Raw genomic sequence first — 82,255 nt, 5'->3', positions numbered from 1 at the left:
AAGGTGTAGGTGATCTCGTCGCCCACGCTCAGGCCCGCATCGCCGGTATCGGTGGTGATCGCCGAGGTCTTCACGCCTTCGATCGCGGGGGCGGGAGTGGGCGCGGGGCTCGTTACATCGTAATATTTGTTGAGTTCGTCAACGAGCGCAGCTGGTTTGAAATTTGCGCTCCCGATGAAGCTCGCTGCTGGCGTTCCGTCAAATACGTAGGTTACGCTTCCTCCGCTGACGGTTAAATCAGCGAAAAAGTTGCTCCCTACATTCGTCGCCGTACGAGCGAATGGAACATCAGGCGTAGCAGGGTTGATATAGTCGATGGTGTATGACGCACCGATCGGCTGCATGAAACCGAAACCTTCAATCTTTCCGCCGGGCTGATCCAGCCAGTTGACGCAAGCAAGGAAGGAAAGGTGGCCAGCCCCATCGACGTTGTTGATCAGAGAAGAATCTGCGGTCAGGCGAAGCGTCACCGCAACGTCGTTGCCCTGGCTGTCACACCCGGCCTGAATGGCTTCGAAGCGCCCACTTGCGGTGTTCTGAACGAACTCGACCTTGGAAATGCCCGGCAGCCCCAGAATGCTTTCGGGGCTATCGATGTTCTGAAGCTGCGAGCCACCAAATGTACCATATCCAGCGTCTTGGAAGCTTACTGCAACTTCCGTTGCGTGCGCCGCGGAAACGGTTCCCGCCAAGAGCAGGAGCGAGGCTAAGTTCCCTCGTATTCCCGCGTTTTTTGTAAAAAAAGACACACTTTCTCGCGAGAAATCCTGTAAATTCATTCTGTTTTGCCCGTTTTTTTTTGATGATGATCACTGAAATGCCAGCGCTTAAAAAATGGTTCATATTTCGTTAACGGATTGGTTAAAATTGTTTAAAGGAAGAATTTCGGAGTTAATGTGACAAAATTTTGTTGACGGTGAATGCCATCAAAGAACCCGAATTGGCCCAGTCAGGGCAGGAGCGTTTATCCGCGTGCCGCGACGGCACGGCCCCAACCAAAGAAAGTAGCGGATGGCGGCTTTAACATGACAGCCGCAGCATTGATTTATCGCGGCGCCGGTTGTTGGAGTTGCCACCGAAGTGGTCAGGGATTTGTACCTTTGTTTGACGACCAGCCATAGCTGGACCCGGACGAGTGTTTGAACGCACACATCCAGTCTGCGCCTTACCCGCCGTCTGATCCACGCCTGGCTTGACGACGATAACCCTCGACAACCCCATAGGAGCCTCGACGGGTTCACCCCGTGCGAATGCCATCAATAGCTGAAAAAGGATCAAACCCTAAAGAGAGCTGGCTTATAAACGCGGGTTCCAAGGGGAGCTGGTGATAATCTACTTCCTGAGAATGGCGTCATTTCATCCAGAGCCGCCAACGGTCTTTTCGCCGTCTGCCGCGCCGCCATGACAGCCTGGGGGGAGGAAACGATGGTTGCGCCCCCCCCCGCATCTTGCCCTGCAGGGCAGCCCGAAAAGGCGTTTGCACCATGTGTCGAAGACAGCCGTCAACGGATTTGGACGAGAACGCGGTTCCATTGCGGCGCCGCAACAGATCATGCCCAAAACGGTAACGCCCGGACAAGATCGGGCTGTTACCCGGTCACCTTTTCCCCAGCACCAGAAACGTCATCATCCCGACCGGCGGCAGGGATTTCTGTTCCTCGACGGTCAGGTCCTTTTCCCCCAGCACCGTTTCCATCTCGAAATCGGAGTGCCAGCCGATTATGTTGGCGAGCGGCGCGGTGATCTTCTCGAGCAGGGCAAGGAAACCCCGGCTGCTCTTGAAATGGTTGGTGATCACCACCTTGCCCCCCGGCTTGCAGACGCGGGCGATCTCGGCCATCACTTTTTCCGGCTCGGGCACCACCGACAGGACATGCATGGCCACGACCGTGTCGAAGTGGTTGTCGGGGAAATCCAGCGCCCGGGCATCCATCTGACGCAGTTCCACGGTGTCGCCCAGATTCAGTTCCTGAACTTTCTCGCGGGCCTTTCCAAGCATTTCCTCGCTGAAATCAACCCCGGTCACCTGCAGGCCGGGTTTGTAATGCTGCAGCGAAAGCCCGGTGCCGACCCCGACCTCGAGCACCTTGCCGGACCGGGAGTTGATATATTCAACCGCCCGGCGCCTTCCGGCATTCGTGGCCGCCCCGAAGGTCCTGTCATAGATCGGGGCCCAACGGGCATACGACGCCTTTACCGCTTTTATGTCCAACCCGCTGCTCCCTTTCTTGTTTCAATTTCTGCGTCTGTCGATCAGGCCCCAGATCACCATGCCAACATAGCCGACGCAGATCACGACCAGCGTGCTCCAGGGATTGGTCAGGACGGCTGCGCCGACGATGGCGAAACCGACGAGGAAGAATTTCACGTTACGGCGCGAAATCTTCGTCGTCTTGAACGACCACGTCGGTATCCGGCTGATCATCAGGAAACCGATGGCGACCATGTAGAAACAGATCACGATCCCCGGCAGGATCGGTGCATTCGCGAAGGCAAAGGAAATGATCATCGGCAGCATCACCAGCAGGGCGCCTGCAGGCGAGGGCACGCCGATGAAATAGGGGCTTTCGCCGCCCGCGTCCTTGGCTTTGCCGCTGACATTGAACCGGGCAAGCCGCACCACGCAGCAGACCGAATAGGCAAGAACCGCAAGCCATACGGCGGCGGGCATGTCCTCCAATACCCAGAAATAGATCACCAGAGGCGGCGCAACGCCGAAATTCAGGAAATCGGCGAGAGAGTCGAGTTCCGCCCCCATCTTGCTGTCGCTGCCCAGCAGCCGCGCAACCCTGCCGTCCAGGCCGTCAAGGAGAGCGGCTGCCAGAATAAGCTGCACCGCAAGCACATAGTCCCCGTGGAAACCGGCCCGGATTGACGACATGCCCGCGCAGATCGCCGCGATGGTCAGCATGTTGGGAAGAAGCTGAACGAGTGAAAGCTCGGCCGGTGCTTTGTCGGGTTGCTTTGCCATTTGGGCGCTTGCCTATCCCGTGGTCGCGGCGTTCAGTTCTGCGATCACCGTCTCGCCTGCGATCATCGTCTGTCCGATGCTGACCAACGGGTCGACCCCTTCCGGGAGATATACATCCAGCCTCGATCCGAACCGGATCAGCCCGAACCGTTCCCCGGTCTTCATCACAGCACCCGGTTCCACGAAGCTGACGATCCGCCGTGCAACCAGCCCGGCGATTTGCACAACGGCAAGATCCCGACCGTCCTGCATCCGGATGCACAGGCTGTTGCGTTCGTTGTGCACGCTTGCCTTATCAAGGGACGCATTGAAAAATTTGCCGGGGCGGTAGGCGATCGAGGTAATCTCGCCTGAAATCGGGGCGCGGTTCACATGGCAGTTGAAAACGCTCATGAACACGCTGACCCGCGTCAGCGGGGTGTCTGCCATCCCGAGCTCGGTCGGGGGGACCGCCTTTTCGATCAGCGAAACGATTCCATCCGCGGGGCTGACGATCAGACCGTCGCGATCGGGCGTTACACGCTCCGGGTCGCGAAAAAAGTAATAGCACCAGATCGTCAGGATGACGCCAATCCAGCCGAGCACATCCGAAACAAGGAAAAGCCCTACGGTTCCCGCGGCAAAGATCGCAACGAAGCGTCTTCCTTCCGGATGCATCGGCTTGATGAAGGTGTCAAGCATGTTCATGGTAATCTTCCCTGAGGTCAACTGGAACTGACTTCATATGATGAAAGGATTGGAAATCAAAGTGCTAAAGCAACAGTGCGGTTTGGGCTGTCTGCGCGTTCGCGGGCGGGGCCGGGCCGAAGCGTTGCGGCCACGGTGACCAGTCCAGTCATCCGTGCCCCGGAACTAACCGGGGAACGGAAAAGAAGTCTTCGCCTGTCGTAGAAAAGCCCGCCGATTGGCGGGCTTTTGCGGGTTTGTGTCAGTCGCGGGTGCCGGCGAAGCGTTGTTGCCATTCCTCGCGCTGTTCATCCGTGATCTTGCCGAACAGGACGTCGGGTACTGTAAAGGCGTGACCGGCGGTCAGGGTGGCAAGCGCGGCGGGCACGTCGTCGGGCCAGCTGTCGTCCTGCGTATGCATCGCCGCCAGCATCTTGGCCGAGGTTTCGGGGATGAAGGGGGCCGACAGCACCGCGTAGAGCCGGATCAGGTTCAGTCCCAGCCGCACCTGCGCGGCGGCCTTTTCGGGGTCTTCCTTGAAGGTGGACCAGGGCGCGGCCGATTGCAGGTATTCGTTGCCCGCGACCCAGATCGCGCGCAGTTGGTGCGACGCCTTGCGGACCTCTTTTTCTTCCATGAACTGCTCGTAAGCGCGGATCTTGCCGGTCAGATCGGCGATCAGCGCCTCTTCATGTTCGCCATAGGCGCCGCCTTCGGGCACCGCTTCGGTGAACTTGGAACGGCAGAACTTGGTGATCCGGCTGACGAAATTGCCCAGCACGTCGGCCAGGTCCTTGTTGACCGAGGTCTGGAAATTTTCCCAGGTGAATTCCGCGTCCGAGCTTTCCGGCGCGTGGGACAGCAGCCACCAGCGCCAGTAATCGGCAGGCAGGATTTCCAGCGCCTGATCCATGAACACGCCGCGCCCGCGCGAGGTGCTGAACTGGCCGCCATCATAGTTCAGGTAGTTGAACGACTTGATGTAATCGACCAATTTCCACGGCTCGCCCGAACCGAGTATCGTGGAGGGGAAGCTGAGCGTGTGGAACGGCACGTTATCCTTGCCCATGAACTGGGTATAGGTCACGTCGTCGGCGCCCTTGTCGGTACGCCACCAGCGTTCCCAGTCGTTGCCCTTGCCCGCATGGACCCATTCCTGCGCGCAGGCGATATATTCGATCGGCGCGTCGAACCAGACGTAGAACACCTTGCCTTCCATGCCGGGCCAGTCTTCGTCGCCCTTCTTGACCGGCACGCCCCAGTCCAGGTCACGGGTGATGCCGCGATCCTGCAGGCCGTCGCCGTCGTTCAGCCATTTCTTGGCGATCGAGGTGGTCAGCACCGGCCAGTCGGCCTTGGAATCGATCCAGGCTTCCAACTGGTCCTTCATCTTGCTCTGGCACAGGTAGAGGTGCTTGGTTTCGCGCATTTCCAGATCGGTCGAACCGGAAATGGTGGAATGCGGGTTGATCAGGTCCACCGGGTCCAACTGCTTGGTGCAGTTGTCGCACTGGTCGCCGCGCGCGGATCCGAAGCCGCAATTGGGGCAGGTGCCCTCGATATAGCGGTCGGGCAGGAAACGGCCGTCGGCCTTGGAATACATCTGCTTTTCGGTGACTTCGCGGATCAGTCCGGCCTCGGCCAGCTTGGCGGCGAAATGCTGGGTCAGCTTCTTGTTTTCCTCGCTCGACGAGCGACCGAAATGATCGAAGCTCAGCCCGAAGCCTTCGGCGATCTGCGCCTGCACCAGGTGCATTTCGGCGCAGTAGTCGGCCACCGGCTGACCGGCCTTGGCGGCGGCCAGTTCGGCCGGGGTGCCATGTTCGTCGGTGGCGCAGATGAACATCACCTCGTTTCCGCGCGCGCGCTGGTAGCGTGCGAACAGATCCGCCGGAAGCTGGCTGCCCACAAGGTTGCCCAGATGCTTGATCCCGTTGATGTAAGGGATTGCCGAGGTGATCAGATGCCGTGCCATTTACCCATGCCCTTGCTGCGTTTCCAGCCCCCTTTAACGCATGGCGAACCCGTGTTCCAGCGCCCCGGTGGGCATTTCATGTCATCCCCTGCCGCAGCGGTCATTCCAAGGCCGGGGAACAGCCATATGATTAAATTATGATATTTGCACGCTTTGGGGTAACATTTCCCTGCTTATGCAAAAAATAAGGGAGGAAATGCGTATGAGACATCTGGTTCTGGCCGCCGCGATGGCGTTTGCGCCGGTTGCGGTGCTGGCCGATGCGGCCCACAAGATCGCGGTGCATGTCAACAACGGCGACCCCAAGGTCCTGAACATGGCGCTCAACAACGTGCAGAACGTGAAGGCCTATTACGATGCCAAGGGCGAAGAGGTCGAGATCGAGCTCGTCGCCTATGGTCCCGGTCTTGTCATGTTCATCGACGGTAAAAGCCCGGTCGCCGATCGGGTGAAAACCATGTCGCTTGAAAACGAACACCTGAGCTTCTCCGCCTGCGGCAATACCCTGCAGAAGATGAGCAAGAAACTCGGTAAGGATGTGCCGCTGATGAGCGAAGCGTCCGTCGTGCCGTCGGGTGTCGTGCGCCTGATCGAGTTGCAGGAAAGCGGATACAGCTACGTTCGCCCGTGATGCTTGCGTGACAAATCGCGCTTTGCCCCGTCTGGCCTTTTCCGCCGGGCGGGGTATCTTGCCCCCGAATGCGCGACATGAGGGAGCAGTGAAATGCAGAAGAAACCGCTGGGCCGCACCGGGCTGACGGTCACCGACCTGTGCCTGGGCACGATGACCTTCGGCACCCAGACCGACATGACCGACGCCCATGCCCAGATCGACCTGGCGCTGGAGCGCGGGATCGATTTCATCGACACCGCTGAAATGTACCCGGTCAACCCGGTGTCGAAGGAAACCGTGGGCCGGACCGAGGAATATGTCGGTGAATGGATCGCGGCCAATCCGGGGCGCCGTGGTGATTTCATCCTGGCCACCAAGCATTCGGGCGAGGGCATGAAGCACGCCCGCGACGGTGCGCCGATCACGTCGCAGACCATCCCCGAAGCGATCGAGGGATCGCTCAGGCGGCTGAAAACCGATTGTATCGACATCTATCAGTTCCATTGGCCCAATCGCGGGTCTTACATGTTCCGCAAGAACTGGCGTTACGATCCGTCCTCGCAGAACCGGGCCGACACCATCTCCCATATGGAAGATGCATTGGAGGCGCTGCAGAAGCAGGTCGACAAGGGCAATATCCGCCATTTCGGTCTGTCCAACGAAAGCGCCTGGGGCACCACGATGTGGTGCCAGACCGCGGACCGCACCGGCGGGCCGCGCCCGGTGACGATCCAGAACGAATATTCGCTGCTCTGCCGTCTCTACGACACCGATCTGGCCGAAGTCAGCGCCAACGAAGATGTCGGGCTGATCGCCTTTTCGCCGCTGGCCGCCGGGCTTCTTACCGGCAAGTACCAGAACGGCGCGGTACCTGCCGGATCGCGGATGTCGCTGGTGCCGGAACTGGGCGGGCGCAAGACCGAACGGGTGTTCGGCGCGGTCGATGCCTATCTGAAGCTGGCGGCCGAACACGGGATCGACCCGGTGCATATGGCGATCGCCTGGGCGCGGCAGCGGCCGTTCATGACCTCGGTCATCTTCGGGGCCACCACGCTGGCGCAGCTGGAACATGTCCTCGACGGTGACGATGTGGTGCTGAGCGACGCGCTGATGGAAGAACTGGACACGGTGCACAAGCGTCACCCGATGCCCTATTGATCGGGCGGGCGGGGGCTGGCGCCCCCGCTGTCCCGGCCTTACGCGTTGAAATGGCAGGGAAAGAGCGTCGCCAGATAGATCCGAACCTGTTTGACGGCGGCCTTGCCGGTGAATTTCGACGGGTACATCAGCATGTTCAGCCAGAACCCGTCGAACATGGCTTCGAGCGTCATTGAAATCCCGTCGGCATCGGGGCTGGCATAATCGCCCTCCGCGATGATCTGGCGGCACAGGCCGGCGCAGATTTCCTGCCGTTCGATGTCGAACTGGGATGAATTTTCGCGATACGATTTGCGGTGCCCGGCCTCGCCGAAAAAGGCAAACCACACGGCCAGTTTCTTGCGGCTGCAGATGCTTGGGTGGAACTGGGCCTCGATGATCGCGGTCAGTTTGTCCGCCGCGCTCAGGTCTTCGCGCTGCACCGCCTTCATCCACAGGTCGCGATGTTCGGCGGCCAGCGTGTTCAGCGTTTCGGTCAGCAGGGCGTCCTTGCTCTTGAAATGGAAATTGACCAGCCCCAGCGACAACCCGGCCTCTTTGGTGACGCCGGTCAGGGTGGTGCCGGAAATGCCGCATTTGCTGATACAGGTGATCGTGGCGTCGATCAGTTGCGCCCGCCGCACTTCGGGCGGTGCGGTGCGCGGTTTCTTCTGAGTGTCGGTTTTTTTCGCCGTTGCGCCCATGTTTTCAATTCCATTGAATGCTTATTCAGTCAATTGCTTGATTTTGCCCCCGGGTCAATCATAGACTTTTGATCAAAATCCGAATCCCACTCAGGAGTTTGACCATGAGCACTCAGCTGCCAAGCCACGCCCAGGCCGTCATTATCGGCGGCGGATCGATCGGCTGCAATATCGCCTATCACCTGACCAAGCTGGGGATGAAGGATGTTGTTGTCCTGGAACGCGACAAACTTACCTCGGGGACCACGTGGCACGCCGCCGGTGAAATCGTGCCGGCGGTTCTGGGCAGCGAATGGGAATGCGAACTCTACACCTATGGCCGCAACCTGATTGCGGGGCTGGAGGCCGAGACCGGCCAGGCCACCGGCTGGCGCGAAGTGGGCTACATCCAGCCCGCCGACACGCCCGAACGGGTCGAGGAAATGCGTCGCGGCGCCGCCTTCATGCGCCGCTTCGGTATCGAGGTGCATGAAATCACCCCGGCCGAGGCCGCCGAACGGTTCCCCATCGGCGACTTCTCCAACACCATCACTGCCTTCTGGTATCCGAAGGAAGGCCGCACCAACCCGGTCGATACCACCATGGCGCTGGCCCGTGGCGCGCGGTCGCGCGGCGCGAAAATCATCGAAGACACCAGCGTGGTCGATATCATCACCCGCGATGGCAAGGCGGTGGGCGTGCGCACCGAAAAGGGCGACATAAAGGCCGACAACGTGGTCATCGCCGCCGGCATGTGGTCGTGCCAGATCGGCGCCAAGGCGGGGCTGAACCTGCCGCTGCAGGCCGCCGAACACTACTATCTGATCACCGAACCGATGGAGGGCATCAGTCGCGACCTGCCGCTGGTCGAGGATCCGCACAGCTGGGCCTATTTCCGCGAAGAGGTCGGCGGGCTGCTGGTGGGGCTGTTCGAACCCGACGCCGCGCCCTGGCATATCGACCATATCCCCGAAAACTTTACCTTCGGCGAGATTGACCCGGATTGGGACCGCATGGCGCCGCATCTGGAACGGGCCTTCGAACGGGTGCCGCAGGCCGCCGAGGCGGGCATCCGCAAATTCTTCTGCGGGCCGGAAAGCTTCACCCCCGATCTGGCGCCGCTGGTCGGGCCCGCGCCGGAGCTGGCAAATTGCTGGGTCGCGGCGGGGCTGAATTCGCTGGGCATCCTGAACGGGCCGGGCATCGGCATGACGCTGGCCCGTTGGATCGTCGAGGGGCATTGCCCGGTCGATCACACCGCCTTCAACGTCGAACGTTTCGCTGACGGGACCCACAACACCCCGGCCTTCCGTCGCGCCCGCACGCCGGAGCTGCTGGCGAAGAGCTTCGGCGCGCATTACCCGAACGAGAGCTTCAAGACCGCGCGCGGGCTGAAGCAATCGGCGCTTTACGACCGGCTGAAGGCCGCCGGGGCCTATTTCAGTGAAAGCCACGGCTGGGAACTGCCCGACTGGTTCGCGCCGACGCCCGAGCAGGCGAAGATCGAAAAATACAGCTGGGGCCGACAGAACTGGTTCGACTGGCACGCCGAGGAACATCGCGCGGCGCGCGAGGACGTGATCATCATGGACATGTCGTCGATGTCGAAATTCCTGGTGCAGGGCCCCGATGCCTGCGCGCTGCTGAGCCGGGTGAGCTGCAACGAGGTGGACGTGGAACCGGGGCGTCTGGTCTATACCGCCTGGGTCAATGAAACGGGCGGGTTCGAGGCCGACCTGACCGTGACCCGGTTGGAACAGGACAAGTTCATGGTGGTGGTGGGCGAAAATTCCCACGGCCATACCGAAACCTGGATGCGCCGCCATATCGGCGAGGGCGAATTCGTCACCATCACCGATGTCACCCCCGGCATCACCCAGATCAACATTCACGGCCCCAAGGCGCGCGATCTGATGCAGAAGGTTTCAGACGCCGATCTGTCGAACGAGGGCTTCCCTTTCATGACCGGCAGGAACATCGACGTCGGTTTCTTCAGCGTCTTCGCCCTGCGCGTCACCTATGTCGGCGAATTGGGCTGGGAATTGCAGGTCCCGTCCCTGCATGCGGTGCAGGTTTACGATCTGCTGATGGAGGCCGGACGGGAATTCGGCATCCGCAACGCGGGGATGCAGACCCTGTCCTCGCTGCGGCTGGAAAAAGCCTATCGCGATTTCGGCATCGACGTGGACAATACCGACAACCCGATCGAGGCGGGGTTGGGCTTCGCCGTCAAGCTGGACAAGCCCGGTGGTTTCGTCGGCCGCGACGCGCTGGCCGATATCAAGGCGGCGGGCGTGCCGAAGAACCGGATGCTGCAATTCCTGCTGCAGGACCCAGAACCGCTGCTTTACGGCAACGAGCTGATTTACCTGAACGGTCAGGAGGTCGGCCATATCCAAATCGGTGCCTATGGCCACACGCTGGGCGGTGCGGTGGGGGTCGGATTTGCCGAAACCGACGCGCCGTTGAAGGCCGAGATCGTCAATAGCGGGGATTGGGAAATTGACATTGCAGGCACGCGATTCAAGGCGACCGCGTCGCTCAAGCCGCTGTTCGATGCGGGGATGACGCGGATTAAGTGCTGAGGATGCGTCGCTTATGAGGCGCGGAAAGGCACCCGGCCGGATCCGGGCGCCCTTCGATTGCGCTGGTGCCCGCCAGGAAATTCGGTCATGAGACGGGCATGACCTGGATCCTCGTTTCCATAACCGCCGCCGCGTTTCAGACCCTTCGCTTCATGCTGCAGAAATATCTCAGCATGGGGGTGCTGTCCTCGGGCGGGGCGACTTTATCGCGGTTCATGTTCGCGGCCCCCTTTGCGGTGGCGACGACTGCGGGGTATCTGCTGTGGTCGGGGCAGGCCTTGCCAGCGCTCGGGTCGAGGTTCCTGATCTATGGACTCGTCGGGGCGATGACCCAGATCCTGGCGACCTGGTGCGTCGTGGCCCTGTTCGCGCATCGCAATTTCGCCGTCGGGATCACCTTCAAGAAGACCGAGGTGGTGCAGACCGCGCTGGTGGGGTTCGTGCTGCTGGGCGACCGGATTTCCCTCTATGGTTTCCTTGCCATTCTGCTGGGTCTGACCGGGGTTCTGGTGCTGTCCGACCGGCCCGAAGGGCAGGGCGGGTGGAGCCGGCGGATCCTGAACAGGAGTGCGGGCCTGGGGCTGCTGTCCGGGGCATTCTTCGCGGTCTCTGCAGTGACTTATCGCGGCGCGACGCTTGAGGTGATCAGCGACGTGCCGTTGATGCGGGCGCTGATCACGCTGGCCTTCGCCACCATGGCGCAGGCAGTGGTGATGAGCGCCTGGGTCGCCTGGCGCGAACCGGGGCAGGTGCGCAAGGTGGCCGCGTCATGGCGCACGTCGGCTTGGGTCGGCGCGGCCAGCGTCGGTGGCACCATGTGCTGGTTCGTTGGCTTCACCCTGCAGAACGCGGCCTACGTCTTTGCCGTGGGGCAGGTCGAGGTGATCTTTTCCATCGCCGCCTCGGTCTTCTTCTTCCGCGAACGGCTGACCCGGCGCGAAGGCGCCGGGATCGCGCTGATTAGTGCGAGCGTCCTGTCATTGGTCCTTTTCCTTTAAGGCGCAGGAACAGGTTCTCTTCCTCGTTGTTCTTGAAGAACGGCACGTTTGCCGGCGGCGTCATGTCATGGGCGCGCGCCGCGACCTCGGCCAGGACGACCTCGGTGATGAAGGGCAGGTCGAATTCACGCACCTTGGGCAGCGGAATCCATTGCAGATGAGAAAGCTCGTCGCAGGCGGCGCTGAAATCGTCCAGGTCGCTGGCGATTTCGTCGGCGTCGATCAGGAAGAACCGCGCGTCGAACCGGCGCGGGCGGCCCGGCGGGGTGATGGCGCGGAACACGAATTGCAGCGGATGCGCCGAAGGCAGGTGCCCGGTGGCGGCAAAGCTGGTCCAGTCGGCGGGCGGAGTGATGTTCCAATCGCCCTTTTGGCCCAGCACAAGGCCGGTTTCTTCCCAAAGTTCACGGATCGCGGCGATCGCCAGCGGATGTGCCAGATCCTGTGCGCAGTCTTCCAGCAGCCGGTCGCGGCAAACGGCGGGCAATTGCGTGGCCAGCGGGATATCGGCGTCTTCGGCATCGACCGCGCCGCCGGGAAACACGAATTTGTTGGGCATGAACGCGGCTTTCGACCCGCGTTGTCCCATCAGGACATGCGGGTCGATCAGCCGGTTGCGCAATACGATCACCGTGGCGGCGTCGCGAATGGCGGTCTTGTCGATTGTCATTTGTCCTCCCGGGTGGCGGGGGATCAGCCGGATTTCCCGAACCCGTTCATCTGCCGGGCCCACTGGTATCCGATCATTGCCCCCTTCAGCCTTGGGAGAAGGTAAAGCGACAAACCGACCGTGCCAATAGAGAAGATGGTGATAAGGACCAGCGGTTCGGGCCGCCACATTTCGAAGACGAACAGCAACAGCGGTGCCATCAGGTGGCCGACGATCAGGATGGTCAGGTAGGCCGGTCCGTCATCGGCGCGCTGATGATGCAGTTCCTCGCGGCACACGGAGCAATCGTCGCGCACCTTCAGATAGCCTTTGAGCATCGGGCCGCTGCCGCAATTCGGGCATTTGCGGCGCCAACCGCGCAGAATTGCAGGCATGGTTTCCCGTTCCTCGGCACGCATCGTCGTATCCACCATTGTTTCCTCGGCTTCTTCGCATTTCCGTAAGCGATAAATCTGAAGCAATCCTAGGCGAATAAAAAGAGGGCGCATTGGTATTGCGTCCCGATGTCGCAAATCTTGAATTTTGAATGTTTTTATTCACGCTGCGATCACGCTCACGTGACCTTTGCGACATTAAACGACGGAACTTGCCGGCCGCCGCGTTGAAACCTGCAGAAACGGGCCACAGCCCTGGTTTCAGAGTGGAAGATTATGGAGAGTAAGCGAATGAAACGTGCGATTATCATGACCGGTTTCACCGCGATTGCACTGGCGGGAACCGCCATCACCGCATCGGCCTTCGGCAAGGGGCATGACGAAGGCCCGCGCATGCCGCATATCAGTTTTTCGGAACTTGACGCCAATGGCGACGGGCAGGTGACGAAAGAGGAAATCCAGGCCCATTTCAAATCCCGTTTCGACGCCGCCGACAGCAATGGCGACGGCAACCTCAGCGCTGAGGAAATGGCAGCACGCGCTGAAAAGGAGCGGGCCGAACGGATGCAGCGGCGCGTGAGCCGGATGATCGAACGGCGCGATACGGACGGCGACGGGCTGCTCAGCGCCGAGGAAATGCAGGCCGGGCGCCCCGGCTTGGACATGCTCACCCGCCTCGATGCCGACAAGGATGGCGCGGTCAGCGGACAGGAATTCGCCAAGCTGGAACGGCGCCATCAACGCGGTGGCCCCGGCGAGAGGCGCGGCGAACACTGGGGTGAACACCACCAGCGCGGCGGCGATTGCGACGGACACGGCGGCAAGCGCCACGGCCAAGGCGACGGGCAAGGCTACCGCCAGCCGGTCGAGTGAGCCGGATTTCGTAGCGAGTGATCTGGTTTCGCGCAGGACCGGTGCGCCGGTCCTGCACATCGGGCAATATGGATTGCCCGAAACAGGGGAAAGAGATACGCCATCGGGACGATGAACATGGCCCTCGACGCATTGAGCGATGTTTCCGACGAAGCCTTGCTCGTTCTTTTCGCCAACGGGGATGCGGATGCAGCCCGGTCGCTGAACCTGCGGCTGACGCCGCGCGCCTTCGCGCAGGCGATGCGGATGCTGAACAACAGGGCCGAGGCCGAGGATGTCGCGCAGGAAGCGATGATGCGGCTGTGGAAGATCGCGCCGGACTGGCGTCAGGGCGAAGCCAAGGTTACCACTTGGCTTTATCGTGTCGTCGCAAACCTGTGCACCGACCGGCTGCGCCGGCAGCGCAGCGTCGGGATCGATGCGATCGCCGAACCGGCGGATGACAGTGCCAGCGTTGTCGACGGAGTCCAGGATGCGGCGCGTATAAAGGCATTGTACAGCGCGCTTGACGAACTGCCGGAGCGGCAAAGACAGGCGGTGGTGCTGCGCCATATCGAAGGTCTGGGCAATCCAGAGATTGCAGCGGCGATGGAAATCAGTACCGAAGCGGTCGAAAGTCTGACCGCACGGGGGAAGCGGGCGCTGTCCGCCCATCTGAAGGGACGGCGCGAAGAATTGGGGTATTCCGATGACTGAGCGGGATGTGGACAATCTGGATATCTTTTTCGATGCGGCGCGGCGGCAGGTTCCGGACCCGTCACCGGATTTCATGCAGCGGGTGCTGGATGATGCGCTGGCCGAACAACGGCGGCTTGCCGGGCGAAAAGCGCCGCGCCGCGCCGGGCCGGGCCGGTTGCGGCAGTTCGTTGCGGCGATTGGCGGTTGGCCTGCGGTGGCGGGCTTGGCAACGGCCAGCGTGGCCGGGCTGTGGATCGGTGTGAACCCGCCCTCGGCCGTGTCGATGACCGCCGAGGCCTACCTGAACAGCGGTGCGGACGCCTACCTGGTGGATCTGGCCCCCGATTTCCAATTTGATGTTGCGGAAGGCTGAGGCGATGAGCGAAGCGGACATGGAAAAACCAGTCAAGAACGGATCGCCGCGGCTGTGGCCGCGGATCGTGCTTTTCGCGTCGCTTGCGCTGAACCTCGCGGTCCTGGGCATGGCGGTCGGCGCCTTTATGCGGTTCGGCCCGCCGGGGGACGGGCGGCCGGTGCGTGCCGATCAGGTCGCCGGGGTCTATACCTATGCGCTGGCCCCGGAGGATCGCCGCCGGATCGGGCGCGCGTTTTTTCGCGAACACCGTGACGCTCTGCCGTCACGCGAGGCGATGAAATCCGATTTCAATGCGATGGTCGCGGCCCTGCGGGCGCATCCGTTCGAGGCCGATACCGCCGCCGCGATCCTGCAGCGGCAGCTGGAATTCGGACAAAAGCGCGCCGAACTGGGTCATCGCCTGTTGCTGCAACACCTTTCCGAGATGAGCGACGAAGACCGTTCCGCTTATGCCGACCGCCTGGAAGGCGCGTTGCAAAAGAGGTTCCAAGGAGAACACGGTCGCAGACCGCACGGCAAAGCCCCGGACCACAGGCCGGAATGGCATTTCATGCGGCGGGGCGACTGAACATCACCTGATTGCGGCCATCCGACTTCGCACCGTAAAGTGCCCGGTCCGCCTGTTCCAGAAGCTGCATGGCGCTCGTCGTTTGCTGCGCGGTCCGACCGCCGCCCAACGACAACCCGATGCTGATCGTGACCGGGATCAGCGCGGTGGCCCCGGGCAGATTGAAAGGGGCATTGCCGATCGTGTCGCAAAGCCTGCGCGCGATCTGCCGCGCCTCGCTGCCCGGCGTTGACGGGGTCGCGATCAGGAATTCTTCGCCGCCGAGCCGCGCCAGCAGGGCATCGCCGGGCAGGCATGCGGCCATCCGTTTTGTGACGCGGCGCAGAATTTCGTCCCCGGCCACATGGCCATGTTGGTCGTTGATCTGCTTGAAATGATCGATATCGGCCACCATCACGGCAAGAGGATCGGATGCCTTGGCCGCTTCCTCGGCCATCTTCTGCAGGTGAGGGAAGGCATAACGCCGATTGTAGAGACCGGTCAGCGGATCGATCAAGGCGGCGCGTAGCCCGTTCCTGACGGTGCTGTGCATGCTGTCGGCCAGATGTTTGCGCCGCGCCAGACGGGTCAGCCGCAGCATCGTTTCTTCGGCTTCTTCTCGGGTGAAACCGTTCAAAAGCACGTCGTTCGCCCCGAGGTCCAGCGCCTCTGCCGCAACTGCGTCTTCGCCGGCGGTGATGACGGCCAAAACCTTGGTGCTCGCGCTGCGCGAATTGGCGCAGAACGCGGCCAGTAGCTGCAAACCGCACTCGGGGATTTGCCCGTCGATCCCGACCATCAGGATATCGGGCGCGCCCCGCATTTCGATGTCCCGCATCAGGCTGCGCGGTGTGTGGTTGCTGAGCTTGTACTGCTGCGGCAGGCGCAGATCGTTTTGCCATTGACGGGCAAGGCTGCGGTCATCGGCGACGATTGCGATCCGCAACGTGGACAGGAAGGGCGTGGTCGGTTCGCTGAATCCGAATTCAGGACCGGAATTGTCCTGCAGGAAGCTCTGCCCGGAGATGTATTGCCCGCGGATCAGTGCGCGCACCTGAGAGAACAGCAACGGGTCGCTGACGGTGTCGAACAACACCTGGTCTGCGCCGCAGCGCAGGGCCGAAACCAGCGCCGCCCGGTCAGAGGCGGGCATGATCAGCAACACCGGCCGGTCCCGTCCAGTTTCGGACGCCTTGATCTTTTGGCAGAAGGTTTCGCCGGTCATGTCGGACAGGGTATGGCCGGCCATCACGAGGTCAGGATCTTCGCTGTCGATGATCGAAAGGGCCTCGGTGCCGTTGCTGGCCTGGATCACATCGTAATACGCCGATGCCAGTTTGATCCGCATAACGGTCCTGTCGATTGCCATTCCGTCAACTATCAAGATCTTGCTTGGCATATCCGGTTGTCTTTAAGGACCACTCCAGCGGGAAGCGGTAGGTTGCAACTTTATGCTAGATTAATGTAAAATCTACTCATCTTAAGGTTGTCTTTTGATCGTCTTAGGTCTATTTGTTACCACCTTTAGTTTTTTCGCGAGAATGGTTAAGAAAGCGTTTCCAGATTAATCATAACGACGGAAAAAAATCCCTTGAATTGTGATGTTGCTGAAACGACTGCCTTGCGGGCCTTGGGCTGGCTGGCCGCCAGTGACGACCTGCTGCCGGTTTTCATGGGCGCGTCGGGCGCCTCTGCCGAGGATCTGAAAACCAACGCGACCGACCCGGATTTCCTCGGCTCGGTTCTGGATTTCCTCATGATGGACGATGCCTGGGTCATCGCCTGTTGCGAAGCGCTGACCCTGCCATATGACAGCCTGATGCAGGCGCGCGCCGCGCTGCCGGGCGGCCAGCAGATGCATTGGACCTGATTCCAGCTAGAGGGTAGGCAGGGGGCCGTTTCCGGCCTTGCGCAGCTTGCCGAGCAACCGCTTCAGTTCGGCTTGTTCCGCGTCGGTAAGTGCCCGTTCTATCTGCGCGGCGTTGTCGCGGGCGCGGATGGTCGCTTGGCCGATCAGATTGCGCCCTTTGCGTTTCAGCGCCACGCGCCGGGTACGGCGGTCTTCGGTGCCGCTGGCGCGCTCAACCAACCCGTCGGCTTCCATCCTGCGCAGCGCGCGCGACGTGGCGGTCCGGTCGATGCCCACGAAGTCGGCGATTTCCGAAGGCTGGGTCAGCCCTTCGTTGCCCACGGCCAACAGGATGCACCATGTGATGCGGGTCAGGCCCAGCCGCTTCAAATCCTCGTCCAGCCGCCGTTCCTGCAGCCGCGACGCGACGGAAAGATGGTAGCCAAGCGAGTGATGCAGGCGGTAGGGCGTATCGTCATCCATGGCGCAAAACCCGACAGCACCGGCGGCGGAAAGTCAAGCGGCGCCGGGCTTGCCTTTCGCGGTCTCGCGGGTCAGGTTGGCGGCGACCAAACAGGGCGGGTGGCGGTATGACGATCAAAGGTATCTTGTTCGACAAGGACGGCACGCTGTTCGATTTCCGGGCGACATGGGATGTGTGGGCGGCCGATCTGATCGCGGACCTGTCGATGGGCGACGGGGGGCTTGCGACCCGGATCGCCGATGCCATCGCTTTTGATCTGGTGGGCAGGCAATTCCTGCCGCACAGCCCGGTCATCGCCGGCACCAACCGCGATGCTGCGGAATGCGTCGCATCCGTCCTGCCCGATCGCAGCGTGGCGGAATTGGAAATTCAACTGATGGAAAGCGCCGCGGTCGCGCCGCTGGCCCCGGCGGTGCCGCTGCCGCCGTTCCTGGATGGGCTGGCGGGACGCGGTCTGGCGCTGGGGGTGATGACCAACGATTCCGAGCAGGCGGCGCGCGCGCATCTCAGCCATGCCGGGATCGACGGCAAGCTCGATTTCATCGCCGGTTTCGACAGTGGTTTCGGCGCCAAGCCGGCGCCGGATCCGCTTTTGGCCTTTGCGCGGCAGGCCGGGCTGTCGCCGGACCGGGTGGTGATGGTGGGGGACAGCACCCATGACCTTCTTGCCGGACGCCGGGCGGGGATGCGTACGCTTGGCGTGCTGACCGGTGTCGCGCCCGAGGCGGAACTGGCGCCGCTGGCCGATGCGGTGCTGCCCGATATCGGGCATATTCCGGCCTGGCTGGACCGAGGCGCGGCCTGAAGCCTTCGCCGCGGCGGCGTGCCCCGGTTGCAACCAACAGCGATGCCCAGACGGCGTTTTTGCTTTGTTAACCCCTCATCGACCAGACTGTCGCAACGAAGATGTGGGATGTTTGGCGAATGCACGGACTCATCAACCGCGCGATCCAGTGTTTTGTGCGCGATACCTATGGCGAGGACTGTTGGCTGGCGGTCGCCCGCGACGCCGGGATTGATCCGCCCCGGTTCGAGGCAATGCTGACCTATGACGATACGCTGACCGACGATGTGCTGGCCGCGCTCGGCGCGTCCCTGTCGAAACCGCAGGAAGAACTGTGTGAAGATATCGGCACCTATCTGGTGTCCCACCCCAATACCGAGGCAGTACGTCGCCTGTTGCGTTTCGGCGGCGCGACGTTCGAGGAATTCCTGCAATCGCTCGAGGATCTGCCGGATCGGGCGCGCATGGCGGTGCCCGACCTGGAACTTCCGCAACTGGAGCTGCGGGAGTGCGGGCGGGATCTGTTCTGTCTAATGTGCAAGGCCGACCATCCCTGTTTCGCCTGTGCCTTGCTGGGGATACTGCGCACCATGGCCGATGATTACGGGGCGCTGGTGTGTCTGGATTTCGTGGAAAAAGGCCCGGGCCGCGACCTGATCAAAATCTCCTTGGTGGAAGGCACCTTCGCCGAGGGGCGCAGTTTCGAACTGGGCGCCGGGCTATGACCTGTATCGCGCAAGGGACGGACGTGACGCCCCTGTTGGACACGTTGATGCCGATGCATCTGCAGATCGATCACAAGGGCCGGATCACCCATGCCGGCCCCACCCTGGCCAAGCTGCGGCCAGACCGCGACCTTCGTGGTGTTTGCCTTTTCGACCTGTTCGAAGTGCTGCGGCCGCGCGCTATCGATCGGGTGTCGGCGCTCCGGGCGCAGGCGGGGGGCAAGCTGCAGTTGCGGTTTGCCCAACCGCCGAAAACGGCGCTGAATGGCGTTCTGGCCCCGTTGGGGGCGGCGTCGGTCCTGAACCTGTCCTTCCGCATGCCGGTTCAGGATGGGGTGAGCGATTACGCACTCAGCGCGAAAGATTTTGCCGCGACCGACCTGACCGTCGACATGCTTTATCTGATCGAGGCGAAAACCGCCGCGATGGATGCCAGCCAACGTCTGAATTCGCGGCTGCAGGGGGCCAAGATCGCGGCGGAGGAACGGGCATTCACCGATACGTTGACCGGGCTGAAGAACCGCCGCGCGATGAACAACATCCTGCCCCGCTTGGTCGAAAACGGGATCGAATTTTCACTGATGCACCTGGACCTGGATCACTTCAAGGCCATCAACGACACGATGGGCCATGCCGCTGGCGATCATGTGCTGCAAGAGGTGGCGCGGATCATGGCCGGTCTGACGCGCGAGGAGGACACGGCGTTCCGCATCGGTGGCGACGAATTCCTGCTGATTTTCCAGGGCATGACGGACAGGGGGAAATTACAGTCGGTGGCCGGTCGCCTGTTGTCCCGGCTGGAACAGCCGATCCGGTTCAAGGGCAAGCCCTGTCATGTCTCGGCCAGCATCGGGATTGCGCGATCGGTGGATTACGGCAAGCCGGATCCGGCCAGGATGATGGCGGATGCCGATGCGGCGCTCTATTTTTCCAAGCGCAGCGGACGCGCGCGATTGCATTTCCACGCGGCAGGCTGACCCCGCCAGAAAGCGACCGGGCGGGTGGGGCGTCTGGCGGGCTTAGCCGGCAGCGCGGTTTTCGGGCTTGAAGCCGATCTGATCGGACACCGTGAAGCGACCGCCCTGCAGTTTCTCGATCTTGCCTTCGCGCAGCAGCTGCCCGAAGGAGCGCAGCCCGTCTTCGCGGCTGAAGCTCAGGTCCTCGACCTGGCGCGCCTTGTTCATCAGCTGCGGCCGCGAAAACTGTTCATGGCCTTCCACATAGGACAGGTAAGCCGCCGCCGCTTCCAGAAGATCGGACAGCGTTTCGGCGCCTTTCGCTTCGGCGAATTCGGGGAAGTTGCTGTACTGATCCGCAGCATCCCGCGTGGAATGCCTGGTGTCCCGGTTCAGATGCACCCGGCGGGGTTTCACCTGAATGGCGGGTTGCGGCGCGGCGGTTTCGGGCGCGGTATCGATCCGCTGCGACGCCACCAGCTTGAGAGGCGCCGGACGGACCGGGTCGGGGCGAACCGAGGTTTTCTTCGACCCGGTCGGGTGGTGCGGGCGCACCACGCTGTTGAGGTCGTCGCGGAACGCGTCAGCATTATCTGCAACCCGCTTCAGACCGCCGCCCGCTTCTGTTTCGGCGCGGGTCGCCTCGACCGCGGCGCGTAGATGGGCGATGGCCTTGCGCCGGTTGGCGCCTTCGGGGCTGTCCATTTCGGACTGGGTCTTGGCCATGAGGCGCGACAGATCGGGTTCTTCCAGCTGGGCGCGGCCCGGTTCCTGCGAGACGGTTTCTTCTTCGCCCGCGTCGAAGATCGAGCGAAGCTCGTCCTCATTTTCGTCCGCTTCCGCATCCTTGGCGAATTCCGCTTCGACCTCGGCCAGTTCGCGCAGCAGGTCGGCCTCGTCTTCGGGGCTCAGCGAGGTTTCGGGGGCTTCGCCCTGTTCCTCTTCCAGCTGGCCGGTTTCCAGCGCCGCTTCGAAATCGGCACGCTTCATCTTCAGCACGCGCACCGGACGGACAGGACGGACCGGGCGCACCGGTTCCACCACGGGCTTGACCTCTTCTTCGGTCTCGACACGCGCTTCTTCGGCTTCGGCTTCGGCTTCGGCTTCGGCTTCGGCTTCGGCTTCGGCTTCGGCTTCGGCTTCGGCTTCGGCTTCGGCTTCGGCTTCCTCGCTGGTCTCCAGTTCGGCGGCTTGCTCCAAAGCGCCGTTCAGGCTGTCCTCTGCCTCTTCCGAAGCCTTTTCGGCGGGTTCCGCCTTGGCTTTCTGCACGGTTGCGATGATCGAGGAGAAGTTTTCTTCCTCCACCTCCTCGGCGTCCAGTTCGGCCTGATCGTCGGCTTCGATCACGTCCTCGATCTGTTCGACGGCTTCGGACAGGAAATCCTCGGCATGCTCATCTTCGGTGTAATCCGGTTCCTCCGATGCTGGCCTGCCGCGCGAAACGACCGCGCGGATGCGGTCGAGCTTGGCCGCGACACTGCTGTCATCGAGCAGACTGACGGCAGCATCGGGGGCCGGCGCGGCCTGGGTTTCAATTTCCGGTTCGGCCACGGCGTCAGGCTGGGTTTCCACCACGGGCAGATCTTCGGCGGCGGATTCCCCGGCCTCGGCGGTTTCCGGTCCGGAAACGGTTTCTGCCGGTTCCCCGGCAGCGGGGGCAGCGGGTTCTTCGATTTCGGGCGCGAGGGGGGCTTCCTCGGCAACCGGTTCAGGCGCGGTTTCGGCGGTTTCCGGTTCTTCTTCTGCAGGGGCTTGTTCGGCAGGGGCAGGGGCGCTGGCTGCGGCGGTCAGAACGATTGCACCGCTTTCCGCGCGGGCCTGCACACGGCGTTCGATTTCGCGTTCGGCGATCCGGGCAAGCATGTCGGCATCTGGCGTCGGCGGTTCGGCCCCGAAATAACGATCATCCGCGGCCAGGTCGCGGAAATATTCCGCGATCGCCTTCATCGTCTCGAAGGAATCGTCGAACCCTTCCAAGGTGCACGAAAACGTGCCGTAGGAAACCGTCAAAACTTTGCTGTTCGAAACCATTGAACTCGCCTTTTTCTGCCTCTGGCTTAATTGAATACCATTCGTATCCCGCCGAAAGCTGACCGAATCTTGGATTTTTACCGTATCATTTTGTGACCATATTGTGGTCTGTTTCCAAACCGGGCAGTAATCCCCCTATGAATGACGCAATTGTTTTTTCCACCTCTCCGGTGACTCTGATCGGTGCGGGAACCGTTCCGGAACAGGCGATCGAGGCGGCGCTGGCCTTGGCGCCCGACGTGGTCTGTGCCGATGGCGGTGCCAACGTGGCCCTGCAACTGGGGCTGGATCCGGTCGCGGTGATCGGCGATTTCGACAGCCTGTCTGAGGCGGCGCGGGTCGCGATTCCCGAAGACCGTCTGCATCCCATCGCCGAACAAGACAGTACCGATTTCGACAAATGCCTGCGCCATATCGATGCGCCGCTGGTGCTGGGCGCCGGATTCGACGGCAGCCGGGTGGATCACCAGATGGCCGCGTTCAACGCGATGGTGCGCCGCCCCGAGAGGCGCTGCATCCTGCTGGGGCCGGAACTGATCAGCTTCGTCGCGCCGCCCGAATTGCGGCTGGACCTGGCCGTCGGCACCCTGGTGTCGCTGTTCCCGATGGCGGCTGTCACCGGGCGCTCGGCGGGGCTGCGCTGGCCGATCGAGGGGCTGCATTTCGCCCCCGACGGGCGGGTCGGCACCTCGAACGAAATCAGTGGGCCTTTGCATCTGTGGTTCGATTCGCCCGCGATGCTGATGATGCTGCCGCTTACGGAGCTGGAGCCGGCGGCGGCGGCGCTTTCGCAGGCGCCAGCATGGCCCGTTCACGCAGGATGATATAGATCCCGGCGCTGACTGAAATCGTGATGCCAAGCGCGGCCAACCAGTTGGGCAGGTCGGAAAAGATCAGCCAGCCGACGAAGGTGGTCATCGGCAATTCGACATATTGGATCGGCGCCAGGGTGGTCGAGGGCGCGTAGCGCAGCGACCAGGTCATCAGCAGATGCGCCACCGTGCCGATCGCCCCCATCGCCCCCAGCAGCGCCCATTCGGTGCCGTCTGGCGCGGCGGGCATGCTGGCCTGTCCGGCCCAGAGGTAATAGCCCGCCAGCAGCGGCAGCAGGATCACGACGGCCATGCCGCCCGACACCACCTGCAACGCCATCGGGTCGATTTCCTTGGATACCGAGCGGGTGACCAGGATGAAAAAGGCGAAGTTGACAGCCACGGCCAGCGGCAGCAGCGCCTGCCAGCCGACCTGCTGGAAACTGGGCTGCACGATCAGCAGCGTCCCGGCAAATCCTACCGCGCAGGCGGCCAGGCGGCGCGGGCCGACTTCCTCATTCAAGAAGACCTTGCCCAGCAGCAGCATCAGGAAGGGCAGCACGAAGGCGATGGCGATGGCATCGGCCAGCGGCAGCACCCTGAGCGCGGCCACCATCAGCCCGATGCCGAGGATATGCAGCACGGTGCGGATCAGCGACAGTTTCAGCACCCGCGGGGTGAAAGACCAGGTGCGGCGGCTCAGCATCACCAGCGGCAGCAGGATTGCCAGCTGCGCGACGAAGCGGAACAGCACGATCAGGCTGATCGGCAGGGTCTGGCCCAATATCTTCGCGATGGCGTCGGCAAACGGCGCCATGGCGGAAAAGGCGAGCATCAAGGCGATGCCGAAAAGGGGGCGATCCTGCGTCATGGGCGCAGGTTAGGAAGGCGGCGGGGCGGGGGCAATCCTGGAAGGTGCTGATTGACGTCGGGTCGCGCCGATCAGCAATTCGGAATATTCACCGCCAATCCGCCGAGCGAGGTTTCCTTGTAGTGCTCGTGCATGTCGCGCCCGGTCTGGCGCATGGTCTCGATCGCGGCATCGAGCGGCACGAAATGATCCCCGGTCCCGCGCAGCGCCAGCGACGCGGCGCTGACCGCCTTGATCGCGCCCAGCCCGTTGCGTTCGATGCAGGGCACCTGCACCAGCCCCTTCACCGGATCGCAGGTCATCCCGAGGTGATGTTCCAGCGCGATCTCGGCGGCGTTTTCGATCTGCTCGGGCGTGCCTCCCATCACCGCGCACATCCCGGCAGCAGCCATCGCGGCAGCGCTGCCGACCTCGGCCTGGCAGCCTGCTTCGGCGCCCGAGATCGAGGCGTTGTGCTTGATCAGCCCGCCGATTGCGGCGGCGGTCAGCAGAAAATCGTCGATCCGCGACAGGCTGGCGCCCGGCACGTGGTCGAGCCAGTAGCGGATCACCGCGGGCAACACTCCGGCGGCACCGTTGGTGGGCGCGGTGACGACCTGCCCGCCGGCGGCGTTTTCTTCGTTCACCGCCATCGCGTAGGTGCTGATCCAGTCGTTGATCGTGTGCGGCGCGTTCAGGTTCATGCCGCGTTCGGCCAGCAATGCTTCGTGGATATCCTTGGCGCGGCGTTTGACGTGCAGCCCACCGGGCAATTCGCCCTCGGACGTCAATCCGCGTTCGAGGCAGCCGTTCATCACCTCCCAAATCCGGGTCAGCCCTGTTTTCAGGTTCTGATGACCGCAGCGCGACACTTCGTTGGCGGTCTTCATCTCGGCGATCGTCTTGCCCGAACTCTGCGCCATTTCCAGCATCTCGACCGCGGTCTTGAACGGGTAGGGCACCGGCGCGCCTTCGTAGGTGTTCTTGCCCGCGGCCAGTTCCGCCTCGGTCATCACGAAGCCGCCGCCGATGGAATAGAACACTTCGCGCAGGATCACGTCGCCCTGGGCATCGGTGGCCATCAGCACCATGCCGTTGGCATGGCCGGGCAGCGGCGCGTCGTAATCGAAGACCAGGTCGGTTTCGGGGTCGAAGGCCAGCGCGGGCAGGTCCGGCGGGGTGACGGTTTTGGTGCGGCGGATTTCGTCCAGCGCGGCCTCGCCAGCCTCGTGATCGTAGCTTTCGGGTTCGATCCCGGCGAGCCCCAGGATGGTGGCCCGGTCGGTTGCGTGCCCGATTCCGGTGAAGGCCAGCGATCCGTGCAGCGACGCGCGCAGCCCGTGGAAATCGAACGGCGAGGCGCGCATCATGCCAAGGAAGCGCGCCGCTGCCACCATCGGCCCCATCGTGTGCGACGAGGACGGGCCGATCCCGATCTTGAACATCTCGAATACCGACAGGAACATTTCCGGACGCCCTTTCGATGGCGGTTGCGTTTCGCGCCACCCTATAGCCCGCCGTCCGGGCATCAAGACCGGAAAGCGACAATTTCGGATACATTCGCGCAATGCCGCGCCGGGCCGCGGTCTTGCATGGCCGCGCAACCGGGCGGAGGCAGGATTGTCGACCGAAAAAACGACCTTTCCAGCCTGAATGGAGCAAATTCCCTCATTGCCCCTCGCGCCTTCAGGGTATCTTTTCTATAAGCGGTCCAGAAAACAATGGAGTCACTGCCATGACCGGAGATTTGTCGCCCATTGACAAAGCCAAATTCGTTGCTGCCAAGAAATCGGTGGAATTCGTGGAAGACGGGATGCGCGTCGGCCTGGGGACGGGATCGACCGCCGCCTGGATGGTGCGCTGCCTGGGCGAAATGGTGCGCGAGGACGGGTTGAAGATCCGCGGCGTTCCGACCTCGACCCGGACCGCCGCCTTGGCCCGCGAAGTCGGCATCGAGGTGATCAGCCTGGACGAGGCGCGCTGGCTCGACGTCACCATCGATGGGGCGGATGAATTCGACGCCGAATTCAATCTGATCAAGGGCGGCGGCGGTGCGTTGCTGCAGGAAAAGATCGTCGCCACGGCCAGCGACCGGATGATCGTGATTTCCGATGTCAGCAAAGAGGTCGAAACCCTGGGCGCCTTCCCGCTGCCGGTCGAGGTGATCCCATTCGGCTGGCAGACCACCAAGGCGCTGGTCGAGGAAATGCTCGACAGCATGGACGTGCTCGGCCAGTCCTCGACCCTGCGGATGAACGGCGATACCCCGTTCTTCACCGACGAGGGCAATCACATCATCGACCTGCACCTGAACCGAATCGGCAACCCGCGCCAATTGGCGATGGTGCTGAACCAGATCCCCGGCGTGGTGGAAAACGGGCTGTTCATCGACATCTGCGACACGGTGATCGTGGGCTATGGCGACGGCCGGGTGCAGGTGCGCGACATCAATGACGAGTCGGTGCAAGAGGACAAGCTGGAGTTTGTCGACAGCGACAACCTGTTCACCGATCTGAGCGACTGAGCCGCCAGGTCAGTATTCCTTCAGGGCAGATCAAGCCCGGAGCAAGGCCGAAAGCCGCCGGGCCGGCGCCAGTCCGCCCGGCCGGGCCGGCGCTTTGGAAAGGTGTGCTCTGTCGTCGGTGGGAGGTGCGGTTGCATCCGGCATAAACTGCTTTGCCACCGCGTCTCAGCGCCATTCCGCGGACTGGCGCTGGCCCGGATTCGTTCTTTGCCTCGATCCCGCTCAGACCACGAGGTGGTCAAATAGCTGTGGGTTGCGGGTTGGAACTTTTCCGCCGACGACATAGATGTGGTCGCAACTGACGTCTTCAAAACGAAAGATAGCTTCTCATGAGTTTCGATTATGACCTCTTCGTGATCGGCGGCGGATCGGGCGGCGTGCGCGCGGCCCGGGTGGCGGCGGGCGAAACCGGCGCCAAGGTGGCGCTGGCCGAGGAAGACCGCTATGGCGGCACCTGCGTGATCCGTGGCTGCGTGCCCAAGAAACTGATGGTCTTCGCCAGCGAATTCCCCGCAATGGCGGAAGAGGCCCGGGCCTATGGCTGGGACATGCCCACCGGCGATTTCAGCTGGGACAGCTTCAAGGGCAAGCTGCACGCGGAACTGGACCGGCTGGAAGGCATCTACCGCAAGCTGCTGGCGGGGTCCGGCGTGGAAAGCTTCGATGCGCGCGCCAAGGTGGTCGATGCGCATACGGTTGAGCTCTCCACAGGTGAACGCAAGACCGCAAAGCATATCCTGCTGGCGATGGGCGGCCGTCCGATCAAGCCCGGCATCCCAGGCGAGGAACTTGGCATCACCTCGAACGATATCTTCCACCTCGACAAGCTGCCGGGATCGATCCTGATCCTGGGTGGCGGTTACATCGCCTGCGAATTCGCCGGCGTGCTGAACGGGCTGGGTGTCGAGGTCACGCAATTTTACCGCGGCGCGCAGATCCTGCGCGGCTTCGACGGCGAAGCGCGCGGGCTGGTATCCGAGGAAATGATCCAGAACGGTATCGATCTGCACCTCGGCACCAATATCCTGTCGATGGAACGCGACGCGTCGGGCGGTATCCGGGTCAAGGCCACCAACGGGACTGAACGGGTGTTCGACCAGGTGATGTTCGCGACGGGCCGCGCCCCCAATACCGATGACATGGGGCTGGAAGAGGCCGGCGTGAAGCTGGGCCGCAACGGCAAGGTCCTAGTGGATGAATACAGCCAGACCGCCGTGCCGTCGATCTATGCCATCGGTGACGTCACCGACCGGGTCAACCTGACGCCGGTGGCGATCCGCGAGGGCATGGCCTTCGTCGAAACAGTGTTCAAGGGCAATCCGACGCCGGTCGATCACGACCTGATCCCGACCGCCATCTTCACCCAGCCGGAAATGGGCACCGTGGGGCTAAGCGAGGAAGACGCGCGCGACCAGGGCCCGATCGAGGTCTATTGTTCCTCCTTCCGTCCCATGCGCAGCCTGTTCGCGGGCAGCGAAGCGCGGGTGCTGATGAAACTGATCGTCTGCGCCGAAACCCGCAAGGTTCTGGGCTGTCACATCGTTGCACCCGGCGCGGGCGAGATGATCCAGCTTGCCGGGATCGCGGTGAAAATGGGCGCGACCAAGGAAGATTTCGACCGCACCGTGGCGGTTCATCCGACGATGTCGGAAGAAATCGTCACAATGAAAACGCCGGTTCGCACCGCATAAAGCTTGAAATTTCTGCCCGATTGCACAGGTTGTTACACGACGATGTGAACTGACCCGGTGTCGGGCACAACAAGAAGAGGATCATAAGCCAATGTCAGGCAATTCGGGCGGCCCTTGGGGCGGCGGCGGAGGAAACAGGGGCGACGACGACCGTCGCAACAACGGGGGCGGCCGCCGTCCCCAGGATGACGGGCCGCAAATTCCCGAAATCGACGAGTTGATGAAGAAGGGCCAGGAACAGCTGCGCGTCCTGATGGGCGGCCGTGGCGGTGCGGGCGGCGGCCGGGGCCCCGGCGGCGTTGGCGGTCCGGGCGGTCTGGGCTTCAACAAGGGCACGATCGGACTGGGCGTTCTGGTCGCGGTTGGTCTCTGGGCCTTTTCCAGCTTCTATACCGTGAAGCCCGAGGAACAGTCTGTCGAACTGCTGTTGGGTGAATATTACAAGACCGGCAATCCCGGCCTGAACTTCGCCCCCTGGCCGATCGTGTCGGCCGAGGTGGTCAACGTGACCTCGGAACGGACCGAAAATATCGGCCTGTCGCGCGGCGGGCAGGATGCCGGGCTGATGCTGACCACGGATGCCAATATCGTCGATATCGATTTCCAAGTCGTGTGGAACATCAACGATCCGGCGCGGCTGCTGTTCAACATCGCCGATCCGAGGCTGACCGTTCAGGCGGTGTCTGAATCCGTGATGCGCGAAATCATCGCCGCGTCGAACCTGGCGCCGATCTTGAACCGCGATCGTGGTATCATCGCCGACAGCGTCAAGGAAAACATCCAGGCCACGCTCGACGAATACGAAAGCGGCATCAACATTGTGCGGGTGAACCTTGAAAAGGCCGACCCGCCGCGCGAAGTGATCGACAGCTTCCGCGAAGTGCAGGCCGCCGAACAGGAACGTGACCGGCTGCAGCGTCAGGCCGATGCCTATGCCAACCGGGTGCTTGCCGAAGCCCGCGGTGAAGCGGCGCAGACATTGGAAGAATCCGAAGCTTATCGTGCCCAGGTGGTCAATGATGCATTGGGTGAAGCCAGTCGCTTCAGCGCGGTTCTGGAAGAATACAAGAAGGCGCCGGACGTGACCCGCAAGCGTCTGTATCTGGAAACCATGGAAAAGGTGCTGGGTAGCGTCGACAAGACCATCCTTGACAGCGCCCTGACCGGTGCCGGCGGTGGCCAGGGCGTGGTGCCCTATCTGCCGCTAAACGAATTGCGCCGTAGCAATACGGACGGGGGGAACTAAGCGATGCGGAAAACTGCCATTCTTATCCCGGTGCTGGTAATCGCCCTGATCGGTGTGCTGTCTTCGGTTTTCGTCGTGGACGAACGCGAAAAGGCGCTTGTGCTGCAATTCGGCCAGATCAAGGCCGTCAAGGAAGACCCCGGGCTCAGCTTCAAAATCCCGCTGATTCAGGAAGTGGTCAAATACGACGACCGTATCCTGTCGCTCGACACCGAAACCATCGAGGTCACGCCGTCGGATGATCGCCGTCTGGTGGTCGACGCCTTCGCCCGCTACCGCATCAGCGACGTGGTGCGGTTCCGTCAGGCCGTCGGTGTCGGCGGTGTGCGGCTGGCCGAGGATCGCCTCAGCTCGATCCTGAATTCCCAGATCCGGGAAGTCCTGGGCGCCGATCAGGTGACCTCGGACACGATCCTGTCCGAAGATCGCCGTGAATTGATGAACCGTATCCGCAATCAGGCCCGCAACAGCGCCCTGTCGCTGGGGATCGATGTGGTCGACGTGCGTCTGAAGCAGACCAACCTGCCGGAACAGAACCTCAACGCAACCTTCGCCCGGATGCGGGCGGAGCGTGAACGCGAAGCGGCCGACGAAATCGCTCGCGGTAACGAAGCCGCGCAGCGGGTGCGGGCGCTGGCCGACCGGACCGTGGTCGAAACCCTGTCGGAAGCCGAGCGCGAAGCGCAGGTGATCCGCGGTGAGGCCGATGCGGAGCGCAACGGCATCTTCGCCGAAGCCTTCGGCGCGGACCCGGAATTTTTCGCCTTCTACCGGTCGCTGCAGGCCTATGAGAAAGCGCTGCAGGGGTCGAATTCGTCGATGGTGATGACGCCGGACAGCGAATTCTTCGACTACCTGAAGTCGGACAAGGTCGCGCAGTAATGGAAACCGCGCTTCTGGCTCTTGGGCTGGTGCTGATTGTGGAGGGGCTGGCCTATGCGCTGGCCCCTTCGCTTGTGGAACAGATTCTGGAGATGCTGCGCGCACTGCCCGAGGCCAGCCGCCGCACCGTCGGGCTGGCGGCTTTGACGATCGGTTTGCTGCTGGTTTGGATTGCAAAGTCTTTGGGTGCATAATGAGACAACGGCGTGCCTCAACGCGTCTTCACGCTCTATTGAGGCAGTGAGAGCCGGATTGAGTTGCACATCACAACGGCAACGGGGATGGTGGCGTCACCACTCAGAAAAGAGGAGTTAAGGGAGTGAACAGTTCTGTCGTTTCAATTCCCCGACCAAACACTGGTTATTTCAGGGTTTTCTGGCTCGGCCTGATGGCCGCGGTGCTGGTGCTGTCGCAATCGCTGCAAGCTGCAGCGCGTCCCGACAGTTTGGCCGATCTGGCCGAGGAAATCAGCGATGCAGTGGTCAACATCACCACATCGACCGTTGTCGCGGGCAGCCGGGGGCCGAATCCCATCGTCCCCGAGGGCAGCCCGTTCGAGGATTTCTTCCGCGAATTCCAGGACCGCAACGGTGACCGGCCGCGCCGGTCTTCGGCCCTGGGATCGGGTTTCGTGATCTCCGAAGATGGGTACATCGTCACCAACAACCACGTCATCGAAAGCGCCGACGAGATCGTGATCGAATTCTTCGGCGGCGACGAATTGGAAGCAACCGTCGTGGGCACCGATCCCAACACGGATATCGCGCTGCTGAAGGTCGAGGCGGACAAGCCGCTTCCTTACGTCAGCTTCGGCGACAGCGACACCGCCCGTGTCGGCGACTGGGTGATGGCGATGGGTAATCCGCTGGGGCAGGGCTTTTCGGTCTCGGCCGGCATCGTGTCGGCGCGCAACCGGGCGCTGTCGGGCAGCTACGACGATTACATCCAGACCGATGCGGCGATCAACCGGGGCAACTCGGGCGGGCCGCTTTTCAACATGGATGGCAAAGTGATCGGCGTGAATACCGCGATCCTCAGCCCCAATGGCGGGTCGATCGGGATCGGGTTCTCGATGGCCTCGAACGTGGTCAAGAACGTGGTCGGCCAGTTGAAGGAATACGGCGAAACCCGCCGCGGCTGGCTGGGCGTGCGGATCCAGGACGTCACTCCCGACATGGCCGAGGCGATGGGGCTGGAGAAAACCAGCGGCGCGCTGGTCACCGATGTGCCCGATGGCCCGGCAAAGGACGCGGGCATCCTGCAGGGTGACGTGATCGTCAACTTCGACGGCACCGACGTGATCGATACCCGCTCGCTGGTGCGCAAGGTGGGCAATACCGAGGTCGGCAAGGCGGTGCGCGTCACCGTGTTCCGCGATGGCAAGACCGTGACGCTGAAAGTCACCCTGGGCCGGCGCGAAGAAGCCGAGGCGATCCCGGCCGCGCAATCGCGCGAAGATGCCGCCCCGGACGAGCCGACCGAGATGCTGGGACTGACGCTGAGCCCGGTGACCGATCAGCTGCGCGAGGAACTGAACCTCAAGCCCAACACGCAGGGTCTGGTGGTGATGGATGTCGACGAAACCACCGAAGCCTATGAAAAGGGCCTGCGCGCCGGTGACGTGATCACCGAAGCCGGCCAGCAGAAGCTGAGCTCGGCCAAGGATCTGCAGGACCGGGTGGATGAGGCCCGCGACGCAGGGCGCAAATCGCTGCTGCTGCTGGTACGCCGCGCCGGAGAGCCGCGTTTCGTGGCGCTGTCGATCATCGAAGACTGAAGACCGCACTGCTCACGCAACAGAACGAGAAAGGCCGCCTTTCGGGGCGGCCTTTCTACTTGGAACGGACATTGGGTTGGTCGCGCGTTGGCCGGATGGCCGTTACTCTTTCGGGTTTGCCACCGCGATCAGGCCCAGCTTGCGCGCGGCGGCGATCGACAGGATGCCGGAATCCAGCCCCTGAGGTTTCTGGTACCTGCGAATGGCGGCACGGGTGCGGCCATCCATGGCGCCGTTCGGGGTGCCACGATACAGCCCACGCACTTTCAGCGCCCGTTGCAGCGAGGCGATGAAATCCGGCGTCAGCACCGCGTCGCAGGGCACCTCGAACCAGGTTTCCTTGCGTTCGCGCACCACCGCCTGATGCGTTTCGGTCTTGTAGATCGCCGGGCGGACAACGGTGCCGTCGGCCAGAATTTCCGCCGGTTGCAGCATCACCTGTTGGGTCACCGTCTCATAGATCGCGGGCACCGCGTGCTTGCCCCAGCAGGTCCCCGGTTCTGCCCCGGGCGGCGCGCTGTCGATCTGCCGCGTGACCTGCGGTTCGGAGGCGAGCCCCGGCACGGGCAAAGGAGCCGCGCATCCCGCAAGCAGGCCGCAGGCCCCGGCAAGGCCCAGTGTCAGGGGCAGGAAATGCATTTGCTCGATATCTCGTGCCAATATTGTTTGCCCGACTGTAGCCTGTTTGAACCTTTCGCGAAAGCCGCTTGCGCGCGCGGACCAGGCACCGGTTCGGGGCGCGATCACGCAAAAGGGACTGGCCAGCGGCAGCGTGCTTGGCTAGGAACTGTGATTGACTCGAAATACAGGTGAATATCAGGAGGCCGCCCGAATGGCGAAGATTACCTATATCGAACATAACGGCACCGAACATGTCGTCGAAGTCGCCAACGGTCTGACCGTGATGGAAGGCGCGCGCGACAACAACATCCCCGGCATCGAGGCCGATTGCGGCGGCGCCTGCGCCTGTTCGACCTGCCATGTCTATGTCGATCCGGCCTGGGTCGAAAAGCTGCCGGCGAAGGACGACATGGAAGAAGACATGCTCGATTTCGCCTTTGAACCCGATCCGGAACGGTCGCGCCTGACCTGCCAGATCAAGGTGACCGACGCGTTGGACGGGCTGGTCGTGAACATGCCCGAAAAGCAGATCTGATGCGGGGCAGGGCGCGGCGATACCCGGCGCGCCCGTGGCGCCACATGGCCCGGCGCGCGGGGCTGGCCTTGGGCCTGTGTGCCGCGTTTCTGGCGGGGCCGGTCGCTGCCGAAATCCAATCGGCCCGGTTCGCCGACCCGACCACGCGCTATGCCCATGGCGTGTTCGGCGATCCGGAAGAATGGGGCGCATTGCGGATGCGGCTGTCGGACGGGCGCAAACTGATTGTGCGATTGCCCGAGAACCGCGTCTTCGAAGACCTGTCGCCGCGGCTGATCGACGTTGATGGCGACGGCGATGCCGAAGTGGTCGTTGTCGAAACCGACATCGCGCGCGGCGCGGCGCTGGCCATCTACGACGAGACCGGCAAGGTCGCCCAAACGCCTCATATCGGCCGCACCCACCGTTGGCTGGCACCGCTGGGCGGGGCCGATCTGGATGGCGACGGTTTTGTCGAACTGGCCTATATCGACCGCCCGCATCTGGCCCGGACATTACGGGTCTGGCGGTTCCGCGATGGCGGCTTGAGCGAAGTCGCGGCCCTGAAGGGGCTGACAAATCACCTATTGGGCGATCCAGGTATCGGCGGCGGCATCCGCGATTGCGGACGGGGCCCCGAGATCGTCACCGCCGATGCCGACTGGCATCGGGTGATGGCGGTGCGGCTGGAAAACGGGCGTCTGTATGGCCGCGAAATCGGCCGGTTCGAGGGGCCCGAAAGCTTTGATCGCGCGCTGAATTGCCGGGACTGACCGGTTTCAGGCGCGGGTGCCGCTGACCACGTGATCGCCATTGATCGCGCCCAGGGACTGGAACAGCCCGGCGGTATTGGCGGCGCGGAATTTCTTCAGAAGCCGCGACCGGTGCACCTCGACCGTGCGGTGCGACATGCCCAGCGTGATGGCGATTTCCTTGCTCGTCTTGCCTTCGCTGATCAGCGAAAACACTTCGCGTTCGCGCCGGGTCAGTGGCTGATAAGGGCGTGAGTCGGACAGATCGGCCAGCGTCCAAACCGCCCGGCGCAGCGGTTCGTCGGGGGTGAAACTGTGGCCGCGCACGCGGCACCAGAACAAATCGCCGTTCCGTCGCATCATAACCCGTTCGTCCCAATAGGGGCTTTGCTCGCTCAGCTCCTTCGCGCCGCGATTGCGGATATTCACGAATTCTTCCTGGGTGGGATAAAGTCGCGCGAAGCTGGTGTCGCGCAATTCGTCCTGTTCGTAACCGAACATCTGCGCGAAGGCCGGGTTGCATTCGCGGATCACCCGGCTTTCGGTGACGACCAGCCCGATCGGCGCATATTCGAAGATCAGTTGGGTGAAATCGCCGCTTTCGTAAGCCTCGGTTTCCAGGTCTGACATTTTTTCGAACTGCTCCGGGTGATTAGGGATTGCAGGCCCAGTCATGATAGGGGCGCGAATGGTCCGGCGCAAACGTTCTGTCGCGCCGGACCGGCCCGAACGGGCAGGGTCAGAGCGCGCGCCAGCCGATATCGCGGCGGCAGAAGCCTTCGGGCCAGTCGATCTTGTCGACCATCGCGTAGGCGCGGTCGGCCGCTTCCTGCAGCGTCGCGCCGCGCGCGGTGACGTTCAGCACCCGGCCGCCGGTGGCCACGATCTGGCCGTCCTTTTCGCCGGTACCGGCGTGGAAGCACATTTCCGAACTGGTTTCCGGCAGGGCATCCAGCCCCTTGATCACGCTGCCCTTCTCATAGGCGCCGGGATACCCCTTGGCGGCCATCACGACGGTCATCGCGTGATCGTCGGCCCAGTTGACCTGTGCCTCGTCCAGACGGCCCTCGGCGCAGGCCTGCATCAGGTCGAGCGCCTGCGCGCCCAGCCGCAGCATCAGTACCTGGCATTCGGGATCGCCGAAACGCACGTTGTATTCCACCAGCCGCGGCTGGCCGTCCTTGATCATCAGCCCGGCGTAAAGAACGCCCTGATACGGCGTGCCGCGATCGGCCATCGCCTTCATCGTGGGCTTGATGATTTCCTCCATCGCCTTCTCGGCGATCTCGTCGGACAGGACGGGGGCCGGGGAATAGGCGCCCATGCCGCCGGTGTTCAGCCCGGTATCGCCTTCGCCGACGCGCTTGTGATCCTGCGCGGTGCCGATGGGCAGGCAAGTTTCGCCATCCACGAGGACGAAATAGGAGGCCTCTTCGCCGTCCATGAATTCCTCGATCACCACCTCGGCGCCGGCCGATCCGAATTCACCGCCGAACATGTCGTCGATGGCGGCCAGCGCGGTGTCTTCGTCCATTGCCACGATCACGCCCTTGCCGGCGGCCAGACCGTCGGCCTTGACCACGATCGGCGCGCCCTGTTCACGGATATAGGCCTTGGCGGCCTGCGGATCGGTGAAATGGCCGTAGCCTGCGGTCGGTGCCTTGGCGGCGTCGCAAATCTCCTTGGTGAAGCTTTTCGAGGCTTCCAGCCGGGCCGCTTCCTCGGACGGGCCGAAAACCAGGAAACCGGCATCGCGCAGCCGGTCGGCGACGCCCTCGGCCAGCGGTGCCTCGGGGCCGACGATGACGAAATCGATGGCGTTTTCTTCGCAGAAATTCACCACCGCCGCGCCGTTCAGGATGTCGAGGCTGGCGCAATCGGCGATCGCGGCGATGCCGGCATTGCCCGGCGCAACGATCAGCTTGTCGCATTTGGGGTTCTGCAGAACCGCCCAGGCCAACGCATGTTCGCGCCCGCCGCCGCCGAGGATGAGAATGTTCATGAGCCTGACTCCGCTTGGCCTTCCGTTGGCGGCGTTCTAAGGTGCGTTGAGGCAGGAAACAAGTGAAGCAGGCCGATCCATCATGTCCGATCTGATCGACGAACCCCGCGAAGGCGAAAACGCGCCCGAATTCAGCGTCACCGAACTCTCCGGCGCGGTGAAGCGCCTGATCGAGGGGGAATTCGCCCATGTCCGGGTGCGCGGCGAAGTCGGCCGGGTGTCGCGGCCGCGCTCGGGGCATGTCTATCTCGACCTGAAAGACGATCGCGCGGTGATCGCCGGGGTGATCTGGAAAGGGGTTGCGTCACGGCTCGCCACGGCGCCGGAAGAAGGCATGGAGGTCATCGCGACCGGCCGCCTGACCACCTTCCCGGGACAGTCCAAGTACCAGATCGTGATCGAGGATATCAAACCGGCGGGCATGGGCGCGCTGATGGCGATGCTGGAAAAGCGCAAGCAGATGTTCGCCGCCGAAGGCCTGTTCGCGCCAGAACGCAAAAAGGAACTGCCTTACCTGCCGGAAGTGATCGGCGTCGTGACCTCGCCCTCGGGCGCGGTGATCCGCGATATCCTGCACCGGCTGCGCGACCGGTTCCCGCGCAAGGTGCTGATCTGGCCGGTGGCGGTGCAGGGCGAAAGATGCGCCCCCGAAGTGGCCCGCGCCATCGCTGGGTTCAACGCGCTCAGCCCGGGTGGCGCGATGCCCCGGCCCGACCTTCTGATCGTGGCGCGCGGCGGCGGCTCGATCGAGGACCTCTGGGGCTTCAACGAGGAAATCGTCGCCCGCGCCGCGGCTGCGTCGGAGATTCCGCTGATTTCCGCGGTGGGGCATGAAACCGACACCACGCTGATCGATTTCGTGTCCGACATGCGCGCGCCCACCCCCACGGCGGCGGCCGAACTGGCGGTGCCGGTGCGGCTGGAACTCATGGGCTGGCTCGATCAGCAGGGATCGCGGCTGACCCGGGCGCTGACCCAGGGCGTCGGCCAGCGCGGCCAGCGGCTGCGCGATCTATCACGTGCCCTGCCGCGCGCCGACACGCTGCTGGAAAGCCCGCGCCAGCGGCTCGACAGTTGGGGCGAACGGCTGCCGCAGGCGCTGATCCGCTCGGTGCAGCTGCGCCAGGTGAAACTGTCCGACATTCGCGGCGGCCTGCGCCCGTCCAGCCTCTCCCGCCGGATCGAGGCCGAAAAGCGCACCCTGGGCGGGCTCTCGCCCCGCCTTCCGGCGGGGCTTCACCGCGTCATCGATACCAAGCGCGAAGCGCTCGGGCGCCGCGCCGACCGGCTCAAGATCCAGCCGCTGGAACAAGACATCAGGCGCAAGCGCAACGATTTCGATCGCCTGTCAAAGCGCCTGTCCGATGCAGGCCAGCGGCAGGTCACCGATTGGCAAGGACAGGTCGAGGCGCTCGACCGGCTGCGCGAAACGCTGGGTTACAAGGCGACTCTGAAACGCGGCTACGCCGTGGTGCGTGGCGATGGCGATGTGGTGACCAGCAAGAAAGCGGCCGCCAAGGCCGAAATGCTGGAAATCGAATTCGCCGACGGTCGCCTCACACTCGGCGCCAAGCCCTCGAAACCGCAGCCCAAATCCAAGCCGAAGCCCCCCGAACAGGGCAGCCTGTTCTGAGCTTCTTCTTTTTCAAAATATCCTCGGGGGTGAATGCGCCGAAGGCGCAGAGGGGGCAGACAGCCTCCTATAATCCCAACGCCGCCAAGCGCGGGTCCATCACCCGCTGCCACAGCCCCGGCCACAATGCGATAACCGCCATCACTGGCAGCGAATGCGGCAGTACTGGCATCTCCGGGGAAAGCCGCAGCGCCGGGTAATGCCGGGACGGGTGCATGTGGTGATCGGAATGGCGCGGCGCGTTCAGCATCATCGCGCTGGAATACCGATGCGGGGTGTTCCAGCTGTGCTCGGGGCCGACCGGCACCGGCTTTCCGTCCGGGCGCAAGACACGCCGCAACCCGTAATGCTGCACGTAGTCGGATAGAAGCATCTGGATCTGGGCATAGCCCGCCACCCCGATCAGCGCGGCGAGGCCCCCCGGCCCCAGGGCGAGGCCCGCCAGCGCCATCGCCACCAGCGCCCCGCCGGCATAGTGCAGGTAGGGATGCGACAGCGGGGACATGTGCCCGGCGCGCGCGCGCCGTTCGTTTTCCGCCCGCAGTCCGGCGCGGAAGGCACCGGTCCAGCCACGTTTCGCAAAGCGCCAGAACCCTTCGCCCCTGCGCGCGGAACTGGGATCGGCATCGGTTCCGACATGGACATGATGCACCAGCCGGTGGGCCGACACGTGATGGCCGATCAGCAAGCTGACATAGACCATCTTGCCCAGCTCGCCGAGCCAGCGGTTGCCGCGATGGATCAGTTCATGCGCGTTGGGATGCGCGATCTGGCCGAAAAACAGCCCGAAGCCGACCAGCAGCCCGGCACGTTCCCAGCCGGTCATGCCGCTGCCGCCGCCCACGGCCCAGACCGCCAGCGCCAGCATCGGCAGGTGCACCTGCGCCAGGAAAGCGGACAACCCGTCGCCGGCGGGAAACTCGGCATCTGGACGGGGTTCGGCGGCCGCGCGGCATAGGCGGTCCATCAGGAAGGTGAAGAGCGTGATGAAACACACAGCGATCAGCACCCAGATGCCGCCCAGAAACGCCGACAGGATCAGCAGCAGGGCCGGCGTCAGCGTTGCAATGGTGAACAGGAACATCTTGCGATCCGGGTGGGGGGTGTTGCGCGCCCAGCCTATCGCCGCGACCGGGGGGCGGCAATCATCATGACCATGCCCGGTCAGACCCCGGTCTTGGGGCCGAGGCACAGCATCGGTTCGTCGGATTTGTTCACCTCGTACAAAACCGTCTGGCCCGGATCGCCCTCGAACCGCGCCACCAGCCCGTCCGGGCTTTGAAAGAAGCTCCAGCAATGCGGTTCGGGACTGTCGTCATAGACAAAGCAGATCAGCGCGCCGTCCTGATGCCAGCGGCCCTCCTTGCAATCGCCGTCTAGGAACGACCAGCGCACCCGCTGATCGTCGAGGTGTTCCTCGCCGCCGTAAGGCGCGCCGTTTTCGGCGTAATAAAAGGTCTTACCACGCGTATAGGCGTCGAATTCCGGACCTGACATCGCGGTATCGGCCTGTGCCGCCGTGGCGCAAAAAAGCAGTGGAACAATCCATTTCATGCCGCCATCCTGCGGAACAAATACCCGCAGGCCAAGTCACAATTCCGCAACACGGCGATTTGGTATTTCGTCGCCACCGGGCGGCGCCGGTGCGGGCGAACCAACGGGGGAAGAATGATCTACGGTATCGGACCAGCCTTTTTGCTGATCGGCGCGGCGCTTTCCGCCGCTTACCTGTCGTGGTTTTGCCAGCGGGGGCCAAGCGTTGCGAAAACGCTGGTCAAGACCGGCGCGGTGGCGGTGCCAGCGGTGGGAATCAGCCTGGCGGGGGCGCCGGGATGGGCGTTGGCGGGGCTCTGGGCCTGTGCGGCGGGCGATTTCCTGTTGTCGCGGCCGGGGGAAAGCTGGCTCAAGGCCGGAATCGGCGCCTTCGCCATCGGTCACATCCTCTATGTCATCGCCTTCTGGGTGCAGTTTGCCCCGCAGTTCGGTGGCGATGCGCTGGCCTGGGCGGTGCCGGTGGCGCTGATCGGGCTGGGCCTGTCGACGGAGTTCTGGCTTGCGCCACGGACCGGCGGGCTGAAGATTCCGGTGCGATTCTACGTGTTGCTGATCATGGCGATGGGGGCCACGGCGGCGCAGTTGCCGATTCCCCGCGCCACCATCCTGGCCGGCGCATTGAGCTTCATCCTGTCCGATTTGATCCTTTCGGTGGAACTTTTCGTGGTTTCGGGCGGCATCTTCGGCCGAATTGCGCCGTTCCTGATCTGGTTCTTTTACTACGCCGCGCAAGCCCTTTTATTCATGGGATTCCTTGGCTGAAAATACATGCCCTCCCACAGGGTTTTCCACAGCCCCATCCCCAAGGAAATAAGGGGTAGGGCTTCCAATGGCGTGGCAGAGTGGCTAGGTCATTCGAAAGACTTACGGAATCCCCTTCATGTCCTTCTTTGGAAAACTCAAACAGCGGCTGATGAAATCCTCGTCCCGGATCGAGGAGGGGCTGGATTCCATCATCGAGGAGGGTGGCGAGGTCGAAGAGGCGCTCGCGGAACCCGAAGAGGTCACCGCGCCCGAGCCTGCCGCGCCGGAACCGGCACCCGAGCCTGGGGCTGAGCCGGAGCTTGTCCCCGAGGCGGAAGCCGAGCCGGAACCGGAAGCGGCCCCCGCCGCGCCTGAGCCGGTGGAGCCTGAACCCACACCCGAACCCACCAAGCCCGAACCGGTCGCGGAAAAACCGCAACCGGCGGCCAAGCCCGGCCTGCTGGGCCGGATCATGGGGCGGAAAGAGGCCAAGCCGGTCGTCCGCCGGGTGCTCGACGACGACATGCTGGAGAGCCTCGAAGAGTTGCTCATCGCCTCGGACATGGGGGTCGACACCGCACTGCGCGTCACCGCCAATATCGCCGAAGGCCGTTTCGGCCGCAAATTGTCGGTCGAGGAAATCAAGCGGCTGCTGTCGGACGAAATCGCCCGTATCATGGACCCGGTGGCGAAACCGCTGCCGCTGTTCCCCAAGAAGCCGCAGGTGGTTCTGGTCGTCGGCGTGAACGGGTCGGGCAAGACCACGACCATCGGCAAGCTGGCCAGCCAGTTCAAGGCGGCGGGTAAGTCGGTGGTGATCGCCGCCGGTGACACCTTCCGCGCCGCCGCTGTCGAGCAATTGCAGGTCTGGGGCGACCGCGCCGGGGTTCCGGTGCTGACCGCGCCGGAAGGATCGGATCCGGCCAGCCTCGCCTTCGACGCGATGACCAAGGCCGAGGCCGAGGGCGCCGACCTGCTTCTGATCGACACCGCCGGGCGGCTGCAGAACCGCGCCGACCTGATGGAGGAACTCGCCAAGATCGTGCGGGTGATCCGCAAGAAGGACGAAACCGCGCCGCACAACACGCTGCTGGTCCTGGACGCGACCACCGGGCAGAACGCGCTGAGCCAGGTCGAGACGTTCCAGAAACTGGCCGACGTGTCGGGACTTGTGATGACCAAGCTCGACGGAACCGCCAAGGGCGGCGTGCTGGTGGCGCTGGCCGACAAGTTCGGCCTGCCGATCCATGCGATCGGCGTGGGCGAGCAGATCGACGATCTGCAAGCCTTTGACCCCGAAGAATTTGCAAAGGCGCTGACTGGTCTTGATGCTTGAGATTCACGATACACTGAGAAACGAATACGGTTGGGATATCGTAGCGATCCACACCGCTGTCGACGAGGTGATGGAAACCTCGCGGCTGAGCTATCCCTACCTGGGCGATGACAAATGGGATGATGGCCGTATCCTGTATTCGGAATGCATCGTCACCGACGGCGACGAAGTGGTCGGCGCCGGGCGGCTGATTTGGGACGCGGAGCGCGAAAACGCCCTGCCGCGAATTCAGGATTTCTGCCTGCTGCGCGCCTATCGCAGCCCCTTCGTGATCAATTCGATGATTTCGGTCCTGATCGACGGCTATGCCGAGGACGCTTCGGGCGGGACCACCGTCCTGGCCCATGACGGCAGCGAAATCGACATTTCCGAGCGGGTTGAAAGGTTGCGCGACATCGCCATGGGTCAGTTCGAACCCCGCGTTATATGAGCGCTTGGCTGACCGGGCTGGAAGGCACCGAGGCCGGGCATCAACTGGCCTTGATCCTCGCCCTGTCGGCGGCGTTGCTGCATGCGGTGTTCGGGGCGCTGCAGAAGGGGCGTCATGATCCCTGGCTGTCGCGCGGCGCGATCGATTTCAGTTACGGGGTGATGGCGGCGCCCTTCGCGCTGTTCATGGTGCCGTTTCCCGAACCGCACATGTGGCCGATCTTCGCCACCGCCTTCGTCATCCACACCGCGTACAAGTTCCTGCAGGCCTTCGCCTATAGCAAGGGCGCCTACACGGTCGTCTACCCGGTGGTGCGCGGGACGGGGCCGCTTTTCGCCGTGATCGGCGCCTATATGTTGTTCGGGGAAACCTTCACGGGCGTGCAATGGCTGGGCGTGGCGGTGCTGTTGGCCGGGATTTTCGGGCTGGCGGTCTACAACCTGATCTTTCTGCAGCTGAACCGCGACACGCTGGGCATCGCGCTGATGCTGGCGGTGGCGACGGGGCTGTTCGTGGCCTGTTACACCACCTATGACGCCTATGGCATCCGCGCCACCGCCGATCCGTTCACCTTCCTGGCCTGGTTCTTCTTGTTCGACGGGCTGGTGATGCCGCCGATCGCCGTGCTGCGCTGGCGCGGCATGATCAGCCGGCCGACACTGGCTCCCCTGATGGCGCGCGGGGTCGTGGGGGCGGTGGTGGCCTTTCTCAGCTTCGGGTCTATCATGTTGGCGACGCGGCTTGACAAGGTGGGCGAGGCTGCTGTTCTGAGAGAAACCTCAACCGTCTTTGCGGCGCTGATCGGCTGGCTGGTGCTGAAGGAAACCGTGGGCCCGCGCCGGATTGCGCTCATGAGCTTGATTGCGGCGGGCGCGGTCATAGTTGAGATAGGAGGCTGACAGGAGGCACCATGGCTGAAAAGACGATCAATCCGCTGCTGAAATCGGGGTTGGAATACGGCCCCATCGTGGCGTTCTTCGCGGCCTACCTGCTGCTGAAGGACCGGGTGTTCACCTTTGGCGGCGCCGAATACGAGGGCTTCATCGCGGTGACCGCCGGGTTCGTCCCGCTACTGGTGCTCAGCACGCTAGCGCTGTGGCGGCTGACCGGGCACCTGTCGAAGATGCAGGTGGTGACGCTGGTGCTGGTGGTGGTATTCGGCGGCTTGTCGGTCTGGCTGAACGACGACCGGTTCTTCAAGATGAAGCCGACGCTGATTTACCTGCTGTTCGGCGGGGCCTTGGGGATCGGGCTCTTGCGCGGCCAGAGCTACCTTGAACCGCTGATGGAGGCGCATCTGCCGTTGAACAAGCAAGGCTGGATGGTGCTGACCAAGCGGCTGACCGCGTTCTTCTTCGGGCTGGCGGCGCTGAACGAGCTGATCTGGCGCACCCAGAGCACCGAGGCCTGGGTCTACTTCAAGACCTTCGGGCTGACCGCCGCGGTGTTCCTGTTCTTCATGAGCCAAGGCGCGGTGTTCCGCAAATACGGGATCACGAAAGAGGGCGACCAAGGCTAGAGGGCGAAGTCCGCGGTGGACTTCGCGGCGCTGAGCCTGTCGCTCCCCGTCCTTTTGCCTTAGCCCTTCTGTCCGAACAGAACCTTCTGCGCGTCCTTGTTGTCCTGCAGCCTTGCGCGTTTGTCGGCGGCCACGGCGCGGCCCTTCTGAACGCCGGTGCGGTTGCCCAGCTGGTCGAGCCAGCGTTTCATGTTGGGCTTGTCGTCCAGCGTTTGTTCCTGTCCTTCCCACAGCGAGGCCCAGGGCCAGATCGCCATGTCGGCGATGGAATAGAAATCGCCCGCCACGTATTCATGCCGGCCCAGCTGGGTGTCCAGTACCCGGTAGAGCCGGCCGACCTCGTTGCGGTAGCGGTCCTTGGCATAGGGCAGGTCGTTGGGCGGATCCATCGCGGGGGCGTATTTCAGGAAGTGATGCGCCTGTCCGGCCATCGGGCCGACCCCGCCCATCTGCCACATCAGCCATTGCTCGATTGCGATCCTTTCGCGTTCGGTTTCGCCGTAGAATTTGCCGGTCTTGCGCGCAAGGTATTGCAGGATCGCGCCGGATTCGAAGATCGATATCGGATCGCCGTCAGGACCTTCGGGATCGATGATCGCGGGCATCCGGTTGTTCGGGGCGATCTTGAGGAAATCGGGGTCGAACTGTTCGCCCGCGCCGATATTCACCAGATTCAGGTTGTAGGGCAGTCCCATCTCTTCCAGGGCGATGGTGATTTTCCAGCCGTTCGGCGTTGGCCAGTAATAAAGCTCGATCGGTTTGGTCATGTCGCGCGTTCCTCTCACATTGGCCTCATGATGAGACTTTTGCCGCCGGGGACAAGGGCAGGCCGGCCCAGATCGGGACAAACAAGCGTGAACAGCGCGATCGGCGGGGATGGCGCCGGTTCGGCGGCCGGGCTGGTCTTGGCGACGCCGAGAGGCAGTTGACGGATAGCGCACAGCGGCGTATCAGCGCAGCACGTGGCGATTTGTTACCGGATTGCGGGCCACGCTAAACATTCCGCTAAAAGGTCAGGATGAAAGAATCCCTTTCGCTTGACCGCGTCGGGGTTTTTTTATTTGGCGCGACAGGCGCCGGAGGATGAAAGATGAGCGAGAACTGGAAAAACCGCACCAAGCTGGTTCATGGCGGTACGCGCCGCAGCCAATACAACGAGGTGAGCGAGGCGATCTTCCTGACGCAGGGTTTCGTCTACGACACGGCGGAACAGGCCGAGGCGCGGTTCCAGAAGGCGGGCGAGGATGAATTCATCTATGCCCGCTACGGCAACCCGACCATGGCGATGTTCGAGGATCGGATTTCCGGTTATCTCGGCTATGAAGACGCCTTCGCCTGCGCTTCTGGCATGGCGGCGGTGAACGCGGCGCTGACGGCTCTCTTGAAGGCGGGCGATCACGTGGTGGCCTCGCGCGCCTTGTTCGGTTCCTGTCTGTATGTGCTGCAGGATATCCTTGGCCGGTTCGGGGTCGAGGTGACGCTGGTTGACGGTACCGATAACGAGGCCTGGGCGGCAGCGATCCGGCCCGACACGACGCTGGTGTTCCTGGAATCGATTTCCAACCCGACGCTGGAAGTGATCGACCTGAAACATGTCTGCGACCTGGCCCATGCGGTGGATGCGCTGGTGCTGGTCGATGACGCGATGGCGACGCCGGTCTTTTCCTATGCCAAGGCCTGCGGCGCCGATATTTCCATCGTGTCGACCACCAAGCACGTGGACGGGCAGGGGCGGATGCTGGGCGGCGTGATCTGCGGCCCCAAGGACCTGATCCGCGGCCCGATTGAAACCTACGTCAAGCACACCGGTGGGGCGATGAACCCGTTTACCGCCTGGACCCATCTGAAATCGCTGGAAACGATGGAACTCAGGGTGCGGGCGCAGGCCGCGACGGCGGAACGGATCGCCGAGGCGCTGTCGGGCCATTCCAAGCTCAGCGCGGTGCGCTATCCGACCCATGCGGACCATCCGCAGCACGACTTGGCGCGCAGTCAGGCGCCGGCGGGCGGTACCGTTCTGGCTTTCGAGGTCAAGGGCGGCAAGGAAGCCTGTTTCCGGTTCCTCAACGCGCTGAAACTCGTCACGATTTCGAACAACTTCGCCGACGCCAAGTCGATCGCCACCCACCCTGCCACCACGACGCATCAGCGTCTGCCGCAGGATCAGAAGGATATCTTGGGTATTTCCGACGGATTGGTGCGGTTCTCGGCCGGGCTGGAAGATCCCGAGGATCTGATCGCCGATCTGGAACAGGCGCTGGACAAGTCGTAAGCACTGCAATTCGCGCGCCGGGGCACCGCGCCCCCGGGCGCGTTTTTGTGGAAAAAAGCGGCGGGATTTGGAAATCACCGGTTTCGGTCCTAAGTTATCATAGCGACCAGACTGCGCAGGAGCGGCAACATGAACGTCCACACCGCTGAAATCGATGCCCTGACCCGCCGGAAAGAGGCCGAAGAGGCCTTGGCCCGGCTGCGCGACTGGGCTGCCGGGGCCACGCCCGAGGAAATCGCCGATCTCGATCCGGCGGTGGCGCGGCTGCTGCCCGATACGGCATTGGCCAATTACCCGGCGCTGCGGCGTGAATACCCCGAGGAATTCGAGGTCGACGGCGATTACAAGGACAGCCTGCCCGACCTGCAGAATGGCCCGGCCAGCCTGATCCGCGGCGTCAAGCGGGTCATCCAGCATGTCGGCATTTCCAATTTCCGCCTGCCGATCAGCTTTCATACCCGTGATGATGGCGACCTGACATTGGAAACCAGCGTTACCGGCACTGTCAGCCTCGAGGCGGAAAAGAAGGGCATCAACATGTCCCGCATCATGCGGTCCTTCTACAGGCACGCCGAAAAGACCTTCAGCTTCGAGGTGATCGAAGCGGCGCTGGAAGATTACAAATCCGATCTGGAAAGCTTCGACGCGCGTATTCAGATGCGCTTTTCCTACCCGATGAAGCTGGCATCATTGCGCTCGGGGCTGGAAGGGTTCCAGTATTACGATATCGCGCTGGAACTGATCGAAACGGCCGGGACGCGGAAAAAGATCATCCATCTCGATTACGTCTATTCCTCGACCTGCCCCTGTTCGCTGGAACTCAGCGAACATGCGCGGCAATTTCGCGGCCAGCTGGCGACGCCGCATTCGCAGCGCTCGGTTGCGCGGATATCGGTGGTCGCGCGCGAAGGCGATTGCCTGTGGTTCGAGGATCTGATCGACATGGCGCGCAAGGCGATACCGACCGAAACCCAGGTGATGGTCAAGCGCGAGGACGAACAGGCCTTTGCCGAACTGAACGCGGCCAATCCGATTTTCGTCGAAGACGCCACCCGGCTGTTCGCGCAAGCGCTGGAAGACGATCCGCGCGTCGGCGATTTCCGCATCGTGGCGAGCCATCAGGAAAGCCTGCACAGTCATGACGCGGTCAGCATCCTGACCGAGGGCGGCACGTTTGCCTGCGAAAGCATCGATCCCAAGCTGTTCAATACGCTTTACCACGTCGGCTGACCCCGCCGCCGCGTTGCCCGGATTTTGTGCAGAAAATTGCCGAAACCGACGTTCGGTGCGCTGGGGCGGCGGAAATGTTTGGTCGGGATGCATTTCCTCCCCAGACTGACGGGTAGGACGGCCTTCATCTTGTCGTTGCGTAGGCCTGTTAGGCAATGACCCGTTCACAGGGATGTTTCCCGGAAAGGATAGACGATGATCCATGTCATGAATCCATATCAAATGACGCTGGCGATGCTGCGCCTGACGTCGTTCGGTTTCGAATACCAGTCGCAGATGATGCAGGCATTGACCAAGATGGCGATGGGACCACTGGCCGGTGTGACGCAGGACGAGGAAGAGGCCGGCGCCGAGCCGGAGAAGAGGCCGGTCAGGCGCAGATCGGCCACCGCAAGGCAGCCCGTGAAATCCGCCGCCCCGTCGCGCGGGGCGCGGAAAGCGGCAACGGCAGCGACGCGCAAGACGCGTAAACCCTCGGCGCCGCCGGCTATGCCGGAACCTGCCGGCAGCTTGGTTTCGGCCGACGATGACGATGCGGCGGAAAACATGCCGGTCTGAACCGATTTTCTTCGTTGCGTGCCTGCGTCCGCGAATTTTTCTGCGTTGCAGCGGACGCAGGGCCGATATTCTGAAACGGAATTAGTAAAGTCAGTCACACTTACCTATGTTGATTGCCAAGGGGGGAACCAAAGAAGCAACCGAGGGTTCCGAAATGGCAACGCAAGCAGTTAACGTATCGATCGCGAAAAATGGTCTTCGCGACCGCGTCGGCAGCATCCTGGCAGGCCTCAGCGCCGGCCTGAACGATTACATGACGCGCCGGTCGCGCATCGACCAGGTTCAGAAACTGGACGCAAAGTCCGACGCAGAACTGGCCGCACTGGGCCTGAAGCGCGAAGAAATTCCGCGTTACGTGTTCCGCGACATGTTCTATCTCTGATCTCGCTGCAGACCAGAAATCCAAGTTTTAAGGCCCCACGCTGGATCATCCGGCGCGGGGCTTTCTTTTTGTTCTCGGTCAAGGTGCTTGACACATCGGGCCGGTCGCGCCATCGCTGCGGTTATGTTTGATCTGAGACCCGTCGGATACGTGATTGGCCTTCTGGTGGCGGCGCTTGGGCTGACCATGCTGCCGCCGATGCTGGTCGACATCGCCGAAGGCCGCGATCACTGGCGCAGCTTCGCCGAAAGCGCATTGCTGACGGTGCTGACCGGTGGCCTGATCGCGCTGGCCTGCCAGAACGGTACCCGCGAAGGCCTGTCGATCCAGCAAACCTTCCTGCTGACCACCGGCGTCTGGCTGGCGCTGCCGATGTTCGGCGCGCTGCCTTTCATGCTGGGCGAAACGGATGCGCGCCCGGTGGATGCGTTTTTCGAGGCGATGTCGGGGCTGACCACGACCGGGGCCACCGTTTTCACCGGGCTCGATACCCTGCCCAAGGGGTTGCTGCTCTGGCGCGGCATCCTGCAATGGCTGGGCGGGATCGGCATCATCGTGGTGGCGATGGTCTTCCTGCCGGAGCTGCGGGTGGGGGGGATGCAGATTTTCCGCTCCGAAAGCTTCGACACGATGGGCAAGATCCTGCCCCGCGCCACCGAGATCGCATCGCAGATCTCGGTGATCTACGTGGCGCTGACGATGGTGTGCCTGTTCACCTACATGGTGCTGGGGATGGAGGCGTTCGACGCCACGGTGCACGCGCTGACCACGATTTCGACGGGGGGCTTTTCGACGCGTGACGCGTCTTTTGCAGCGTTTTCGGGGCCGTTGGAATATGTCGCCGCCGTGTTCATGGTGCTGGCCGCGCTGCCTTTCGTGCGCTACGTGCAGATGGTCAACGGCCACCGCACTGCGCTTTTGAAGGACCGGCAGGTCTATGGCTTCGTGCTGACGATGGCGGTGCTGATCGCCTTCACCACCTTTGTGCTGCTGGCGGTTTTCCCGCATCACTGGGAAAAATCCTTCCGCGAGGCCGTGTTCAACATCACGTCGATCATCACCGGCACCGGTTATGCCAGCGCCGATTACATGGGCTGGGGAAACCTTCTGATCACGCTGTTCTTCTTCACCGGGCTGATCGGGGGCTGCGCCGGATCGACCGCCTGTTCGGTGAAGATTTTCCGCTACCAGATCCTGCTCGCCTCGATCAAGGCGCAGCTGCGCAAGACCCGCTCGCCCAGCGGGCTGTTCGTGCCGCGCTATGCGGGGCGCAAGATCGACGACGACGTGCTGAACTCTGTGATGTCGTTCTTCGTGTTTTTCGTGGTCACCCTGGGGCTGATGTCGGTGGCTCTGGCGATGACGGGGCTGGATTTCATCACCTCGGTGTCCGGCGCGGCCTCGGCGCTGGCGAATATCGGGCCGGGACTGGGCGACATGATCGGGCCGGCGGGTAACTTTTCCGGCCTGAACGATACCGCGAAATGGCTGCTGTCGGGGGCGATGCTGATCGGCCGGCTGGAACTGCTGGCGGTCTATGCAATGCTGACCGTGGCCTTCTGGCGGGCGTGATCGGGGCAGGAATTCAGGCTGTGCCGCAAACAAAAACCGGCGCCGAAGCGCCGGTTCCATCTGTTAGGTTCCGCGTGCCGGTCATTCCCAGCAATTGACCAGAACGGTCATGCCGTTGGCCTTGTCGGTCAGATCCTCGGGCGCCATCTGGTTCAGGCTGTCGGTAGCGGTGGGGGTCAGACCCAGATCGGACAGCAACCTTCCGATCCTGTCCGCGTCCAGCGCGAAGCTGACATCGCCGGGCAACTGCTTGCCGTCCGTCGCCTTGGGCAGCAGCATCCCCATCACCGCGCCGCCGGCGTCGAAGACCGGGCCGCCGACATCACCGGGCAGGGTGCTCAGCGTCAACCGCGCCAGTTCCTCTTCGCCCGACAGTCCGCGCAGATCGGCCAGCGTGCCGTAGGTCAGCGTCGGCGCGCCGAGGATGCCGCCATAGGAATAGCCGGACACGGCCACGTCCGATTGCAGCCGCGGCGCAGCCAGTTGCAGTTCGGCCACCTGTACCGGCGCCAGCGCCGTCACGGGTTTCAGAACCGCGATGCCAAGCGCGTCGTTCTGGCCAATGACTTCGGCCTCGATGCCATCTTCCAGCGTGATCCGGGCGCATTGTTGCACCGCCTCGACGGTGGTCACCACGGTACCGCGGCTGTCGACGAAGAAGCCTGAGCGCGACACCCGCGGCTTGCGGATCTCCAGGCCCGACAAGAGGTCGATGCTTTGCTCGGCGTCGCCGCCCGCGGCGGGGCTCATGACGCCTTCGGTGCGGGCAAAGCTTTCCTGCATCAGGCCCAGGATGCGCTTGCGGCGTTCTTCATCGCCGGCGGGCCACATAAGGGTGAACCCCTTGATCTGGCCATCTTTCAGGCTGGCCTGGGTGTGCGATACCGTGCTGGCGCTTTCGCCGATCAACACGAAGCTGTCCTTCTTGCGCTGGCGCGGGCCGTCCAGCGGCACGATTTCCAGCGTCTGCATGATGTCATACAGCCCGAACAGGGTCTTCTGGTCGCCCGCCTGGCTGATCAGCACCACCTTGGCGGGGATGTCGCCGGTGGCGTCGTAATGGGCGAACGGGGCTTCGTAGCGGTTGAACGCCACCACGCCGAGCGGCAGTTGCATTTCGATGCCCGCTTCCGCGTCATGCACCAGTTGCAGGTCCATGCCCTCCAGCACAGCGTTGTATTCGCGGGCCAGTTCGGCGCGCTGGCGGGTGGTCAGGACGCCGGTGGCTTCATAGCCGCGGGTTTCCTGCCAGGCAGACATGGACCGGCGGGTGCCGCGGCCGAAAGCGCCGTCGATGGCCGAATCGTAAAATCCGGCCCATTTCAGCATCACCTGCAGTTCCATGCGTTCGTCCTTGGACAGCGCGGCTTCGCTGCGCCGTGCCTCGGCCGGGGATTCATCGGGCAGCAGGACCTGTGTCGGCTGGGTTTCGGCCGCGCTGCCTGCGCCGGTCTGCGGCTGGGGCGGGGTGGCCGCGTCGTCGCGGGCCAGCGTTTCGCTGCCCACCGGCCAGAATTGCCGCTGGTAAGCCGACGAGAACGCGATATAGGCGTCCTGCGGGATCTTGCCCTCGGCGCGCAGCACGTCGAGAACCTGTTCGGCATCGGCGCGCCCGTAGGGCCCAAGCGAAATCGCGTACCAGCCGCCGGGCATCGAGAAACCGTTCACGTCCTCCAGGGAGGAGGCGTAATCGCGGATCCGGTCCTGTGCGGCGGTCAAGTTCGGCTGGGCTTCGATCTGGACCCAGACCAGATCCTGCTGGGCGGCGGCCGCCCGGGCCATCATCGTCACTGCCAAAAACAGAGAAACCAATAATTTCATCATAAGCGGTACAATCCTTGCCTGTCGCGGTATCCACATATCATGGCTTCGTTTTATCAAACTCACACGGGCTTGCATCCAAAATATGCGCCCGCGTGCAATTGACCCCGCCGCATGTGGGCCGTAGTTAGGGCCAGCGATTTCTAGCGACACCAAAGCGACACCAAAAGGGCCGGCAGGGCAGCGATCATGGCAGAACAGATCAGCAAACCGCGCAGTTTCCAGGAGATCATCCTGAGGCTTCAGAATTACTGGGCCGGCAAGGGCTGCGCCGTGATGCAGCCCTATGACATGGAAGTCGGCGCGGGCACCTTCCACCCGGCCACGACGCTGCGGTCGCTGGGGACGAAATCGTGGGCCGCGGCCTACGTGCAGCCGTCGCGCCGCCCGACCGACGGGCGCTATGGCGAAAACCCCAACCGGTTGCAGCACTATTACCAGTACCAGGTGCTGATCAAACCCAGCCCGCCGGACCTGCAGGACCTCTATCTGGGGTCGCTGGAAGCGATCGGCATCGACATGGACATGCACGATATCCGCTTCGTCGAGGATGACTGGGAATCCCCGACGCTGGGCGCCTGGGGCCTGGGCTGGGAAGTCTGGTGCGACGGGATGGAAGTCAGCCAGTTCACCTACTTCCAGCAGGTCGGCGGCCATGACTGCCACCCGGTTTCGGGCGAACTGACCTATGGTCTGGAGCGGCTGGCGATGTATGTGCTGGGCATCGATCACGTGATGGACATGCCTTACAATGATCCGCAGACGGAAATTCCTCTGAGCTATGGCGACATCTTCCGCCAGACCGAAGAGGAATACAGCCGCTGGAATTTCGACGTCGCCAATACCGATGTGCTGCTGAAGCATTTCGAAGAGGCCGAGGAAGAATGCGAATCGATCCTCGATCATCCGTACGTCGATCCCAAGACCGGCAAGCGCATCGTGATGGCGCACCCGGCCTATGACCAGTGCATCAAGGCGTCCCACCTGTTCAACCTTCTGGATGCGCGCGGGGTGATTTCGGTCACCGAACGGCAGGCCTATATCGGCCGGGTCAGGGCTCTGGCCAAGAAATGCGCCGATGCCTTCGTGCAGACCGAGGCAGGGGGATATTCGGAGGAATGATCGGCAAACTGCTCGCGGGGTTTATCGTTGTGACGGCATTACTGGCCGGCGTGGCCATGTATTACCTTCAGGTCTACGCCTATTATGACGAGGTCGCGGCCTCGGGAACGAATGACGTGCAGATGACCTCGCTGGTCAGCGGCCTGCCCGAACCGATCCTCTATGACGGTTTCAAGGCGATCGATTCCGACAGTTCGCCCATTCGCTACCGCGCCTGTTTCACCACCCGGATGAGCCAGGCGATGCTGACCGAAACCTATGAACTCTACGACGGGGCCGTCCCTCTTGTCGCGCCCGGTTGGTTCGACTGTTTCGATGCCAAGGCGTTGGGCGCGGAGCTGGAAAACGGAACGGCGCTGGCTTTTGCCGGTCAGCGCAACATTCAATACGGTGTCGACCGCGTGGTCGCCGTGACCGCAGACGGCCGCGGCTATGTCTGGCACCAGATCAACCACTGTGGCGAGGTCGTGTTTGACGGCAAACCCGCCCCCGAAGATTGCCCCACTCCCCCGGAAGGCTACTGACATGCCCGATTTGCTGATCGAACTCTTTTCGGAAGAAATCCCCGCCCGTATGCAGGCGCGGGCGGCCGAGGACCTGAAGAAACGCGTCACCGACGGATTGGTCGAGGCCGGCCTGACCTATGCCGGCGCTGCCGCCTTTTCGACGCCGCGCCGTCTGACGCTGGCGCTGGAAGGGCTGTTGGACAAAAGCCCGACCGTGCGCGAGGAACGCAAGGGGCCGCGCGTTGATGCGCCGGAAAAGGCGATCGAGGGCTTCCTGCGTGGCGCGGGCGTCAGCCGCGACCAGCTGGAGGAACGCGACGACAAGAAGGGCAAGGTGTTCTTCGCCGTGATCGAACGCCCGGGCCGCCCCGCTTCGGAAATCGTGGCGGAGGTGCTGGAAAACACCATCCGCAACTTCCCCTGGCCGAAATCCATGCGGTGGGGCGCCGGGTCCCTGCGGTGGGTGCGGCCGCTGCATTCGATCCTGTGCATCCTGACCAATGATGCCGGCGAGGCCGAAGTGGTGCCGATGGATATCGACGGCATCAAATCGGGCAACATGACCGAAGGCCACCGTTTCATGGGCGCCGGCCGTTTCCCGGTCAGCGGGTTCGACGATTATGTTGCCAAGCTCAAGCGCGACCGGGTGATCCTCGATCCGGCCGAACGCGCCGATCACATCTGGCAGGACGCCACCAATCAGGCCTTCGCCTGCGGCTTGGAAGTGGTCGAGGATCGCGGATTGCTGACCGAGGTCGCCGGGCTGGTCGAATGGCCGGTGGTGCTGATGGGCGAGATCGGGGCCGAATTCCTCGACCTGCCGCCCGAGGTGCTGCAGACCTCGATGAAGGAACACCAGAAGTTTTTCAGCGTGAAGAACCCGAAGACGGGCCGGATCGAACGCTTCATCACCGTGGCGAACCGCGAAACCGCGGACCACGGTGCGACCATTCTGGCGGGCAACCAGAAAGTGCTGTCGGCGCGCCTGTCGGATGCGAAATTCTTCTGGGAAAACGATCTGCGCGTCGCCAAGTCGGGGATGCATCAGTGGACCGACCAGCTGACCAACGTCACCTTCCACAACAAGCTGGGCACGCAGGCCGCGCGGATCGACCGGATTGCCGCGCTGTCGCGCGAAATCGCGCCGGTGCTGGGCGTGGAACCCGACCTGGCCGAACAGGCGGCAAAGGTGGCCAAGGCCGATCTCAGTTCGGAAATGGTGTACGAATTCCCCGAACTGCAGGGGCTGATGGGCCGTTATTACGCCGAAGCGGCGGGGCTTCCGGCCGAAGTGGCCGCGGCCTGCGAAGAACACTATTCGCCGCTGGGGCCGTCCGACGACGTGCCGGCGGGGGACGTGTCCAAGGTCGTGGCGCTGGCCGACAAGCTGGATACGCTGACCGGGTTCTGGGCGATCGACGAGAAGCCCACAGGGTCGAAGGACCCCTTCGCGCTGCGCCGCGCCGCATTGGGCGTGATCCGCATCGTTCTGGCCGGTGACATTCGTGTCCACCTGGACCGGTTCATCGACAGCCAGTTGCTGAAGCACAAGATCAACCTGAACCATCTCGGTGCCAGCGAGGGCGAGATCGAGGCGCTGGAGGAAACGCTGGACGAAATCGCCGAACACGGCGTGTTCGGCGCCGCCTTCCATGCCGTGATCGAACGGCTCGAAGGCAAGGACGGCGCGCCCGATACCGGTGACGGATCGCTGCTGCGCACCGTGGGCGACGCGGTTCCGGACCTGTCCACAGATCTGCTGGCCTTCCTACATGACCGGCTGAAGGTCCACCTGCGTGATGAAGGCGTGCGGCACGACGTGATCGACGCCTGCCTCGGCATGCCGGGCGGCGACGACCTGACGCTTCTGGTCAAGCGCGCCCATGCCCTGGGTGGGTTCCTGAAAACCGATGACGGCGAAAACCTGCTGCAGGGGTTCAAGCGGGCCAACAACATTCTGACCCAGGCGGAAGAAAAAGACGGCGTCGAATACAGTTTCGGGGCGGATGTGAAATTCGCCGAAACCGACGAGGAAAAGGCGCTGTTCGCGGCGCTGGACCGGGCCCAGGCCGACATCACTCCGGCGATGCAGTCGGAAGATTTCGAAGCCGCGATGAGCGCAATGGCGGCCCTGCGCGCGCCGATCGATGCGTTCTTCGAAGCGGTGCAGGTCAATTCCGATAACGACGTCGTGCGCCGCAACCGGCTGAATCTGCTGGCGCGGATCAGGCAGATTTGCCTTGGCGTGGCCGACCTGACCCGGATCGAGGGCTGAATTTTCTGACGTGAAGTCATTCGGAAAGGCGGCCGGTTCCCGGCCGCCTTTGTGCATGTCGGGCTTGCCAAGGCCCGGTTCAGGGGTATTCTGCGGCAACCAACAGAAGGTGCCGCAGTGCAGCAAGATCCGGACATAACCTATATCACCCCCACCGCGCCGGTCGCCACCGCGACCCACGGGGGGCGCGCGAAATGCCTTCAGCGGCTGGTCCGGCTGGATCTTCCGGTGCCCAAGACCGTGGCGCTGAGCTTCGATGAGGTGCGCCGCATCGCCTCGGGCGAAACGCCGGACATGGCGGCGCTGATGGAACCGTTCGGCGATGCCGCGCTCTTGTGCGTGCGGCCGTCGTCGGAAGACCCCGATTGGGGCGGGCCGGGGGCGGTTCTGAATATCGGCATCAACGACGCGCGGTTCATCGATCTGTGCGATCAGTTGGGCCGCGAGGCCGCCACCGCGATGTATCTGCGCTTCGTCCAGGCCTATGCGATCCACGTGGCGCGGCTTGACCCGGATATGTTCGACCATATCAACCAGGACGATCCCGATTGCCTGACCGAGGTATTGCGCGCCTACGAGGAGGAAACCGAGGAGGAATTCCCGCAGGACCCGGCGGTGCAACTGCTGGAAGTGCTGCGCTCGATGGCGCGGGCCTGGGGCGGCACCACCGCGCGTCTGTTGCGGCAGGCCAAGGGCGCGCCCGCCGATGCCGGTTTGGGCCTTGTGGTGCAGGAAATGGCCCCCAGCATGGGCAAGGGCGAATGCGGCTCGGGGGTGATCCAGCTGGTCAATTCCAAGACCGGCGAGCGCAAGATCACCGGCCGGTACCTGTCGCAGTCGCAGGGGCGCGACGCGCTGGCGCGGCAATCGGCGGCGCTTTACCTCGAACGCGATCCGCGCGGGCCGTCGCTGCAGGAACTGGCGCCGGAAGCCTTCGACCAGCTGATCGAATACACCCGGATGATGCGGGTGCGCCTGCGCGAGGAAATGCAGACCGAATTCACCATCGAGAACGGCAATCTTCACGTCCTCGACGGTGTGCGGGTTGCGCGCAGCGCCCATGCCGCGATCCGCATCGCGGTGTCGCTGGCCGATGACGGCGTCATCCCGCGCGAAGAGGCGCTGACCCGGATCGATCCCCGCGCGATCAACGAATTGCTGCACCGGCAGGTCGACCCGGACGCGCCGCGCGACGTACTGGCCACCGGTATTGCGGCCAGCCCCGGCGCGGCCAGCGGCCGGATCGTGTTTTCCGCCGCCGAAGCACAGGCCAGCGCGGCGCGCGGCGAACCCTGCGTTCTGGTGCGCCGCGAAACCAGCCCCGAGGATATCCGCGGCATGCATGCCGCCACCGCCGTACTGACCGAACGCGGCGGCATGACCAGCCACGCTGCGGTGATCGGGCGCGGCATGGGGTTGCCCTGTGTCGTGGGGGCGTCTTCGATCAAGTTCCACCTGCGGCGCAAGACGCTGAAAACCGCTGATGGCCGGGAATTGCGTGCCGGTGACATCGTGACCGTCGATGGCACCAACGGCGAAGTTCTTGCCGGTGAGCCGCCGCTGCTGAAGGCGGAACAGGACGACGCTTTCCAAACCCTGATGACATGGGCCGACGAGGTGCGCGATATTGGCGTGCGGGCCAATGCCGACACGCCCGCCGACGCGCAGACGGCGCGGAATTTCAAGGCGCAGGGGATCGGGCTGTGCCGCACCGAACACATGTTCTTCGAAGGCGACCGGCTGACGGTGATGCGCGAAATGATCTTCGCCGATTCCGTCAAGGACCGCGAAGCGGCGCTGGAACGCCTGTTGCCGATGCAGCGGGCCGATTTCATCGAACTGTTCCGTATCATGCAGGGGCAACCGGTTTGCATCCGCCTGTTCGATCCGCCGTTGCACGAATTCCTGCCGCATGACCGGGCCGGCCACCGCGAACTGGCCGAGGCGCTGGACCTGCCGCTGTCGGACGTGACCCGCCGGGTCGAGCAACTGAGCGAATACAACCCGATGCTGGGGATGCGCGGCGTGCGGCTGGGCATAACGGTGCCGGAAATCTACGATATGCAGGCGCGCGCGATCTTCGAGGCGACGATCGAGGCCAGCCGCGACGGCGATCCGGTGGTGCCCGAAATCATGATCCCGCTGGTCAGCGCCAAGCGCGAGGTCGAACTGGTCAAGACCCGGGTCGATGCGGTCGCCGCGGCGGTGCGCACCGAAAAGGGCCGCGATTTCACCTATCGGCTGGGCGTGATGGTGGAAACGCCGCGCGCCGCGCTGCGGGCGGGTGAAATCGCACCGCATGCGGCGTTCCTGTCCTTCGGCACCAACGATCTGACGCAGATGACCTATGGGTTGTCGCGCGACGATGCGGGCCGGTTCATGTCGACCTATGTGCAGCAGGGCGTTTTCCCCGAAGATCCGTTCCACGATCTTGATACCGAAGGGGTGGGGGAGTTGTTGCAGATCGGGGCGCAGCGCGGGCGCGACGCGCGGCCGGACCTGGTGTTGTCGATCTGCGGCGAACACGGCGGCAGCCCCGAATCGATCGCCTTCTGCCGCGCCGCCGGGTTCAATTACGTGTCCTGTTCACCGTTCCGGGTGCCGGTCGCTCGGCTGGCGGCCGCGCAGCTGGCCGTGCAGGAGAAATTCGGAGTGCTCCCGGGTAAGCCGCTGAAAGATCTATAAATAATTCATAATTTTTAGACTTGTTTTGTGAAAGCCGTTTCTTTAACGTTGCGTCTTTCTTGCCGGTGTCTAGACTAAAGTATGTTTTTTTAATATGTGACCGCCTGTTCACGGGCCCAGACGGGTTTTCGCCGCAAGGAGAACAGGACTATGCACAAAATTTTGGCATTCATCATGGCTGCCGCTCTGGCGGTTCCGGCCATGGCAGACACTCAGGTCGATCAGGTGCTGAAGCAGGAAAAGCGTGGTCTGTTCGGCTTGCGCGGGGCGAAGCTGGGGAATCTGTTCAGCCCCTCGAAGAAAAAGACCAAGATCGCCTATACCCGCGGCTTCATTGACGGGCTGCCCGAAGCCAAGGGCGGCGAGGAATGGCAGTGCCTGTCCGAGGCGCTTTATTTCGAAGCGCGTGGCGAAAGCGTCAAGGGCCAGTTCGCCGTGGCCGAGGTGATCATGAACCGGGTCGACAGCCCGCTGTTTCCCAACACCGTCTGCGGCGTCGTCCATCAGGGCACCGGGCGCAAGTATCAGTGCCAGTTCACCTATACCTGTGACGGCTACAAAGAAGTCGTTGCCGAACACGATGCTTTCGACCGGGTCGCCAAGGTGGCCAAGCTGATGGTGAACGGCGCGCCGCGCGAACTGACCGATGGCGCCACCTATTACCACACCAAGGCGGTCAGCCCGCGCTGGTCGCGCAAGTTCGACCGGACCACGACGATCGGTGTGCATCATTTCTACCGTCCCCCCACCGAGATTTCGCAGAACTGATCGGTTTTCGTTTCCGGTGACGGATTTTGCCGGTCTTGTGCCGCATGTCGTATGTGGTCTAGGGAAAGGGCCGGTTAGGCTTGTCCCCTGACCCGCACGTTGACCGGAGACCGCGATGAGCAATGAAATCAAATGGGCCTTCGCCCACCCGTCGGAGCGTTCCGAAGGCACCGCGCCCGAAGGGCCGCTGGACCGGATTTCGTTGCGCGACCACATCGTCGACGTGGAAATCGGCGCCTTCCAGGCCGAACGCGGCACCACCCAGCGGGTCTGTTTCAACGTCGTGGTCGAAGTGCGCCCCCTGACCGGGCCGGTGGACGACGATGTCGATCGCATCCTGTCCTATGACAAGGTGACCGAGGCGATTGCCCATGAACTGGCCGCCGAGCGGCTGAACCTGCTGGAAACGCTGGCCGACCGGATTGCCCAGCGTATTCTGGCCGAACCGCAGGCGGAACGGGTTTTCGTGCGGATCGAAAAGCTCGATCGCGGCCCAGGGGCCTTGGGCGTGGAAATCGTCCGCTCCCGCGCGCCCGAAACCGTCGCGCCGGTGGAGGAAGAAAACCCGCATCCCCAGGTCGTCTATCTGTCGAATGCGGCGATCCAGTCGCCGCTGCTGACCAATTGGATCGACCAGCTGCATGATGAACACCGTCCCACGATCCTGTGTGTCGGCGCGCCCGATATGCCCGCCCCCGCCGCGGAACATCCGTTGGCGCAGCGGCGGATCGACCTGTTGGCGATCGAGCAAAACGCCTGGGTGCTGGCGGCGCGGGACAAGCGTTGCGTGGTGGTGAATTCGCGCACCGAACTGGACTGGTCGATGAAGAACGACCAGATCAGCGTCTGGGCGCCCTCGAAGATCGTGCTGGACGCCGTCGACGGCCCCTCGGCGCAGCCGGGGGATGGTTTAGCGCTGGTGCTGTGGTTCGCGCGCGAAATGCAGGCTGCCGACATGCTGGTGATCGGCGAAGACCTGCCCGACGCGCCCGACCTGCCGCTGCGCGCGGTGGCGGCGGATGTTCGCGTGCTCTGAGGCTTGTTTTTCACCGCTCTTTTGCGCATGTCAGGGCCATGACACATTATTATCGCCCGCTCGTCCAAACCGATCCCAACCGTCCCACGGACGCCCTGCCGCTGGCCGGGGGCTGGGCCTGGTTCAACGAGGTCGAAGTGTTGTCGCGCGACAGCGCGCCGCAAAGAGTATCGGCGCGGCAGGCCCCGGCAGAGGTTCTGGAGCGCCTGACCATGTCGCGCCCGAATATCGCGGGCCTGTCGATGGATCGGCCGCAGATCATGGGCATCCTGAACGTCACTCCCGACAGTTTTTCCGACGGCGGGCAGCATGACGCACCGGAAAAGGCGCTGCTTCATGCAAGGGCGATGTTGGGGCAGGGGGCCGACATCATCGATATCGGTGGGGAATCGACCCGCCCCGGCGCTGCCGAAGTGCCGGTGGATGAGGAAATCCGCCGCACCGCCCCGGTGATCGAAGCGATCAGGGGCGAAATGTCCGTGCCGATCTCCATCGACACCCGCAAGGAACCGGTGGCGCGCGCGGCGGTCAATGCCGGAGGCGACTTGGTCAACGACGTGGCCGGTTTCACCTTCGATCCTGGCCTCGCCCCCTATTGCGCCACCCATGGCCTGCCGGTCTGTGTCGTGCATGCGCAGGGCGACCCGGAAACGATGCAACAAGACCCGCGCTATGACGACGTGCTGCTGGACGTGTATGACTTCCTTGACGAACGGGTCGCGGCGCTGGAGGCCGCAGGTGTCGACCGGGCGCAGATCATGGTCGACCCCGGCATCGGTTTCGGCAAGACGGTGGAGCATAACCTGGCGCTGCTGAAAAGGATCGCTCTGTTCCATGCGCTTGGCTGTCCGATCCTTCTGGGCGTGTCGCGCAAGAAATTCATCGGCACGCTGGGCAACGCGCCCGAACCAGCCGACCGCGCCGCCGGATCGGTGGCGGTGGCCTTGGCGGCGGTTGCGCAGGGGGTGCAGGTTCTGCGCGTGCACGACGTGTTCGAGACCCGCTCGGCGCTGAACCTTTGGCAAGCGGTGCGCGGCTAACCTGACCGGCAAAAAACCATGCCCGGAACAAGGCCGAAGGCCGCCGGGCCAGCGCCAGTCCGCGTACTGGCGCTTGTCCGGCTTGCGCTATCCGCAACGAAAAAAGCCCCCGGCGAACCGGGGGCTTTGTAAAGCATCTGCAACGACGCTTAGTTCTTTTCCTTGTCCACCATCTTGCCGGCGGCGATCCAGGGCATCATCGCGCGCAGCTTGGCGCCGACTTCCTCGACCATGTGTTCGTCGTTGATCCGGCGGGTGCCCTTGAAGAACGGCTGGCCAACGGCGTTTTCCTGCATGAAGTCACGCACGAACTTGCCGGTCTGGATGTCGGTCAGAACGCCTTTCATCCGCGCCTTGGTTTCGTCGTAGGGCAGGATGCGCGGGCCCGACACGTATTCGCCGTATTCGGCGGTGTTCGAGATCGAGTAGTTCATGTTGGCGATGCCGCCTTCATAGATCAGGTCGACGATCAGCTTCATTTCGTGCAGGCACTCGAAATAGGCCATTTCCGGCGCGTAACCGGCTTCGACCAGGGTTTCGAAACCCATCCGCATCAGTTCAACGACGCCGCCGCACAGAACGGCCTGTTCGCCGAACAGGTCGGTTTCGCACTCTTCGCGGAAGTTGGTTTCGATGATGCCCGAGCGGCCGCCACCGATGGCCGAGCAATAGGACAGGCCGATTTCCAGCGCCTTGCCCGACGCGTCGTTGTCAACGGCCACCAGGCAGGGCACGCCGCCGCCCTTGACGTATTCGCCGCGCACGGTGTGACCCGGGCCCTTCGGCGCCATCATGATGACGTCGACGCCGGCCTTCGGTTCGATCAGACCGAAATGCACGTTCAGGCCGTGGGCGAAGGCAATCGCTGCGCCTTCTTTCAGGTTGTCGTGGACGTACTTCTTGTAGGTTTCCGCCTGCAGTTCATCGGGCATGGTGAACATGATCAGGTCGCACCAGGCCGCCGCTTCGGCGATGCCCATGACCTGCAGCCCTTCAGCTTCGGCCTTCTTGGCCGAGGCCGAACCGTCGCGCAGGGCCACGACGATGTTCTTGGCGCCGCTGTCGCGCAGGTTCAGCGCGTGGGCGTGGCCTTGCGAGCCGTAGCCCAGGATGGCCACTTTCATGTCCTTGATCAGATTAATGTCGCAATCGCGGTCGTAGTAAACGCGCATGGGGCGCTCCTTCCTTTTGTCTCTGGCGGTGATCATACGTGCCGGAATTGGCAATGCGAGTGCGTTTGGTATAAAAATCCAACAAAAAACGCATTGGTCATTCTCCCAATTATCAGATATTGAAAAAATCATGCTTGATGACATCGATCGGCGCATCCTGCGCCACATGCAGAACGATCCGCAGCAATCGCTGCCCGATCTGGCCGACCGGATCGGCCTGACCGCATCGCGCCTGTCGCGGCGTCTGGACAAGCTGCGTGCAAGCGGTGTGCTGAAAGGCCAGCGCGCAGTGATCGACTGGCGTGCGCTCGGTTTCGAGGTCGAGGTCTCCCTGCGCGTCACGCTGGACAAGACCCAGACCCGTGCCTTCGACGAATTCATCGCCGCCGCCCGCGAAATCCCCGAGGTGATCGAGATCCAGACTTTCCTCGGCCGGGTCGATGTGCGCCTGTCGGTCATCGCCCGCGACATGGCCCATTATCAGGACATCTACCGCTCGCGCATCCTGACCCTGCCGCATATCGCCGATATCGAAACGCTGATGCATGTGGCGCGGATCAAGTCCGACGAAAGCCTGCCGATATGACGGAGCTGGACGACATCGACCGCAAGATCCTACGCGCGCTGGCCGAGGATGCGACCCAGAACGCCGGCGCCCTTGGCCGCCGCTTCGGCCTCAGCCAGCCCGCCACCTGGCGGCGCATCAAGCGGCTGCAGGACAGCGGCGTGATCGCCGGGCGCAAGCTCGATCTCGATCGCGAGAAACTGGGCTTTGGCGTCACCGTTTTCCTCGGCGTGAAACTGGCGACCAAGGGCCGCGTTTCCCTGGAAGATTTCGAACGCGCCGTGACAGCCATCCCCGAGGTGCAGACGGTCGAACACATTCTGGGGCTCTATGATTACCGGCTGCGCGTCACCGCCCGCGATATCGCCGATTTCGAGCGGGTGCTGCGGCGCCGGATCATGACCCTGCCGGGGGTGGGCGATGTCGAAGCCAACGTGCTGCTGAGCGAGGAACGCCGCCCCGGCCCGCTGGGCTGATTGCATACCGTCATAGACTTGGACAATCCCGCCAAACCGCGCTACCCAACGTAAAACCGAAATTGGGAGGCCCGCACATGACCGCTTTGCTCGATACCGTAGATCCTGATGGATTGCAGGAATTCTCCGTCGTCTTCACTGACCGCTCGCTCAATCACATGTCGGCGGCGTTCCAGCAGGTGATGCGCGACATCTCCGGCATGCTGAAAGAGGTCTATAACGCGCAAGGCGTGGCGCTGGTTCCCGGCGGCGGCACCTACGGCATGGAATCCGTCGCCCGCCAGTTCGGCCATGACGCCCATGCGATGATCGTGCGCAACGGCTGGTTCTCCTATCGCTGGAGCCAGATTTTCGAAGCGGGCGGATTCGCCGCGAAAACCACCGTGTTCAAGGCGCGCCAGACCGGCAACGGCATGCAGGCCCCCTTTGCGCCCGCCCCGATCGAGGAAGTCGTGGCGACGATCCTCGAGGCGAAACCGGACGTGGTTTTCGCCCCGCATGTGGAAACCTCGGCCGGGCTGATCCTGCCCGAAGACTACATCACCGCGCTGGCCGGTGCCGCGCATGAGGTCGGTGCGCTGATGGTTCTCGATTGCATCGCGTCGGGCTGCGTCTGGGTCGACATGGAAAAGACCGGTGTCGACGTGCTGATCTCGGCGCCGCAAAAGGGCTGGTCGGCCTCGCCCTCGGCCGGGTTGGTGATGATGTCGCAGCGCGCGCTGGACCGGCTGGACAAAACAGCTTCGGACAGTTTCGCGCTCGACCTGAAGAACTGGCGCGCGATCATGCAGGCCTATGAAGACGGCGGCCATGCCTACCACGCCACCATGCCCACCGATGCGCTGCGCGCCTTCCGCGACACCATGCTGGAAACCCAGCAATACGGCTTCGACAAGCTGCAGGAGGCGCAATGGGCGCTTGGCAACGGCGTGCGCCGGATGCTGGCCGACAAGGGCGTGACCTCGGTCGCCGCCGAAGGCTTCGGCGCGCCCGGCGTGGTGGTCAGCTATACCGACGATCCCGACATCCAGAACGGCAAGAAATTCGCCGCCGAGGGGATGCAGATCGCGGCCGGCGTGCCGCTTGCCTGCGACGAACCCGAAGGCTTCATGACCTTCCGGCTCGGGCTCTTTGGCCTCGACAAGCTTTACGATGTGGATGCAACTCTCGCCCGCCTGAAGGCGGCGCTCGACAAGGTGCTCTGAGCCCCGGCTATTCTCCTTTTTGAAAATATCCCGGGGGTGAATGCGTTGAAAATCTCATTGATTTTCGACGCAGAGGGGGCAGAGCCCCTTTCGTTACACTCTTGCCCTGCCGGGAATGGTAAAACCGGTCGCGGCACCGCAAATTGCGGGGCCGCGCCCTTTGAAACCGGGGCGCCATTGCCGTTTTCTTCACCGCCTTGGGACGCTGGTTCCGAACGGGCGGCGTGCGTTTTCGCAACCTTGTGAACCGACCAACTCATGGGAAAGGCGACGCGGGGACCGTCGCCGGTGCCGCACGGCTGCGGCAGTGTGAAACCCTTATGTGCCGCCGGGATGTTCCGCCGTTGGCTCCGAACAGGTTCGAACGCCGCAAATCCATTTAAAAGCACATGTCAAAATTGAATCTGAAAATAATATCCCACAAAAACGATATAATTCCAGTTTTGGTTAAAAGCACGCCGTTTCATGCCGTCTCCTAAGATGACAGTCCAAAGAGGAAACGCATCTAAACGAACCCAGACTGTAATCGAAACGAGAAGCCTGCGCTGAAACCTCTTGGCCTTTGGCCCTGTGAAGATAAGCCGCAAATCCGCATCCATGATCCCCCGGCGCCGCGCTAAGTGATCGAAATCGATCGCCATCTCGCGTTCCGGGGCGGGATGCGTTGACGGCCGGAATTCGTGCACGGCATCGCGAAACACGGCACGCTGTTCACGGTCTTTTCGAGACCGGGCGGTAACCCAGGAGCTCGCGGCAGGTCCCCAATCCTCTGAAGTGAAAGAATAACGTGGTAATGAGACGTCTGAAAATGACCCTTAAGTTTAAACTGACAGCTGTTTTCACCCTGGTGGTGTTGCTGGCGGCCGCTGGCATTGGGCTTGGCCTCATGAAAATGGGCGAGCTCAAGGCCGAATTCGACGATGTGCTGGAAAGCAAGGTTCGCGGCGTGGCGCTGGCCAACCAGATCAGCACTGAATCGGTGTGGATCGCACGAAACGAAAAGACCCTGATCCTCGTCCCGGAGAAGAAGAGGAAAGACGAACTCTCGGCCGACACGGATAAGCGTATCGCGAAAATCGAAGAGCTCGTCGCCGAGCTTCGCGAAATCTCGACCCCTGCAGACCAGGCGCTGCTTGCCGCCTTCGAGAAGGATTGGGACTCGTATCTTATGGCGAACTTCAAGGTTCAGGATGCTTCGGGGCTGCAATCCATCCTGAAAGGGCGCGAAATTCTCCAGAACGAAGGGCTGCAGGCGTATCAGATGGTGGCTGAGGCCATGCAGCAGTTGAAAGATCAGCTGATCATCAACGAAAGCGCGGCCGCCGCATTCGGTGGCAGCGGCGGCAGCAAGGAATATGCCGCGATCGCTGGGCTCGACACTGCGATCCTGCGGGTTCGTGTCAACGTTTACAGCGCGATGGCGTCATCCGCCGATCCCCAAGTTCTGAAAAAGTTTGCCGATCGCGCGAAGCAGAGGATCGCCGACCTGAAGGTGGCCATCAAAGTGGCGGAACAGACCCTGCCCGAAATCTATCAGGCCGATCTGGCGGAGATTTCGAAATCGGGTGCAATCTGGCTGTCGTTGGTCGAACAGGCGTTGGAAAAAGCCCGCGAGAACGGGGATTACACCGCGCTGAAAATCAGCAATGGCGCTGCTTCCAGCGCACGTCTGACGGCGGATGCCCAGCTTAAGAACCTGGTGCAGCGTTTGGAAATGCGGATGAACAAGGCTCAGGCCAAGGTCGCCGCGACCTATGAGCTCAGCAAGAAGCTGCAGATCGGAGCACTCGTTGCGATGATCCTCGTCGCCGGGTCGGCCGCGGTCTTGATCGTTCGTGGTATCTACCGGCAGCTCGGCGGTGAACCCGCTTATGCGCAGGACGTATTGCGCCAGATCGCCGATGGTGATCTCGGCCTGGACATCAAGCTTCGCTCCGGCGACCAGCAAAGCCTGCTTGCCGCGCTGGCGAACATGACCGAGCGGTTGAAAACCGTCGTGGGCGATGTGACCAAGGCGGCGCGCAATGTCGCGTCGGGCAGCGAAGAAATGGCGTCCAGTTCCGAACAGCTCAGCCAGGGGGCGGCCGAGCAAGCCGCTTCGTCTGAGCAAACCTCGGCCTCGATCGAAGAAATGGCCGCCACCATCAACCAGAACGCCGAAAACGCGAGCCAAACCGAACGCATCGCCAATGTCGCGGCGCAGAACGCTGAAACCAGCGGTCAGGCTGTTGGCGAAGCTGTCGAGGCGATGGAAACGATCGCCGACAAGATCATGGTGATCCAGGAAATCGCCCGCCAGACCGATCTTCTGGCGCTGAATGCCGCGGTCGAAGCGGCGCGTGCCGGCGATCACGGCCGCGGATTCGCGGTCGTGGCCGCCGAAGTGCGCAAGCTGGCCGAGCGGTCGCAGGAGGCCGCGACTGAAATTTCGGGGCTTTCGGGCGAAACGGTCCGCTCGGCGCGCTCGGCGGGCGAGCTTCTTTCCAACCTCGTTCCGGACATCCAGCAGACGGCGAAGCTCGTCAGCGGCATTTCGGCTGCCAATAGCGAGCTGAATGCCGGCGCGGGCCAGATCAGCACGGCCATCCAGCAGCTCGACACGGTCACCCAGCAGAACAGTTCGGGGGCCGAGGAAATGTCCACGACCGCCATCCGCCTGTCGGAACAGGCCGACCTGCTGCAACAAAGCATCAGCTTCTTCCGGCTCGATGGCGCGGCTGCCGCAACTGCGCAGTCTGCCGATGCTGATAAGGCTGGGGCACGCGTCGAAGTGACGGGGGCTACCGTGCGCAGCGCCGGCCCGGAAGGCGGCATCATGCTGGACATTTCCAATGACGACGATGAACCGGAAGCCGATTTCATCCGTGCCGCGAACGGCTGAGGGAAGGGGCGTTATGCCCCGACCCGCGATCCCCATCGGCGCGGGCAGCTAGCGCGCGGTGCGGGGTGAACGGTTCCGCTTCAAATTCAAAGGGCAGCCGGGAAACCGGCTGCCCTTTCTGAATTACCGGTATACGTGCGCTTCATCGCGCGCCCTGGCTGTCGTCATGCCCCGTGGGCGCTAACCGCGCGCACCCAGCCCCATCTGCATCATGGTCTTGCGCACCGGCGCCAGCGAATAGATCGCGTTCAGCCCTGCCGCGCGCAGGTTGCGCAAGGGGCGGGATTCGATCATCGAGGCGCGGTTCAGCAGGTCGATGCCGGTGACGCGGGCATGCACTTCGGTGTGGCGGCGGCGGTGATAGGTGTCCAGCATCTGCCGGTCGCCCAGCCGCTCCGGCGCGGCCTCGGCCAGTTCCAGCAGCACCCGCATGTCACCCAGGCTCATGTTCAGCCCCTGCGCACCGATCGGGGGCACCACATGGGCGGCCTCGGCCACCAGCGCGACGCGTTCGCCATTCATCCGCTCGGCCAACTGGCTGATGATCGGCCAGACGGTGCGGCGCGAAGCCAGTTTCAGCGGCCCGAACAGCGAACAGGACCGTTCGGTCATCGCCGCCTCGAATTCGTCGTCGGGCAGTCCGGCCAGCCGCATCACCTCGGGGCCCCGTTCCATCCAGACCACGGCAGAGGACGGCATGCCATGGTAATCGGGCAGGGGCACCAGCGTGAACGGCCCGCCGGAGCGGTGAATTTCGGTCGACACGTTTTCATGCGGGATCGGGTGGGTGACGGCGAAAGCCAGCGCCTTCTGCCCGTAGCGGGTGGTTTTCACCTTGATCCCGATGGCTTCGCGTACCGGGGAATTGCGCCCGTCTGCGGCGATCACCATGCGGGCGGTCACCGATGTGCCGTCGCTCAGCCCGACGCGGGCCATCGCTTCGCGGGTGAAGACGGACTTGGTGCCGGTGCCGGGGCGAAACTCGACATTGGGCAGTTCGTCCAGCCGCGCCATGAATTCGCGGCGCAGCAGCCAGTTGGGCAGGTTCCATCCGAACGGGCGGTCGGAAATGTCGGCGGCGTTGAAATCCTTGACCATGCGGGGGGTAGGGGTATCGCCACCGGCATCGACGATGCGCATGATTTGCAACGGTGCTGCGTCCTCCGCGACCCGGGCCCAGAGACCTGCCTTTTCCAGAAGCGCCTGCGCCGGTTGCAGAAAGGCGGTTGTGCGCAGGTCGGATCCTTCCGCGTCCCGTTCGGTGACGGGCGGGGCGGGATCCACGCAGAGCACGCGGAATCCGGCCGTTCCGAAAACGGCCGCTGCGGTCAACCCGGCGACACCGCCGCCGGAGACCAGAATATCGACATCGAAGTTTTGCATCGGACTGCCTCCTGCGGCGGCAACCTAGACCTATCCGCGGGGCAGTCCAAGCGTCATCCTGTCACCCTTGGGTGATCATGATCAGGATCACCCAGATCACCGGCACGGCGGCAACGGCGGGAATGTAGAGGCCGGGAATGCCAAAGGTGAAAAACGACAGGCCCCACAGCGCCACCACGACCAGGGCGGCCAGCAGGATCAGCGCATCGGGGGATTTCTTTTCCTTGGTTTCGGTCGGGGTCGGCGCGTGGACATTGGAGGCGTCGGCGAGGGTCATCTGTTGTCGTGTCCTGTTGAGTGACTGGGAACCGACTAGATAGCATTCGTATTTGCGAATTTAAGGTGCAGCATTGCCGCAGTGCGGCATTGTGCCTCGCCGGTATTTTGTCACGTCAGCCGGGACAGGAATCCGGCCAGATCATCGGTATGAAACTGGATGTGATCGGCCGCCTGCGCTTCGGGCGCGACATGGATGGTGCGCATCCCCATTGCATGCGGCGCGGCCAGGTTGCGCGGGTCGTCTTCGAACATCGCGGCGCGTTCGGGGGTGATGCCATCGCGTTCGAAAATCGTCCGGAAGGCTTCGATTTCGGGCTTCGGGCGGAATTCGGCATGTTCGACGCCATAGACCGCATCGAACAGCCCGGTTAGTCCGCGCGCCGCCAGCACCCGTTCGGCATAGGGGGCCGATCCGTTGGTATAGACGATTTTCCGCCCGGGCAGGGCGCGGATGCACGCGGCAAGCCCGGCATCCGGTTCCAGATGGTCGAGCGATATTTCGTGCACCTCGGTCAGGTAGGGGCCCGGATCTGCATCGTGTTCGCGCATCAGCCCGGCCAGCGTGGTCCCATAGGTTGCCCAGTAATGGCGCCGCAGGTGGTCGGCCTGCGCCCGGTCGACGCCAAGCGTGTCCATCACATAGCGGGTCATGTTCTTTTCGATCTGGTCGAACAGCCGCGCCTGCGGCGGGTACAGGGTATTGTCTAGGTCGAAGACCCATTGGTCGACATGGGAAAAATTGGCTTTGGGCATGGCGGCACGCTAGGCTGGCGCGACGAAAGGCGCAACATGATAGGCTTGATTGTTCCGTACCGGGGGCCGTAGTTTGCGCTGATTGTTGCCAATTCAGTACGGCAGGGAACAAAGGAGACCGCCCGGTGCAGAAAGATGCCTATACGTTGATCCTCGATGCAATCGATACAGGGATCTATCGCCCCGGCGACCGTCTGGTGGAAAGCGAACTGGCCGAACGGTTCGGCGTATCGCGCACCCCGATCCGCGAAGCGTTGCAGCGGCTGGAAACCCAATCGCTTCTGGCGCGCGACGGGCGCAGCCTGATCGTGGCCTCGCTGGACCATAACCAGCTGAGCGAACTCTACGTGGTGCGCTCGGAACTGGAAGGCTTGGCGGCGCGGCTGGCGGCGAACCATGCGACCAAGGAAGAAATCGACGTCTTGAAGGAAATGGTGGCCGACGACCGGGCGCTGATGAACGACCCAGTGGCGCTGTCGCGGTCCAACCGGCGGTTCCACAAGCAGATCCACCTTGCCTCGCACAACCGCTATCTGGTTCAGCAACTCGACCTTGTGTATCGGACCATGGCGTTGATGGCGACGACCTCGCTTGCGGCCGAAGGGCGCGGCGAAGGGGCGCTGGCGGAACATGCCGCGATCGTGGACGCGATCGAAAAGCGCGATGAAGACCGCGCGTACGAGGCGCTTAAGAAACACATCTCGACCGCTTTCGTGACCCGGCTGAAACGGGATTCGCAGAACAACGCCTGATCTGCGGCCGGTGCCCGGTCACAGCGACAGCCCGTGTTGCGTCTTGTCCCAGTAGAACGGCTGGAACACCAGTTCGAACAGCGCCTTGTAGGCGGCGAAGACGCCGAGCGGGAAATAGAAATGCAGCGTCGGCACCCAAGGCATGAGGTGCCGGTGAGCGCGCCCGGATACCGCGCGCAGCGCGAAGATCATGGTGCAGATCTCGACCCCGAAAAACAGCGTGCTCAGCCCGCGGATCAGCCCGGGCGATCCCAGCTCGCTCAGCGGGTGCGGCAAGCCCAGCACGATCAGTCAGCAGGACCACAGCAGCGGCGCCAGCAGGAACTGCGACAGCGCGGTGACGAAATGCAGCTGGAAGCCGATGAATTTCCACGGCCCCATCTGCCGCAATAATTGCAGCGGCGACCGCATATGCACCAGGTAGGTGACCATGTAACCCTTGAGCCAGCGCGACCGCTGCTTGATCCAGGGAATGATCCGGCAATTGGCTTCTTCCGCGGTGGTGGTGGGCAGCATTTCGGTGCGATAGCCATGCCGGGCGAGCCGGAAGCCCAGATCGGCATCCTCGGTGACGTTATGGGCGTCCCAGCCGCCCAAGCGTTCCAGCACGTCGCGGCGGAAGAACAAGGTTGTGCCGCCCAGCGGAATGGCGAAGCCCAGCCGCGCCATGCCGGGCATCATCACCCGGAACCACGTGGCATATTCCGTGGTGAAGCAGCGCGCCAGCCAGTTTTGATCGGCGTTGTAGTAATCCAGAATGCCCTGCAGGCAGACCAGGTCATCCGGCGCCTGCGCGAAGCGGGCCGCGACGAGGTCTATTTGGTCGGGGTCCGGCGCGTCCTCGGCATCGTAGATGCCGATGATGTCGCCGCGGCAGAAATCCAGCGCATAGTTCATTGCCCGCGGCTTGGTCCGGGGCTGGCCATCTGGCACGGTCACGATCCGCATCCAGCCGGGCAGGGCAGCCCCATCCAGTGCGGCCCGCGTCAGCAGGTCGGTTTCCTCGAGGATCAGAACCACGTCCAGCGCCGACTTGGGGTAGTTCAGGCGCTGCAGCCGTTTGACCAGCACCCGCGCCACTTCGCGTTCCTTGAAAAGAGGCACAAGGATGGACACTTTGGGCCTTTTGTTCAGCGTCGTCGGCGGCGTTGGCCCGTGACGGCCCGGGTCAGGGCGGGTCAGGTAGGACAGGAACGATATTGATTTCATCGTGACCGCGATTGCCAGCGTGATGCAGGCCCAGAGAAACAGCGCGGTGAGTATGGGGTCTGGAAACAGCAGCAGCAGGGCGCCTGCGCCCGCCGAGGCAAGCAAGGTCACTCCGATGCGGTACCTGCCATCTCGGGCCCAGTCGCGGCAGCTTTCCCCTGCCGATACCCGCGTCGCGGCGGCGCGGGTCAGTTCGGCGCGGAAATGATCGGCCAGCTGCGCCTGGATCGACGGTTCCTGCGCAAACACGAAACGTGCCTCATGCGGATCGCCGGGCAGGCCCAGGTCTGCAGTGGTGATCGGGTCGGGGCGCCCGGTGGCGATCACGTAGCACCCGTCCTGCTGCCACAGCGGCAATGCCGCGTGCTTCAGGCATAACTGGGGATCGAAACGGTTCAGGACCGCCGGATCGGGGATGAGGTCGTCGCATTCGATGTAGTCGAGATCGAGCCAATCTGCCTGCAGCCTGCAAGCATCGTCCAGGATCAGAATCCCCCAAGATACCAGCACATCGCAGAGCGATACATCCGTCCTCGCCATTTCCGAGTATGCGTGTAGCAACTGCGCCGCCGAAACAACGCCCCAGTCCAGCAGGAACTGGCCAAAATTCCGGGGTCGTTCCCTGAAATCGATGCGTTCCGCGACATACATGACCTGCGCCCCCGCAAGCAAAACACCAGCGGGCAGGATCGCGCGGCTTGGTTAAAACCGGATTAACCGTGTCCTGGTCAGGCCTTTTCCCGTTCCGCCATCGACGCCGCGAAGCGTTCGAACAGGTAGAAGCTGTCCTGCGGTCCGGGGCTAGCCTCGGGGTGGTGCTGGACCGAGAAGACCGGGCGGTCGGCCATGCGGATACCGCAGTTCGATCCGTCGAACAGCGACACATGGGTTTCCACCACGCCCTCGGGCAGGGTCTGGCTATCGACCGCGAAACCGTGGTTCATCGAGGTGATTTCCACCTTGCCGGTTTCGTGTTCCTTGACCGGGTGGTTGGCGCCGTGATGGCCGTGGTTCATCTTGACGGTCTTGGCGCCAAGCGCCAGCGCCAGCATCTGGTGGCCCAGGCAGATGCCGAAGACGGGCAGGCCCGCATCCAGCACGCCCTTGATCATCGGCACCGCGTATTCGCCGGTGGCCGCCGGGTCGCCGGGGCCGTTCGACAGAAACACCCCGTCAGGACCATGCGCCAGCACTTCCTCGGCGGTGGCGGTGGCGGGCAGAACGGTCACGTCGCAGCCCGCGCTGGCCAGGCAGCGCAGGATATTGCGCTTGGCGCCGAAATCGACCGCGACGACCTTGTGCTTGGGCGCGGTCTGGCGGGTATAGCCTTCGGGCCAGGCCCACCGCATTTCATCCCAGCGATAGGATTGCGCGCAGGTCACGTCCTTGGCCAGGTCCATGCCTTCCAGCCCGGCGAAGTCACGCGCCTTGGCGACCAGCGCCTCGATATCGAAATTGCCTTCGGGATCGTGTTGCATCGCCACATGCGGCGCGCCCTGCTGGCGGATCGCCCGGGTCAGCCGGCGGGTGTCGACGCCGCCGATCGCGATCCGGCCGCGGCTGGCCAGCCAGTCGGCCAGTGTTTCCACCGAACGCCAGTTGCTGGGTTCGGTCGGGTCCCATTTCACCACCATGCCCGACGCCACCGGCTCGGCGGTTTCGTCGTCTTCCGGATTGACGCCCACATTGCCCACATGCGGGAAGGTGAAGGTGACGACCTGCCCGGCATAGGACGGATCGGTCATGATTTCCTGGTACCCGGTCATCGCTGTGTTGAAGCACAGTTCGGCCTGGGTGATCCCGGTCGCGCCGAACCCCTTGCCATAGAAGATCGTACCATCGGCAAGAGCGAGGCATGCGGTCGGGCGTGTGTCGTGCTTCTGGGCCATGTCGAGTCTCCGGGGTGGGCGGCAAATTGGCGGATATCTACGGCTGGCGCGTCGTAGGGTCAAGGGCCATAGGGACCTATCTGCCCGGGGCAGAGCGCATTCGCGCCGTAGTCTGCGAAGCATACGGACAGGTTGTAACCGGAGCTGCAATTGGGTAGGTTCGGCGGCTATCGGAAATCCTAGGGGATGGGACCAATGGAAATGCGCGAAAAGGTCAATGCGGCCTTGAAACAGGCGATGAAGGACAAGGCCACGACGCGGTTGGCGACGTTGCGCCTGATCAATGCCGCGATTAAGGACCGCGATATCGCCGAACGCGGCAACGGTAACGATGAGGGCGTCGGCGACACGGAAGTGCTGGCAATCCTTGGGAAAATGGTCAAGCAGCGCCAGGAAAGCGCCCGCCAGTACGAAGAAGCCGGTCGGCTGGACCTGGCCGAGCGGGAACGGGCGGAAATCGAGATCATCGAGGATTTCCTGCCGCGCAAGCTGAGCGATGACGAGGTGACCGAGGCGATTTCGGAAGCGATAACCGAAGTGGGCGCCAGTTCGATTCGCGATATGGGCAAGGTGATGGGCGCCTTGAAGGCGCAATATACCGGCCAGATGGATTTCGGCGCGGTCGGACCCAAGGTCAAGGACCAGCTGAGCGCCGCGAACGGCTGATCGCACGCAAGACGATTCCTTGGAAGGGCCTCCGTTGGACGGGGGCCTTTTCCGTTTCGGCGAACTGTCCGTTCGGTGGAAAACCTTTGCGCGGACTGCGCATGACATCCCGCCGCCCGGCAAATCGAAGCTCAGCGCCCCTCCGGTCCGGTCCGTGCGTGCAGCTCCGCCAGCTTGTCCTGCAATTCGCCGTAGAGCGCCTTGCGCTCGTCTTCGGACAGGAAGGCACCGATTTCGACCGTGCGCCCGTTTCCGGTCAGCGTGACATAGAATGGCACCGGGCCGCCGCTGACATGCATTTCGGCGCGGACCCAGTAGCTGTTGCAGGCCCATTCCTTCGCCGCGCCGCGGGCGGGTTTGTGGCTCAATACAAGCTGATCGCCTTGCAGCCGCAACTGTTCGAGGATGTCGCCGTCGCGGTAGGAGCGTTCCAGCCCCCACCACAGCGCGGCCACCATCGCCAGGATGAACGGCAGCAACCCCCACAGGAACACCGTGCCCAGCAATCCGTATAGCGGCACCGTGCCGAGGGTGAAGGCCAGCAGGATCATCGCCGCGAACCCCCTGCGGGGCAGCGACCGGTGCGGCCACAGGGTCAATATGGTTTCGTCTGTATCGGTCCAGCGATAGGGCATGGTTCCGGTATAAGCGGCGCGGCGGGAATGTCGATGTCCTAAGGGCGGGATTCTTTGTCGCGCTCGGGGCGTTTGTTCAATGACCGTTCGGTGCCGGGTGCGCGGCACCCTGCCAAAGAAAAAGGCCCCGCGATGGCGGGGCCTTTCCTGGCTCTCAAGTCCGGGATCAGTGGGCGTGGCCCTTGTCCCATTCTTCCTGCTTGGGCAGGGTTTCGAACGTATGTTCCGGCGGCGGGCTGGGCAGGGTCCATTCCAGCGTATCCGCGTATTCGTTCCAGTAGTTCGCCCGGGTTTCCTTCTTACCCTTAAGCAGCGCGTAGATGACGATGCCGAAGAACAGGATGAAGGAGCTGAACGAGATCAGTGCGCCGATCGACGAGATCTTGTTCCAGTAAGCGAAGGCTTCCGGATAGTCGATGTAACGGCGCGGCATGCCCTGACGGCCTAGGAAGTGCTGCGGGAAGAAGGTCAGGTTCACACCGATGAAGAACAGCCAGAAGTGCAGTTTTGCCAGCGGTTCGGAATACTGACGCCCGGTCATCTTGCCGAAGTAGAAGTAGATCCCGGCGAAGATGGTAAAGGCCGCACCCATCGACATGGTGTAGTGGAAGTGGGCAACCACGTAGTAGGTGTCGTGATAGGCCCGGTCCACGCCGGCCTGGCTCAGGACGATGCCGGTGACGCCGCCGATGGTGAACAGGATCAGGAAGCCGAAGGCGAACAGCATCGGCGCCTTGAACTCGACCGATCCGCCCCACATGGTGGCGATCCACGAGAAGATCTTCACCCCGGTGGGAACCGCGATGACCATCGTGGCCAGCATGAAGTAGCTCTGCTGGGTCAGCGACATGCCGACGGTGTACATGTGGTGCGCCCACACGACGAAGCCCAGACCGCCGATCGCGATCAGCGCCCAGACCATCGGCAGGTAACCGAAGACCGGCTTACGCGAGAAGGTGGCGATCACGTGGCTGACCAGACCGAAGCCGGGCAGGATCACGATGTACACTTCCGGGTGGCCGAAGAACCACAGGATGTGCTGATACAGGATCGGGTCGCCGCCGCCGGCGGGATCGAAGAAGGTGGTGCCGAAGTTACGGTCGGTCAGCAGCATGGTGATGGCGCCTGCCAGAACCGGCAGCGACAGCAGAATCAGCCACGAAGTGACGAAGATCGACCAGGAAAACAGCGGAACCTTGAACAGGGTCATGCCCGGGGCACGCATGTTAAGGAAGGTGGTGATCATGTTGATCGCGCCCAGGATCGAGCTGGCGCCCGAAACGTGAACCGCGAAGATCGCCAGGTCCATCGACATGCCGCCTTCGTTGGTCGACAGCGGGGGGTACAGAACCCAGCCCACGCCGGACCCCAGCTGGTCGTTGCCGCCGGGGGTGAGCATCGATGCGACACCCAGCGAGGTGCCTGCGAAATACAGCCAGAACGACAGGTTGTTCATCCGCGGGAACGCCATGTCCGGCGCGCCGATCTGCAGCGGCATGAAGTAGTTGCCGAAACCGCCGAACAGCGCCGGGATGACGACGAAGAACATCATCAGAACGCCGTGATAGGTGATCAGAACGTTCCAGAGGTGCCCGTTCGGGGTACAGGTGCTACCCGCATCAGCGAAGAGGCGCGCGCCTTCCAGGCACATGTACTGCACGCCGGGCTCCATCAGCTCGAGGCGCATGAAAACGGTGAAACAAACCGAGATCAGACCGACAATGGCGGACGTGATCAGGTATAGGATACCAATATCCTTGTGGTTGGTGGACATGAACCACCGCGTGAAGAAACCGCGGTTATCTTCATGTTCGTGGCCGTGGATGGCTGCGTCTGCCATGCTCTCGCCTCCTGTTGGTGTATTGAAAGGCGCAAGGAGAGTCTCCAAGCGCCCGCGATCACTTCACGTTTTAGAATGCCAGCGGCCCAGCGGCAATTGCCGAATTTGATGCAGATCAAATAATTTTGTCGCACCCCACCGGTTTGTCGATGAAATCGGGGGGATAAATCGGGGCGGAATGGAAGGCCGGGCAGGAATTCGCGGCCACGAGGCGGGCGACGGCGCTGCCGGGGGAGTTTTAAAGATGCATCCGCAATGAAGGGATTCGCCACGACGCAGTGGGCGGGAAAGGGGCAGGGGCGGGGAAACGCCGCCGGTCATACGAAAACAGGCGCGCGGAAGCCGCGCGCCTGTCGAAGTCTTGGGATGTGGCGCGCTTATTCGGCGGCGGGAGCAACCGATGCCAGATAGGCCGCGACGTCTTCGCCGCCCTTCTTCAGCTTGAAGGTCATTTTCGTCTTCTCTTCGAAGCCTTGTTCCTCAAGCCAGTCCTTGGGGTCCGTGACGAACTCGGTCAGCGCCTCTTCGGTCCAGACGAAGCCGGCTTCGGCGGCACCCTGCAGGCCGTCGCCGTATTTGAAATCGGTCGAACCGGCGACGCGGCCGATCACGCCATAGAGGTTCGGGCCGGTCTTGCCGCCCTTGAAGATCACAGTGCCGTCATCCGCGGCGATCGTGTGGCAGGCTTTGCACTTCTTGAAAGCCTTTTCGCCCTTGGCGGCGTCGCCTTCGGCGAAAGCGGGGGCGGCCAGGGTCGCCATGGCCAGGGTGGCGGTCAGCAGTTTTTTCATTGCGTGCCTCTCTTCAATGTTGGTTCGAGTCCTGCGTCTAGATACTGCACATCGACACCCAATCAACAGGATGAAAGCAAGAAGAATTGTCGCAGTCTGGCTTTGCAAATTGCCGCAGAGCACGTTTTTCTGCGGGTGTCGGGGCGGAAATCGCGGGGATTTGTTCAGAAAAGGCTTCTGATTCTGCCGCTGTCGGGGTAGGAGCGGGCACGTGCGGAAAACCCCGCGATACCAGAGATATGAGGGAAATCATGACGACCAAGGTATTCATCGACGGCGAGGCTGGCACGACGGGACTTCAGATCCGCGATCGCCTGATCCGCCGCGCGGATATCGAACTGGTGCAGATTGATCCCGACCTGCGCAAGGATGCCGACGCGCGCAAGGCGGCTTTCGCTGCCGCCGACGTGGCGATTCTGTGCCTGCCCGACGCGGCGGCGAAGGAAGCGGTGGCGCTGTCCGCCGATCTGGACGTGCGGATCATCGACGCCTCGACCGCGCATCGGGTCAACCCCGACTGGGCCTTTGGTCTGCCCGAACTGTCGCCCGATCAGGCGGATCGGATCAAGACCGCGCGCTACGTCGCCAATCCCGGTTGCTATTCCACCGGTGCGATCGCGCTGCTGGCGCCGCTGGTAAAGGCGGGGCTGGTTCCCGCCGATCATCCGATCAGCATCAACGCGATCAGCGGCTACACCGGCGGCGGCAAGGGATTGATCGCCGATTTCGACAGCGGCGAAGCTCCGGCGGCGTTCATCTATGCCACCGGCCAAACCCACAAGCACCTGCCCGAGATCGTCGAATATTGCGGCCTTGACCGGATGCCGATCTTCGTGCCGTCGGTGGGCAATTTCGCGCAAGGCATGGCGGTGCAGATCCCGCTGCACCTGTCGGACCTGCCGGGCGATGTCGGCATGGGGCAGATCCACGCCGCACTGGCGCGGCATTACGAGGGCGCGGACCATATCCGGGTCTGCCCGATCGAGGATCAGGACAGCCGCATCGTCCCGACCGCGCTGAACGGCAGCAACGATCTGGAAATCTCGGTCCGCGGCGACGCCGAAACCGGCCGGGTGGTTCTGATCGCGGTGCTGGACAACCTTGGCAAGGGTGCCTCGGGCGCGGCGGTGCAGAACCTCGACCTTATGATCGGCACGTTCGCGGATCGCGACGCCGCCTGAACCAGGCAGCGCCCCGGGACACCGGGGCGCGGTTGCGTTTTCCCGTTGACTGTTGCTGCCGTCACCGCCGAAGCGACGATCCGAACCGGCCGCTGACCGGCGGTTCTTCGTGCGGCGATTGCCGTTTCCATACGGACAATCGCATCAGGTCGCGGATATCGTCGATTTCCCGCTGCGCTATGCCCAAGGCCGCGATTTCCGGATCGGACAGGCCGCGGTCGAACCCGTCGATCACCAGGTCGATATCGCTGTAGTCGTGGCCGATACCGAATTCGTCGCTCACCCCCTTGGCCATGTCCGGCGACGGCAATTGCGCCCGGACCGGTTCGGGCAGGTCGAGGGCCTGGGCCAGCTGACGCACCTGCGTCTTGAAAAGACCGGTCATCGGCTGCACCGGCAGATCGTCGATCCCGTCCTTCACGAACCAGCCTACTTCGTATTCCGACAGATTCGCCGCGCCGATCAGGAACAGGTTTCTCTGCTTGGCAATGGCTTCCAACGCCTGGCGGCGGAACCGGTGACGCTCGGCGAAGCCCATGTCGACCTGATGCATCGTCATGTTGAACATCAGCCGCTTGTACCACGGCCGCAGCGTTTCGCCGCCGCCGTCTCGCAGGGTGGATTTGAACGGTGATTCACCGCAGATCAGCCGGTAGCTGCCGGTGCTGATCTTGGCCACCACCGGGGACAGGCGCAGGAGCTTGATGAACAGCGGCGTGTAGACGCCGCGTTGCCGCATCTCCTCCGAGATATCCATCACCTCGAGCTCCAACCCGAGGAAATCGGCCATCAGGCGGGCGTTGGCGGCGATATCCCTGTCGCTGTCATGGTCGAAAAGATACGCGACCTTGACCGCCCCGGGGCCAAGCGCGCGCACCGCCAGCGCCGCCATGACCGAGGAATCCAATCCGCCGCTCAGCCCCAGAACCACGCCATCGGTACCGGAGGTTCTGACGATGTCTTGAAGGTAGCCGGTAATCGCGTCGATGGCATGCGCGGTGTCGATTGCGAGTGCTGGCATGATCGTTTCCCGTGCCGGATGGTTGCGATTGCCACAGCGATCCGCCCGGGGGGCAGGGCGGAACGGTCCGGCCCGGCAAGCATCCGCCGCGGGGCGCGGCGGAGCCATGATCTGCATCAAAAGGGGGCTTCAGCTTTCAGCCGGCAGTTCCGCGAATACCTCGTCGAAGCATCGGCGCAGCGCCACGTCGAGGTCTTCCATCGTCACCGGCAGGCCCAGGTCGACAAGGCTGGTCACCCCGTGTTCGGTGATGCCGCAGGGCACGATGCCGCTGAAATGCTCGAGGTCGGGATCGACATTGATCGAAACCCCGTGAAAGCTGATCCACTTTCGCAGCCGGATACCGATGGCGGCGATCTTGTCCTCGGGCACGGCGCCGGATGCGGTCAGCGGCTTGTCCTGCCGTTCGATCCAGACACCGACGCGGCCTTCGCGGATTTCGCCGCGGATGTTGAATTCGTCCAGCGTCGCGATCACCCAGTTTTCCAATTGCTGCACGAAACGGCGCACATCACGGCCACGCTTGCCCACGTCGAGCATCACGTAAGCCACCCGTTGTCCCGGACCGTGATAGGTGTACTGGCCGCCGCGCTTGCTGACATGGACCGGGAAACGGTCGGGATCGGTCAGGTCCTGCGGCTTGGCCGAGGTGCCGGCGGTGTAAAGCGGCGGATGTTCGACTAGCCAGATGCATTCATCGGCCTCCCCGGCGGCAATCTTGGCGGCGCGGTCTTCCATGAAGGCGACCGCGTCGTCGTACTCGGTCAAGCCTTCGCTGACGATCCATTCGACCATTGAATCCGTCCTTTCCGTAGCCGTTCCCCCGCTTCGGGAGGAATGTGCTATCATGATTCCATTGTTTTGTATCTATAGGGAGCGAGGAACATGTTTTCCAAGTCGCTAAAAACCACCATTGTCGCCGCCCTATTGGCAAGTTCCACGACCGCCCCGGCCTTTGCCGACAATCTTGGTTCCGCAATCGTTGGAGGCATCATCGGCGGTGTGATCGTCAATGAGGCGAGCAAGAACAAGAAGAAACGCACCACCACCTATCACAGCAATTCGGCCACCCGACAGCAGAACCGCGAAGTTCAGGCGTCGCTGAACTATTTCGGTTTTCCCGCCGGCACCCCGGACGGCGTTCTGGGCAGCAGATCGCGCAGCGCGATTTCCCAATATCAGGCTCATATGGGCTTCCCGGCCACCGGCCAACTGGCCCAGTACGAGCGCGATTTCCTCGTCTCCTCCTACAATCGCGCCCAGCTTGGCGGGCCGCAGGTGATCAAGGCGATGCAGGGCCCGCAAGGCGTGCGCGGCCTGCTCAGAACCTGGCGGGACGAGGCGGCGGGCACCCGGTCCGCCGGCGGCTATGGCTATGGCGGTTTGCCGGTCGAGGTCAGCCAGGCGATCGACGAGATCGCCAGCAGCACCGAACCCACCGCGGAACAGCTGATGCAGCGTTCGGGTTTCCTGCAGCTGGCCGATCTGAACAATGATGGCAAGAACGATTACATCCTCGATACCTCGGTCAGTGGCAGTTCCTTCTGGTGCGGTGCCTCGCATTGCACCGCGATGGTCTTCGCCTCCTCGCCGCAGGGCTATCGCCGGATCGATTTCCAGGCCCGCGGCGTGACCCCGGCCAGTTTCAGGTGCCATCAGAGCGATTGTTCGCTGGTCGAACAGGGGGCAACGATGGCCGCCGCGCCGAACCCGGTTCCGCTTCCGGTGCCACAGCCGAGCGCGCCGCAGACCACGATGGCGTCGACGCAGCCCGCCGCGCCGCTGGGCGGCATTCAACCCTTCGCCATGGCCGGGGACAATCCGCCGACCGCGTCGCTGGCCAGCCATTGCAGCAAGGTCAGCCTGCTGACCAATTCCAATGGCGGTTTCGTCACGCTGGCCTCTCTGCGCGATCCCGATCTGGCGCTCAGCGAACAGTTCTGCCTCGCCCGGACCTATGCGATCGGCGCGGGCGAGGACATGGTCGCCAAGGTGCAGGGGCTGAGCCCGGCGCAGGTCGACGCGCAGTGCGATGCTTTCGGCCCGGCGCTGGCGCCCTATATCGCCAAGCTGGGGTCGGGCAGCGCCGCCGACGTCACCGGCGAGGTGCAGAAATTCGTTCTGAATTCCAACATTTCGCTGGCGCAGCTGTCCAATACGGCGCGGATTTGCCTGTTCTCGGGGTATCGCCGCGACAAGATGGAGGTCGCGTTGGGCTCGGCGATGCTGATGGTCGGTATCGGTCAGGTTCCCTATGCCGAACTGGTTGGCCATCACCTGTCGCAGGGCTTCGGCGTGGCGAAATCGGTGCCGCAGGCGCAGGACTGGTACGGTTTGGCGGTATCGGCGCTGGAATCCGGTTCCGAACCGGTCTTCGCACCGGGACAGCCGGAAAGAGTCGGCCTGATCAAGGCCGCGTCGAGCGGCCTTGGCGGTGGTGCGATGACGATGCCTGCGGCCGGGGGCGCGTCGGGCCTGCCCAGCTTTTCGATGGAATAAGCCCATCGGAACGCAAGATAAAAGGGGCGGCGCCCGGCGCCGCGCCTTGTCACGGCGCCATGGGATGGGGAAATCCTGTCGTGGGGTGAATTTGCCTCTTCACATCCCGCTTTGGCTAGTCTATACGCGCGGCACTACCTGATCACGTGCGGTCGTGGCGGAATTGGTAGACGCGCAGCGTTGAGGTCGCTGTTCCTTAACCGGAGTGGAAGTTCGAGTCTTCTCGACCGCACCAAATCACCAGTCTAAGCTTTTGTCTTTCCTCGTAAATTTAATGCGAGAGGCACTGCTTATGTCACACATTCTGTACACAATCAGTCGCAATGGGACCTTCTATTATAATCGTAGAACCCCCAAAAACATGGCTGAATTCTATGGTCCATCCATTCGTCTGAAACTCGGGTTTGATGCGACTCAAGTCGAAACGATGGCGGTACGTTTGACCAGCCTTCTGGACGATAGCTTTCGTTCTGGACGTAAGGTTGATCTTCAGAACGTCTTGGAGGCGATGCAGCCTAGAAAGCTGCTGTTGTCAGAAGTTGCTGACGAATACCTTGATCTGAAGGCTATCGAACCCAAACCAACCCGATTGGCTGTTGATGCTCTTTGTTCTGTTGCTGGGGATCGTGAGATATCGACCTACACCCGAGAGGATGCAAAAGCTTTCCTGAAGTTGTTGTCATCCCGTGGGAACTCCACTGGGACAATACGTAGGCGGGTGGACAGTGTGTCCGCTGTCGTAAACTACGGGTTTGCTGAGTTGGACATAGATAAACGAAACCCGTTTTCTCGGTTGGTGATTAAGGCTGAAGGGATGGATCGCAAGAAACGGGGGACCTTTGACAGAGAGCAGCTAGGGTCAGGACTCATAGCCAATAGATGACGGTTGCAGCGAGCGCGATTGCGGAGAGGAAGACCTTCGGGCACCT

Annotated in this window: 81 protein-coding genes, 1 tRNA gene and 1 riboswitch; of the genes, 49 read left to right on the top strand and 33 right to left on the bottom strand. The window is 62.8% G+C overall.

Annotated elements, in window-relative coordinates:
* From IT775_RS17370 to metG, 5 genes are all read right to left on the bottom strand, one after another.
* Positions 1-779 (bottom strand): hypothetical protein (locus IT775_RS17370; protein WP_212702502.1); only part of this gene is annotated, 779 nt, incomplete at its 3' end.
* Between the two features lie 818 nt (positions 780-1,597).
* Positions 1,598-2,212: a class I SAM-dependent methyltransferase gene (locus IT775_RS17365; RefSeq protein WP_212702501.1), complete on the bottom strand. Its 615-nt coding sequence runs from the start codon at positions 2,210-2,212 to the stop codon at positions 1,598-1,600.
* A gap of 21 nt (positions 2,213-2,233) precedes the next feature.
* The gene (pssA, locus tag IT775_RS17360) at positions 2,234-2,971 is read right to left on the bottom strand and encodes a CDP-diacylglycerol--serine O-phosphatidyltransferase (protein ID WP_212702500.1); all 738 of its coding nucleotides are present in this window, start codon (positions 2,969-2,971) and stop codon (positions 2,234-2,236) included.
* A gap of 12 nt (positions 2,972-2,983) precedes the next feature.
* The gene (locus IT775_RS17355; RefSeq protein ID WP_212702499.1) at positions 2,984-3,658 is read right to left on the bottom strand and encodes a phosphatidylserine decarboxylase; all 675 of its coding nucleotides are present in this window, start codon (positions 3,656-3,658) and stop codon (positions 2,984-2,986) included.
* A gap of 241 nt (positions 3,659-3,899) precedes the next feature.
* Positions 3,900-5,612 carry a methionine--tRNA ligase gene (gene metG / locus IT775_RS17350; protein ID WP_212702498.1) on the bottom strand — a complete coding sequence of 571 codons (1,713 nt, stop codon included), beginning with the start codon at positions 5,610-5,612 and terminating at the stop codon, positions 3,900-3,902.
* A 202-nt stretch (positions 5,613-5,814) separates the two neighbouring features.
* Here metG and IT775_RS17345 point away from each other — a divergent pair, with 202 nt between their 5' ends.
* Positions 5,815-6,243, top strand: coding sequence for a DsrE family protein (locus IT775_RS17345; RefSeq protein WP_246525682.1), 429 nt, complete (start codon positions 5,815-5,817; stop codon positions 6,241-6,243).
* 93 nt (positions 6,244-6,336) lie between these two features.
* Positions 6,337-7,383, top strand: a complete 1,047-nt coding sequence (locus IT775_RS17340) for an aldo/keto reductase (RefSeq protein WP_212702496.1) — start codon at positions 6,337-6,339, stop codon at positions 7,381-7,383.
* A gap of 38 nt (positions 7,384-7,421) precedes the next feature.
* Here IT775_RS17340 and IT775_RS17335 read toward each other — a convergent pair whose 3' ends face one another.
* Positions 7,422-8,066, bottom strand: a complete 645-nt coding sequence (locus IT775_RS17335; protein WP_212702495.1) for a TetR/AcrR family transcriptional regulator — start codon at positions 8,064-8,066, stop codon at positions 7,422-7,424.
* Positions 8,067-8,170: 104 nt separating this feature from the next.
* On the opposite strand from IT775_RS17335, the gene IT775_RS17330 reads away from it, so the two are divergent.
* A complete protein-coding gene (locus IT775_RS17330; protein ID WP_212702494.1) occupies positions 8,171-10,630 on the top strand; it encodes a GcvT family protein in 2,460 nt (819 codons plus the stop codon).
* Positions 10,631-10,728: 98 nt separating this feature from the next.
* On the top strand, positions 10,729-11,628 hold the full coding sequence (locus IT775_RS17325; protein ID WP_212702493.1) for a DMT family transporter: 900 nt from the start codon (positions 10,729-10,731) through the stop codon (positions 11,626-11,628).
* Here the strand turns inward: IT775_RS17325 and IT775_RS17320 are convergent.
* Together IT775_RS17320 and IT775_RS17315 are read right to left on the bottom strand one after the other, a co-directional pair.
* The gene (locus IT775_RS17320) at positions 11,591-12,298 is read right to left on the bottom strand and encodes an NUDIX hydrolase (protein ID WP_212702492.1); all 708 of its coding nucleotides are present in this window, start codon (positions 12,296-12,298) and stop codon (positions 11,591-11,593) included. The two genes, IT775_RS17325 and IT775_RS17320, sit on opposite strands and share 38 nt — an antisense overlap.
* A 23-nt stretch (positions 12,299-12,321) precedes the next feature.
* Positions 12,322-12,711 carry a DUF983 domain-containing protein gene (locus IT775_RS17315; RefSeq protein ID WP_212702491.1) on the bottom strand — a complete coding sequence of 130 codons (390 nt, stop codon included), beginning with the start codon at positions 12,709-12,711 and terminating at the stop codon, positions 12,322-12,324.
* A gap of 252 nt (positions 12,712-12,963) precedes the next feature.
* Between IT775_RS17315 and IT775_RS17310 the strand changes: the two genes are divergently transcribed.
* The 4 genes from IT775_RS17310 to IT775_RS17295 all read left to right on the top strand — a co-directional run bounded on the left by IT775_RS17310 (position 12,964) and on the right by IT775_RS17295 (position 15,167).
* The gene (locus IT775_RS17310) at positions 12,964-13,545 is read left to right on the top strand and encodes a PLC family EF-hand domain-containing protein (protein WP_212702490.1); all 582 of its coding nucleotides are present in this window, start codon (positions 12,964-12,966) and stop codon (positions 13,543-13,545) included.
* A gap of 111 nt (positions 13,546-13,656) precedes the next feature.
* A complete protein-coding gene (locus tag IT775_RS17305; protein ID WP_212702489.1) occupies positions 13,657-14,241 on the top strand; it encodes an RNA polymerase sigma factor in 585 nt (194 codons plus the stop codon).
* Positions 14,234-14,596: a hypothetical protein gene (locus IT775_RS17300; RefSeq protein ID WP_212702488.1), complete on the top strand. Its 363-nt coding sequence runs from the start codon at positions 14,234-14,236 to the stop codon at positions 14,594-14,596. Before IT775_RS17305 ends, IT775_RS17300 begins: the two co-directional genes overlap by 8 nt.
* A gap of 4 nt (positions 14,597-14,600) precedes the next feature.
* Positions 14,601-15,167 (top strand): periplasmic heavy metal sensor, encoded by a 567-nt coding sequence (locus IT775_RS17295; RefSeq protein WP_212702487.1) that lies wholly within the window; start codon positions 14,601-14,603, stop codon positions 15,165-15,167.
* Here the strand turns inward: IT775_RS17295 and IT775_RS17290 are convergent.
* On the bottom strand, positions 15,148-16,545 hold the full coding sequence (locus IT775_RS17290) for a diguanylate cyclase (RefSeq protein ID WP_281414372.1): 1,398 nt from the start codon (positions 16,543-16,545) through the stop codon (positions 15,148-15,150). The two genes, IT775_RS17295 and IT775_RS17290, sit on opposite strands and share 20 nt — an antisense overlap.
* Before the next feature lie 192 nt (positions 16,546-16,737).
* Here IT775_RS17290 and IT775_RS17285 point away from each other — a divergent pair, with 192 nt between their 5' ends.
* Positions 16,738-17,016, top strand: a complete 279-nt coding sequence (locus IT775_RS17285) for a DUF3572 domain-containing protein (protein WP_212702485.1) — start codon at positions 16,738-16,740, stop codon at positions 17,014-17,016.
* Between the two features lie 6 nt (positions 17,017-17,022).
* On the opposite strand, the gene IT775_RS17280 is transcribed toward IT775_RS17285, so the two are convergent.
* A complete protein-coding gene (locus tag IT775_RS17280) occupies positions 17,023-17,478 on the bottom strand; it encodes a MarR family winged helix-turn-helix transcriptional regulator (RefSeq protein WP_212702484.1) in 456 nt (151 codons plus the stop codon).
* A 107-nt stretch (positions 17,479-17,585) separates the two neighbouring features.
* Here IT775_RS17280 and IT775_RS17275 point away from each other — a divergent pair, with 107 nt between their 5' ends.
* The 3 genes from IT775_RS17275 to IT775_RS17265 all read left to right on the top strand — a co-directional run bounded on the left by IT775_RS17275 (position 17,586) and on the right by IT775_RS17265 (position 19,965).
* Positions 17,586-18,284, top strand: coding sequence for an HAD family hydrolase (locus IT775_RS17275; RefSeq protein WP_212702483.1), 699 nt, complete (start codon positions 17,586-17,588; stop codon positions 18,282-18,284).
* A gap of 119 nt (positions 18,285-18,403) precedes the next feature.
* Entirely contained in the window at positions 18,404-18,988 is a 585-nt protein-coding gene (locus IT775_RS17270; RefSeq protein WP_212702482.1) for a heme NO-binding domain-containing protein, read from the top strand.
* 23 nt (positions 18,989-19,011) lie between these two features.
* Positions 19,012-19,965 (top strand): GGDEF domain-containing protein, encoded by a 954-nt coding sequence (locus IT775_RS17265; protein WP_343231159.1) that lies wholly within the window; start codon positions 19,012-19,014, stop codon positions 19,963-19,965.
* Between the two features lie 42 nt (positions 19,966-20,007).
* Here IT775_RS17265 and IT775_RS17260 read toward each other — a convergent pair whose 3' ends face one another.
* Positions 20,008-21,975, bottom strand: a complete 1,968-nt coding sequence (locus tag IT775_RS17260; protein ID WP_212702481.1) for a hypothetical protein — start codon at positions 21,973-21,975, stop codon at positions 20,008-20,010.
* A gap of 137 nt (positions 21,976-22,112) precedes the next feature.
* On the opposite strand from IT775_RS17260, the gene IT775_RS17255 reads away from it, so the two are divergent.
* Entirely contained in the window at positions 22,113-22,799 is a 687-nt protein-coding gene (locus IT775_RS17255) for a thiamine diphosphokinase (RefSeq protein ID WP_212702480.1), read from the top strand.
* Here IT775_RS17255 and IT775_RS17250 read toward each other — a convergent pair.
* Positions 22,732-23,658 (bottom strand): DMT family transporter, encoded by a 927-nt coding sequence (locus IT775_RS17250; RefSeq protein ID WP_212702479.1) that lies wholly within the window; start codon positions 23,656-23,658, stop codon positions 22,732-22,734. The two genes, IT775_RS17255 and IT775_RS17250, sit on opposite strands and share 68 nt — an antisense overlap.
* Positions 23,659-23,729: 71 nt before the next feature.
* Positions 23,730-25,103, bottom strand: a complete 1,374-nt coding sequence (locus IT775_RS17245; RefSeq protein ID WP_212702478.1) for an L-serine ammonia-lyase — start codon at positions 25,101-25,103, stop codon at positions 23,730-23,732.
* A 269-nt stretch (positions 25,104-25,372) separates the two neighbouring features.
* On the opposite strand from IT775_RS17245, the gene rpiA reads away from it, so the two are divergent.
* From rpiA to IT775_RS17215, 6 genes are all read left to right on the top strand, one after another.
* Positions 25,373-26,161 carry a ribose-5-phosphate isomerase RpiA gene (rpiA, locus tag IT775_RS17240; protein ID WP_212702477.1) on the top strand — a complete coding sequence of 263 codons (789 nt, stop codon included), beginning with the start codon at positions 25,373-25,375 and terminating at the stop codon, positions 26,159-26,161.
* A gap of 329 nt (positions 26,162-26,490) precedes the next feature.
* Entirely contained in the window at positions 26,491-27,852 is a 1,362-nt protein-coding gene (gene gor / locus IT775_RS17235; protein WP_212702476.1) for a glutathione-disulfide reductase, read from the top strand.
* Positions 27,853-27,943: 91 nt separating this feature from the next.
* A complete protein-coding gene (gene hflK / locus IT775_RS17230; RefSeq protein WP_212702475.1) occupies positions 27,944-29,098 on the top strand; it encodes an FtsH protease activity modulator HflK in 1,155 nt (384 codons plus the stop codon).
* Between the two features lie 3 nt (positions 29,099-29,101).
* Positions 29,102-29,980 (top strand): protease modulator HflC, encoded by an 879-nt coding sequence (gene hflC, locus IT775_RS17225; protein ID WP_212702474.1) that lies wholly within the window; start codon positions 29,102-29,104, stop codon positions 29,978-29,980.
* Positions 29,980-30,174: a DUF2065 domain-containing protein gene (locus IT775_RS17220; RefSeq protein ID WP_212702473.1), complete on the top strand. Its 195-nt coding sequence runs from the start codon at positions 29,980-29,982 to the stop codon at positions 30,172-30,174. The genes hflC and IT775_RS17220 overlap by 1 nt, the downstream gene beginning before the upstream one ends.
* Before the next feature lie 194 nt (positions 30,175-30,368).
* Positions 30,369-31,757 (top strand): Do family serine endopeptidase, encoded by a 1,389-nt coding sequence (locus tag IT775_RS17215; RefSeq protein WP_212702504.1) that lies wholly within the window; start codon positions 30,369-30,371, stop codon positions 31,755-31,757.
* A 102-nt stretch (positions 31,758-31,859) separates the two neighbouring features.
* Here IT775_RS17215 and IT775_RS17210 read toward each other — a convergent pair whose 3' ends face one another.
* Positions 31,860-32,396 (bottom strand): peptidoglycan-binding domain-containing protein, encoded by a 537-nt coding sequence (locus tag IT775_RS17210; protein WP_212702472.1) that lies wholly within the window; start codon positions 32,394-32,396, stop codon positions 31,860-31,862.
* 193 nt (positions 32,397-32,589) lie between these two features.
* On the opposite strand from IT775_RS17210, the gene IT775_RS17205 reads away from it, so the two are divergent.
* The gene (locus tag IT775_RS17205; RefSeq protein WP_212702471.1) at positions 32,590-32,913 is read left to right on the top strand and encodes a 2Fe-2S iron-sulfur cluster-binding protein; all 324 of its coding nucleotides are present in this window, start codon (positions 32,590-32,592) and stop codon (positions 32,911-32,913) included.
* Positions 32,913-33,665, top strand: a complete 753-nt coding sequence (locus tag IT775_RS17200) for an FG-GAP repeat domain-containing protein (protein WP_212702470.1) — start codon at positions 32,913-32,915, stop codon at positions 33,663-33,665. Before IT775_RS17205 ends, IT775_RS17200 begins: the two co-directional genes overlap by 1 nt.
* A gap of 6 nt (positions 33,666-33,671) precedes the next feature.
* On the opposite strand, the gene IT775_RS17195 is transcribed toward IT775_RS17200, so the two are convergent.
* Together IT775_RS17195 and purD are read right to left on the bottom strand one after the other, a co-directional pair.
* Complete coding sequence (locus IT775_RS17195; RefSeq protein WP_212702469.1) at positions 33,672-34,274, bottom strand: LuxR family transcriptional regulator; 603 nt, start codon at positions 34,272-34,274, stop codon at positions 33,672-33,674.
* A gap of 109 nt (positions 34,275-34,383) precedes the next feature.
* Positions 34,384-35,646, bottom strand: a complete 1,263-nt coding sequence (purD, locus tag IT775_RS17190; RefSeq protein ID WP_212702468.1) for a phosphoribosylamine--glycine ligase — start codon at positions 35,644-35,646, stop codon at positions 34,384-34,386.
* A gap of 82 nt (positions 35,647-35,728) precedes the next feature.
* Between purD and xseA the strand changes: the two genes are divergently transcribed.
* The gene (xseA, locus tag IT775_RS17185) at positions 35,729-37,279 is read left to right on the top strand and encodes an exodeoxyribonuclease VII large subunit (protein ID WP_212702467.1); all 1,551 of its coding nucleotides are present in this window, start codon (positions 35,729-35,731) and stop codon (positions 37,277-37,279) included.
* 67 nt (positions 37,280-37,346) lie between these two features.
* On the opposite strand, the gene IT775_RS17180 is transcribed toward xseA, so the two are convergent.
* Positions 37,347-38,363: an alkane 1-monooxygenase gene (locus IT775_RS17180; protein WP_212702466.1), complete on the bottom strand. Its 1,017-nt coding sequence runs from the start codon at positions 38,361-38,363 to the stop codon at positions 37,347-37,349.
* 80 nt (positions 38,364-38,443) lie between these two features.
* Positions 38,444-38,833, bottom strand: coding sequence for a hypothetical protein (locus tag IT775_RS17175; protein ID WP_212702465.1), 390 nt, complete (start codon positions 38,831-38,833; stop codon positions 38,444-38,446).
* A gap of 114 nt (positions 38,834-38,947) precedes the next feature.
* Between IT775_RS17175 and IT775_RS17170 the strand changes: the two genes are divergently transcribed.
* From IT775_RS17170 to IT775_RS17150, 5 genes are all read left to right on the top strand, one after another.
* A complete protein-coding gene (locus IT775_RS17170) occupies positions 38,948-39,595 on the top strand; it encodes a lysoplasmalogenase family protein (RefSeq protein ID WP_212702464.1) in 648 nt (215 codons plus the stop codon).
* A gap of 118 nt (positions 39,596-39,713) precedes the next feature.
* Positions 39,714-40,913 carry a signal recognition particle-docking protein FtsY gene (gene ftsY / locus IT775_RS17165; protein WP_212702463.1) on the top strand — a complete coding sequence of 400 codons (1,200 nt, stop codon included), beginning with the start codon at positions 39,714-39,716 and terminating at the stop codon, positions 40,911-40,913.
* A complete protein-coding gene (locus IT775_RS17160) occupies positions 40,906-41,343 on the top strand; it encodes a hypothetical protein (RefSeq protein ID WP_212702462.1) in 438 nt (145 codons plus the stop codon). The genes ftsY and IT775_RS17160 overlap by 8 nt, the downstream gene beginning before the upstream one ends.
* Entirely contained in the window at positions 41,340-42,242 is a 903-nt protein-coding gene (locus tag IT775_RS17155) for an EamA family transporter (RefSeq protein WP_212702461.1), read from the top strand. The genes IT775_RS17160 and IT775_RS17155 overlap by 4 nt, the downstream gene beginning before the upstream one ends.
* Before the next feature lie 11 nt (positions 42,243-42,253).
* A complete protein-coding gene (locus tag IT775_RS17150; RefSeq protein WP_212702460.1) occupies positions 42,254-42,862 on the top strand; it encodes an inner membrane-spanning protein YciB in 609 nt (202 codons plus the stop codon).
* A 59-nt stretch (positions 42,863-42,921) separates the two neighbouring features.
* On the opposite strand, the gene IT775_RS17145 is transcribed toward IT775_RS17150, so the two are convergent.
* On the bottom strand, positions 42,922-43,629 hold the full coding sequence (locus IT775_RS17145) for a glutathione S-transferase N-terminal domain-containing protein (protein ID WP_212702459.1): 708 nt from the start codon (positions 43,627-43,629) through the stop codon (positions 42,922-42,924).
* A 185-nt stretch (positions 43,630-43,814) separates the two neighbouring features.
* Positions 43,815-43,891, top strand: a riboswitch (SAM riboswitch).
* 61 nt (positions 43,892-43,952) lie between these two features.
* Here IT775_RS17145 and IT775_RS17140 point away from each other — a divergent pair.
* The 5 genes from IT775_RS17140 to IT775_RS17120 all read left to right on the top strand — a co-directional run bounded on the left by IT775_RS17140 (position 43,953) and on the right by IT775_RS17120 (position 48,876).
* Positions 43,953-45,134 (top strand): aminotransferase class I/II-fold pyridoxal phosphate-dependent enzyme, encoded by a 1,182-nt coding sequence (locus IT775_RS17140; protein WP_212702458.1) that lies wholly within the window; start codon positions 43,953-43,955, stop codon positions 45,132-45,134.
* A 129-nt stretch (positions 45,135-45,263) separates the two neighbouring features.
* The gene (gene folE2 / locus IT775_RS17135) at positions 45,264-46,364 is read left to right on the top strand and encodes a GTP cyclohydrolase FolE2 (protein ID WP_212702457.1); all 1,101 of its coding nucleotides are present in this window, start codon (positions 45,264-45,266) and stop codon (positions 46,362-46,364) included.
* A gap of 207 nt (positions 46,365-46,571) precedes the next feature.
* Positions 46,572-46,922 (top strand): hypothetical protein, encoded by a 351-nt coding sequence (locus tag IT775_RS17130; protein WP_212702456.1) that lies wholly within the window; start codon positions 46,572-46,574, stop codon positions 46,920-46,922.
* Between the two features lie 106 nt (positions 46,923-47,028).
* The gene (locus tag IT775_RS17125; protein WP_212702455.1) at positions 47,029-47,304 is read left to right on the top strand and encodes a hypothetical protein; all 276 of its coding nucleotides are present in this window, start codon (positions 47,029-47,031) and stop codon (positions 47,302-47,304) included.
* Positions 47,305-47,427: 123 nt separating this feature from the next.
* Complete coding sequence (locus IT775_RS17120; protein ID WP_212702454.1) at positions 47,428-48,876, top strand: TrkH family potassium uptake protein; 1,449 nt, start codon at positions 47,428-47,430, stop codon at positions 48,874-48,876.
* An 81-nt stretch (positions 48,877-48,957) separates the two neighbouring features.
* Here the strand turns inward: IT775_RS17120 and IT775_RS17115 are convergent, their stop codons facing one another.
* The gene (locus IT775_RS17115; RefSeq protein WP_343231158.1) at positions 48,958-50,697 is read right to left on the bottom strand and encodes a serine protease; all 1,740 of its coding nucleotides are present in this window, start codon (positions 50,695-50,697) and stop codon (positions 48,958-48,960) included.
* Between the two features lie 189 nt (positions 50,698-50,886).
* Here IT775_RS17115 and IT775_RS17110 point away from each other — a divergent pair, with 189 nt between their 5' ends.
* From IT775_RS17110 to folP, 7 genes are all read left to right on the top strand, one after another.
* The gene (locus tag IT775_RS17110; protein WP_212702452.1) at positions 50,887-51,819 is read left to right on the top strand and encodes a glycine--tRNA ligase subunit alpha; all 933 of its coding nucleotides are present in this window, start codon (positions 50,887-50,889) and stop codon (positions 51,817-51,819) included.
* The gene (locus IT775_RS17105; protein ID WP_212702451.1) at positions 51,816-52,343 is read left to right on the top strand and encodes a DUF6446 family protein; all 528 of its coding nucleotides are present in this window, start codon (positions 51,816-51,818) and stop codon (positions 52,341-52,343) included. Before IT775_RS17110 ends, IT775_RS17105 begins: the two co-directional genes overlap by 4 nt.
* Position 52,344: 1 nt before the next feature.
* A complete protein-coding gene (gene glyS / locus IT775_RS17100) occupies positions 52,345-54,600 on the top strand; it encodes a glycine--tRNA ligase subunit beta (RefSeq protein WP_212702450.1) in 2,256 nt (751 codons plus the stop codon).
* 117 nt (positions 54,601-54,717) lie between these two features.
* A complete protein-coding gene (gene ppdK / locus IT775_RS17095) occupies positions 54,718-57,285 on the top strand; it encodes a pyruvate, phosphate dikinase (RefSeq protein ID WP_212702449.1) in 2,568 nt (855 codons plus the stop codon).
* Between the two features lie 150 nt (positions 57,286-57,435).
* A complete protein-coding gene (locus IT775_RS17090; protein ID WP_246525680.1) occupies positions 57,436-58,053 on the top strand; it encodes a cell wall hydrolase in 618 nt (205 codons plus the stop codon).
* Positions 58,054-58,168: 115 nt separating this feature from the next.
* Positions 58,169-59,089 carry a dihydroneopterin aldolase gene (locus IT775_RS17085; RefSeq protein ID WP_212702448.1) on the top strand — a complete coding sequence of 307 codons (921 nt, stop codon included), beginning with the start codon at positions 58,169-58,171 and terminating at the stop codon, positions 59,087-59,089.
* Positions 59,090-59,127: 38 nt separating this feature from the next.
* Positions 59,128-60,129 carry a dihydropteroate synthase gene (gene folP, locus IT775_RS17080; protein ID WP_212702447.1) on the top strand — a complete coding sequence of 334 codons (1,002 nt, stop codon included), beginning with the start codon at positions 59,128-59,130 and terminating at the stop codon, positions 60,127-60,129.
* Positions 60,130-60,278: 149 nt separating this feature from the next.
* On the opposite strand, the gene ilvC is transcribed toward folP, so the two are convergent.
* The gene (gene ilvC / locus IT775_RS17075) at positions 60,279-61,301 is read right to left on the bottom strand and encodes a ketol-acid reductoisomerase (protein WP_212702446.1); all 1,023 of its coding nucleotides are present in this window, start codon (positions 61,299-61,301) and stop codon (positions 60,279-60,281) included.
* Positions 61,302-61,431: 130 nt separating this feature from the next.
* Here ilvC and IT775_RS17070 point away from each other — a divergent pair, with 130 nt between their 5' ends.
* The 3 genes from IT775_RS17070 (at position 61,432) to IT775_RS17060 (ending at position 63,547) form a co-directional block, all read left to right on the top strand.
* Positions 61,432-61,887: an Lrp/AsnC family transcriptional regulator gene (locus IT775_RS17070; RefSeq protein ID WP_212702445.1), complete on the top strand. Its 456-nt coding sequence runs from the start codon at positions 61,432-61,434 to the stop codon at positions 61,885-61,887.
* Complete coding sequence (locus IT775_RS17065; RefSeq protein WP_212702444.1) at positions 61,884-62,342, top strand: Lrp/AsnC family transcriptional regulator; 459 nt, start codon at positions 61,884-61,886, stop codon at positions 62,340-62,342. Before IT775_RS17070 ends, IT775_RS17065 begins: the two co-directional genes overlap by 4 nt.
* A gap of 77 nt (positions 62,343-62,419) precedes the next feature.
* Positions 62,420-63,547, top strand: coding sequence for an aminotransferase class V-fold PLP-dependent enzyme (locus tag IT775_RS17060; protein ID WP_212702443.1), 1,128 nt, complete (start codon positions 62,420-62,422; stop codon positions 63,545-63,547).
* A 392-nt stretch (positions 63,548-63,939) separates the two neighbouring features.
* Here IT775_RS17060 and IT775_RS17055 read toward each other — a convergent pair whose 3' ends face one another.
* Complete coding sequence (locus IT775_RS17055) at positions 63,940-64,188, bottom strand: hypothetical protein (protein WP_212702442.1); 249 nt, start codon at positions 64,186-64,188, stop codon at positions 63,940-63,942.
* Between the two features lie 152 nt (positions 64,189-64,340).
* On the opposite strand from IT775_RS17055, the gene IT775_RS17050 reads away from it, so the two are divergent.
* Positions 64,341-66,428 (top strand): HAMP domain-containing methyl-accepting chemotaxis protein, encoded by a 2,088-nt coding sequence (locus tag IT775_RS17050; protein WP_343231157.1) that lies wholly within the window; start codon positions 64,341-64,343, stop codon positions 66,426-66,428.
* Positions 66,429-66,608: 180 nt separating this feature from the next.
* On the opposite strand, the gene IT775_RS17045 is transcribed toward IT775_RS17050, so the two are convergent.
* The 3 genes from IT775_RS17045 to IT775_RS17035 form a co-directional block, all read right to left on the bottom strand.
* The gene (locus tag IT775_RS17045) at positions 66,609-67,811 is read right to left on the bottom strand and encodes a UbiH/UbiF family hydroxylase (protein ID WP_212702440.1); all 1,203 of its coding nucleotides are present in this window, start codon (positions 67,809-67,811) and stop codon (positions 66,609-66,611) included.
* A gap of 61 nt (positions 67,812-67,872) precedes the next feature.
* A complete protein-coding gene (locus IT775_RS17040) occupies positions 67,873-68,088 on the bottom strand; it encodes a hypothetical protein (RefSeq protein WP_212702439.1) in 216 nt (71 codons plus the stop codon).
* 110 nt (positions 68,089-68,198) lie between these two features.
* Complete coding sequence (locus IT775_RS17035; RefSeq protein WP_212702438.1) at positions 68,199-68,843, bottom strand: pyrimidine 5'-nucleotidase; 645 nt, start codon at positions 68,841-68,843, stop codon at positions 68,199-68,201.
* A gap of 125 nt (positions 68,844-68,968) precedes the next feature.
* On the opposite strand from IT775_RS17035, the gene IT775_RS17030 reads away from it, so the two are divergent.
* Positions 68,969-69,595, top strand: coding sequence for a GntR family transcriptional regulator (locus tag IT775_RS17030; protein ID WP_212702437.1), 627 nt, complete (start codon positions 68,969-68,971; stop codon positions 69,593-69,595).
* A gap of 18 nt (positions 69,596-69,613) precedes the next feature.
* On the opposite strand, the gene IT775_RS17025 is transcribed toward IT775_RS17030, so the two are convergent.
* The 3 genes from IT775_RS17025 to carA form a co-directional block, all read right to left on the bottom strand.
* Positions 69,614-69,880 (bottom strand): hypothetical protein, encoded by a 267-nt coding sequence (locus IT775_RS17025; protein WP_212702436.1) that lies wholly within the window; start codon positions 69,878-69,880, stop codon positions 69,614-69,616.
* 6 nt (positions 69,881-69,886) lie between these two features.
* Positions 69,887-71,455 carry a glycosyltransferase gene (locus tag IT775_RS17020; RefSeq protein ID WP_212702435.1) on the bottom strand — a complete coding sequence of 523 codons (1,569 nt, stop codon included), beginning with the start codon at positions 71,453-71,455 and terminating at the stop codon, positions 69,887-69,889.
* A gap of 77 nt (positions 71,456-71,532) precedes the next feature.
* Positions 71,533-72,693 (bottom strand): glutamine-hydrolyzing carbamoyl-phosphate synthase small subunit, encoded by a 1,161-nt coding sequence (gene carA / locus IT775_RS17015; protein WP_212702434.1) that lies wholly within the window; start codon positions 72,691-72,693, stop codon positions 71,533-71,535.
* 195 nt (positions 72,694-72,888) lie between these two features.
* Here carA and IT775_RS17010 point away from each other — a divergent pair, with 195 nt between their 5' ends.
* A complete protein-coding gene (locus IT775_RS17010) occupies positions 72,889-73,359 on the top strand; it encodes a GatB/YqeY domain-containing protein (RefSeq protein ID WP_212702433.1) in 471 nt (156 codons plus the stop codon).
* A gap of 131 nt (positions 73,360-73,490) precedes the next feature.
* On the opposite strand, the gene IT775_RS17005 is transcribed toward IT775_RS17010, so the two are convergent.
* The 3 genes from IT775_RS17005 to IT775_RS16995 form a co-directional block, all read right to left on the bottom strand.
* On the bottom strand, positions 73,491-73,994 hold the full coding sequence (locus IT775_RS17005) for a DUF2244 domain-containing protein (RefSeq protein ID WP_212702432.1): 504 nt from the start codon (positions 73,992-73,994) through the stop codon (positions 73,491-73,493).
* Between the two features lie 166 nt (positions 73,995-74,160).
* Positions 74,161-75,834 (bottom strand): cytochrome c oxidase subunit I, encoded by a 1,674-nt coding sequence (gene ctaD / locus IT775_RS17000; RefSeq protein WP_212702431.1) that lies wholly within the window; start codon positions 75,832-75,834, stop codon positions 74,161-74,163.
* A gap of 377 nt (positions 75,835-76,211) precedes the next feature.
* Positions 76,212-76,625: a c-type cytochrome gene (locus IT775_RS16995; RefSeq protein ID WP_212702430.1), complete on the bottom strand. Its 414-nt coding sequence runs from the start codon at positions 76,623-76,625 to the stop codon at positions 76,212-76,214.
* Between the two features lie 251 nt (positions 76,626-76,876).
* Between IT775_RS16995 and argC the strand changes: the two genes are divergently transcribed.
* Positions 76,877-77,806 (top strand): N-acetyl-gamma-glutamyl-phosphate reductase, encoded by a 930-nt coding sequence (gene argC, locus IT775_RS16990; protein ID WP_212702429.1) that lies wholly within the window; start codon positions 76,877-76,879, stop codon positions 77,804-77,806.
* A gap of 61 nt (positions 77,807-77,867) precedes the next feature.
* Here the strand turns inward: argC and nadE are convergent, their stop codons facing one another.
* Complete coding sequence (gene nadE / locus IT775_RS16985; protein ID WP_212702428.1) at positions 77,868-78,827, bottom strand: NAD(+) synthase; 960 nt, start codon at positions 78,825-78,827, stop codon at positions 77,868-77,870.
* A 129-nt stretch (positions 78,828-78,956) separates the two neighbouring features.
* A complete protein-coding gene (lipB, locus tag IT775_RS16980; RefSeq protein WP_212702427.1) occupies positions 78,957-79,676 on the bottom strand; it encodes a lipoyl(octanoyl) transferase LipB in 720 nt (239 codons plus the stop codon).
* 36 nt (positions 79,677-79,712) lie between these two features.
* On the opposite strand from lipB, the gene IT775_RS16975 reads away from it, so the two are divergent.
* From IT775_RS16975 to IT775_RS16965, 3 genes are all read left to right on the top strand, one after another.
* A complete protein-coding gene (locus IT775_RS16975; RefSeq protein WP_212702426.1) occupies positions 79,713-81,326 on the top strand; it encodes a peptidoglycan-binding domain-containing protein in 1,614 nt (537 codons plus the stop codon).
* A gap of 148 nt (positions 81,327-81,474) precedes the next feature.
* Positions 81,475-81,561 (top strand) — tRNA-Leu (locus IT775_RS16970).
* Between the two features lie 126 nt (positions 81,562-81,687).
* A complete protein-coding gene (locus tag IT775_RS16965; RefSeq protein WP_212702425.1) occupies positions 81,688-82,209 on the top strand; it encodes a hypothetical protein in 522 nt (173 codons plus the stop codon).
* The last annotated feature ends 46 nt before the right edge of the window (positions 82,210-82,255 follow it).

Origin of the sequence: Thalassovita aquimarina (assembly GCF_018219815.1) — a bacterium.
Classification (GTDB): Bacteria; Pseudomonadota; Alphaproteobacteria; order Rhodobacterales; family Rhodobacteraceae; genus Thalassobius; species Thalassobius aquimarinus.
The sequence above is the reverse complement of the archived record's forward strand: the minus strand, read 5'-3'. Positions and strand labels throughout refer to the sequence as shown.

Bases quoted from the DNA above. Each gene is read 5' to 3' on its own strand.
- pssA (WP_212702500.1), bottom strand. From the start codon at position 2,971: ATGGCAAAGCAACCCGACAAAGCACCGGCCGAGCTTTCACTCGTTCAG.
- IT775_RS17355 (WP_212702499.1), bottom strand. From the start codon at position 3,658: ATGAACATGCTTGACACCTTCATCAAGCCGATGCATCCGGAAGGAAGA.
- metG (WP_212702498.1), bottom strand. From the start codon at position 5,612: ATGGCACGGCATCTGATCACCTCGGCAATCCCTTACATCAACGGGATC.
- IT775_RS17345 (WP_246525682.1), top strand. From the start codon at position 5,815: ATGAGACATCTGGTTCTGGCCGCCGCGATGGCGTTTGCGCCGGTTGCG.
- IT775_RS17340 (WP_212702496.1), top strand. From the start codon at position 6,337: ATGCAGAAGAAACCGCTGGGCCGCACCGGGCTGACGGTCACCGACCTG.
- IT775_RS17335 (WP_212702495.1), bottom strand. From the start codon at position 8,066: ATGGGCGCAACGGCGAAAAAAACCGACACTCAGAAGAAACCGCGCACC.
- IT775_RS17330 (WP_212702494.1), top strand. From the start codon at position 8,171: ATGAGCACTCAGCTGCCAAGCCACGCCCAGGCCGTCATTATCGGCGGC.
- IT775_RS17325 (WP_212702493.1), top strand. From the start codon at position 10,729: ATGACCTGGATCCTCGTTTCCATAACCGCCGCCGCGTTTCAGACCCTT.
- IT775_RS17320 (WP_212702492.1), bottom strand. From the start codon at position 12,298: ATGACAATCGACAAGACCGCCATTCGCGACGCCGCCACGGTGATCGTA.
- IT775_RS17315 (WP_212702491.1), bottom strand. From the start codon at position 12,711: ATGGTGGATACGACGATGCGTGCCGAGGAACGGGAAACCATGCCTGCA.
- IT775_RS17310 (WP_212702490.1), top strand. From the start codon at position 12,964: ATGAAACGTGCGATTATCATGACCGGTTTCACCGCGATTGCACTGGCG.
- IT775_RS17305 (WP_212702489.1), top strand. From the start codon at position 13,657: ATGAACATGGCCCTCGACGCATTGAGCGATGTTTCCGACGAAGCCTTG.
- IT775_RS17300 (WP_212702488.1), top strand. From the start codon at position 14,234: ATGACTGAGCGGGATGTGGACAATCTGGATATCTTTTTCGATGCGGCG.
- IT775_RS17295 (WP_212702487.1), top strand. From the start codon at position 14,601: ATGAGCGAAGCGGACATGGAAAAACCAGTCAAGAACGGATCGCCGCGG.
- IT775_RS17290 (WP_281414372.1), bottom strand. From the start codon at position 16,545: ATGCCAAGCAAGATCTTGATAGTTGACGGAATGGCAATCGACAGGACC.
- IT775_RS17280 (WP_212702484.1), bottom strand. From the start codon at position 17,478: ATGGATGACGATACGCCCTACCGCCTGCATCACTCGCTTGGCTACCAT.
- IT775_RS17275 (WP_212702483.1), top strand. From the start codon at position 17,586: ATGACGATCAAAGGTATCTTGTTCGACAAGGACGGCACGCTGTTCGAT.
- IT775_RS17270 (WP_212702482.1), top strand. From the start codon at position 18,404: ATGCACGGACTCATCAACCGCGCGATCCAGTGTTTTGTGCGCGATACC.
- IT775_RS17260 (WP_212702481.1), bottom strand. From the start codon at position 21,975: ATGGTTTCGAACAGCAAAGTTTTGACGGTTTCCTACGGCACGTTTTCG.
- IT775_RS17255 (WP_212702480.1), top strand. From the start codon at position 22,113: ATGAATGACGCAATTGTTTTTTCCACCTCTCCGGTGACTCTGATCGGT.
- IT775_RS17250 (WP_212702479.1), bottom strand. From the start codon at position 23,658: ATGACGCAGGATCGCCCCCTTTTCGGCATCGCCTTGATGCTCGCCTTT.
- IT775_RS17245 (WP_212702478.1), bottom strand. From the start codon at position 25,103: ATGTTCCTGTCGGTATTCGAGATGTTCAAGATCGGGATCGGCCCGTCC.
- rpiA (WP_212702477.1), top strand. From the start codon at position 25,373: ATGACCGGAGATTTGTCGCCCATTGACAAAGCCAAATTCGTTGCTGCC.
- gor (WP_212702476.1), top strand. From the start codon at position 26,491: ATGAGTTTCGATTATGACCTCTTCGTGATCGGCGGCGGATCGGGCGGC.
- hflK (WP_212702475.1), top strand. From the start codon at position 27,944: ATGTCAGGCAATTCGGGCGGCCCTTGGGGCGGCGGCGGAGGAAACAGG.
- hflC (WP_212702474.1), top strand. From the start codon at position 29,102: ATGCGGAAAACTGCCATTCTTATCCCGGTGCTGGTAATCGCCCTGATC.
- IT775_RS17220 (WP_212702473.1), top strand. From the start codon at position 29,980: ATGGAAACCGCGCTTCTGGCTCTTGGGCTGGTGCTGATTGTGGAGGGG.
- IT775_RS17215 (WP_212702504.1), top strand. From the start codon at position 30,369: ATGGCCGCGGTGCTGGTGCTGTCGCAATCGCTGCAAGCTGCAGCGCGT.
- IT775_RS17210 (WP_212702472.1), bottom strand. From the start codon at position 32,396: ATGCATTTCCTGCCCCTGACACTGGGCCTTGCCGGGGCCTGCGGCCTG.
- IT775_RS17205 (WP_212702471.1), top strand. From the start codon at position 32,590: ATGGCGAAGATTACCTATATCGAACATAACGGCACCGAACATGTCGTC.
- IT775_RS17200 (WP_212702470.1), top strand. From the start codon at position 32,913: ATGCGGGGCAGGGCGCGGCGATACCCGGCGCGCCCGTGGCGCCACATG.
- IT775_RS17195 (WP_212702469.1), bottom strand. From the start codon at position 34,274: ATGTCAGACCTGGAAACCGAGGCTTACGAAAGCGGCGATTTCACCCAA.
- purD (WP_212702468.1), bottom strand. From the start codon at position 35,646: ATGAACATTCTCATCCTCGGCGGCGGCGGGCGCGAACATGCGTTGGCC.
- xseA (WP_212702467.1), top strand. From the start codon at position 35,729: ATGTCCGATCTGATCGACGAACCCCGCGAAGGCGAAAACGCGCCCGAA.
- IT775_RS17180 (WP_212702466.1), bottom strand. From the start codon at position 38,363: ATGTTCCTGTTCACCATTGCAACGCTGACGCCGGCCCTGCTGCTGATC.
- IT775_RS17175 (WP_212702465.1), bottom strand. From the start codon at position 38,833: ATGAAATGGATTGTTCCACTGCTTTTTTGCGCCACGGCGGCACAGGCC.
- IT775_RS17170 (WP_212702464.1), top strand. From the start codon at position 38,948: ATGATCTACGGTATCGGACCAGCCTTTTTGCTGATCGGCGCGGCGCTT.
- ftsY (WP_212702463.1), top strand. From the start codon at position 39,714: ATGTCCTTCTTTGGAAAACTCAAACAGCGGCTGATGAAATCCTCGTCC.
- IT775_RS17160 (WP_212702462.1), top strand. From the start codon at position 40,906: ATGCTTGAGATTCACGATACACTGAGAAACGAATACGGTTGGGATATC.
- IT775_RS17155 (WP_212702461.1), top strand. From the start codon at position 41,340: ATGAGCGCTTGGCTGACCGGGCTGGAAGGCACCGAGGCCGGGCATCAA.
- IT775_RS17150 (WP_212702460.1), top strand. From the start codon at position 42,254: ATGGCTGAAAAGACGATCAATCCGCTGCTGAAATCGGGGTTGGAATAC.
- IT775_RS17145 (WP_212702459.1), bottom strand. From the start codon at position 43,629: ATGACCAAACCGATCGAGCTTTATTACTGGCCAACGCCGAACGGCTGG.
- IT775_RS17140 (WP_212702458.1), top strand. From the start codon at position 43,953: ATGAGCGAGAACTGGAAAAACCGCACCAAGCTGGTTCATGGCGGTACG.
- folE2 (WP_212702457.1), top strand. From the start codon at position 45,264: ATGAACGTCCACACCGCTGAAATCGATGCCCTGACCCGCCGGAAAGAG.
- IT775_RS17130 (WP_212702456.1), top strand. From the start codon at position 46,572: ATGAATCCATATCAAATGACGCTGGCGATGCTGCGCCTGACGTCGTTC.
- IT775_RS17125 (WP_212702455.1), top strand. From the start codon at position 47,029: ATGTTGATTGCCAAGGGGGGAACCAAAGAAGCAACCGAGGGTTCCGAA.
- IT775_RS17120 (WP_212702454.1), top strand. From the start codon at position 47,428: ATGTTTGATCTGAGACCCGTCGGATACGTGATTGGCCTTCTGGTGGCG.
- IT775_RS17115 (WP_343231158.1), bottom strand. From the start codon at position 50,697: ATGAAATTATTGGTTTCTCTGTTTTTGGCAGTGACGATGATGGCCCGG.
- IT775_RS17110 (WP_212702452.1), top strand. From the start codon at position 50,887: ATGGCAGAACAGATCAGCAAACCGCGCAGTTTCCAGGAGATCATCCTG.
- IT775_RS17105 (WP_212702451.1), top strand. From the start codon at position 51,816: ATGATCGGCAAACTGCTCGCGGGGTTTATCGTTGTGACGGCATTACTG.
- glyS (WP_212702450.1), top strand. From the start codon at position 52,345: ATGCCCGATTTGCTGATCGAACTCTTTTCGGAAGAAATCCCCGCCCGT.
- IT775_RS17090 (WP_246525680.1), top strand. From the start codon at position 57,436: ATGCACAAAATTTTGGCATTCATCATGGCTGCCGCTCTGGCGGTTCCG.
- IT775_RS17085 (WP_212702448.1), top strand. From the start codon at position 58,169: ATGAGCAATGAAATCAAATGGGCCTTCGCCCACCCGTCGGAGCGTTCC.
- folP (WP_212702447.1), top strand. From the start codon at position 59,128: ATGACACATTATTATCGCCCGCTCGTCCAAACCGATCCCAACCGTCCC.
- ilvC (WP_212702446.1), bottom strand. From the start codon at position 61,301: ATGCGCGTTTACTACGACCGCGATTGCGACATTAATCTGATCAAGGAC.
- IT775_RS17070 (WP_212702445.1), top strand. From the start codon at position 61,432: ATGCTTGATGACATCGATCGGCGCATCCTGCGCCACATGCAGAACGAT.
- IT775_RS17065 (WP_212702444.1), top strand. From the start codon at position 61,884: ATGACGGAGCTGGACGACATCGACCGCAAGATCCTACGCGCGCTGGCC.
- IT775_RS17060 (WP_212702443.1), top strand. From the start codon at position 62,420: ATGACCGCTTTGCTCGATACCGTAGATCCTGATGGATTGCAGGAATTC.
- IT775_RS17055 (WP_212702442.1), bottom strand. From the start codon at position 64,188: ATGGCGATCGATTTCGATCACTTAGCGCGGCGCCGGGGGATCATGGAT.
- IT775_RS17050 (WP_343231157.1), top strand. From the start codon at position 64,341: ATGAGACGTCTGAAAATGACCCTTAAGTTTAAACTGACAGCTGTTTTC.
- IT775_RS17045 (WP_212702440.1), bottom strand. From the start codon at position 67,811: ATGCAAAACTTCGATGTCGATATTCTGGTCTCCGGCGGCGGTGTCGCC.
- IT775_RS17040 (WP_212702439.1), bottom strand. From the start codon at position 68,088: ATGACCCTCGCCGACGCCTCCAATGTCCACGCGCCGACCCCGACCGAA.
- IT775_RS17035 (WP_212702438.1), bottom strand. From the start codon at position 68,843: ATGCCCAAAGCCAATTTTTCCCATGTCGACCAATGGGTCTTCGACCTA.
- IT775_RS17020 (WP_212702435.1), bottom strand. From the start codon at position 71,455: ATGTATGTCGCGGAACGCATCGATTTCAGGGAACGACCCCGGAATTTT.
- carA (WP_212702434.1), bottom strand. From the start codon at position 72,693: ATGGCCCAGAAGCACGACACACGCCCGACCGCATGCCTCGCTCTTGCC.
- IT775_RS17010 (WP_212702433.1), top strand. From the start codon at position 72,889: ATGGAAATGCGCGAAAAGGTCAATGCGGCCTTGAAACAGGCGATGAAG.
- IT775_RS17005 (WP_212702432.1), bottom strand. From the start codon at position 73,994: ATGCCCTATCGCTGGACCGATACAGACGAAACCATATTGACCCTGTGG.
- ctaD (WP_212702431.1), bottom strand. From the start codon at position 75,834: ATGGCAGACGCAGCCATCCACGGCCACGAACATGAAGATAACCGCGGT.
- IT775_RS16995 (WP_212702430.1), bottom strand. From the start codon at position 76,625: ATGAAAAAACTGCTGACCGCCACCCTGGCCATGGCGACCCTGGCCGCC.
- argC (WP_212702429.1), top strand. From the start codon at position 76,877: ATGACGACCAAGGTATTCATCGACGGCGAGGCTGGCACGACGGGACTT.
- nadE (WP_212702428.1), bottom strand. From the start codon at position 78,827: ATGCCAGCACTCGCAATCGACACCGCGCATGCCATCGACGCGATTACC.
- lipB (WP_212702427.1), bottom strand. From the start codon at position 79,676: ATGATAGCACATTCCTCCCGAAGCGGGGGAACGGCTACGGAAAGGACG.
- IT775_RS16975 (WP_212702426.1), top strand. From the start codon at position 79,713: ATGTTTTCCAAGTCGCTAAAAACCACCATTGTCGCCGCCCTATTGGCA.
- IT775_RS16965 (WP_212702425.1), top strand. From the start codon at position 81,688: ATGGCTGAATTCTATGGTCCATCCATTCGTCTGAAACTCGGGTTTGAT.